The sequence below is a fragment of the Kineococcus mangrovi genome (genome assembly GCF_041320705.1).
Classification (GTDB): domain Bacteria; phylum Actinomycetota; class Actinomycetes; order Actinomycetales; family Kineococcaceae; genus Kineococcus; species Kineococcus mangrovi.
On sequence record NZ_JBGGTQ010000004.1, the window covers coordinates 56342 to 171438 of the forward strand.

106 protein-coding genes, 5 tRNA genes and 1 other RNA gene (1 of these 112 cut by a window edge) are annotated in these 115097 nt (G+C 74.9%); 70 read left to right on the forward strand and 42 right to left on the reverse strand.

Features of this window, described 5'->3' with window-relative positions; translation table 11 throughout:
- Positions 1-20 carry the 3' end of a hypothetical protein gene (locus AB2L28_RS09105; protein WP_370718447.1) on the forward strand. It extends 121 nt beyond the left edge of the window, so only the last 20 of its 141 coding nucleotides appear in the window; the start codon falls outside the window, past its left edge; its stop codon occupies positions 18-20.
- A gap of 33 nt (positions 21-53) precedes the next feature.
- On the opposite strand, the gene AB2L28_RS09110 is transcribed toward AB2L28_RS09105, so the two are convergent.
- Complete coding sequence (locus AB2L28_RS09110) at positions 54-1490, reverse strand: GntP family permease (protein WP_370718448.1); 1437 nt, start codon at positions 1488-1490, stop codon at positions 54-56.
- Between the two features lie 146 nt (positions 1491-1636).
- Between AB2L28_RS09110 and AB2L28_RS09115 the strand changes: the two genes are divergently transcribed.
- Positions 1637-2911, forward strand: a complete 1275-nt coding sequence (locus AB2L28_RS09115; RefSeq protein WP_370718449.1) for a uracil-xanthine permease family protein — start codon at positions 1637-1639, stop codon at positions 2909-2911.
- Here AB2L28_RS09115 and AB2L28_RS09120 read toward each other — a convergent pair.
- Positions 2898-3917, reverse strand: coding sequence for a potassium channel family protein (locus AB2L28_RS09120; protein ID WP_370718450.1), 1020 nt, complete (start codon positions 3915-3917; stop codon positions 2898-2900). The genes AB2L28_RS09115 and AB2L28_RS09120 overlap by 14 nt on opposite strands.
- Before the next feature lie 112 nt (positions 3918-4029).
- Between AB2L28_RS09120 and AB2L28_RS09125 the strand changes: the two genes are divergently transcribed.
- Positions 4030-4446, forward strand: a complete 417-nt coding sequence (locus AB2L28_RS09125; RefSeq protein ID WP_370718451.1) for a hypothetical protein — start codon at positions 4030-4032, stop codon at positions 4444-4446.
- Positions 4447-4507: 61 nt separating this feature from the next.
- Here the strand turns inward: AB2L28_RS09125 and AB2L28_RS09130 are convergent, their stop codons facing one another.
- A complete protein-coding gene (locus AB2L28_RS09130; RefSeq protein ID WP_370718452.1) occupies positions 4508-5599 on the reverse strand; it encodes an aspartate-semialdehyde dehydrogenase in 1092 nt (363 codons plus the stop codon).
- The gene (locus AB2L28_RS09135; RefSeq protein ID WP_370718833.1) at positions 5596-6891 is read right to left on the reverse strand and encodes an aspartate kinase; all 1296 of its coding nucleotides are present in this window, start codon (positions 6889-6891) and stop codon (positions 5596-5598) included. The genes AB2L28_RS09130 and AB2L28_RS09135 overlap by 4 nt, the downstream gene beginning before the upstream one ends.
- A 446-nt stretch (positions 6892-7337) precedes the next feature.
- Here AB2L28_RS09135 and AB2L28_RS09140 point away from each other — a divergent pair, with 446 nt between their 5' ends.
- Positions 7338-7853, forward strand: a complete 516-nt coding sequence (locus tag AB2L28_RS09140; RefSeq protein WP_370718453.1) for a hypothetical protein — start codon at positions 7338-7340, stop codon at positions 7851-7853.
- Positions 7854-8041: 188 nt separating this feature from the next.
- Here the strand turns inward: AB2L28_RS09140 and AB2L28_RS09145 are convergent, their stop codons facing one another.
- Positions 8042-9001, reverse strand: coding sequence for a WD40 repeat domain-containing protein (locus AB2L28_RS09145; protein WP_370718454.1), 960 nt, complete (start codon positions 8999-9001; stop codon positions 8042-8044).
- 751 nt (positions 9002-9752) lie between these two features.
- On the opposite strand from AB2L28_RS09145, the gene AB2L28_RS09150 reads away from it, so the two are divergent.
- Entirely contained in the window at positions 9753-9992 is a 240-nt protein-coding gene (locus AB2L28_RS09150; protein ID WP_370718455.1) for a hypothetical protein, read from the forward strand.
- A 40-nt stretch (positions 9993-10032) separates the two neighbouring features.
- On the opposite strand, the gene AB2L28_RS09155 is transcribed toward AB2L28_RS09150, so the two are convergent.
- Positions 10033-10437, reverse strand: a complete 405-nt coding sequence (locus AB2L28_RS09155; RefSeq protein ID WP_370718456.1) for a YunG family protein — start codon at positions 10435-10437, stop codon at positions 10033-10035.
- Between the two features lie 423 nt (positions 10438-10860).
- Between AB2L28_RS09155 and AB2L28_RS09160 the strand changes: the two genes are divergently transcribed.
- On the forward strand, positions 10861-11286 hold the full coding sequence (locus AB2L28_RS09160; protein ID WP_370718457.1) for a RidA family protein: 426 nt from the start codon (positions 10861-10863) through the stop codon (positions 11284-11286).
- A gap of 166 nt (positions 11287-11452) precedes the next feature.
- On the opposite strand, the gene AB2L28_RS09165 is transcribed toward AB2L28_RS09160, so the two are convergent.
- From AB2L28_RS09165 to ffs, 4 genes are all read right to left on the reverse strand, one after another.
- On the reverse strand, positions 11453-12028 hold the full coding sequence (locus AB2L28_RS09165) for a DUF5063 domain-containing protein (protein ID WP_370718458.1): 576 nt from the start codon (positions 12026-12028) through the stop codon (positions 11453-11455).
- Positions 12021-12620 carry a recombination mediator RecR gene (gene recR / locus AB2L28_RS09170; protein WP_370718459.1) on the reverse strand — a complete coding sequence of 200 codons (600 nt, stop codon included), beginning with the start codon at positions 12618-12620 and terminating at the stop codon, positions 12021-12023. The genes AB2L28_RS09165 and recR overlap by 8 nt, the downstream gene beginning before the upstream one ends.
- Positions 12621-12684: 64 nt before the next feature.
- Positions 12685-14850 (reverse strand): DNA polymerase III subunit gamma and tau, encoded by a 2166-nt coding sequence (locus AB2L28_RS09175; RefSeq protein ID WP_370718460.1) that lies wholly within the window; start codon positions 14848-14850, stop codon positions 12685-12687.
- Positions 14851-14925: 75 nt separating this feature from the next.
- Positions 14926-15022, reverse strand: an RNA gene (gene ffs / locus AB2L28_RS09180) — signal recognition particle sRNA small type.
- 109 nt (positions 15023-15131) lie between these two features.
- Here ffs and AB2L28_RS09185 point away from each other — a divergent pair.
- The 3 genes from AB2L28_RS09185 to AB2L28_RS09195 all read left to right on the forward strand — a co-directional run bounded on the left by AB2L28_RS09185 (position 15132) and on the right by AB2L28_RS09195 (position 16304).
- Positions 15132-15216: transfer RNA gene (locus tag AB2L28_RS09185), tRNA-Ser, on the forward strand.
- 121 nt (positions 15217-15337) lie between these two features.
- The gene (locus tag AB2L28_RS09190) at positions 15338-15637 is read left to right on the forward strand and encodes a type II toxin-antitoxin system VapB family antitoxin (RefSeq protein WP_370441724.1); all 300 of its coding nucleotides are present in this window, start codon (positions 15338-15340) and stop codon (positions 15635-15637) included.
- A 61-nt stretch (positions 15638-15698) separates the two neighbouring features.
- A complete protein-coding gene (locus tag AB2L28_RS09195; protein WP_370718461.1) occupies positions 15699-16304 on the forward strand; it encodes a LytR C-terminal domain-containing protein in 606 nt (201 codons plus the stop codon).
- 59 nt (positions 16305-16363) lie between these two features.
- On the opposite strand, the gene AB2L28_RS09200 is transcribed toward AB2L28_RS09195, so the two are convergent.
- From AB2L28_RS09200 to AB2L28_RS09210, 3 genes are all read right to left on the reverse strand, one after another.
- Positions 16364-16450: transfer RNA gene (locus tag AB2L28_RS09200), tRNA-Ser, on the reverse strand.
- Between the two features lie 80 nt (positions 16451-16530).
- A complete protein-coding gene (tadA, locus tag AB2L28_RS09205; RefSeq protein ID WP_370718462.1) occupies positions 16531-16992 on the reverse strand; it encodes a tRNA adenosine(34) deaminase TadA in 462 nt (153 codons plus the stop codon).
- Positions 16993-17003: 11 nt separating this feature from the next.
- The gene (locus AB2L28_RS09210; protein ID WP_370718463.1) at positions 17004-17576 is read right to left on the reverse strand and encodes a tRNA adenosine deaminase-associated protein; all 573 of its coding nucleotides are present in this window, start codon (positions 17574-17576) and stop codon (positions 17004-17006) included.
- Between the two features lie 113 nt (positions 17577-17689).
- Here AB2L28_RS09210 and upp point away from each other — a divergent pair, with 113 nt between their 5' ends.
- The 3 genes from upp (at position 17690) to AB2L28_RS09225 (ending at position 19483) form a co-directional block, all read left to right on the forward strand.
- The gene (upp, locus tag AB2L28_RS09215) at positions 17690-18325 is read left to right on the forward strand and encodes a uracil phosphoribosyltransferase (RefSeq protein ID WP_370718464.1); all 636 of its coding nucleotides are present in this window, start codon (positions 17690-17692) and stop codon (positions 18323-18325) included.
- A 181-nt stretch (positions 18326-18506) separates the two neighbouring features.
- Positions 18507-18668 (forward strand): hypothetical protein, encoded by a 162-nt coding sequence (locus AB2L28_RS09220; protein ID WP_370718465.1) that lies wholly within the window; start codon positions 18507-18509, stop codon positions 18666-18668.
- Between the two features lie 56 nt (positions 18669-18724).
- A complete protein-coding gene (locus tag AB2L28_RS09225; RefSeq protein ID WP_370718466.1) occupies positions 18725-19483 on the forward strand; it encodes a PH domain-containing protein in 759 nt (252 codons plus the stop codon).
- 89 nt (positions 19484-19572) lie between these two features.
- On the opposite strand, the gene AB2L28_RS09230 is transcribed toward AB2L28_RS09225, so the two are convergent.
- From AB2L28_RS09230 to AB2L28_RS09240, 3 genes are all read right to left on the reverse strand, one after another.
- On the reverse strand, positions 19573-20169 hold the full coding sequence (locus AB2L28_RS09230) for an Lsr2 family DNA-binding protein (RefSeq protein WP_370718467.1): 597 nt from the start codon (positions 20167-20169) through the stop codon (positions 19573-19575).
- 662 nt (positions 20170-20831) lie between these two features.
- Positions 20832-20904, reverse strand: a tRNA-Arg gene (locus tag AB2L28_RS09235).
- A 186-nt stretch (positions 20905-21090) separates the two neighbouring features.
- Positions 21091-21182, reverse strand: a tRNA-Ser gene (locus AB2L28_RS09240).
- Between the two features lie 46 nt (positions 21183-21228).
- Between AB2L28_RS09240 and AB2L28_RS09245 the strand changes: the two genes are divergently transcribed.
- The 8 genes from AB2L28_RS09245 to AB2L28_RS09280 all read left to right on the forward strand — a co-directional run bounded on the left by AB2L28_RS09245 (position 21229) and on the right by AB2L28_RS09280 (position 28515).
- Positions 21229-23256: a penicillin-binding transpeptidase domain-containing protein gene (locus AB2L28_RS09245; protein WP_370718468.1), complete on the forward strand. Its 2028-nt coding sequence runs from the start codon at positions 21229-21231 to the stop codon at positions 23254-23256.
- A 405-nt stretch (positions 23257-23661) separates the two neighbouring features.
- Positions 23662-24867: a septum site-determining protein Ssd gene (gene ssd / locus AB2L28_RS09250; protein WP_370718469.1), complete on the forward strand. Its 1206-nt coding sequence runs from the start codon at positions 23662-23664 to the stop codon at positions 24865-24867.
- Complete coding sequence (locus AB2L28_RS09255; protein WP_370718470.1) at positions 24864-26048, forward strand: TadA family conjugal transfer-associated ATPase; 1185 nt, start codon at positions 24864-24866, stop codon at positions 26046-26048. The genes ssd and AB2L28_RS09255 overlap by 4 nt, the downstream gene beginning before the upstream one ends.
- Complete coding sequence (locus AB2L28_RS09260) at positions 26045-26686, forward strand: type II secretion protein F (RefSeq protein ID WP_370718471.1); 642 nt, start codon at positions 26045-26047, stop codon at positions 26684-26686. Before AB2L28_RS09255 ends, AB2L28_RS09260 begins: the two co-directional genes overlap by 4 nt.
- Positions 26687-26693: 7 nt before the next feature.
- Positions 26694-27335 carry a type II secretion system F family protein gene (locus AB2L28_RS09265; protein ID WP_370718472.1) on the forward strand — a complete coding sequence of 214 codons (642 nt, stop codon included), beginning with the start codon at positions 26694-26696 and terminating at the stop codon, positions 27333-27335.
- Positions 27336-27470: 135 nt separating this feature from the next.
- Positions 27471-27698 carry a DUF4244 domain-containing protein gene (locus AB2L28_RS09270; RefSeq protein WP_370718473.1) on the forward strand — a complete coding sequence of 76 codons (228 nt, stop codon included), beginning with the start codon at positions 27471-27473 and terminating at the stop codon, positions 27696-27698.
- The gene (locus AB2L28_RS09275) at positions 27695-28096 is read left to right on the forward strand and encodes a TadE family type IV pilus minor pilin (RefSeq protein WP_370718474.1); all 402 of its coding nucleotides are present in this window, start codon (positions 27695-27697) and stop codon (positions 28094-28096) included. Before AB2L28_RS09270 ends, AB2L28_RS09275 begins: the two co-directional genes overlap by 4 nt.
- Entirely contained in the window at positions 28093-28515 is a 423-nt protein-coding gene (locus tag AB2L28_RS09280; RefSeq protein WP_370718475.1) for an Rv3654c family TadE-like protein, read from the forward strand. Before AB2L28_RS09275 ends, AB2L28_RS09280 begins: the two co-directional genes overlap by 4 nt.
- Here the strand turns inward: AB2L28_RS09280 and AB2L28_RS09285 are convergent.
- The gene (locus AB2L28_RS09285) at positions 28452-30896 is read right to left on the reverse strand and encodes a DEAD/DEAH box helicase (protein ID WP_370718476.1); all 2445 of its coding nucleotides are present in this window, start codon (positions 30894-30896) and stop codon (positions 28452-28454) included. The genes AB2L28_RS09280 and AB2L28_RS09285 overlap by 64 nt on opposite strands.
- Before the next feature lie 178 nt (positions 30897-31074).
- Here AB2L28_RS09285 and AB2L28_RS09290 point away from each other — a divergent pair, with 178 nt between their 5' ends.
- The 8 genes from AB2L28_RS09290 to AB2L28_RS09325 all read left to right on the forward strand — a co-directional run bounded on the left by AB2L28_RS09290 (position 31075) and on the right by AB2L28_RS09325 (position 44058).
- A complete protein-coding gene (locus tag AB2L28_RS09290) occupies positions 31075-31443 on the forward strand; it encodes an STAS domain-containing protein (RefSeq protein WP_370718477.1) in 369 nt (122 codons plus the stop codon).
- Positions 31444-31495: 52 nt separating this feature from the next.
- A complete protein-coding gene (locus AB2L28_RS09295; RefSeq protein ID WP_370718478.1) occupies positions 31496-31924 on the forward strand; it encodes an ATP-binding protein in 429 nt (142 codons plus the stop codon).
- 129 nt (positions 31925-32053) lie between these two features.
- Positions 32054-34393, forward strand: a complete 2340-nt coding sequence (locus AB2L28_RS09300; RefSeq protein ID WP_370718479.1) for a sodium-translocating pyrophosphatase — start codon at positions 32054-32056, stop codon at positions 34391-34393.
- Between the two features lie 21 nt (positions 34394-34414).
- Positions 34415-35983 carry a DUF7059 domain-containing protein gene (locus tag AB2L28_RS09305; RefSeq protein ID WP_370718480.1) on the forward strand — a complete coding sequence of 523 codons (1569 nt, stop codon included), beginning with the start codon at positions 34415-34417 and terminating at the stop codon, positions 35981-35983.
- Between the two features lie 326 nt (positions 35984-36309).
- Complete coding sequence (topA, locus tag AB2L28_RS09310) at positions 36310-39156, forward strand: type I DNA topoisomerase (protein ID WP_370718481.1); 2847 nt, start codon at positions 36310-36312, stop codon at positions 39154-39156.
- 67 nt (positions 39157-39223) lie between these two features.
- Complete coding sequence (gene tmk, locus AB2L28_RS09315) at positions 39224-41299, forward strand: dTMP kinase (protein WP_370718482.1); 2076 nt, start codon at positions 39224-39226, stop codon at positions 41297-41299.
- Positions 41296-42462: a DNA polymerase III subunit delta' gene (locus tag AB2L28_RS09320; protein WP_370718483.1), complete on the forward strand. Its 1167-nt coding sequence runs from the start codon at positions 41296-41298 to the stop codon at positions 42460-42462. The genes tmk and AB2L28_RS09320 overlap by 4 nt, the downstream gene beginning before the upstream one ends.
- A 42-nt stretch (positions 42463-42504) precedes the next feature.
- On the forward strand, positions 42505-44058 hold the full coding sequence (locus AB2L28_RS09325) for an alpha/beta hydrolase (RefSeq protein ID WP_370718484.1): 1554 nt from the start codon (positions 42505-42507) through the stop codon (positions 44056-44058).
- Between the two features lie 21 nt (positions 44059-44079).
- Here the strand turns inward: AB2L28_RS09325 and AB2L28_RS09330 are convergent, their stop codons facing one another.
- A complete protein-coding gene (locus AB2L28_RS09330; RefSeq protein WP_370718485.1) occupies positions 44080-44646 on the reverse strand; it encodes a helix-turn-helix domain-containing protein in 567 nt (188 codons plus the stop codon).
- A gap of 48 nt (positions 44647-44694) precedes the next feature.
- Here AB2L28_RS09330 and AB2L28_RS09335 point away from each other — a divergent pair, with 48 nt between their 5' ends.
- The 5 genes from AB2L28_RS09335 to AB2L28_RS09355 all read left to right on the forward strand — a co-directional run bounded on the left by AB2L28_RS09335 (position 44695) and on the right by AB2L28_RS09355 (position 48079).
- Positions 44695-45432, forward strand: coding sequence for a class I SAM-dependent methyltransferase (locus AB2L28_RS09335; protein ID WP_370718486.1), 738 nt, complete (start codon positions 44695-44697; stop codon positions 45430-45432).
- Positions 45429-46400: an NAD(P)/FAD-dependent oxidoreductase gene (locus AB2L28_RS09340; RefSeq protein WP_370718487.1), complete on the forward strand. Its 972-nt coding sequence runs from the start codon at positions 45429-45431 to the stop codon at positions 46398-46400. The genes AB2L28_RS09335 and AB2L28_RS09340 overlap by 4 nt, the downstream gene beginning before the upstream one ends.
- Positions 46397-47182 carry an alpha/beta fold hydrolase gene (locus AB2L28_RS09345; RefSeq protein WP_370718488.1) on the forward strand — a complete coding sequence of 262 codons (786 nt, stop codon included), beginning with the start codon at positions 46397-46399 and terminating at the stop codon, positions 47180-47182. Before AB2L28_RS09340 ends, AB2L28_RS09345 begins: the two co-directional genes overlap by 4 nt.
- A 67-nt stretch (positions 47183-47249) precedes the next feature.
- Positions 47250-47326, forward strand: a tRNA-Thr gene (locus tag AB2L28_RS09350).
- Between the two features lie 144 nt (positions 47327-47470).
- The gene (locus AB2L28_RS09355; RefSeq protein WP_370718489.1) at positions 47471-48079 is read left to right on the forward strand and encodes a DedA family protein; all 609 of its coding nucleotides are present in this window, start codon (positions 47471-47473) and stop codon (positions 48077-48079) included.
- On the opposite strand, the gene AB2L28_RS09360 is transcribed toward AB2L28_RS09355, so the two are convergent.
- The 4 genes from AB2L28_RS09360 to AB2L28_RS09375 form a co-directional block, all read right to left on the reverse strand.
- Positions 48048-50735, reverse strand: a complete 2688-nt coding sequence (locus AB2L28_RS09360; RefSeq protein WP_370718490.1) for a putative bifunctional diguanylate cyclase/phosphodiesterase — start codon at positions 50733-50735, stop codon at positions 48048-48050. The two genes, AB2L28_RS09355 and AB2L28_RS09360, sit on opposite strands and share 32 nt — an antisense overlap.
- Before the next feature lie 57 nt (positions 50736-50792).
- Positions 50793-53450: an EAL domain-containing protein gene (locus tag AB2L28_RS09365; protein WP_370718491.1), complete on the reverse strand. Its 2658-nt coding sequence runs from the start codon at positions 53448-53450 to the stop codon at positions 50793-50795.
- A gap of 104 nt (positions 53451-53554) precedes the next feature.
- Complete coding sequence (locus AB2L28_RS09370; protein ID WP_370718492.1) at positions 53555-54565, reverse strand: zinc-dependent alcohol dehydrogenase; 1011 nt, start codon at positions 54563-54565, stop codon at positions 53555-53557.
- A 64-nt stretch (positions 54566-54629) separates the two neighbouring features.
- On the reverse strand, positions 54630-54989 hold the full coding sequence (locus tag AB2L28_RS09375; RefSeq protein WP_370718493.1) for a hypothetical protein: 360 nt from the start codon (positions 54987-54989) through the stop codon (positions 54630-54632).
- A 318-nt stretch (positions 54990-55307) separates the two neighbouring features.
- Between AB2L28_RS09375 and AB2L28_RS09380 the strand changes: the two genes are divergently transcribed.
- Positions 55308-56663, forward strand: coding sequence for a bifunctional o-acetylhomoserine/o-acetylserine sulfhydrylase (locus AB2L28_RS09380; protein WP_370718494.1), 1356 nt, complete (start codon positions 55308-55310; stop codon positions 56661-56663).
- Between the two features lie 135 nt (positions 56664-56798).
- The gene (metX, locus tag AB2L28_RS09385) at positions 56799-57965 is read left to right on the forward strand and encodes a homoserine O-acetyltransferase MetX (RefSeq protein WP_370718834.1); all 1167 of its coding nucleotides are present in this window, start codon (positions 56799-56801) and stop codon (positions 57963-57965) included.
- A gap of 168 nt (positions 57966-58133) precedes the next feature.
- Here the strand turns inward: metX and AB2L28_RS09390 are convergent, their stop codons facing one another.
- The gene (locus AB2L28_RS09390; protein WP_370718495.1) at positions 58134-59519 is read right to left on the reverse strand and encodes a cation:dicarboxylate symporter family transporter; all 1386 of its coding nucleotides are present in this window, start codon (positions 59517-59519) and stop codon (positions 58134-58136) included.
- Positions 59520-59699: 180 nt separating this feature from the next.
- Here AB2L28_RS09390 and AB2L28_RS09395 point away from each other — a divergent pair, with 180 nt between their 5' ends.
- From AB2L28_RS09395 to AB2L28_RS09405, 3 genes are all read left to right on the forward strand, one after another.
- Positions 59700-61271: a sensor histidine kinase gene (locus tag AB2L28_RS09395; RefSeq protein WP_370718496.1), complete on the forward strand. Its 1572-nt coding sequence runs from the start codon at positions 59700-59702 to the stop codon at positions 61269-61271.
- Positions 61268-61966, forward strand: a complete 699-nt coding sequence (locus AB2L28_RS09400) for a response regulator (protein WP_370718497.1) — start codon at positions 61268-61270, stop codon at positions 61964-61966. The genes AB2L28_RS09395 and AB2L28_RS09400 overlap by 4 nt, the downstream gene beginning before the upstream one ends.
- A 150-nt stretch (positions 61967-62116) precedes the next feature.
- Positions 62117-62989 (forward strand): SMP-30/gluconolactonase/LRE family protein, encoded by an 873-nt coding sequence (locus tag AB2L28_RS09405; RefSeq protein ID WP_370718498.1) that lies wholly within the window; start codon positions 62117-62119, stop codon positions 62987-62989.
- A gap of 33 nt (positions 62990-63022) precedes the next feature.
- Here AB2L28_RS09405 and AB2L28_RS09410 read toward each other — a convergent pair whose 3' ends face one another.
- Positions 63023-63313 carry a hypothetical protein gene (locus tag AB2L28_RS09410; RefSeq protein ID WP_370718499.1) on the reverse strand — a complete coding sequence of 97 codons (291 nt, stop codon included), beginning with the start codon at positions 63311-63313 and terminating at the stop codon, positions 63023-63025.
- 35 nt (positions 63314-63348) lie between these two features.
- Positions 63349-63795, reverse strand: coding sequence for a MerR family transcriptional regulator (locus AB2L28_RS09415; RefSeq protein ID WP_370718500.1), 447 nt, complete (start codon positions 63793-63795; stop codon positions 63349-63351).
- A gap of 207 nt (positions 63796-64002) precedes the next feature.
- Between AB2L28_RS09415 and AB2L28_RS09420 the strand changes: the two genes are divergently transcribed.
- Complete coding sequence (locus AB2L28_RS09420) at positions 64003-65232, forward strand: C40 family peptidase (RefSeq protein ID WP_370718501.1); 1230 nt, start codon at positions 64003-64005, stop codon at positions 65230-65232.
- Between the two features lie 104 nt (positions 65233-65336).
- Here the strand turns inward: AB2L28_RS09420 and AB2L28_RS09425 are convergent, their stop codons facing one another.
- Positions 65337-65858 (reverse strand): inorganic diphosphatase, encoded by a 522-nt coding sequence (locus AB2L28_RS09425; protein ID WP_370718502.1) that lies wholly within the window; start codon positions 65856-65858, stop codon positions 65337-65339.
- A gap of 207 nt (positions 65859-66065) precedes the next feature.
- On the opposite strand from AB2L28_RS09425, the gene dacB reads away from it, so the two are divergent.
- The 7 genes from dacB (at position 66066) to AB2L28_RS09460 (ending at position 71718) form a co-directional block, all read left to right on the forward strand.
- On the forward strand, positions 66066-67499 hold the full coding sequence (dacB, locus tag AB2L28_RS09430; protein WP_370718503.1) for a D-alanyl-D-alanine carboxypeptidase/D-alanyl-D-alanine endopeptidase: 1434 nt from the start codon (positions 66066-66068) through the stop codon (positions 67497-67499).
- Positions 67500-67628: 129 nt separating this feature from the next.
- Positions 67629-68816, forward strand: a complete 1188-nt coding sequence (locus tag AB2L28_RS09435) for an Rv3626c family coenzyme F420 biosynthesis-associated protein (RefSeq protein WP_370718504.1) — start codon at positions 67629-67631, stop codon at positions 68814-68816.
- 3 nt (positions 68817-68819) lie between these two features.
- Positions 68820-69788 carry a tRNA lysidine(34) synthetase TilS gene (tilS, locus tag AB2L28_RS09440; protein ID WP_370718505.1) on the forward strand — a complete coding sequence of 323 codons (969 nt, stop codon included), beginning with the start codon at positions 68820-68822 and terminating at the stop codon, positions 69786-69788.
- 18 nt (positions 69789-69806) lie between these two features.
- A complete protein-coding gene (gene hpt, locus AB2L28_RS09445) occupies positions 69807-70358 on the forward strand; it encodes a hypoxanthine phosphoribosyltransferase (RefSeq protein ID WP_370718506.1) in 552 nt (183 codons plus the stop codon).
- 68 nt (positions 70359-70426) lie between these two features.
- Positions 70427-70624, forward strand: a complete 198-nt coding sequence (locus tag AB2L28_RS09450) for a hypothetical protein (protein WP_370718507.1) — start codon at positions 70427-70429, stop codon at positions 70622-70624.
- 105 nt (positions 70625-70729) lie between these two features.
- A complete protein-coding gene (locus tag AB2L28_RS09455) occupies positions 70730-71314 on the forward strand; it encodes a nucleotidyltransferase domain-containing protein (RefSeq protein WP_370718508.1) in 585 nt (194 codons plus the stop codon).
- Positions 71311-71718 (forward strand): hypothetical protein, encoded by a 408-nt coding sequence (locus AB2L28_RS09460; RefSeq protein ID WP_370718509.1) that lies wholly within the window; start codon positions 71311-71313, stop codon positions 71716-71718. The genes AB2L28_RS09455 and AB2L28_RS09460 overlap by 4 nt, the downstream gene beginning before the upstream one ends.
- Positions 71719-71726: 8 nt before the next feature.
- Here AB2L28_RS09460 and AB2L28_RS09465 read toward each other — a convergent pair whose 3' ends face one another.
- The 6 genes from AB2L28_RS09465 to AB2L28_RS09490 are packed head-to-tail and all read right to left on the reverse strand — an operon-like array spanning position 71727 to position 78151.
- Entirely contained in the window at positions 71727-71966 is a 240-nt protein-coding gene (locus AB2L28_RS09465; protein WP_370718835.1) for a Smr/MutS family protein, read from the reverse strand.
- A 27-nt stretch (positions 71967-71993) separates the two neighbouring features.
- A complete protein-coding gene (locus tag AB2L28_RS09470; protein WP_370718510.1) occupies positions 71994-73712 on the reverse strand; it encodes an acetyl/propionyl/methylcrotonyl-CoA carboxylase subunit alpha in 1719 nt (572 codons plus the stop codon).
- 8 nt (positions 73713-73720) lie between these two features.
- Positions 73721-75277: a 5-oxoprolinase subunit B/C family protein gene (locus AB2L28_RS09475; protein WP_370718511.1), complete on the reverse strand. Its 1557-nt coding sequence runs from the start codon at positions 75275-75277 to the stop codon at positions 73721-73723.
- On the reverse strand, positions 75274-76086 hold the full coding sequence (locus AB2L28_RS09480; RefSeq protein WP_370718512.1) for a putative hydro-lyase: 813 nt from the start codon (positions 76084-76086) through the stop codon (positions 75274-75276). The genes AB2L28_RS09475 and AB2L28_RS09480 overlap by 4 nt, the downstream gene beginning before the upstream one ends.
- A complete protein-coding gene (locus AB2L28_RS09485) occupies positions 76086-76856 on the reverse strand; it encodes a LamB/YcsF family protein (RefSeq protein ID WP_370718513.1) in 771 nt (256 codons plus the stop codon). The genes AB2L28_RS09480 and AB2L28_RS09485 overlap by 1 nt, the downstream gene beginning before the upstream one ends.
- Before the next feature lie 17 nt (positions 76857-76873).
- Positions 76874-78151 (reverse strand): NRAMP family divalent metal transporter, encoded by a 1278-nt coding sequence (locus tag AB2L28_RS09490; protein ID WP_370718514.1) that lies wholly within the window; start codon positions 78149-78151, stop codon positions 76874-76876.
- Positions 78152-78339: 188 nt separating this feature from the next.
- Here AB2L28_RS09490 and AB2L28_RS09495 point away from each other — a divergent pair, with 188 nt between their 5' ends.
- Positions 78340-79032: a GntR family transcriptional regulator gene (locus AB2L28_RS09495; protein ID WP_370718515.1), complete on the forward strand. Its 693-nt coding sequence runs from the start codon at positions 78340-78342 to the stop codon at positions 79030-79032.
- A 54-nt stretch (positions 79033-79086) separates the two neighbouring features.
- On the opposite strand, the gene AB2L28_RS09500 is transcribed toward AB2L28_RS09495, so the two are convergent.
- A complete protein-coding gene (locus AB2L28_RS09500) occupies positions 79087-80853 on the reverse strand; it encodes a DUF5635 domain-containing protein (protein ID WP_370718516.1) in 1767 nt (588 codons plus the stop codon).
- Between the two features lie 255 nt (positions 80854-81108).
- Between AB2L28_RS09500 and ftsH the strand changes: the two genes are divergently transcribed.
- Genes ftsH through AB2L28_RS09535 form a run of 7 tightly spaced genes read left to right on the forward strand, consistent with a single transcriptional unit; the run spans position 81109 to position 87144 of the window.
- Positions 81109-83088 (forward strand): ATP-dependent zinc metalloprotease FtsH, encoded by a 1980-nt coding sequence (gene ftsH / locus AB2L28_RS09505; RefSeq protein ID WP_370718517.1) that lies wholly within the window; start codon positions 81109-81111, stop codon positions 83086-83088.
- A complete protein-coding gene (gene folE / locus AB2L28_RS09510) occupies positions 83085-83690 on the forward strand; it encodes a GTP cyclohydrolase I FolE (RefSeq protein ID WP_370718518.1) in 606 nt (201 codons plus the stop codon). Before ftsH ends, folE begins: the two co-directional genes overlap by 4 nt.
- Positions 83687-84529, forward strand: a complete 843-nt coding sequence (folP, locus tag AB2L28_RS09515) for a dihydropteroate synthase (RefSeq protein ID WP_370718519.1) — start codon at positions 83687-83689, stop codon at positions 84527-84529. Before folE ends, folP begins: the two co-directional genes overlap by 4 nt.
- Positions 84526-84939: a dihydroneopterin aldolase gene (folB, locus tag AB2L28_RS09520; RefSeq protein ID WP_370718520.1), complete on the forward strand. Its 414-nt coding sequence runs from the start codon at positions 84526-84528 to the stop codon at positions 84937-84939. The genes folP and folB overlap by 4 nt, the downstream gene beginning before the upstream one ends.
- The gene (gene folK, locus AB2L28_RS09525) at positions 84936-85445 is read left to right on the forward strand and encodes a 2-amino-4-hydroxy-6-hydroxymethyldihydropteridine diphosphokinase (protein ID WP_370718521.1); all 510 of its coding nucleotides are present in this window, start codon (positions 84936-84938) and stop codon (positions 85443-85445) included. Before folB ends, folK begins: the two co-directional genes overlap by 4 nt.
- Positions 85442-85927 (forward strand): DUF3180 domain-containing protein, encoded by a 486-nt coding sequence (locus AB2L28_RS09530; protein WP_370718522.1) that lies wholly within the window; start codon positions 85442-85444, stop codon positions 85925-85927. The genes folK and AB2L28_RS09530 overlap by 4 nt, the downstream gene beginning before the upstream one ends.
- Positions 85924-87144: an aminotransferase class I/II-fold pyridoxal phosphate-dependent enzyme gene (locus AB2L28_RS09535; RefSeq protein WP_370718523.1), complete on the forward strand. Its 1221-nt coding sequence runs from the start codon at positions 85924-85926 to the stop codon at positions 87142-87144. The genes AB2L28_RS09530 and AB2L28_RS09535 overlap by 4 nt, the downstream gene beginning before the upstream one ends.
- Here the strand turns inward: AB2L28_RS09535 and AB2L28_RS09540 are convergent.
- The 3 genes from AB2L28_RS09540 to AB2L28_RS09550 form a co-directional block, all read right to left on the reverse strand.
- Positions 87095-87835, reverse strand: coding sequence for a class I SAM-dependent methyltransferase (locus tag AB2L28_RS09540; RefSeq protein WP_370718524.1), 741 nt, complete (start codon positions 87833-87835; stop codon positions 87095-87097). The genes AB2L28_RS09535 and AB2L28_RS09540 overlap by 50 nt on opposite strands.
- A complete protein-coding gene (locus AB2L28_RS09545) occupies positions 87825-88901 on the reverse strand; it encodes an endonuclease/exonuclease/phosphatase family protein (RefSeq protein WP_370718525.1) in 1077 nt (358 codons plus the stop codon). The genes AB2L28_RS09540 and AB2L28_RS09545 overlap by 11 nt, the downstream gene beginning before the upstream one ends.
- A gap of 61 nt (positions 88902-88962) precedes the next feature.
- Positions 88963-90138, reverse strand: coding sequence for an ABC transporter ATP-binding protein (locus AB2L28_RS09550; protein ID WP_370718526.1), 1176 nt, complete (start codon positions 90136-90138; stop codon positions 88963-88965).
- Positions 90139-90232: 94 nt separating this feature from the next.
- Here AB2L28_RS09550 and AB2L28_RS09555 point away from each other — a divergent pair, with 94 nt between their 5' ends.
- From AB2L28_RS09555 to AB2L28_RS09565, 3 genes are all read left to right on the forward strand, one after another.
- Positions 90233-90778: a PH domain-containing protein gene (locus AB2L28_RS09555; RefSeq protein ID WP_370718527.1), complete on the forward strand. Its 546-nt coding sequence runs from the start codon at positions 90233-90235 to the stop codon at positions 90776-90778.
- Complete coding sequence (locus AB2L28_RS09560; protein WP_370718528.1) at positions 90775-92259, forward strand: PH domain-containing protein; 1485 nt, start codon at positions 90775-90777, stop codon at positions 92257-92259. Before AB2L28_RS09555 ends, AB2L28_RS09560 begins: the two co-directional genes overlap by 4 nt.
- A gap of 70 nt (positions 92260-92329) precedes the next feature.
- Positions 92330-92518 (forward strand): hypothetical protein, encoded by a 189-nt coding sequence (locus AB2L28_RS09565; protein ID WP_370718529.1) that lies wholly within the window; start codon positions 92330-92332, stop codon positions 92516-92518.
- Here AB2L28_RS09565 and AB2L28_RS09570 read toward each other — a convergent pair.
- From AB2L28_RS09570 to AB2L28_RS09580, 3 genes are all read right to left on the reverse strand, one after another.
- Positions 92505-93989: a SulP family inorganic anion transporter gene (locus AB2L28_RS09570; protein WP_370718530.1), complete on the reverse strand. Its 1485-nt coding sequence runs from the start codon at positions 93987-93989 to the stop codon at positions 92505-92507. The two genes, AB2L28_RS09565 and AB2L28_RS09570, sit on opposite strands and share 14 nt — an antisense overlap.
- Before the next feature lie 60 nt (positions 93990-94049).
- Positions 94050-94238 carry a hypothetical protein gene (locus tag AB2L28_RS09575; protein ID WP_370718531.1) on the reverse strand — a complete coding sequence of 63 codons (189 nt, stop codon included), beginning with the start codon at positions 94236-94238 and terminating at the stop codon, positions 94050-94052.
- 87 nt (positions 94239-94325) lie between these two features.
- Positions 94326-95033: a methyltransferase domain-containing protein gene (locus AB2L28_RS09580; RefSeq protein ID WP_370718532.1), complete on the reverse strand. Its 708-nt coding sequence runs from the start codon at positions 95031-95033 to the stop codon at positions 94326-94328.
- Positions 95034-95340: 307 nt separating this feature from the next.
- On the opposite strand from AB2L28_RS09580, the gene AB2L28_RS09585 reads away from it, so the two are divergent.
- Positions 95341-96474, forward strand: a complete 1134-nt coding sequence (locus tag AB2L28_RS09585) for a glycosyl hydrolase (protein ID WP_370718533.1) — start codon at positions 95341-95343, stop codon at positions 96472-96474.
- Positions 96475-96550: 76 nt separating this feature from the next.
- Positions 96551-97840 (forward strand): MATE family efflux transporter, encoded by a 1290-nt coding sequence (locus AB2L28_RS09590; RefSeq protein ID WP_370718534.1) that lies wholly within the window; start codon positions 96551-96553, stop codon positions 97838-97840.
- Positions 97841-97966: 126 nt separating this feature from the next.
- Here the strand turns inward: AB2L28_RS09590 and AB2L28_RS09595 are convergent, their stop codons facing one another.
- Positions 97967-99376 carry a hypothetical protein gene (locus AB2L28_RS09595; RefSeq protein WP_370718535.1) on the reverse strand — a complete coding sequence of 470 codons (1410 nt, stop codon included), beginning with the start codon at positions 99374-99376 and terminating at the stop codon, positions 97967-97969.
- Between the two features lie 319 nt (positions 99377-99695).
- Between AB2L28_RS09595 and AB2L28_RS09600 the strand changes: the two genes are divergently transcribed.
- On the forward strand, positions 99696-101183 hold the full coding sequence (locus AB2L28_RS09600; RefSeq protein WP_370718536.1) for a GumC domain-containing protein: 1488 nt from the start codon (positions 99696-99698) through the stop codon (positions 101181-101183).
- A gap of 121 nt (positions 101184-101304) precedes the next feature.
- Here AB2L28_RS09600 and AB2L28_RS09605 read toward each other — a convergent pair whose 3' ends face one another.
- Complete coding sequence (locus AB2L28_RS09605) at positions 101305-102132, reverse strand: hypothetical protein (protein WP_370718537.1); 828 nt, start codon at positions 102130-102132, stop codon at positions 101305-101307.
- A gap of 222 nt (positions 102133-102354) precedes the next feature.
- Here AB2L28_RS09605 and AB2L28_RS09610 point away from each other — a divergent pair, with 222 nt between their 5' ends.
- The gene (locus AB2L28_RS09610; RefSeq protein ID WP_370718538.1) at positions 102355-103905 is read left to right on the forward strand and encodes a malectin domain-containing carbohydrate-binding protein; all 1551 of its coding nucleotides are present in this window, start codon (positions 102355-102357) and stop codon (positions 103903-103905) included.
- Between the two features lie 82 nt (positions 103906-103987).
- Here the strand turns inward: AB2L28_RS09610 and AB2L28_RS09615 are convergent, their stop codons facing one another.
- A complete protein-coding gene (locus AB2L28_RS09615) occupies positions 103988-104983 on the reverse strand; it encodes a glycosyltransferase family 2 protein (RefSeq protein ID WP_370718539.1) in 996 nt (331 codons plus the stop codon).
- A gap of 451 nt (positions 104984-105434) precedes the next feature.
- Here AB2L28_RS09615 and AB2L28_RS09620 point away from each other — a divergent pair, with 451 nt between their 5' ends.
- The 9 genes from AB2L28_RS09620 to lysS all read left to right on the forward strand — a co-directional run bounded on the left by AB2L28_RS09620 (position 105435) and on the right by lysS (position 115085).
- Positions 105435-106559, forward strand: coding sequence for a glycosyltransferase (locus tag AB2L28_RS09620; RefSeq protein WP_370718540.1), 1125 nt, complete (start codon positions 105435-105437; stop codon positions 106557-106559).
- A complete protein-coding gene (locus tag AB2L28_RS09625) occupies positions 106556-107725 on the forward strand; it encodes a glycosyltransferase family 4 protein (protein WP_370718541.1) in 1170 nt (389 codons plus the stop codon). The genes AB2L28_RS09620 and AB2L28_RS09625 overlap by 4 nt, the downstream gene beginning before the upstream one ends.
- A 247-nt stretch (positions 107726-107972) precedes the next feature.
- On the forward strand, positions 107973-108785 hold the full coding sequence (locus AB2L28_RS09630) for a glucose-1-phosphate cytidylyltransferase (RefSeq protein WP_370718542.1): 813 nt from the start codon (positions 107973-107975) through the stop codon (positions 108783-108785).
- A gap of 25 nt (positions 108786-108810) precedes the next feature.
- Positions 108811-109860 carry an NAD-dependent epimerase/dehydratase family protein gene (locus AB2L28_RS09635; protein ID WP_370718543.1) on the forward strand — a complete coding sequence of 350 codons (1050 nt, stop codon included), beginning with the start codon at positions 108811-108813 and terminating at the stop codon, positions 109858-109860.
- On the forward strand, positions 109857-110402 hold the full coding sequence (locus AB2L28_RS09640; RefSeq protein WP_370718544.1) for a dTDP-4-dehydrorhamnose 3,5-epimerase family protein: 546 nt from the start codon (positions 109857-109859) through the stop codon (positions 110400-110402). Before AB2L28_RS09635 ends, AB2L28_RS09640 begins: the two co-directional genes overlap by 4 nt.
- Positions 110399-111688, forward strand: coding sequence for an NAD(P)H-dependent oxidoreductase (locus tag AB2L28_RS09645; protein ID WP_370718545.1), 1290 nt, complete (start codon positions 110399-110401; stop codon positions 111686-111688). Before AB2L28_RS09640 ends, AB2L28_RS09645 begins: the two co-directional genes overlap by 4 nt.
- Before the next feature lie 97 nt (positions 111689-111785).
- Complete coding sequence (locus AB2L28_RS09650; RefSeq protein WP_370718546.1) at positions 111786-112658, forward strand: Rossmann-like and DUF2520 domain-containing protein; 873 nt, start codon at positions 111786-111788, stop codon at positions 112656-112658.
- Positions 112655-113527 carry a pantoate--beta-alanine ligase gene (panC, locus tag AB2L28_RS09655; protein WP_370718547.1) on the forward strand — a complete coding sequence of 291 codons (873 nt, stop codon included), beginning with the start codon at positions 112655-112657 and terminating at the stop codon, positions 113525-113527. Before AB2L28_RS09650 ends, panC begins: the two co-directional genes overlap by 4 nt.
- Positions 113528-113570: 43 nt before the next feature.
- The gene (gene lysS / locus AB2L28_RS09660) at positions 113571-115085 is read left to right on the forward strand and encodes a lysine--tRNA ligase (RefSeq protein WP_370718548.1); all 1515 of its coding nucleotides are present in this window, start codon (positions 113571-113573) and stop codon (positions 115083-115085) included.
- Positions 115086-115097 lie beyond the last annotated feature (12 nt).

A 115097-nucleotide genomic window follows, 5' to 3' on the forward strand; every position in this document is an offset into this window, starting at 1 on the left:
GGGACAGCTCGGGCGACTGACCCCTCCGTCCCGCCCACGGCGTCGGCGGGTCGTCAGGAGATCACGGTCCACAGGACCCAGACCAGGCCGAACGCCATGAGACCGATGCCGGTCGACACGACGCTCCACGTCTTGAGCGTCGTGGCGGTGTCCAGGCCCAGGAACCGGCCGACCAGCCAGAACCCCGAGTCGTTGACGTGGGAGAAGCTGATCGCCCCGGCGGTCATGGCCACCGTCAGGCACGCCAGTTGCAGCGCGGAAAGCGAGGGGTCCGCCGCGACCGCGGGGGCCAGCAGCCCCGCGGCGGTGGTCCCGGCCACCGTGGCCGACCCCTGCGCGATGCGCAGGGCCACCGCGATGAGGAACCCGGCGACGATGAGCGGCAGACCGGCCGCGTCGAGCTCCCCGGCCAGCGCGCCCCCGATGCCGGTCTCGGTGAGGACGCGACCGAACATCCCGCCCGCACCGGTGATGAGGATGATCGAGCAGACCGGCGCCAGGGCCGAGTCGACGACCTCCTCCAGGCGACCGCCGACCTTGCCGCGGTTCGGGCGGACCACCAGCAGCAGCATCGCCAGCACGCTGGTGATGAGCAGCGCCACGGGGGTCGCCCCGATGATCTGCAGGACGACGACGAGCGGGTTGTCCTCGTCGACGCCGTAGTTCGTCACCGCCGTGCTCGAGCCCGTGCCCCCGAAGATCAGCACCAGCGGCAGCAGCAGGACGAGCAGGATGACGCCGAAGCGGGGACGGGGCTGATCGCTGCTCTCGCTGGGCCGGCCCAGCAGGTCCGGGACGGGCAGGAAGTCGGCCCGCTTGGCCAGCGCGAGCGCCAGCCGGTAACCCATGACGTACCAGGTGGGCAGCGCCACCAGCATCCCGACGACCAGCACCAGCCCGACGTCGGCGCCCAGCAGGCTGGCGGCCGCGACCGGCCCGGGGTGCGGCGGGACGAGGGCGTGCATGACGAGGAACGCGCCCGCCGCGGGCAGCGCGTAGAGCATCAGCGAACCGCCCAGCCGGCGGGCGACGGTGTAGACGACGGGCAGCATGACGACGAAGGCGGCGTCCAGGAAGATCGGGAAGCCGTAGAACAGGGACGCGACCGACAGCGCCAGCGGCGCCCTGGACTCCCCGAACCGGGCGACGAGCGTGTCCGCCAGGACCCGCGCACCCCCGGAGACCTCGACGATGCGGCCCAGGACGGCGCCGAAACCCACGAGGAGGGCCACCGTGGACAGGGTGTTCCCGAAACCGCTCGTCAAGGTGCTCACGAGGTCAGCGGCGGGGATCCCGGCGACGACCGCCGTCAGCAGGCTGACGATGACGAGCGCGTAGAACGCGTGCAGCTTGACCTTGATGATGAGGACCAGCAGCACCGCGATCGCCACCACCGCGGTCAGCAGCAGGAAGGTCGTGGAGCGGGTGGCCCCGGCGGTCGTCGTGGCGGCGGAGAACCCGGCCACCAGTCCGGGGGATGTGGGCAGCACGGTGCACCTCTTCGTCGGTCGGCCTCGTCCGGCGAGCGTAGCTGTGGGCCCGCTGTGCCGATCCCCGGGACGGTCCGGGCAGCGTGCCGGGGACGGTTAGCCTTCGCTCGGCCCGGCGCCCGGCCGGACCACGAGGGAGGACGCACGTGGCGAGGACAGGTTGGCGACTGCACGGTGACGGGCGGTCGGTCTCCCCGGGTGAGGTCGTCGCCCCCGACGAGCGGCTCGCGTGGGGGCGGACCGTGGGCATCGGGCTGCAGCACGTCGTCGCGATGTTCGGCTCGACGGTCCTCGTCCCGGCCATCACCGGGTTCCCCGTCGCCACGACGCTGTTCTTCTCCGCCGTCGGCACCGCGCTGTTCCTGCTGCTGACCCGCAACCGGCTGCCCAGCTACCTCGGGTCCTCGTTCGCCTTCATCGCCCCGATCCTGGCCGGCTCGGCCGGGACGGCGGGCGGGGGGATCCTCGTCACGGGTCTGCTCCTGGCCGTCGTCGGCCTCGTCGTCCACGTCGTGGGCTCGCGGTGGATTGACGTCGTCATGCCGCCCGTCGTCACCGGCACGATCGTGGCGCTCATCGGCCTGAACCTCGCGCCGGCGGCGTGGGGGACGACGGAGGACTCCGGGTTCCGCGCCGACCCCGTCGGCGGGATCGTGACGCTGCTGGCGATCGCCCTGACCAGCGTCCTGTTCCGCGGGTTGCTGGGCCGGCTCGCGATCCTGCTCGGGGTCGCCGTCGGGTACGTCGTCGCGGCCGCCCGCGGGCTGGTGGACTTCACCGCCGTCGAGCAGGCCGCCTGGATCGGGCTGCCGGAGTTCCGGGCGCCGCGGTTCGACGCCGGTGACCTCGCGCTGTTCCTGCCCGTCGTCTTCGTCCTCGTCGCCGAGAACGTCGGGCACGTGAAGTCCGTCGCGGCCATGACCGGCCGGGACCTGGACCCCCTCGCCGGGCGGGCGCTGCTCGCCGACGGGCTCGCCACGAGCCTGGCCGGGCTGGGCGGCGGGTCCGGGACCACCACGTACGCGGAGAACATCGGCGTCATGGCGGCCTCGAAGGTCTACTCCACGGCGGCCTACTGGGTCGCGGCGGCCGGTGCGCTCGTCCTGTCGTTCTCGCCGAAGTTCGGGGCGCTCATCGGCTCCGTCCCGCCCGGTGTCCTCGGCGGCGCCGCGACCCTGCTCTACGGGATGATCGGCGTCCTCGGGGCGCGGATCTGGGTGCAGAACAAGGTCGACTTCTCCGACCCGGTCAACCTCACGACCGCGGCCGTCGCGCTCGTCGTCGGCATCGCGAACTACACGCTGACCACCTCCGGCGGCCTGACGTTCGAGGGCATCGCCCTCGGCACCGTCGCCGCCATCGGCCTGCACCACCTCATGCGGGCCGTGGGCCGGGCGCGCGGGACGGTCAGCGCGGGCTGACGTCCCCCTGGCCGGTGACCTGCAGCAGCCGGTCACCGGCCTGCAGCACCTGCACCTGGTGGTAGAGCAGGGTCCGGCCCTCGCGCAGCACCGCGAGGACGGGGACGTCCAGGTCGCCCGGGCGCCGCCCCACGTCCTGCGGCCGCACGGGCTCCTCGACGAGGTCCAGGCCCGTCCCGAAGGACGCCAGGTCCTCCACCACGGACACCGCCGCCGGGCTGCCCGCGGCCAACCCGAGCAGGCGACCGCTCGTCTCCGACGTCACCACGACGGAGTCGGCGCCGGACTGGCGCATGAGCCCCACGTGCTCGGCCTCCCGGGCCGTCACCACGACGGTGGCGCGCTCGTTGAGGCGCCGCAGCGCGAGCGTGGCGAGGATCGCGGTGTCGTCCTTGTCCACCGCGACGAGGACGGTGCGGGCGCGGTCGGCCAGGGCGGTGGCGAACGTCTCCGGGCGGGTCACGTCCCCGGTCACGCACAGGTAGCCGTCCCGGGCGGCGTCGGCCGTCGCGATCGGGCTGCGGTCCACCACGAGCACGCGGTCGGCGGGGGTCCCGCTGGAGCGCAGCTCGCGCACCGCGTTGCGGCCCTTCGTGCCGTAGCCCAGGACGATGACGTGGTCGCGCATGCGGGCCCTCCACCGCGCGAGGCGGATCTCGGTGCGGGAGCGCTCGGTGAGCGCCGACAGGGTCGTGCCGACGAGCAGGACGACGAAGACGATCCGCACCGGCGTGATGAACACGGCGTTGACCAGCCGGGCCTCGTCGGTGACGGGCACGATGTCGCCGTAGCCCGTCGTGGTCAGGGTGACGGTCGTGTAGTAGAGGACGTCGAGGGCGGACAGCTGCCCGTCGAGGTTGTCGCTGTACCCGTCGCGCTCGACGTAGACGACGGCCCAGCACAGCGCCACCAGCCCCAGCGCGAGCGCGATCCGGCGCAGGATGGCCAGGACCGGGGGCGTGGGGCGCCGCACCGGCAGGCGCAGGCGGGAGACGGTCGCGGCCACCCCCGCAGTCTGGGGCACGACGCGGTCGCCGTCGCGCCGGTGATCACCCCGGAGCGGCGGACACGGTGGTCGGCGGCTGCCACGATGGGACTCCGACGAACGGGGGCGCGACGTGAGCGGGTACCAGCGGGGTCCGCAGGACGGCCGGGCGTGGCAGGACAGGGACCCGGAGCAGGAGCGGTGGGCGGGGCAGCCGCAGCCGCCACCGGCCGGGCCGCTGCAGCCGTACGGGCAGGCACCCCGGCCGGTGGTGCTCGTCCCGGCCAAGGCCCCGGGGCTGGCGGTGCTGTTCTCGTTCCTGTGGCTGGGGGTGGGGAACTGCTACGCCGGGCAGGTCGGGCTGGGCGTGACGTTCATCGTCGCCCAAGGCGTGTGCGCGCCCATCGCCGCGTTCCTCGCGGCCCTCACGGCGGGGTTCTCGCTCTTCCTCACCGTGCCGGTGTGGCTCGCGGCGTTCGCCGTCTCCGCCGCCACGGGGTACGCCCGGTGCACGGCCCACAACGCGGCCCTGGGGATCCGGAGGTTCTGACCCGTCGACGACGAGGGCCCCGTCCGCGGGTGCGGACGGGGCCCTCGTGGCGGGTCGTGGATCAGGCGGTGAGCTCGGCCGCCACCAGCTCGGCGATCTGCGCGGTGTTCAGCGCGGCACCCTTGCGGAGGTTGTCGCCGCAGACGAACAGGTCGAGCGTGTTCGGGAAGTCCAGCGCCTGCCGGAGGCGGCCCACGACGGTCGGGTCCCCGCCGACGGTGCGCGCCGGCGTCGGGAACACGCCGTTCGCGAGGTCGTCCTGCACCTCGACGCTGGGCGCGGCTTCCAGCGCCGCGGTCGCCTCGGCCACCGTGACCGGCCGCGCGAAGGTCGCGTGGACGGCGAGGGAGTGCGTCGTCTGCACCGGCACGCGCACGCAGGTCGCGGACACCTTCAGGTCCGGGATGCCCAGGATCTTGCGGGACTCGTTGCGGACCTTGAGCTCCTCGCTCGTCCAGCCGTCGTCCTTGGGCGAGCCCGCGACGGGGATGACGTTGAGGGCGAGGTGGGTCTGGAACGGGGAGTCGTCGCCGAGCTTCTCGGAGACGACCTTCGCGGTGTCGCCCGCGGTCGAGCCGAGCGTGCGCTGCCCCGCGACGACCTCGATCTCGTCGTGCAGCCGGTCCACGCCGGGCTGCCCCGCGCCGGAGGCCGCCTGGTAGCTGGCGACGACGAGCTCGGTGAGCTGCCACTGCTCGTGCAGGGCGCCGAGGGCGTCCATCATCGTCAGCGTCGTGCAGTTCGGGTTCGCGATGATGCCCTTGGGGCGGTGGCGCGCCGCGGCGCCGTTGACCTCGGGCACGACGAGGGGGACCTCGTCGTCCATGCGGAACGCGCCGGAGTTGTCGACGGCCACCGCGCCGCGCTCGGCGGCGATCGGCGCCCACACCGCGGAGACCTCGTCGGGCACGTCGAACATCGCGACGTCGACGCCGTCGAAGACCTCGGGCGTCAGCTCGCGCACGACGACGTCCTCGCCGCGGACCTGCAGGACCTTGCCGGCCGAGCGGGCGGAGGCGACGAGACGGATCTCGCCCCACACGTCGGGGCGCTGCGACAGGATGCCGAGCATCACGGTGCCGACGGCGCCGGTGGCGCCGACGACCGCGAGGGTGGGTTTGCGGGTCGCGGTCTGGTTCGCGTTCTCGCTCATCGTCCGGTTCCTCCGTAGACCACGGCTTCACCTTCGGCGTCCAGGCCGAAGGCGGTGTGCACAGCGCGGACGGCGTCGTCGAGCTGGTCGGCGCGCGTCACGACGGAGATGCGGATCTCCGAGGTGGAGATCATCTCCAGGTTGATCCCCTTCGTGCCCAGCGCGTCGAAGAACGTCGCCGAGACCCCCGGGTGCGAGCGCATCCCGACGCCGATGAGGGAGACCTTGCCGATCTGGTCGTCGTACTCCAGGCGCTCGAACCCGATGGCCGGCTTGACCTTGTCCAGGGCGGCCGTGGCGGTCGCGCCCTCGGACTTGGGCAGCGTGAACGAGACGTCGGTGCGGCCCGAGGCCCCCACCGAGACGTTCTGCACGATCATGTCGATGTTGATCTCGGCCTCGGCGACGGCCGTGAAGATCGCGGCCGCGGTGCCGGGGTTGTCCGGTACACCCACGACGGTGATCTTGGCCTCGCTGCGGTCGTGCGCGACACCGGAGATGATCGGCTGCTCCACGGGTTCCTCCCCGGTCTGGTCGGTCTTGAAGGCGGCGGGGATCGGGGAGTCGGTGACCCACGTCCCCTCGTGCGGGCTGAACGAGCTGCGGACGTGGATCGGCAGGTCGTAGTTCCTGGCGTACTCCACGCAGCGCAGCATGAGGATCTTGGCCCCGCACGCCGCCATCTCCAGCATCTCCTCGCTGGCGATGCGGCTGATCTTGCGGGCCGTCGGGACGATGCGCGGGTCGGCGGTGAACACGCCGTCGACGTCGGTGTAGATCTCGCAGACGTCGGCCTTGAGGGCTGCGGCCAGCGCGACGGCCGTCGTGTCCGACCCGCCGCGGCCGAGCGTGGTGATGTCCTTGGTGTCCTGGCTGACGCCCTGGAAACCCGCCACGATCGCGATGGCGCCCTCGTCGAGCGCGGAGCGGATGCGCCCCGGCGTGACGTCGATGATGCGGGCCCGGCCGTGGGAGGAGTCGGTGATGACCCCGGCCTGCGAACCGGTGAACGAGCGCGCCTCCAGGCCCAGGTTCGAGATCGCCATGGCGAGGACGGCCATCGAGATCCGCTCGCCCGACGTCAGCAGCATGTCCAGCTCACGGGCCGGGGGCATGGGGCTGACCTGCTCGGCGAGGTCGATGAGCTCGTCCGTGGTGTCCCCCATCGCCGAGACCACGACGACGACCTCGTGACCGGCCCGCTTCGTCGCGGCGATGCGCTTCGCGACGCGCTTGACGCCGTCGGCGTCAGCGACCGAGGAACCGCCGAACTTCTGCACCACGAGAGCCACGAGCAGGGAGTCTACGGAACCGCTCACGGTGCTCCGGGCCGTGCTCAACCACGTCCCGACCCGCTGTGCAGAGTGTCCAGCGGACTCACAGGTGCCGTGTCGCCAGGCAGCGGTGATGCTCCCGCGACACGACACCGGTGACGTTCCCGGCCTCCGTGGCGGTGACCCTCCCCGGCCCGCTCCACGACCTCGCGCTCGCCGCGAACGGCGCGGTGCCCGCCCTCGGCCGGTCCCGCCGCCGGTCCGACCCGGCGCTCACCCCGCGGGGGTGGGCGGGTGAGCGCCGTCGACGACGTGGCGGTCGTGGTGAAGAGCGGGGGGCTCCGCGCAGAGATCAGGGGATGGCAGGGTTCTCCCGGAGTCATGGAGTCGACCCGACGGCGATCGTGGCGAGGGCTGCCCGACGAAGGAGAACGCTGGTGGACCAACACCTCGACGATGGAGCCGTGCCGAACCTGCTCGTGCCCTTCGACCTGGACTGCGGGGAAGTGGTGCCCGGCCGCCATCTGTGGCTGCGGGGACTGCTCGACGACGGGACCTGGCCCGACGCCGACGGCAACCGACTCCCGGATGCCGCCGGTGACTCGACGCAGATGGTGTCGCTGGCGTGGGAGGTCGTGCCGCCCGTGGGACCTGACGATCCCGATGCCGAGACCTGGTACCAGAGCGACCTCGCGAGCGTGCGGTACGAGGTCGAACCACCGCTGTCCTGGGACATCGACACGGCCCAAGGCGTGGGGGGCGGCTCCATGGACACCCCGCCGGGCCGGCCTGCCTCTCGGGGGTCCGAGGGTCCCTACCCGTTGTCGCCGGAGGCACGACGCGTCACCTTCACCGTGACCCCGTACACGCACCGTCGTCGAGGTGAGGGTGGCCCTGGTGGTGTCAGCTGGGTGGTCCAGTCCGCAGGAGAGCCGGCGGGGCGCGCCGTGATCGATCTCGACGCCCGCGAAGCCTCGTAAATCCCCACGCGCAGCACCCACTGACCAGCTCGCCGCCGCAACGCTGGTGGCGGGTGGTCGTGCCGCGTCGTACGACGTCGCGGTCACCCCGCGAGCCGGCACGTCGCTCTTCTCACCATCTCGTCGACGAGCGAACCGGGCACTGTTCCCGAACCTCCCAGTGTCGATGCAGCACTCGACACCTCAGCTCACACCGCCTCCAGCGCCCGAGTGCTCCAGTTCGAGCAGTCCACGACCTGCGGCCCCTCGTCCGTGAGCAGGACGAGCACCTTGCCACTGTCCATCGTCACGACGTCGCGGAAGGGACTGCAAGGTCGATGCTCCAGGACCTCCGCATCGTGGGTGAGGCGCAGCAGCGACGTCTGGCCGTCATCCCACACCTGCACCAGAACCCACGTCGCGGTCACCGGGTCGTGGACGACGTGTCCGAAGTGGCCAGCCCCAGCCACCCTCGCGCGCTCCCGGCCCTCGAGGTCGAGGAGGCGCAGTGGGCCACCGATCTCGCTGACCGCCAAGTGCTCCCCGTCGCCGGCCGCGAGCCAGACCGGGTTCAAACCTGTCGGGATCCGGGGCCCCAGCGGATCCAGCGAACCGTCCAGCAGTCGGAACCAGCCGCTGCCGACCGCCAGCGAGAGGTCCGGAGTCAGCGCGATCACCTGCAGCACGCCCCGCAGCGAACCCACCTCCTCCCCGGTGGCGGCGTCCAGGACCCGGGTGGGGCCCCGGTTGCAGCTGACGGCGACACGGCCTCCCGCCAGGGCGGTCAGGACCTGCACGTTGGTGCGGCTGCGGTCCTGCCACAACCGTTCACCGCTCAGGTCGTAGCCGCACACGCCGTGACGCGTGTACGCCCCGGCGACCACCACCGGCCGCTTCCCAGGGACCAACGCCACCCGACGGCCACCGAAGTCGTAGACCGTCTCGAACGTGGCGCAGCGCGCAGCCCGTTCGCGCGACCACACGTGCACGACCTGCTCGAACTCGGCTGTGACCAGCAGGTCTTCTGCCCACGGCAGCGCGGCGACCTCCCGCAGGTCGCTCACCGGCGAACACCTCCCACGAGCTCGTCGAAGATCGTGCCGGGGAGTCTGGCCGATGCCTCCGACACAGTCGACGTCACGGTCATCCCGCGATGCGGGCACGGCCACGGCCGGCTGCGACCTCGCGGTCGTGCCGACGCGGTGAACCCCGGTCATGCCTCTTGGCAGCTGTCCAGGTCCTCGACCGCAGCAACGACGTCGACACAGCGCACGTGGGTCCATCCCCGGGACCCGAAGGAGTCCGCGGTGGCGTCGGTGAAGACCTCCAAGCCTTCACCGGGTAGCGCTCGGTAGTACGTCTCGATCGGGTCCCCCTCCACGGTGTGAGACGTCACGAGGACCTCAGCCCCCTCGCGCCGCCCGTCCGAGCTGAGCAGGCAGTCCTGCAGAGCCGCCGGATCGACCTGCCCCTGGCCGACGGTGACCGGGGCGCACCGCGGGAGGGCCGAACGTTCCCGGAACGCCGTCGGAGCTCCCTCAGGAGCGGGGATCTCAACGGTGGCACTCTGCTCCGGGGTCGTCGCTGCCGGGCTCGTGCTGGTCGGCGCTGACGACGCAGTCGGTGCCGAAGCATCGTCACACAGCTCGCACCTGCCAGGAGACCCACAGCGGCCATGAGGGCCAGACAGCCAGAGCGCACAGCAGCCACACCACCAGTGAAGCAGCGGCAAGCTCTCGAAGGCCTGTTCAGGCGACCAGCGGAGGACACGGGAGACGTCACGGTCTTCCAGCAGTGCGCGCTGCCGCTGGCGACTGTCGGCGCCGCGGTCACGGCGATGGCCGCGTGGTCGATGGCAACGGGCTGCCTGGTCACGGTCGATGACTCGCGTCCCTGCTTGCTGCCCAGCAGACTCCCAGCGTGGACGACCCGCAGGAAGGCGCCACCCCCGCCAGGATCGAGGTGCTCATCGGCGCAGCAGCCGTCGTCGGCGCCTCCGGCGTGATGTACCTGCTCAACGTCCTGGCAAGCAGCTCGACGTGCGACACGCTCACCAGAAGTGCTGGAGCCGCCGTGATCACACTGATCGGACTCCTCGCTGCGGGCCCCACCAGTCGTCGTACCGAGGCGATGCGACGACGTACCCCTCCCAGCGGTTGAGGCCCCGACCAGAGGCCCGGTCATCCCACCGTCCGCGTGCTCAGGATGAGGAGGATGACTGGGACCGCAGAGCCGCCGTGACTCTCTCCTGGAGCCGCAGGAACGGCTGTTCCCCAGATCCCCCGGAGTTTCGCCTGGTCGTGACCCGGCGCACGTTGGTCAGTGACTCACCAGGGCTGAACTGGTCTCGGGTGAGGTCGAGCTCGATGCCCCCAGCGGTCACGTTCCAGTAGTGCACCCCGGCCACGCGGCCGTCGTGCTCGACGTCGGCGACCATCAGGTCACCGCCCAGCAGTCCTTGCAGGACCAGAGCGGTCGTTCCGCACTGCCCTCGTGAGGGCTGTCCGTTGCCACGGGCCATGTAGTCAGCTGACGCGAACGTGGTGTCGGGCCCCCACGACGAGCGCACTGCAGCTTCGATCGTGTTCAGGGTCAACGTCGGCATGGGGGCATCGTGCCGCACGAGGATGACGGTTCGCCTCCGGCTCGGGCGACCCCGGCCGATGTCGACCGCACGGTCTTCCTGTCGTCCGGGCGGTCATCTCGCGAGGCGGCCGGCCACCGGTCACACGCACCGCCCGAACAACGATCCGACCACGAAGATCCCGCCCCGGACAACGGTGACCAGCCGGGTGCGGCGGCCATCCGCCAAGACCACCACCGCCTCGCCCGAGCAGTCCACGTCGGCTCCGAGGAGACCAACCCCACGGGGTCGTTCAGGCACCAGACACCGGTGAGCATCGCCCAGATCAACCATCCAGAGACCTGGTTGGCGCGGTTGCGCGGGACCTGCGCCGAGTCATCACCACGCCGGCTACCCATCCGTCGATTCTCCTCGCCCGTCGGTGCTCGCTGCCATGCTGCGGTCATGAGCGAGATCACCCGTCTGCGTCCCGAGGGGCTCGTGCACTCCCCGGCCTTCACCCACGTCGCCGTCGTGCCGCCTGGGGCGACCACGATCCACGTCGGCGGCCAGAACGCCGTCGACGCCCAGGGCGTGATCGTCGGCGGTGACGACGTCGCGGCCCAGACTCGACGCGTCATGGAGAACCTGCGCACCGCCCTGGCCGCCGCCGGCGCGGGCGTGCACGACCTGGTGTCGGTCACCATCCTGATCCTGGACACCGCCGACCTCGCAGCCGCCTACCCGGCCGCGGCCGCCGGCCTGGAGGGTGCCGCGCCGTTGGTGCAGGTCGCCCGGGTGGCCGGGCTCAGCGTGCCCGGCGCGCTGCTGGAGGTCAGCGCTGTGGCCGCCCTCGTCGCAACACCGGCAGGGGCCGCAGACCCCGGGTAGTTCCCCGCTGTTCCTGCCGTGGATCTCACGGGTGTCCCGCGGTGCGTGCGCTGTCGTGAGCGGCGCGCAACGGATCGGCCCCGGCACTGGCGCCGGGGTCCTGACGCACCGCCGGTCGCCGACGTCGCGGGACACCGCGCAGCAGGGCTCGGGGGTTGCGGGCGGGTCAGGGGTGCAGGGCGTCGAACTCCGCCTCGGCGACCGTCTCGGCGTCGACGTCGAGGCGCAGGTGGGCCAGCAGCGACTGCAGCACCCGCAGCGCCGCCGTCGCCCGCGGCCCCCAGGAGGACAGGTAGGAGAACTGCCACCACCACAGCGCCTCGGTGAGGTCCCCGCGCTCGTGGTGGCGCAGCCCGTGCTCGAGGTCGGCCGCGACGGAGGCGAGGTCGTCGGACAGCGCCCCGCGCACGAGCTCGGCGTCGGTCAGGGGGTCGACGACGTCGGCGTAGTCGTCCAGGCCCTCCAGGACGTTGGCCAGGCTCGTCCGCACCGGGTCGACGTCGGGGTCCGGGCCGGCGTCGGGCTCGAAGCGCCGCGCGGGCACCACGTCGTCCACCGCGCCCAGCCGGGCCCCGGTGAGGAGCATCTGGCTGACCGCGAGGAGCAGGACCGACAGGGCGGCGGAGTCCAGCCGGCCCGTGGCGACCTCCGTGACGCTGGACAGGAACGCGCGGGCGTCGGCGGCCGTGGCGTCCGCGAGCGCGGTGAGGTCCGCGGAGAGGGCAGGGGTCGGGTCAGCCATCGAGGGACCTCCGTCCGGCGAACGCCCGTCCGAGCGTCACCTCGTCCGCGTACTCCAGGTCGCCGCCGACCGGGAGGCCGGAGGCCAGGCGGGTCACCCGGATCCCCATCGGCTTCAGCAGCCGCGCCAGGTACGTCGCGGTCGCCTCGCCCTCGAGGTTCGGGTCCGTCGCGATGATCGTCTCGGTCACCTCGCCGTCGGACAAGCGGGACAGCAGCTCGCGCATCCGCAGGTCGTCCGGGCCGATGCCCTCCATCGGGCTGATCGCGCCGCCGAGGACGTGGTACCGGCCGCGGAACTCGCGCGTCTTCTCGATGGCCACGACGTCCTTGGCCTCCTCGACGACGCAGATGACGCCCGGGTCGCGCCGCGGGTCCCGGCACACCCGGCACAGCTCCTCCTGCGCCACGTTGCCGCACACCGCGCAGAACCGGACGCGGCTCTTGACCTCGGTGAGCACCTCGGCGAGGCGCTTGACGTCCTCCGCGTCGGCCGCGAGCAGGTGGAACGCGATGCGCTGGGCGCTCTTGGGTCCCACGCCGGGGAGCCGACCGAGCTCGTCGATCAGGTCCTGGACGACTCCTTCGTACACACGGCGAGCCTACGGGGCCGTCCGGACACGGCCGGACCGGACGGCACCGGGGGCCGCCGGGCCCTCACGCGTCGTCGCTGAGCACCCGGCCGCCGAGGATCTGCTCCACGACCGCGATGCCCACGAGCCCGGCGTCCTCGGCGTCCTCGTCGTCCCGGCTGGGGGTGTCGTCCTCGGGTGCCACCGGGTTCGCCGGCGCCGCGACCGCCGCCGCGGCGGGCTCGGACCGGCGCGGCCGGGACAGCTGCTCCTCGCCGGGGTCGTCGATGGGCTCCTCCGGCGGGGGAGCGTCGGCGTAGTAGTCGTTGCCGGCGGGGGCGGGCGCCTGAGCGGCAGGCCGGGCTGCCTGCTGCTGCGGGGCCTGCTGCTGCGGGGCCCGCGGGGGCGGGGAGACCTGCTGACCCGGTGCGGGGGCGGGGCCGCGCGCGGGCTGCGCCGCCGCGGGGGCGGAGGGGCGGGCGGGGCTCGACCAGCCCCCGCGGGACGGCCGCTGCCCGCCCCCCCGGCCGCCACCACCGCCGCTGGACGCCTCGCCGCCGACGGCCTGGACCTTGGCCTCGATGCCCGTCACCTGGAACAGCGCCTCGGCGACGAAACCCGCGTCGTTGCCGCGCGCGAAACGGGCCGCGAGCTGCGGGGAGCGGAACTGCAGGCTCAGCACCCCGCCGCGGAGGTCCGCGACGGTCGCGTTCTCGGCCACGAGGGACCAGGTGAGCCGCTTGACGGTGAAGAGGGCGCCGAGCACCTCGGTCCACAGGCGGCGGACCGTCTCGGCGTCACCCCCGGGCGCGGGCGCCGACGGCGGCGGTGCGTCGACCGGGACCGGCGTCGGGGCGGGTGCGCCGGACGGCCCGTCGGCGGGCGCGGTGGCGGTGGGTGCGGTGGCCGTGGGCGCGGGGCTCGCCTCGGGCGCGGGGGAGCCCGGGGTGCGGGCAGCCGGCCAGCCGCCACCGGTGGGCGCCGGGTCCGGCGCGGGCACCGGGTCGGTCGGCGTGGGCGTGGGGGCGGGGGTCGGTTCAGGGCGGGTGGCCGGTGCCGCGGCGGGGACGAGCGCGGGTGCCGGCGCCCCGCCCGCGGCGGAGAGGCGGCGTTCGAGCCGGTCCAGGCGCGTCCCGAGCCCGCCGTCGGCGTCCGCCCCGGGCAGCAGCAGGCGCGCGCACAGCAGTTCCAGCTGCAGCCGCGGCGACGTCGCGCCCGTCATCTGCTCCAGCCCGGCGGCCACGACGTCGGCCGCGCGCGACAGCTCGGCCCGGCCCAGGTGGGCGGCCTGCGCCCGCAGCCGCTCCAGCGCGTCCTCGGGCACCGCCAGGGCGTCCCCGGCCGCGTCGCCCACGGCGGCCACGATGACGAGGTCGCGCAGGCGCTGCAGCAGGTCGTCGGCGAACCGGCGCGGTTCCTGGCCCGTGTCGACGACGCGTTCGACGGCCCGGAAGACGGTCGCGGCGTCGCCGGCGGCGACCGCCTCGACGACGTCGTCGAGCAGGGACGCGTGGGTGTACCCCAGGAGCGCGACCGCGATGTCGTAGGTGACGCCGTCGTCGCCGGCCCCGGCGATGAGCTGGTCGAGGACGGAGAGGGTGTCGCGGACGGACCCCCCGCCGGCGCGCACGACGAGGGGGAGCACGCCCTTGCCGATCTGGACGCCCTCCCGCTCGGCCAGCTCCCCGAGGTACGTCGTGAGCTGGGCCGGGGGCACGAGCCGGAACGGGTAGTGGTGCGTGCGCGAGCGGATCGTCGTCAGGACCTTGTCCGGCTCCGTCGTCGCGAAGACGAACTTCACGTGCGGCGGCGGTTCCTCGACCGTCTTCAGCAGCGCGTTGAAACCGGCCGGCGTGACCATGTGGGCCTCGTCGAGGATGTACACCTTGAACCGGTCGCGCGCCGGGGCGAAGGAGACCCGCTCGCGCAGGTCGCGGGCGTCGTCGACACCGTTGTGCGAGGCCGCGTCGATCTCGACGACGTCGATGCTGCCCGGGCCGCCGTTGGCCAGGTCGCGGCAGGAGTCGCACGTCCCGCACGGCGTCGGGGTGGGGCCCTGCGCGCAGTTCAGGCAGCGGGCCAGGATGCGGGCGCTCGTCGTCTTGCCGCACCCGCGGGGACCGGAGAAGAGGTAGGCGTGCGTCACGCGGCCCTTGGACAGCGCGTGCACCAGCGGGGTCGTGACGTGCTCCTGGCCGATGACCTCGGAGAAGGTCTCGGGCCGGTACCGGCGGTAGAGCGCTGTCGTCACGGGTCCGAGGCTAACCCGCCCCGGCGACACGCCCGCGGGCCGCGGCGACGGGCTGTGGACGGGGCCGGAGGGGAACGAAGGGACCCCCCGCACACCCGCCAGAGCCCATCTACCCTTGCTGCCTTCCGGCCCTGGGGGGGTTTGACGGGGTGACGCCGCACGAGGGGTCTGCGACCACCGTACGACAGCCCCCGGCCCCGGGTCCAACCGCCTCCCCGGGCACCCCGTCGGTGCGAGGGCCGTCACGAGCACCCGTCACGGCGCGCTACGCTGGAGGCACTGGAGGATTCGCCTAGTGGCCTATGGCGCACGCTTGGAAAGCGTGTTGGGTTAACGCCCTCGCGGGTTCAAATCCCGCATCCTCCGCCGCACGAGGCCCGTCCCGGACACGTTCCGGGGCGGGCCTCGCTGTTTCCCCACCGGTCCCGCAGCGGTCTTCGGCGCGGTGCCGCAGCGCCCTCCCGCCCGGCCCCTAGACTCCTGCACCGTGATCTTCCAGGCCGTCGGCGAAGGACGCCCGTACCCCGACCACGGGTACGAGACGGTCACGCAGTGGTCCGACGTGCCGCCCCGGCAGGTCAGGTTGGACGAGCTCACGACGACGAAGCGGACGCTGGACCTCGACGCGCTGCTCGCGGAGGACTCCACCTTCTTCGGCGACCTGTTCGCGCACGTCGTGTCCTGGCGCGGCCGCCTGTACCTCGAGGACGGTCTGCACCGCGCCGTGCGGGCCGCGCTGCACCAGCGTCAGGTGCTGCACGCCAGGGTCCTGACGCTGCCGGACTGAGACCGCGCCGGGCCGGGACCGGCGCGCGGCACGCGAGGGACGTCGGGGACGAGGGGGAGCGGTGGCACCGGAACGGGACGAGCGGGGACGGGACGAGCGGGTCCTGCCCGAGGTGGACGACGACCTGGACGTCGAGTCGTACGAGCGGCTGACGGGGCGGCGGCGGGCGAGGCTGCTGCGCCAGCGGATCGTCTTCGTCGTCGTCGTCGTGCTGGTGCTCGCCGTCGGCGGTGGCGCCTACCTGGTGTGGAGCGACCGCTGGCAGCCCGGCCGCGCGGCCACGCCGTCCGCGGCGCCGACGCCGAGCTGCACGCCCGCCGCCCCGCCGGCGCTCCTGGCACCCGGTGAGGTCACGGTCGACGTCCTGAACGGCACGGACCGCCGGGGCCTGGCGGCGTCGGTCGCGGGGGAGCTGCGCGCCCGCGGTTTCGTCGTGGCGAGCGTCGGCAACGCCCCCACCCCGGTGGGCCCGGGCACGGCGGTCGTCACCTACCCGGAGGGGTCCGTCCAGCAGGCCGTCACCGTCGCGGCCCGGTTCGCCGACGTCCAGCTCGTGGCCGACCCCGCGGCCACGGCCGTCACCGTCAGCCTGGGGGACGGTTACCAGCAGGTGCTGGGCGAGGACGCCCTCGTGGTGCCGCTGCCGCCGGGGTCGCCGACCTGCTGAGCGCCCGCGGAGACGACGAAGGGCCCCGGAACCGAGGTTCCGGGGCCCTTCGCGCGACGCGGTGACGGTGGGATTTGAACCCACGGAGGAGTTGCCCCCTCACACGCTTTCGAGGCGTGCTCCTTAGGCCGCTCGGACACATCACCCTGTCCGCTCCGCGGACCGCTGGTGCGGGCACCGGCGATCGCGTCGCGGGACCACCCTACACGCCGTGACGGGTCGTCGGTCACGCCCGCCGTCGCGCGAAGAAGTCGTCCAGCAGCGCCCGGCACTCCTGCTCGCGGACCCCGCCGGCCACCTCGACGACGTGGTTCAGCCGCGGGTCGCGCACGACGTCGCGCAACGACCCCGCCGCGCCGAACCGGGGGTCCCAGGCGCCGAAGACGAGCCGGTCGACCCGCGACAGGATCGTCGCCCCCGCGCACATGACGCACGGCTCCAGCGTGACGACGAGGGTGCAGCCGGACAGCCGCCACTCCCCCCGGGCCCGGGCGGCCGCGCGCAGCGCCAGCACCTCGGCGTGCGCGGTGGGGTCGGCGGCCGCCTCGCGCTCGTTGCGCCCCCGGCCGAGCACCTGCCCGGTGGCCTCGTCCACGACGAGGGCGCCCACCGGGACGTCCCCGGTGCTCAGGCACCGGCGGGCCTCCTCCAGGGCGGTCCCGACCCACGACGCCCAGGCCGGGGGCACGGCCGGCCCGCTCAGCGCAGCGACTCCAGCAGGTCGGCGCAGCCGAGGAGCTCCCCGACCCGGACGGTGGCCTCGGCCGGGTCGGTGCTGGAGGTGGCCAACCGCACCAGGACGTCCGCGGAGCACCCGAGGTCGGTCAGGAGGTCCGGGTCACCGGCCCACACGTCCTCGGCCACCCCGGACCCCCCGCGCGAGCCGGTGTCCCCGGCCGCGTCCCCGGTGTCGTCCTGGCCGTCCGCGTCGTCGTCGGCGGCGTCGGCGGCGTCGCTGTCCTCGGGGGTCGGCACCGGCTGACCCGTCGCGGCGGGGAGCTCGGCGAACAGCGGCGCGTAGGCGCTCTCGGTCGCCGCGACCGCGTCGGAGACGAACACCCGCACCTCGAGGGCGCCCTCGGTGCGCACGAGGGCGAACCACTCGTCCTCGCGCTCCAGGACGGCCAGCACGGGACGGTCGTCGTCGACGGCGCCGCGCAGGGCGTCGCCGAGCTCGTCGGGGGAACCCGCTTCGAGGTCGATGTCGACCGACCGCCAGTCGCGGTCGTCGCCGGAACCCTCGGGGGCGAGCACTGCGGTGAAGTACGCCACGTCCCCATCGTGGCAGGAGCAGGTGGGCGCGGGCCACCGCTCGGCGGGTACCCGCGCCGCCGGCCCGCCCGCGGCTCGTCGCGCGGGGCCCGGGCCGCGTACTTTGTGGCCTCATGCGCCTGTCCGTCATCGACCACCCCCTCGTCGCCCACAAACTGACCGCCCTGCGCGACCGGGGCACCGATTCCCCGACGTTCCGCCGCCTCGCCGACGAACTGGTGACGCTCCTGGCCTACGAGGCCACCCGGGACGTCGCGGTGGAACCGCACCCGATCACCACGCCGGTGGGGCCCACGACGGGAGTGCGCATCCGGTCCCCGAAACCCATCGTGGTGCCCATCCTGCGGGCGGGCCTGGGGATGCTGGACGGGATGGTGCGGTTGCTGCCGACCGCCGAGGTCGGCTTCCTCGGAATGATCCGGGACGAGGAGACGCTGCAGGCCACCACGTACGCCAACCGGCTCCCGGACGACCTCACCGGCCGGCACTGCTTCGTCCTGGACCCGATGCTGGCCACCGGGGGAACCCTGGTCGCCTCCATCACCTACCTCCTGGAGCGCGGTGCGCAGGACGTGACGGCGCTGTGCCTGCTCGCCGCCCCGGAGGGGTTGGAGGTCGTGCGGACGGCGTTCGACGAGCACGCGCAGGTGACGGTCGTCACGGCCGCCGTCGACGACCGGCTCGACGAGAACGGGTACATCGTGCCCGGCCTGGGGGACGCGGGGGACCGCCTGTACGGCGTCGTCTGACGGGTCCGGGCGAGCCCCCGGGCCGTTCCGGTGCCCCCCGAGCCCCGTGCCGCGCGTTCCGCGGCGCGGGGCTTCGTGCTGCCGCGCCCTTTCCGGCAGGATGTCCCCCGATCAGCGCAGTCGTGTCCTCGATCGGTGAGCAGCAGGGCGTTCTCGCAGAACGCCGGAAGGGAGCCGGCCCATGAAGTGGCGCCGAGTTCTGTGGTGGGTCCTGGTCGTCTTCGCCCTGTACGCGGTGTACCGCGCACCCGACCAGGCGGCGAACTTCGTCCGCAACGTCGGGGAATGGCTGGGGACGGCCGTCACCAGCATCGGCGACTTCTTCGACGGGCTGCTCAGCTGAAGCACGGGCGGCGCCGCGACGAGCCGGACCTGGAGGAGCAGGGCCGGGAACTCGTCATGTTCTCCGGCACCCGGTTGCGCAGGTCCCGGCGGGACGGCGCGTGGCGCGTCGTGGGCGCGGACGAGGACGGGGACGGGGACGGGACGCACCGGCTGCCGGAACTGGACCTCGACCCCCTGCCGGTGGGGGAGCCCCCCGACGAGGACGGGGACGAGGACGGGGACGGGGGCGTCGGCCGCGCGGGGGACCCGTTGTGGGAACGACCGCCGCGGCGGGTGCGGCGGTACGTGCTCAGCACCGAGAAGCGCCTGGTCTGCCTGCGGCGCCACCTCGTCGTGCTCGCCGAACCGGTGCTGAGCTGCGTCGCCGGGCTCGCGGGCTGGTGGTGGCTGGTCGTCCGCGCCGGTGACGTGCCCTACCTGCCGAACGTCACGTTCCTCGCCTGGCTGGTCCTGCTCGGCCGGGCCGTCTGGAAGTGGCTGCAGTGGCGGGGGGACTGGTTCATCGCCACGGACAAGCGGTTGCTGCTGACGTACGGCGTGGTGAAGCGGCAGGTGGCGATGATGCCGCTGTCGAAGGTGACCGACATGAGTTACAGGCGGTCCCTGCCCGGGCGCTTCCTCGGGTACGGCGAACTCGTCATGGAATCGGCCGGCCAGGACCAGGCGCTGAGCGACGTCGACCGGTTGCCGATGCCCGACCAGGTGTACGTGCGCATCTGCGAGCAGTTGTTCGGGGAGGTGGGCGCGGCGGACGGCCGGCGGCGCGGGGGCCTGGTGCGACGGGTGCTCCGCAGGGCGCTGCGGCTCCGCTGAGGTCGTCCGGGCGCACCGGGCGTGCAGGTGCGTGAGGGGGCGGTATCCCCGCGGAACCCGCCCCCTCTCGCGTCCAGGAGGAACTCAGCTCACTGAGCGGCCTTGTACTGGTCGATGATGCTGGAGGAGATCGGGCCGCGCGGCGCGACGGCGATCCCGTTCGAGGCGGCCCACTCGCGCACGGCGCGGGCGTCCACGGCGGCCGAGGAGGACGCCGGGGCCGACTTCTTGGCGGCGGCCTTCTTCGTGGTGGCCGAGGTGGCCGCCGGGGCGGCGGCCGACTTCGCGGTCGTCGACTTGGCGGCGGACTTGCTCGTCGCCTTCTTCGCCGGGGTGGCGGCGGGGGCCGGGGTCTCGACCTCGGGGGCGGGGGTTTCCTCGACCGGGGCGGGGGCGGCCTTCTTGGCGGTCGCCTTCTTCGCGGCGGCCTTCTTGGCCGGGGCGGCCTTCTTCGCCGGTGCGGCGGCGGCCGGGGTGGAGGCGGGGGTGCCGGCCAGCGCGGCGGGGAGGTCCTCCCACGCCACGGTGGTGGCGGCCTTCGCGGTCGCCGGGTTCCACGAGACACCGTTCGCGTTCACCGTGAAGGTGCCGATCTTGCGACCGTTCCGCTTGACGGGGATCTCGAGGTCGACGGCACCGACGGGCAGTTCGGTGGCCACCTTCAGTGCGACGTCGTGACTTGCCATGCTGGTCTCCCGGGGGAAGTGGCTGGAATCAGGCGTATGCAATGAAACCACAGTTCTGCGGGGGTTCGCGCATCGAACGAGTGATTACCGCCGTAGTTCCCGGTTCTCCCGACAAGCACCGTCAACGGTCCGGTGAACACCTTCGGCGGCAGTTGTGCCGACCGGTCCGAGAGGGAACTGCCGGGCCGCAACAGCGCCGGTCGGCAACGGTCCTCCGGTGCTCGGCGGTCCCCGGGGGTTGTTCGGCGGCGGGGTTCCCCGTGCGGGTTCCACGGCCTCTCGCGGGGTGTTCTGCGCGGGGACCACCGAGGTGGGGAAGTGCCGGTCACCGGGTGCCGGAGAGCGTTGCGGGGACGGCGGCGGGGAATGCCGCGCCGATTCTCCGGCACCACCGGGACGGGAACGGGATCCGGTGTCCCCGCTCGCGCCGATCGCATTTCCGGGTGGTCCGGTCATCGCGGGGCAGCCCGGTCGCCGGGTGGTCGGCGGGCGCGGGCCCGGAGGAGACCGTCGGGTCCGGCGAGGGCCCGGGGGGCGGGGTGCGTGGGCCGGGGTGGTGGGCCGGGGTGGGTGCGCCGGGGTGGGTGCGCCGGGGTGGGGACGACACGCCCGGGAACGACGAGAGGCCCCCGGGGCGTCCCGGGGGCCTCTCGTCCTGCCTGTGCGCCCGAAGGGATTCGAACCCCTAACCTTCTGATCCGTAGTCAGATGCTCTATCCGTTGAGCTACGGGCGCATCCAGCGCGCCGTGGCGCGCTGACTGGACCTACTGTAGCGGGCTTCCGTCGTGCTCACCAATCGACTGCCCCGCAACGGATCCCGCGGTGGTCGTCGGTGCGGCGGGGCGGTGGGGGCCCCGCCGGGCCGGGCCCCGGGACGAGCGAAGGCCCCGGTCGCGTGCTGCGACCGGGGCCCTCGGCCCTGGCGGAGGCGGCGGGATTTGAACCCGCGAGGGGGTGTTAGCCCCCAACCCGCTTAGCAGGCGGGCGCACTAGGCCACTATGCGACGCCTCCAACGCCTTGAAGGCTAGCAGCCCGCGACGTGCGAGCATCACCGACGATGACCGACGACGCACCCGACCCCGAGTCCACGCCGCGCGAGCCCGCCGGGCCCCCCGCCGAGGGGGAGCCGCGCCACCTCGGCCGCCGGGCCGTCGTCGTCGCCGCGTCGGGGGTCCTCGTCGCCGGGGCCGGTGTCGGCACCTGGTGGTTCGTCTCCGGCCGCGACGACCCCGCCGACGGCCTGCGGGCGGCGGCCGACGGCCTCGCCGCGGACTGGTCCGCCGGCAGGCTCGACCGGGTCCGGTTCCAGGCGGCCCCCGGCGGGCAGCTGCCCGCCGACGTGGCCACCGAGTACGCGCGGCTGGCCGGGAACCTCGCGCAGCCGGCGCCCGCGGTGTCCGTCACGGCGACGACCCTGGACGCGCAGGACCCGCGGTCGGCCACCGCGACCCTCGAGGTGGTCTTCGACCTCACCACCTCCCACGGCGCGCCGGCCGGGTCGCGCTTCGCCTACGCCACGACCGCCCGGTTCGCCCGCTCGGAGGACACCTGGCGACCGGTGTGGGAACCGGCCCTCGTCCACCCCGCGCTGGCGGGGGGCTCGACGTTCCAGGTGGACCGCACGGTCCCGGCGCGCGCCGACGTCCTGGGCCGTGACGGTTCGGCCGTCGTGACCTCCACCCCCGTCGTCCGGGTCGGGGTCCAGCCGTCCCGCACGAGCGACCCCGTCGCCACGGCGAACGCCCTCGGTGCGGTCCTCGGCGTCGACGCGGCCGGGCTCGCCACCCGCGTCCAGAAGGCGTCACCCGATGCGTTCGTGGACGTCATCACCCTGCGCCGCAGCGACTACGACGCCCAGCGTGCCGTCCTGCAACCCATCCCGGGCGCCGTCTTCGCCGAGTCCACCCAACCGCTCGCCCCGACCCGGGGTTTCGCCCGGGCACTGCTCGGCAGCGTCGGGCAGGCGACGGCGGAGGTCGTCGAGGCCTCCGGCGGCCGGTACGAGGCCGGTGACCTCGCCGGCCTGTCGGGGTTGCAGCGCACCTACGACGAACGCCTCGCCGGCCGGGTCGGGATCACGGTGCAGGCCACCGGTGGCGCGGGTGCGAGTTCGGCGGAACTGTTCCGCGTCGCCCCGGCTCCCGGCCAGGCCGTCACCACCACCCTCGACGCCGCGGTCCAGCTCGTGGCCGACGACGCGCTCGCCGCCCGCGCCGCGGAGGCCGCCCTCGTCGCGGTGGACGTCGCCACCGGCGCCGTCGTCGCCGCCGCGAACTTCCCCGCCGACGGGGGCGACCGCGCCCTCACGGGACGGTTCCCCCCGGGGTCGACGTTCAAGGTCGTGACGACGCTGGCCCTCCTGCGGAACGGCCTCGACGTCGCCGAGGACGTGCCGTGCACGCCCACCTACACCGTCGACGGCCGGTCGTTCTCGAACTTCGAGGACGAGGCGTTCGGGAACGTGCCGTTCCGCACCGACTTCGCCCGCTCCTGCAACACCGCGTTCGCGAGCCTGAGCCCGCGCCTGGGCGACGACGACCTGCCGGCCGCCGCCGAGGCGCTCGGGGTCGGGGCGCCGTGGGCCACCGGGGTCGAGGCGTTCGCGGGCGACGTGCCCCCCGCGCAGTCCGCCGTCGACCTGGCCGCCGCCAGCTTCGGGCAGGGCCGCACGCTCGCCTCCCCGCTGGCGATGGCGGTCGCCGCCGCCTCCGTGGCGGCCGGGGAGCTGCGCCGGCCCCAGGTGGTCCTCGACCCCGCCCCCGCCGAGCCCTCGGCACCCGCCAGCGTCGCCGAACCGGCCCTGCTCGGCACCGTCGGCGGCCTCATGCGCGACGTCGTCACGAGCGGGACCGCCACGGCGCTCGCCGGGGTGCCGGGCGGGGAGGTCCACGCCAAGACCGGGACGGCCGAGCACGGCACCGCCGTCCCCCCGGCCACCCACGCCTGGACGATCGGGTACCAGGGCGGCCTCGCCTTCGCCGTGTTCGTCGACGACGGGGTCTCGGGCGGGTCCGTCGCCGCTCCGCTGGCGGCCGACTTCCTCACGCGGCTCGCCGCGGCGGGCGGGTACACGGGCGGTTCCTGACCCCTTCCTGTGCAGGTCCGGTGCAGGACCGCGCCCGGTCCGCGCCGGGAACGCGCCGGACCGGCACCGGATCTCCGCCATTCGGCGTGGAGGAATTGCCAACCGCCCCTGCCAGGGGTCAGGATGCTGTCGTACGCCCTGTGGGCTACACACGGGCCCGGCTCATCCCCCCCGAGCCGGACCGTCGACGGCCCCCGCTCCCCCCCAGCGGGGGCCGTCTCCCATTTCCCCCCTCCTCGTGCCCGACGCGCCGTCCACCGGCAGGTGCCGCGGCCCTCGTCGGTGACGTCCCGGTCTCCACAGGCCCGCCGGGGGGGCCTGGGCGTCCACAGGGCGCCCGCGCCCGCCGCCGGTGGGCGCCGCTCGCGACCAGGGTGGTCCTCCCACCGACGCGAGGAGCCACCCGTGCCCATCCACGAGCCCGTCCACGAGCCCGTCCGTCGTCCCGCGGCCCACCCCGCCCGTCGCCCCGACCGGCCCCGCGCCGCGACGCACGGGTCCACCGGCCGCGGCCGGCGGGGGGCCGCCCCCGTCCCGCCGACGGGCCGCGCCGTCCTGCTGACCGGCGACGAGGACCTGGCCGCCGCCCTGGCCCGGTTGGCGGCCGCCGCCGGCGCACCCCTGCACCGGGCCGGACCCGGGGACCCGCCCGCCGACGACGTGGCCCTCGTCCTGGCCGGCGTCGACGCCGACCCCGACCACCTCGCCGCGGCGCGCCGGCCCGGGGTGCCGTTCGTCGTGGTCGGCCGGGCCCCGCTCGAGGCGCCCTGGTGGCAGCGGGCGGCGGGTCTGGAGGCCGACCACGCCGTCGTGCTGCCCGAGGCGCAGGACTGGCTGCTGGAGCGGCTCTCGGACGTGGCCGAGGGTCGCGGTCGCCGCGGGCCGGTGCTCGGCGTGGTCGGCGGGGCCGGCGGGGCGGGGGCGAGCGTCCTCGCCGCGGGCCTGGCCCGCGCGTTCGCCGAGACGCTCGGCGGCTGCCTCCTGCTCGACGCCGACCCGCGCTCCGGCGGGCTCGACCTCCTCGTCGGCGGCGACGCGCTGCCGGGGCTGCGCTGGGGCGACCTCGGCGGCGTGCAGGGGCGGCTCGGACCGCACGTCCTGCGCTCGGCCGTCCACCTCGGGGCCGGGCTGCACGTCCTGCCCGCCGACCGCCGCGGGGGCGGCGGTCCGGACCCGGCCGCGGTGTGGACGGTGCTCGACGCCGCCCGCCGGGCCTTCGCCGCCACCGTCGTGGACCTGCCGCGGGGCGGCCTGGCCGGTCTGGGACCCGTCCTCGGGGCCTGCGACGACCTGCTCGTCGTGACCCCCGCGACCACCCGCGGCGCGGCCGCCGCGTGCGCCGTCCTCGACGAGCTGGGGGCGGCGGGGACGACCGGGGCGCGGCTCGTGGTCCGGGACGTGGGGGCCGGCCTGGACGCCGAGGACGTGGCCGACGCCGCCGGTGCGCCGCTGGCCGGGACCGTCCGGCCCGACCGGGACCTCGACGCCGCCCTCGAACTCGGTGAGGGCGTGCCGGGCGGACGGCGCAGCAGCCTGCGCGTCCTCGCCGCGGCACTGGCCCGGGACTGGGCGCACCGGGCCGAGGCGCCCGCCGCCGGCGGCGCCTGGTGAGGCCCACCGGCCGGGAGTTCGCCGGCGTCGTCGAAGCGGTGCGGGACCGCCTGGCCCGCAGCGGCACCGCACCGGACCCGGCGGCCGTGGCGGCCGCCGCCCGCGCCGAGGGCGTCGTGCTGGGCGCTGCGGACCTGCTGCGGCTCCTGGACGGCGTCGGCGCCGCGCTCGTCGGCGCGGGCCGGTTGCAGCCGTTGCTGGAGGTCCCCGGCACGACCGACGTGCTCGTCAACGGCGGCGGCGAGATCTGGGTCGACGACGGGTCGGGGCTGCGCCGCTCCGAGGTGTCCCTGGCCGGGGAGGACGAGGTGCGGCCGCTGGCCGTGCGGCTGGCCGCTGGGGCGGGGCGCCGCCTCGACGAGGCCAGCCCCTTCGTCGACGCCCGCCTGCCCGACGGGACGCGGCTGCACGCGGTCCTGCCGCCGCTGGCCCCGGCGGGCACCCACCTCAGCCTGCGGGTGCCCGCCCTGCGGCGTCTCGGCTTCGCCGAGCTGGAACGGTCGGGGGCCGTGCCGCCGGGGTGGGGGCCGGTCCTGCGGGCGGTCGTGGCGCAGCGGCTGTCCCTGCTCGTCAGCGGCGGCACCGGCAGCGGCAAGACGACGCTGCTGCAGGCCCTCCTCGGCCTCGTCCCGCCGGACGAGCGGATCGTCCTGGTCGAGGACGCGGGTGAGCTGCGGCCCGAGCACCCGCACGTCGTCCACCTCGAGGCCCGCCACGGCAACGTCGAGGGGCGCGGGGCCGTGGGGCTCGACGACCTCGTCCGGCAGGCGCTGAGGATGCGCCCGGACCGCCTCGTCGTGGGCGAGTGCCGCGGAGCGGAGGTCCGGGACCTGCTCGCCGCGCTCAACACCGGTCACGCCGGGGGAGCGGGCACCGTGCACGCCAACGCCGCCGCGGACGTCCCGGTGCGCCTGCAGGCCCTGGCGGCCACGGCGGGGGTGGCCCCGGCCGTCGTCGACGCGCAGCTGCTGGCCGGGGTCGACGTCGTCGTCCACGTCGACCGGCGCGCGGGGCTGCGCGCTGTGGCCGAGGTCGGCGTCGTCGGTGAGCGGGCCGGGCGGGCCGTGGTCGTGCCCGCCCTCGTCCGCGACGGTGCCGGGGCCCGGACGGGGCCGGGGGCCCAGCGGCTGCGCGAGCGCCTGGGGCCGGGCGCCGCCGCCCTCGACGGGGTGGCCGCGTGACCGGTCCGGAGGGGGCGGCGCCGCTGCTCGTCGGCGGTCTGCTGCTCGCCGCGGGGCTGCTGCGGCCGACCCGCCGCAGCGGTGCCGCAGGGCCCGCGGGGGCCGCCGGGAGGAGGCGCGGGGGCCGCCGTCCCCCGCCGGGCCGCGGCGGGGGCCGCGCGCGGACCGCGGCCCCCGGCCTGGCGGCTGCCGCCGGCGCGGAACAGGCCGCGGCCCTGCTGCGGGCCGGTGTCGCCCCCGTCACGGCCTGGGCGGTGCTCGACGCGGCACCGCGCTCCGGTGAGGCCGGTGACGGGCAGGACGTGCGCGTGGTCCGCGTCGTGCGCCGGCTCGTCGCCGCGACCGGCGCCCCGGCGGCCGAGGCGCTCGACGCCTGCGCGGCCGGTCTGCGGGCGGACGCGGCGGCGCGGGCGGCGGTGCGCACCGCCCTCGCCGGTGCGCGGGTCAGCGCCCGCACCGTCTCCGCCTTGCCGCTGCTCGGGCTCGGGCTGGGAGCGCTGCTGGGGGCTCGCCCCTGGGCGGTGCTGGCCTCCTCGGGCCCCGGCCGCGCGTGCGTCGTGGCCGGGGTGGTCCTGCTCCTGGCCGGGCACCGGTGGAGCAGCCGCCTGGTCCGCCGGGCCGAGGCGGCCGGGCGGTGAGCCCGTCGTGAGCGAGGTCCCCGGCCCGCACGCGGCGGCGGCGCTCGTGGCGGCCCTGCTGGCCGCGGCGGTGCTCGTGCCGGGGCTCGCGCCGCTGCGCGGGGCGGGCCCTGAGCGCGGCGGGGCCCGCCCCGCCGCGCGGTTCCTCTCAGCCGCCCGCCGCCGGGTCCTGCCCGGCCGGGGACGTGAGCGCCGCACCGCACCGGTCGTCGAGGCGCCCCTCGTCGCGGACCTGCTCGCCGCCGCCGTCACCGGCGGTCTGCCGCCCGGTCGCGCCCTCGCGGCCGTCCTCGACGCGCTCGCCCAGGAGGGGTTCGCCCCCGAACCCGCGCTGCAGCGGGCGGCGGCGCGGTGGGCGTGGGGGTCGGACCCCGACGGACCCGCCGCGGCCCTGGCCGAGGACCCCGGCCGCTGGGACGAGCTGGCCGACCCGTTGCTGCTGTCGGCCCGCACCGGCGCCCCCGTGGCCGACCTGCTGCGGTCGGCCGCGTCCTCGGGGCGGGACCGGCGGCGCTGGGAGGCCGAGGCCGCCGCCGCCCGGTTGTCGGCGGCCCTCGTCCTGCCCCTGGGGGCGTGCACGCTACCCGCGTTCCTGCTGCTGGGGGTCGTCCCGGTCGTCCTCAGCCTGGCCGGGGACGTGCTCTCGTGACGTCCCGGTGTCCACAGGGCCCGGCCCGGCCGGTTCCGTCCACAGACCCGCCGGGCGGGGTTCCACCGGTAGCGACCGACGACGAGAGTCGTTGCGGGCCGGGGTTTCCCGGCGACCGACGGACGAGGAGGAACGGTGCGGGAACACGACGCGCAGGACGTGGGGAACACGGTCGGGCGAGGGCCGGACGAGGAACCCGCGCAGACCCCCGAACCCCGGGACGCCGGGATGGCGACGGCGGAGTACGCGATGGCCACGCTGGCCGCGTGCGGTTTCGCGGGGCTGCTCATCGCGGTGCTGCGCAGCGACGAGGTCCGGGGGATGCTCCTCGGCGTCGTCCGGCAGGCGCTGACGCTGGGGTGAGGGCCGGGCAGCGCCGGCGCACCGGTGGGGACCGCGGGTCGGTGACGGCCGAGTTCGCGCTGCTGCTGCCCGCCGTCGTCGTGCTGCTCGCCCTCGCGCTGGGGACGGTGCGGGCCGTCGTGACGCAGGTCCAGTGCGTCGACGCGGCCCGGGCCGCGGCCCGCGCCGCCGCCCGCGGCGAGTCCGGCGACGTCGTGCTGCGGGTGGCCCGCGCCGCCGGCCCGGACGGGGCCGCGGTCCGCGTCCACCGGGCGACGGGCGGGGCGACGGGCGGGGCGACGAGCGGGGGAACGGGGACCGTGACGGTCGAGGTGAGCGCGGCGCAGCGCCTGGCCGGGCCCCTCGGCGGGAACGTCCTGGCCCGGGGAACGGCCACGGCGGCCGTCGAGGCCCCGTGACCGGCCCCGACCCCCGCCGGGGAGCGGACGAGGGGAGCGGTTCCGTCGTGGCCCTCGGGACGTGCGCGGCGCTGCTGTCGCTGCTCCTGCTGGTGCTCGCCCTCGCCAGCGCGGTCCTCGCCCGGCACCGGGCCGAGGCCGCGGCCGACCTGGCGGCGCTCGCGGCCGCCGACGTCGTGGTGGGCCGGGGGACCGGCGACCCGTGCGCCCGGGCCGCCGTCGTCCTCGTCGCCCACCGCGCACGAGCGGACGGGTGCGCGGTGGCGGCGGACGGGGTCGTCACCGTGACGGCGCTCGTGCGCCCGGCGGGCGTCGTGGGCCTGCTCGGCACGGCCCGGGCGACGGCGCGCGCCGGTCAGGCCGGCCCGGGGGAGGCGGCACCGGGTGGGGGTGGAGCCGTCGCGGGTGGGGCCCGGTGACCCTCCACGGCACCGAGCAGCACGTCGAGGACGGCGAGCGCGCCGGCCTTGTCGAGCGGCTCGTTGCCGTTGCCGCACTTGGGGGACTGCACGCACGCCGGGCAGCCGTCCTCGCAGGCGCACGCGCGGACGGCGTCGCGGGTGGCGCTCGTCCACTGCGCGAAGCGCTCGTGACCGCGGTCGGCGAACCCCGCCCCGCCGGGGACGGCGTCGTGGACGAAGACTGTCGGCAGGCCGGTGTCGGGGTGCGAGGCGGTGGACAGCCCGCCGAGGTCCCAGCGGTCGCACGTCGCCAGCAGCGGCAGCAGGCCGATGGCGGCGTGCTCGGCGGCGTGCAGGGCCCCGGGCAGGCGCGCGGCGTCGCCGAGGACGGCCTCGGCGACGTCGACGTCGAGGGTCCACCACACGGCCCGGGTGCGCAGCCGGCGCTCGGGCAGGTCCAGCGGCTGCTCGGACAGGACCGTCCCGGTCCCGGTGCGCCGGCGCAGGAACCCGGTGACGCGGCTGGTCACCTCCACCACGCCGGAGGAGACGGTGACGGGGCCGGCGGTGCGGGTGCCGTCGACGCCGAGGACCCGCACGTCGGAGGCCGAGCGCGCGTGGGTCGTGTACCCGGGGTCGGGTTCGGGGTGGACGACGGCCAGGGAGTCCTCGAGGTCGAGCCGGTCGACGAGGTAGGTGCGGCCCTGGTGGACGTGGACCGCGCCCTCGTGGACGGCGGAGTCGGCCGAGGACGCCTCGACGGTGCCGAGGATGCGGCCGGTGACGGCCTCGACGACCCGGACGCTGCCGCCCGCGCCGCGCAGGTCGGTCAGGTCGACGGCGCGGTCGCGGCGCGTCCAGTACCAGCCGTTCGCCCTGCGCCGCAGCACCCCCCGCTGCACGAGCAGGTCGACGACGTCGGCCGCGGCCGGGCCGAACAGGTCGAGGTCGGCCTCGGTGAGGGGCAGTTCCTGGGCGGCGGCGGCCAGGTGCGGGGCGAGCACGTAGACGTTGTCGGGGTCCAGGACGGTGGCCTCGACGCCGGCGCCGAACAGCGCCTCGGGGTGGTGGGCGAGGTAGGTGTCCAGCGGGTCGTCGCGCGAGACGAGGACGCCCAGGGCCGGTGTCCCGCGGCGTCCGGCCCGGCCGATCTGCTGCCAGAAGGAGGCCCGCGTCCCCGGCCAGCCGGCGACGAGCACGGCGTCCAGGCCCGCGACGTCCACGCCCAGTTCCAGGGCGTTGGTCGTGGCCATCCCCACGACCCGGCCCGAGCGCAGCCCCTCCTCGAGCACGCGGCGGTCCTCGGGCAGGTACCCGCCGCGGTAGGCCAGGACCCGGCCGGCGAGGTCCTCGTCGACGTCGGCGAGCCGGCGGCGGGCCCCGGCGGCGACGGACTCCGCGCCCGTGCGGCTGCGGACGAAGGCGAGGGTCCGCACGCCCGCCAGGACGAGGTCGCCGAGCAGGTCGGACGCCTCGGCGGTGGCGGTGCGCCGTTCCGTCCGCGCGCCCGGGGCGGGAGCGCCGGTGCCGGTGGCGAGGTCGGTGGCGAGGTCGGTGGTGCCCGGGCGCAGCGGCGGCTCCCACAGCGCGACGGAGACGGCGGGGCGGGCCGAGCCGTCCTCGGTGACGGCGTGCACGTCGAGGCCGGTGAGCCGGCGCGCGGTCGTCGCCGGGTCGGCCACCGTGGCCGAGGCGAGCACGAACACCGGCTCGGACCCGTAGCGGGCAGCGAGGCGCCGCAACCGGCGCAGGACGGCGGCCGCGTGGGACCCGAACACGCCGCGGTAGGTGTGCAGCTCGTCGACCACGACGTACCGCAGCCGCCGCAGGAAGCTCGCCCAGTGCTCGTGGCCGGGCAGGACGGAGCGGTGGAGCATGTCGACGTTCGTCAGCACGAGGGCGGCGTGCTCGCGGATCCACCGCCGCACCTCCGGCGGGGTGTCGCCGTCGTACGTGCTGGTCAGCGGCCGGTCCAGCCCGAGCGCGCGCAGCCGGGAGTCCTGGTCGGCGGCCAGCGCCTTCGTCGGCGACAGGTACAGCGCCGTGGCGCCCTTGCCGTTGGGGGAGGTGCGCGCGCTCTCGCGCAGGGCGGTGAGGACGGGCAGCTGGTAGGCCAGCGACTTGCCCGAGGCGGTCCCCGCCGACAGGACGGTGGACCGGCCCGCGCGGACCGCCTCGGCGGCCAGCACCTGGTGCCGCCACGGCCTGCCGCCGGTGCCCCGCTCGAGGGCGCCGACCACCTCGGGGTCGGCCCAGTCGGGCCACGGGAGGCGGACGCCGGGGCGGGCTGCGATCCGTTCGACGTGGCGGACGCGGTCCGAGCGCGACCCGGCGTCGAGCAGCCGCTGCCAGCGGGGGGTCGCGTCGTCCGGGCCCGCCCCCTCCGCACCGCCGTCCACGTCACCAGTGTCCCCCCCGTGCCGGGGGCGGCGCGGGCCGCGGACGCGCCTTGGGCGGGCTCCTCACGCAGCGTGGTGGTTGAATGCGGGGGAGAGGGCGCAGCGGTGCCCTCGCAGTCCACTGCACACACCCGCCACGCACCAGCGGGCAGCAGACCAGCAGCGAGGAGGGGTCCTAGTGGACCTGTCGGTGACCAGCCGCGAGGAGAGCGGCCGGACCGTCGTCGAGGTGTCCGGCGAGATCGACGTGTACACCGCGCCCACCCTGCGCGAACGGCTCAACGAACTCGTGGGTGCGGGCCACCACCACCTCGTCGTGGACATGGAGGGGGTCGAGTTCCTCGACTCCACCGGTCTGGGCGTCCTGGTCGGCGGCCTCAAGCGCGTCCGTTCCCACGACGGCTCCCTGCACCTCGTGTGCCAGCGCGAGAAGATCCTCAAGGTCTTCCGCATCACCGGTCTGACGAAGGTGTTCCCCATCCACGACACGGTGGCCGACGCGATCGCCGCCTCCGCGTCCTCGGACGAGGCCAGCACCACCTCCTGAGACCCGCACGGGGCCGGCGGTCCCGTCCCGACCGACCAGGAAGCACCGAACCGTGCCCACCGTGACCCTGCGCTTCTCACCGATGGCCGAGCACGTGCGCACCGCGCGCCTCGTGGCGGTCTCGGTGGCGCGGCGGGCCGGTTTCGCGGAGGACCAGCTCGACGAGATCCGCATCGCCATCGGCGAGGCGTGCGCGCGGGCCGTGGCCGGCGGGGTCCTCGCGGCCCCGACCGGCCCTCCCGTCTCCCTCGTCGACATGCGGTTGTGCGACGACGAGGACCGCCTCGACGTGACCGTCAACCAGTGCGGTCCCGACGGCGTCCCCGTCCCCGACGGGCCGGGGGCGCTCGCCACCGCCGACCCGTTGTCGTTGGCCCTCATGGCCGGGATGGCCGACTCCAGCGCCGAGACGAGTTCCGCGGGGGGCGTCACGCTGTCGTGGCACCTGCAGCCGGGAACCCCGGTCGCCCGCGCCTTCTGAGGGCCCGCACCCCCTCGCAACCCCCTCGTCCCCGCACGGGACCCTCCACCACGGTGATCGAGTGCGTAGCACTCCGGGGACCGCTGTCCTACGCTGCGTGCAGAGGTCAGCACACGTCGAGGAGGACGGATGCCCGTGCCCGAGGACCTGTCGAGTTCCACCCAGGGGATCGCGGTCGCCGTCGCGGTCGTCTCGCTGCTGGCCCTGGCCGCCGCGTTCGTGTTCCGACGACAGGTGCTCGCCGCGGGTGAGGGCACCGAGCGGATGCGGTCCATCGCCGGGGCCGTGCAGAGCGGGGCCGGCGCCTACCTGCGCCGCCAGTTCCGCACCCTCGCCTGGTTCGCCGTCGCCGTCGTCGTCCTGCTGCTGGCGCTGCCGGCCGACGGCTGGGACCTGCGCACCGCGCGCAGCGTCGCGTTCCTCGTCGGCGCGGGGTTCTCCGCCGCCATCGGCTACCTCGGGATGTCGCTGGCGGTGCGGGCGAACCTGCGGGTCGCCGCCGCGGCGCGGCGACCCGACGGCGGACGCGAGGAGGGGATGCGCATCGCGTTCCGCACCGGTGGCGTCGTCGGCATGACGACCGTCGGCCTGGGGCTGCTCGGCGCCTCGGTCGCCGTGGTCGCGTTCGGCCGCGAGGCCCCCACGGTGCTGGAGGGTTTCGGCTTCGGCGCGGCGCTGCTGGCGATGTTCATGCGCGTCGGCGGCGGCATCTTCACCAAGGCCGCCGACGTCGGCGCCGACCTCGTCGGCAAGATCGAGCAGGGCATCCCGGAGGACGACCCCCGCAACCCCGCGACCATCGCGGACAACGTGGGCGACAACGTCGGTGACTGCGCCGGCATGGCGGCCGACCTGTTCGAGTCCTACGCCGTGACGATCGTCGCGGCCGTCATCCTCGGCAGCGCCGCCATCGGCGAGGACGGTCTCGTCCTGCCGCTGCTCATCCCCGCGATCGGCGCCGTCACGGCCGCCCTCGGCGTCGTGCTCGTCCGCGCCCGGGCCGGCGTCAGCGGGCTGACGTCGATCCAGAACGGTTTCCACCTCTCGGCGGTCATCGCCCTCGCCGGCACCGCGGTCGCGTGCTTCGCGTTCCTGCCGTCCTCGTTCGCGGGGTTCAGCGGAGCCGCCGGCACGGTCGCCTCCCTCGACGGCGACCCGCGCCTCATCGCGTTCGCCGCGGTGTTCCTCGGGATCCTGCTGGCCGTCCTCATCCTGTTCATCACGGGCCACTACACGGGGACCGAGGCGCGACCCACGCGCGACGTCGCCGGGGCCTCGGTCACCGGGCCGGCCACCGTCGTCCTGTCCGGGATCGGTCTGGGCCTGGAGTCGGCCGTCTACACGACCGTCGTCATCGCGGGGGCCGTGTTCCTGGCCTTCGTGCTCGCCGGGGGCGTGCTCGCGCTGGCGATGTTCCTCATCGCCCTCGCCGGCTGCGGGTTGCTGACGACGGTCGGCGTCATCGTCGCCATGGACACGTTCGGCCCGGTCAGCGACAACGCCCAGGGCATCGCCGAGATGAGCGGCGACGTCGACGGGGAGGGCGCCGCCGTCCTCACCGAGCTCGACGCGGTCGGGAACACGACGAAGGCCGTCACGAAGGGCATCGCGATCGCGACGGCGGTCCTGGCCGCCACGGCCCTGTTCGGGTCCTACCAGAACGCGGTCACCGATCGGGTCCAGCAGGTGGCCCTGGGGATCGAGCGGCCCTCGGCGTACGTGCTGGCCACGATCGGCGACTTCCAGATCTCCACCCCCACGACGCTCGTGGGGGTGCTGCTCGGGGCCGCCGTCGTGTTCCTGTTCTCCGGCCTGGCGGTCAACGCCGTGGGTCGGTCCGCCGGTGCCGTCGTCCTGGAGGTGCGCCGGCAGTTCGCCGAGCACCCCGGCATCATGGACGGGACCGAGGAACCCGACCACGGCCGCGTCGTCGACCTCTGCACGCGGGACGCGCTGCGCGAACTCGCCACCCCCGGTCTGCTCGCCGCGTTCGCGCCCATCGCCGTCGGGTTCGGCCTCGGCGTCGCCCCGCTGGCGGGTTTCCTCGGCGGGGCGATCGGCGCCGGGGTCCTCATGGCCGTGTTCCTCGCGAACGCCGGCGGGGCCTGGGACAACGCCAAGAAGCTCGTCGAGGACGGGTCGTACGGCGGCAAGGGGTCCGAGGCGCACGCCGCGACGGTCATCGGCGACACCGTCGGCGACCCGTTCAAGGACACCGCGGGCCCGGCCATCAACCCCCTCATCAAGGTGATGAACCTCGTGGCGCTGCTCGTCGCGCCCGCCGTCGTGACCCTCTCGATCGGGTCGGGCGCCAACCAGTGGCTGCGGTACGGCATCGCGGGGGTGGCGACCGTCGTCATCGTCGTGGCCGTCGTCGTCAGCAAGAACCGCCGGGTCGACGTGGCGGCCCCGACCTCGGGACCGTCCGGGGTGGACCTGCGCGAGGAGGGGGTCGAGCGGCTGCCCTGACGTGGGGCAGACTCGGCGCACGTGACGTCTGACCCCACGCAGGCCCCGGGCCTCGCCGAGAACCCCGCACCCGCCGGCCCGCTCGAACTCCTCGCGGGGTTGCGCGCGGACCTGCGGGCCGCGGACTACACCGTCGAGGGCGTCGCCGCCCTCGTCGGCGACGTCGCCTCCGCGGCCCTGGACCGGGAGCAACCGCTCCCCGCCCTGCGGGCGACGGCCGGTTCGCGCGAACCGGCCGCCGTCCTGCTGCGGTGCGCGACGCTCGGTCGGGCCGTCACGCGCGCCGAGCTCGACGCGGCCCTGCCCCGCACCCGGACCGCGGGGGCGGCGGCCCTCGGGCTCGTCGCCGCGGCCGGGGAGGGACCGGACGACGAGGTCCGTCCGCTGGTGGACCTGCGGCCGTACTCCGTGGACGACGCCGGTGGGGTCGCGCAGTGGTGGCTCGTCAGCGACCTCGGTGAGCTCGCCACCGGCGAGGCGCTGTCGGCGGACCACGTCCTCGGCGTCGGCGGCGCGTCCCTGACGCTGGCCTCGGCGACCGTCCGCACCCCCGTCGGCCGCGTCCTCGACGTCGGCACCGGCTGCGGCATCCAGGCCCTGCACGCCTCCCGGCACGCCCGGCGCGTCACCGCCACCGACACCTCCGAGCGCGCCCTGGACCTCGCGGCCGTCAACGCCGCGCTCAACGAGGTGTCCCTGGACCTGCGGCACGGGTCGCTCTTCGGGCCCGTCCGCGACGGCGAGCTGTTCGACCTCGTCGTGTCGAACCCGCCGTTCGTCATCACCCCGCGCACGTCGGCCGTGCCCACGTACGAGTACCGCGACGGCGGGATGCCCGGGGACTCCCTCGTCGCCCGGATCGTCGCCGAGGTGGGCCCGGTCCTCGCCCCCGGCGGCGTCGCGCAGCTGCTGGGGAACTGGGAGCTGCACGACGGGCAGAGCTGGTCGCAGCGGGTCGAGTCCTGGCTGGAGGGCACGGGGCTGGACGCGTGGGTCGTCCAGCGCGAGGTCGCCGACCCGGCGCTGTACGCCGAGACGTGGATCCGCGACGGCGGGCAGAAAGCCGGGCCGCGCTTCGACGAGCTGTACGCGGCGTGGCTGGACGACTTCGCCGCGCGCGGGGTGACCGGGGTCGGCTTCGGCGTCGTGACGCTGCGCCGCCCGCAACGGCCGGGGACGCCGCTGCGCCGCTTCGAGGAGAACCTCGCCGCCCTCGACGACCCGCTGGGGGAGGTCTTCGCCCGCGGTCTGGCCACCCACGACCGCCTCGCCGGGCTGGACGAGGCGGGCCAGGACCTGGGCGACCTGACGGTCACCGTCGCCGCCGACGTCACCGACGAACGCTTCCACACCCCCGGCGACCCCGACCCCCGCATCGTCCTGCTGCGCCAGGGCGGCGGGCTGCGCCGCGTCGCGCAGGTCGACGGCGACCTCGCCGGCCTCGTCGGCGCGTGCGACGGGGAGCTGACCCTGGGCCAGATCACCGCGGGCCTCGCGGTGCTGGGGGAGGAGGCCGTGGGCGACGTACGCACCCGGCTCTACCCGCGGGTGCGCTCGCTCCTGGAGGACGGGTTTCTCCTCCTGCCCTGACCCGGTGCGACCGCCGCCGTCCGCGGGAACGCCTCGTTGCCTCCCCGAGGCCGATCATCGGCCTCGGGGAGGCAACGAGGCGTTCCCCGGCCCCGCGCGGTGGTGACGCCGAGTGGCGACGGCGGGCCCTCGGCGACCCGCCGGTTGCGTGCCGCGGGTCGCGCCGTGACACATTGGCAGCGCACGTCCAGAGCAGCCCCGGGTGTGCGCAGGGTGCACCCCGCGTCGGCCCGACGTGCGAGAGTGCACAGCGGGACCACCCGGCCCAGGACCGCGGCCGGCGTCCTGCGGGGTGGACAGCGAGTCGAAGGTGAGAGGCAGGACCAGTGGCGGGCAAGTCCCAGGGAACGAAGACGTCCGGTGACGGACTGCGCCGACTGGTGATCGTCGAGTCGCCGGGGAAGATCGACAAGATCGCGAGCTACCTCGGCCCCGGTTACCAGGTCGAGGCGAGCTACGGCCACATCCGCGACCTGCCCCAGCCCTCGCAGCTGCCCGAGGACATGAAGAAGGGCCCGTTCGGCAAGTTCGCGGTCGACGTCGACCACGGGTTCGAGCCGTACTACGTCGTCGACGGCGACAAGAGGAAGCGGGTCTCCGAGCTCAAGCGCGCCCTGAAGGACGTCGACGAGCTCATCCTCGCCACCGACCGCGACCGCGAGGGCGAGGCCATCGCCTGGCACCTCGTGCAGGCGCTGGAACCGCGCGTCCCGTACCGCCGGATGGTCTTCGGCGACGTCACCCGCGAGACGATCCAGCAGGCGATCCGCGACCTGCGCGACATCGACGACCGGATGGTCGACGCGCAGGAGACGCGCCGCATCCTCGACCGCCTCTACGGCTACGAGCTGTCCCCGGTGCTGTGGCGCAAGGTCCGCGCCGGCCTGTCCGCGGGGCGCGTGCAGTCCGTCGCGACCCGGCTGTGCGTGGAGCGCGAGCGCGAGCGCATGGCGTTCGTCGCCGCGGGCTACGCCGACATCACGGGCACCTTCCAGCCCGAGGGCGACTCGGCGTTCAGCGCCAAGCTGTCCACCGTCGAGGGCAGGCGCGTGGCCAGCGGCCGCGACTTCGCCGACGACGGCACCCTGAAGTCGAAGAACGTCGCCCACCTCGACGTGGCCGCGGCCGAGGCGATCGTCGCCGGGCTCGCGCAGTCGGAGTTCGCCGTCCGCGGGGTGGAGGAGAAGCCGTACACGCGGCGCCCGGCCGCGCCGTTCATCACCTCCACCCTGCAGCAGGAGGCCTCCCGCAAGCTGCGCCTCAACGCGCGGCAGACCATGCGCACCGCGCAGGGCCTGTACGAGCGCGGCTACATCACCTACATGCGCACCGACTCCATCCAGCTGTCCTCGCAGGCGCTGGCGGCGGCCCGGGCCCAGGCCCGTGAGCTGTACGGGCCGGAGTACGTGCCGGACTCCCCGCGCAACTACACGTCGAAGACGAAGAACGCGCAGGAGGGCCACGAGGCGATCCGCCCGGCGGGGGAGACGTTCCGCACGCCGGCGCAGGTGTCCGGGGAGCTGCGCGGGGACGACTTCCGCCTCTACGACCTCATCTGGAAGCGGACCGTCGCCTCCCAGATGCACGACGCCCGCGGCACCACCGCGACCGTCCGCCTCGGCGCCACCACGGCCGACGGCCGCGACGTCGAGTTCTCCGCCTCGGGCACGATCATCACGTTCCGCGGGTTCCTCGCCGCCTACGAGGAGGGCCGCGACGCCACCCGCGACGACGAGAGCGGCGCGGACGACGACCGCCGCCTGCCGCAGGTCGCGGCCGGCGACGCGCTGTCGGCGCGCGACCTGGCGGCCGACGGGCACGAGACGTCCCCGCCCGCCCGGTACACCGAGGCCAGCCTCATCAAGACGCTGGAGGAGAAGGAGATCGGGCGTCCCTCGACGTTCCAGTCGATCATCTCGACGATCGTGGACCGCGGGTACGTCTGGTACAAGGGCTCGGCCCTGGTCCCGAGCTGGCTCGCGTTCGCCGTGACGCGGCTGCTGGAGGAGCACTTCCCCAAGCTCGTCGACTACGAGTTCACCGCCGAGATGGAGAACGACCTCGACGCGATCTCGCGCGGCGAGGCCGAGCGCGTCGACTGGCTGACGACGTTCTACTTCGGCGCCGACGGCCCGGCCAACGGTGCGGCCGTGGCCGGTGCCCCGGGCCCCGGCGGGCCCGCCGGCGGCGCGACCGCCGAGCTCGACGGCATCAAGGGGCTGGCCGACGACCTCGGCTCCATCGACGCCCGGGAGATCTCGACCGTCCCGATCGGGGAGGGCATCGTCCTGCGCGTGGGCCGCTACGGCCCCTACCTGGAGGGCCCGGACACCGAGACCGGTGAGCTGCTCAAGGCCTCGGTCCCCGAGGACGTCGCGCCCGACGAGATGACCGTCGCCAAGGCGCGTGAGCTGCTGACCTCCCAGTCCGACGGCGACCGCGTGCTCGGGCAGGACCCGGGGACGGGGCGGACGGTCGTGGCCCGCGTCGGCCGCTACGGGCCGTACGTCACCGAGCTCATCGAGGACGACGCCCCCAAGACCGCCGTGGAGGAGCGCGCCGAGCAGGCCGCGCCGAAGAAGCGGACGGCCAAGAAGGCCGCGAAGGTCAAACCCCGCACCGGCTCGCTGTTCAAGGACATGTCGGTCGAGACCGTCACCCTCGAGCAGGCCCTGCAGCTGCTGTCGCTGCCGCGCGTCGTCGGCGCCGACCCCGAGACCGGCGACGAGATCACCGCGCAGAACGGCCGCTACGGCCCGTACCTGAAGAAGGGCACGGACTCGCGCTCCCTGGAGTCCGAGGACCAGATCTTCTCGATCACGCTGCCCGAGGTGCTGGCGATCTACGCCCAGCCCAAGACGCGGCGCGGTCAGGTCGCCAAGCCGCCGCTGAAGGAGCTGGGGCCCGACCCCGAGTCCGGTCAGCCGATCGTCGTCAAGGACGGCCGTTTCGGCCCGTACGCGACGGACGGCACGACCAACGCCACGCTGCGCAAGGACGACGACCCCGAGACGATCACGGCCGAGCGCGCGGCCGAGCTGCTCGCCGACAAGCGCGCCAAGGGACCGGTGAAGAAGACGGCGAAGAAGGCCGCCGCCAAGAAGACGACCGCGAAGAAGACGACGGCCAAGAAGACCGCCGCGAAGAAGACCGCGGCGCCCTCGCAGTCCTGACACCCGTCGTCCACAGGCCCGCCGCGCGTGCGGCGGGCCCGCGGGGGCGGCCCTCTACCCTGACGTCGTGACCCCCGCCGCAGCTCCCGACCACGACGTGCGGGCCCTGCTGCGCGAGCACCCCGACTTCCGCCGCATGTGGCTCTCGCTCATGCTCTCCAGCTTCGGGGACTGGCTGGGCATGCTCGCCAAGCTCGGGACCGCGGCGGGCCTGACGGTCGGGGACGCCACCCAGACGAGCGTGGCGGTCTCCACCGTCTTCATCCTCCAGCTGGCCCCGGCCGCCCTCCTCGGGCCGCTCGCCGGGGCGCTGGCCGACCGCCTGGACCGCCGCCTGACGATGGTCGTGGGCGACCTGCTGCGGTTCGCGCTGTTCGTCTCCATCCCGGTCGTCGGCAGCCTCACCTGGCTGTTCGTCGCGACGCTGCTCATCGAGCTCGTCACGCTGTTCTGGGGTCCGGCCAAGGACGCGACCGTCCCCAACCTCGTGCCGGCCCGCAAGCTCGAGGTCGCCAACCAGATCAGCCTCGTCGCCACCTACGGCTCGGCCCCCGTCGCCGGGCTCGCGTTCATCCTGCTGACGCTGCTCACCGGTGTGCTCGACAACCTGCTGCCCTTCCTGCGGGGCGGGCAGTCGGACCTGGCGATGTACGTCAACGCCCTGACGTTCCTCGTCGCGGCCGCCGTCATCTGGCGCCTGGACGTCCCGCCGCGCGAGGCCCGCCCCCGCGAGGGCGGGCTCGCCCCGACGCTGGGGCGCGACATCGTCGAGGGCTGGCGCTTCGTCGGCGGCTCCCCGCTGCTGCGCGGACTGGTCTTCGGGATGCTCGTCGCGTTCGCCGCCGGCGGGGTCGTCCTCGGCCTCGGCCGCGCGTTCGTCACCAGCCTGGGCGCCGGCGACCCGGGGTACGGCGTCGTCGTCATGGCCGTGTTCGCCGGGGTCGCGCTCGGTGTCTGGCAGGGGCCGCGCTGGCTGTCCGGGCTCAGCCGCCGCCGCACCTTCGGGCTGGCGCTGTCCCTGGCGGGGGTCTCCCTCGTCCTCGTCGCGCTCGTCGGCAACATCGTCGTCGCGGCCCTGTTCGTCGTGGCCCTGGGGTTGTTCACCGGGCTGGCGTACGTCTCGGCGTACACGCTGCTCGGCCTCGAGGTCGACGACGACGTCCGCGGCCGGACGTTCTCCTTCGTCGGGTCCAGCACCCGCGTCGTCATCATCGCCGTCATGCTCGTGGCGCCCTGGGTCGCGAACGCCCTGGGCGAGCGCACCTTCGCCCCCAGCGACCACTGGTCGGTGACCTACGCCGGGTCCGCGCTGGCGATGGTGCTGGCCGGGGTGATCACCGGCGCGGCCGGTGTCGTGGCCTTCCGGCAGATGGACGACCGCCGCGGCACGAGCCTGCGCGCCGACCTCGTCCGCGCCTTCACCGGGCGGGGCGCGGTCGGGGACACTGCCCCCGTGAGGTCGCGCAGCGGGTTCTTCCTGGCCTTCGAGGGCGGGGACGGGTCGGGCAAGACCACCCAGGTGAGGTTGCTCGCCGAGTGGCTCGACGAGCTGGGCCACGAGGTCGTCGTGACCCGCGAACCCGGCGGGACGGCCACGGGCCGGGACCTGCGCGAGGTCCTGCTGTCCCACCGCGGCGACGACTCCCCGCTCGGCCCGCGCGCCGAGGCCCTGCTGTTCGCCGCCGACCGCGCCCAGCACGTCGCCGAGGTCGTCCGCCCCGGGCTGCGCCGCGGTGCCGTCGTCCTCACCGACCGCTACGTCGACTCCTCCCTCGCCTACCAGGGCGCGGGCCGGGACCTGCCCGCCGCCGAGGTCGAGACGCTGTCGACGTGGGCGACGGAGGGGCTGCTGCCCGACCTCACCGTCGTCCTCGACGTCGACCCGGTGACCGCGGCCCAGCGCCGCGCCGGCCGGGCGGGCGAGGACCGCATGGAGGCCGAGTCGCGCGCCTTCCACGCCCGCGTGCGCGAGCAGTTCCTCTCCCTCGCCGAGCGCGACCCGCGCCGCTACCTCGTCCTGGACGCCACGACCACCCCGCAGGCCGTCCACGCCGCGCTGCGCGAGCACCTCGCCCCGCTGCTGCCCGCCGCGGCCGGGACCGCGGCCGAGCCCGTGACCGTTCCCGGTCCGGTGCGCTCGTGAGCGTCTGGGACGACGTCGTCGGCCAGGAGCCGGCCGTGCGGGTCCTGGACCGCGCCGCGACGGCCGCCCGCCGCGGCACGGTCGGCATGACCCACGCCTGGCTGCTCACGGGGCCCCCCGGGTCGGGCCGGTCCACGGCCGCGCGGGCCTTCGCCGCCGCCCTGGTCTGCGAGGACCCGTCGCAGATCGGCTGCGGGCGCTGCGCCGGCTGCCGGACGGCGCTCGCCGGCTCCCACGCCGACGTCACGCTCTTCACGACCGAGCACACCTGGATCCGCCGGGTCGACGTCGAACCGCTCATCGCCACCGCCCAGCGCCGCCCCTCGGTCGCGCGCTGGCGCGTCATCGTCGTCGAGGACGCCGACCGGCTCAACGAGACGTCCGGCAACGTGCTGCTGAAGACCGTCGAGGAGCCCCCGCCGCAGACGGTGTGGCTGCTGTGCGCGCCCGCGGTCGACGACGTCCTGCCGACGATCCGCTCCCGGTCCCGGCACGTCCCGCTGCGCGTCCCGCCCGCCGACGCGGTCGCCGAGCTGCTCGTGCGGCGCGACGGCGTGGACCCCGCCATGGCGGCGTTCGCGGCGCGGGCCGCGCAGTCCCACGTCGGGCTGGCCCGCCGCCTCGCGCGGGACGAGGGCGCCCGCATCCGCCGCCGGGAGGTGCTGCGGCTGCCGCAGCGCGTCCGCGGGGTCGGCGACGCCGTCCTCGCGGCCGGGGAGCTCGTCGACATCGCGGCCGAGGAGGCCGGTGCCTCGACGGTCGAGCGCGACGCCCGGGAGAAGGCCGAGCTGCTGCGCGCGCTCGGCGCCGACGGGTCCGCGACCGTGCCGCCGGCGGTGCGGGCCCAGGTGCGCCAGCTGGAGGAGGACCAGAAGCGGCGGGCCCGCCGGCACCAGACCGACGTCCTGGACCGGGCCCTCGTCGACCTGCTCGCCCTGCTGCGCGACGTCCTGGTCGTCCAGCTCGGCGCGCCCGTGGAGCTGGTGAACTCGGACATGACCACCGAGGTGCGGGCGATGGCGGCGGCCGGCCCGCCGGAGGAGACGCTGGCGCGTGCCGAGGCCGTCCAGCTCGCCCGCGAGCGGCTCGCGCAGAACGTCGCCCCGCTGCTGGCCGTGGAGGCGCTGGCCCTGAGCCTGCGGCCCGCGCGCCGGGACGGCTGAGCGCCCGGTCCCCCCGTGAGGTCACGTAGCGTGGGGCGCACCATGCGCCCCCTCCGCCGACCGTCCCGCTCGCGCGCCGTCGTCGGCCTGGTCGCGGTCTCCGTCCTGCTCACGGGGTGCTCGGCCCTGGGCGGGTCCGGCCCGGACCCCGAACCGGTGGGCACGGCGCGGCCGGTGGCGGGCGAGAACGCGACGGACCCGGCCCTGGCCCCGTTCTACTCCCAGCGCCTGCAGTGGGCCGACTGCTCGGGCGGTTTCCAGTGCACGCGCCTGACCGTGCCGGTCGACTACGCGCAGCCGACCGGTCCCACGACCACCCTGGCCGTCGTGCGGCTGCCCACGCGGGCCACCGGCGAGGACCGCCTCGGGTCCCTCGTCCTCAACCCCGGCGGGCCCGGGGCCTCGGGGGTCGAGTACGCGCGGGCCGCGCAGAACGTCGTCTCCCAGGACGTCCGCGACCACTTCGACGTCGTCGGCTTCGACCCGCGGGGGGTGGGGGAGTCCGACCCGCTGCGCTGCCTCACCGACGCCCGGGTCGACACGTTCCTGTCCACCGACCCCACGCCCGACGACCCCGCCGAGGTGCGGGCGCTGGAGCAGCGGACGGAGGAGCTGGGGCGCGGCTGCGCCCGGGCCGGCCCGCTCGCCGCGCACGTCGACACCCTCTCGGCGGCGAAGGACGTGGACGTCCTGCGCGCCGCCCTCGGCGACGACAAGCTCAGCTACCTCGGCAAGAGCTACGGCACCTACCTGGGGGCCTGGTACGCCGAGCAGTTCCCGCAGCGCGTGGGCCGCTTCGTCCTCGACGGGGCCATCGACCCCGCGCTGACGAGCGAGCAGGTCAACGCGGGGCAGGCCGCCGGGTTCGAGGTGGCGCTGCGCTCCTACGTCACCGCGTGCCTGGCCGGGGAGGACTGCCCGCTGACGGGCACCGTCGACGACGGGGTCGCGCAGGTGCGGGCCCTGCTGGACCGCCTGGACGCGAACCCCCTGCCCACGGGGACCGGCCGGCCGCTCGTGCAGGGCCTGGCCTACCTGGGGGTGGCCTACCCGCTGTACTCGGCCTCGCTGTGGCCGCAGCTGTCCACCGCGCTCACCGCGGCCCTGCGCGGGGACGGGGCGCCGCTGCTGACCCTGGCCGACGCCTACGCCCACCGCGCCCCCGACGGCCGCTACCTCGACAACTCCACCACCGTCATCTACGCCGTGAACTGCCTGGACCGCGACGACACCCAGACCGAGCCCGAGGTCGCGGCCACGGTGCGCGAGTTCGCGGCGCAGTCCCCGACGTTCGGGCCGTACCTGGCGTGGGGGGCCCTGGCCTGCACGGACTGGCCGATCGCCCCCGTCGGGCAGGTGCGTCCCGTCCACGCCGAGGGCGCCGACCCGATCCTCGTCGTCGGCACCACCCGCGACCCCGCGACACCGTACGCGTGGGCGCAGAGCCTGGCCGGGGAACTGTCCTCCGGGCACCTGCTCACCCACGACGGGGACGGGCACACCGCCTACGCCACCGGCTCGGAGTGCGTCGACGACGCCGTCGACACCTACCTGCTCAGCGGCACCGCACCCGAGGAGGGCACCACCTGCCGCTGACCGGCCGGGCGGTGCGCCCGATCAGTCGTGCAGGTGGGCGCGCTCGCCGTCGCGGTCGAAGATCGACAGCACCTCCAGCTCACCGGACCCGGGGGCGGCGCTGATCCGGTGCGGCACCATCGTGGAGAACTCCGCGGCCTGACCGGGCCCGACCTCGACGACGCGACCCCCCAGTTCCAGGCGGGCGCGGCCGGACAGGACCGTGAACCACTCCCGCCCCGGGTGGACGCCGGGTTCGTCGGACAGGGCGCCGGAGAAGCGCATCTTGGCGACCGTCACCCCGGCCGCGGCCCGGTCCCGGGACAGCAGCCACGACGTGACGCCCGGCCGGTGCTGCGGCTCGGGGCGGATGAGGACGTCCTCGTCGTCGGCCGCGGCGACGAGGTCGTCGAGGGTGGTGTCGAGCGCCCGGGCGATGGGGACGAGCTGGTCGAGCGCGATGCGCCGGTGACCGGTCTCGATCCGGCTGAGGGTGGAGGGGCTGAGGAAGCAGCGGGCCGCGAGGTTGTCCAGGGACCAGCCGCGCGCCAGGCGCAGCCCACGGATGCGCTGGCGGATGACGGTGTCGAGGCCCGGTTCTTGCTGCATGCGCAAGATGCTATGCCACTTGCGCACGGCGGGTCGTAGCGTGGAGGCATGAGCCACGGTCACCCTCACCACGAACCCGCCGACGAGGGCGCGGCCCACCGCCGCGTCCTCGACCTCGACGCCGAGGTGTTCGGCGCCCAGCTCACCGCCGTCCTCGACCTGCTCGACCTACCGGTCCCGCCCCGCCGCGTCGTCGACCTCGGTGCCGGGACCGGGACCGGCAGCCGGTCGTTGCGCGACCGGTTCCCCGCCGCGACCGTCACCGCCGTCGACTCCGACCCGCGGATGCTGTCCGTGCTGGCTGACCAGGGGTTCGCCGTCGTCGCCGCCGACCTCGACGAGGGGTTCCCGGTGCAGCTGCACGGGGCCGACCTCGTGTGGGCCGCGTCCTCGCTGCACCACGTCCACGACGTCCCGCGGTTGCTGGCCGGCGTCCGCGCGGCGCTCGCGCCTGGCGGGGTCCTGGCCGTCGTGGAACTCGAGGACCTGCCCCGGTTCACCACCGACCCCGCCGAGGACCGGGCCCGCGCCGCAGCCCGGGCCGCGGGCTGGAACCACCACCCCGACTGGATCCCGCACCTGCGGGCGGCGGGTTTCACCGTGGAACGCCACGACCTCGTCCTGGACGTCGCACCGTCCGCGGCCGCGCAGGAGTTCGCCCGCGCCTGGTTGCCGCGCTACCTCGCGATCCCGGGGTTCGACGAGGGGGCGGCGGTGCAGGCGCTGCTCGACGGCGACCTGGTGCTGGAACCCCGCGCGCAGCGGGCGCTGTGGGTGGCCCGGTGAACGCCGTGCCCGAGGTGGACGTCGCCGTCGTCGGGGGAGGGGCTGCGGGTCTCGCCGCGGCGGTCGTGCTCGCCCGCTCGCTGCGCTCGGTCGTCGTCGTGGACGCGGGTGAACCCCGCAACGCCCCTGCCGTCCACGCGCACAACGTGCTGGGGCGCGAGGGGATCGCGCCGCGGGACCTCCTGGCGGCTGGTCGGGCCGAAGCCACCGGGTACGGCGTGCAGTTCCGCACCGACCGCGTCGTCACCGCGCGGCGCGAGGGGTCCGGGTTCCACCTCGACCTGCTCGCAGGCCCGCCGGTGCGCTCCCGTCGCCTCCTCCTGGCGACCGGCCTCGTCGACGAACTCCCCGACGTGCCGGGCCTGCGGCGGCTGTGGGGGACCGGCGTCCTGCACTGCCCGTTCTGCCACGGGTACGAGGTGCGCGGGCAGCACGTCGGCGTCCTGGGGTCGCGCCCGAACTCCCTGCACCAGGTCCTGCTGTTCAGGGCCCTCACCGAGCGGGTGACGTTCTTCCGGCAGGACCTCGACGTGCCCGCCGAGACCGCCGCGCAGTTCCGCGCGCTCGGGGTCGAGGTCGTCGACGGTCCCGTCCGGGGCGTCGACGGGGAACCCGGGGCGATCCGTGTCGAGCTCGACCGGGGCGCCGCCGAGGTCGAGGCCCTCGTCGTCGCTCCGTGGTTCCGCGCCCGCGGGGAGGTGTTCGCCCAGCTCGGCGGGGAGCTCGCGACGGGCGCGATGGGGCAGTTCGTGCCCGCCCAGCCCGGCGGTGCCACGGCCGTCCCGGGCGTGTGGGCCGCCGGGAATGTCACCGACCCCGGGGCGATGGTCGCGGCCGCCGTGGGGGCGGGGGTGCTGACCGGGGCGGCCGTCCACGGTGACCTCGTGCAGGAGGACGTGCGCGCGCTCGTCGCCGGTGCGAAACCGGGTGCGGTGGCGGGTGCTCCCCCGACAGCATGGGCGGGGTGACCGCTGACCTGCCGCTCGCCCTCGACCACCGCCCCGGCCCCGGACCGCTCGTGGTCCTCCTGCACTCCGGGGTCACCGACCGCCGGGCGTGGGCGGGCGCCCTGCCGGCCAGCGCCGCGACCCTGACGTACGACCGGCGGGGTTTCGGGCAGTCCGCACCGGCGGCCGACGGGGAGTTCACCCACCTCGCCGACCTGCGGGCCCTCTTGGCCGACGTCGCCACCGGACCCGCCTGGCTCGTCGGGAACTCGATGGGGGGAGGGCTGGCCCTCGACGTCGCCGTGACCGCCCCCGAGCTCGTCGCCGGGCTCGTCCTGCTCGCCCCCGCCGTCAGCGGCGCACCCGAACCCGTGGAGGACGACCCCCGGACGCTGGACCTCGACGAGCGCGCCGAGGCTGCCGCCGAGGCCGGTGACGTCGAGGCGGCCGTCGAGCTCGACGCCCAGCTGTGGCTGGACGGCCCGACGTCGCCGGTCGGCCGCGTCGGTGGCGAGGTCCGCGAGCTGTTCCGGGCCATGGACGGGACCGCGCACCGGAACCGGGCCGCGTGGGCCGGGCACGCGGACGCGGACGCCTGGTCGCGGCTGGGTGAGCTGGACCTGCCCGTGGTCCTGGCGACGGGGGACCTGGACTGCGGCTACCTGCAGCACCGCACCGAGGAGCTGCTCGCCCAGATCCCCGGTGCCCGCCGCGCCGACCTGCCCGGCGTCGCGCACCTGCCGTCCCTCGAGCGCCCCGACCTCGTGCGGACGCTGGTCGAGGAGGCGGTACGGACAGCGTGACTCGTGGTGAGAGCAGGGCCCGACGTCCTGTAGGCTCACTGTCCGTGCCCGAGAGGGCGCTGGTACTGCCGCCTTAGCTCAGTCGGCCAGAGCGACGCACTCGTAATGCGTAGGTCCGGGGTTCGATTCCCCGAGGCGGCTCCACCACGGAGGGCCCGTCCACACGGACGGGCCCTCCGTCGTTCCCGGGGTCGGGTGCGGGCACACCCGTGGGTTTCCTGCTCGCCCCGGCGCCGGTGCGATCCGCCCGGACCCGGCCCCCCGGCCGGCTGCCATCCTGGTCCGACCGTGCACCCCTCCGCCGTCCTCGACCTCCTCGACCCCGCGTCCCACGCCGACGACTGGCCGTGGGCGCTCGTCGTCCTGTTCGCGGCCGTCGTGACCGGGGCGGTGCTGCCGGTCCTGCCGACGGGGGCCGTCGTCTCGGCGATGGCGGCGCTGGGGCACCACCGCTCGTGGCTGTCCCTGGGGGAGGTCGTCGTGGTGGGGGCCGGCGCGGCCTACGTGGCCGACCTGGTCGTCTACGCGCTGCTGCTGCGCGGGGCGAGCACGCGCGCCGGGCGCCGGCTGCGGCGGCAGGCCGAGGCGCACGGGCACCTCGAGGAGCTGGGCGAGCGGCTGACCCGGCACGACGTCGGGACGCTCGTCACGTCCCGGCTGCTGCCCGGGGCCCGCGTCCCGGTCCTGGCGGCGGCGGCCGCGACGTCCTACCCCGTGGTGCGCTTCGCGGCGGCCGACGTGGCGCCGGCGGTGTGCTGGGCCCTGGCCTACGGCGCGCTGGGGCTGGCCGGGCGCGGGGTCGGCGGCTCGCCGTGGGTCTCCGTGGTGGTGGCCGTCGCCTTCGGCGTCCTCGCCTCGGGCGCGGTCAGCCTCGTCCGGCGCCTGCGGGCGCGCTGAGCTCGGTCGCCGGCAGGGGCCTGCCCAGCAGGTAGCCCTGGGCGGCGTCGCAGTGCGCCTCGCGCAGCGCGAGGAGCTGGTCGTCGTCCTCCACGCCCTCGGCGACGACGCCGAGCGAGAAGCTGTGCGCGGCGCCGATGACGAGGCGGACGAGGTCGGCGTGCGCCCGGTCGCCGGAGACCAGGAAGCTGCGGTCGATCTTCAGGCAGTCCACGGGCAGCCGGGACAGCTGGCCGATCGAGGTGTACCCCGTCCCGAAGTCGTCCAGCGCGACGCGCACGCCGAGGGCCCGCAGCGCCCGCAGGTGCTCGCGGGCGGTGGGTTCGTCGACGAGGACCGTCTCGGTGATCTCGACGGTGAGGCGGTCGGGGGCGATCCCGGCCCCCGCGCAGGCGACGGCGACGTCGCCCAGCAGCCGCGGCTGCGCCAGGTGCCGGCCCGAGACGTTGACGGCCGCGGTGATGCCCGCCAGGGCCCCGCCCTGGGCGTCCCACGCGGCGAGCTGCGCGGCGGCGGTCGCCAGGGCCCAGCGGCCCAGGTCGCAGACGAGGTCGGAGGCCTCGGCGACGGGCACGAAGGCGTCGGGCGCCAGCAGCCCCGCCCCGGGCCGGTCCCAGCGCACGAGCGCCTCGACGCTGCGCACGGACTCCGTCCGCAGGTCCAGGACGGGCTGGTAGTGCAGGACGAGCTCGCCGACCTCGAGCCCGGCCCGCAGGGCGTGCTCGAGGTCGGTGCGGTGGGCGATGTCGCGGCGCAGGGCGTCGTCGAAGACCTCGACCGTCCCGCGGCCGGCGGCCTTGGCCCGGTACGCGGCGGCGTCGGCCTCGCGCAGCAGCCGTTCGGCCGAGCAGCCGCCGACGGGGCTGACGGCGACCCCGACGCTCGCGCCGACGCGCACCCGCACGCCGGTGCGCCGGCCGGACAGCTCCACGGGGGCGCAGACGGAGTCGATGAGCCGCGTCCCGAGGTCGACGAGGCCGCCCTCGTCCTCGACCTGCTCCACGACGACGACGAACTCGTCGCCGCCGAGCCGGGCGAGGACGTCCCCGCCGCGCAGGCACCCGGCCATCCGGGCGCTGACGACGCGCAGCAGCTCGTCGCCGGCCGCGTGGCCGTGGGTGTCGTTGACGGCCTTGAAGTGGTCGAGGTCGACGAACAGCAGCCCGACGCGGCCGTCGTGGCGGGCCATCCGGTGCAGCGCGGCGTCGATGAGCTCGGAGGCCCGGGCCCGGTTGGGCAGTTCGGTGAGGGCGTCGTGGGAGGCCTGGTGGGCCAGGACCGCCTGCAGCCGCTCGCGTTCGCGCAGGGCGCCGACCATCTGCCGGACCGAGGCGTGCACGACCTCCCCGAGCGGTCCGTGCACGGGGCGGGTGACGACGTCGGCGTCGAGGGCGCCGTCGGTCACGGCCTGGGCCTGGTCGCGCACGCGGCGCAGGTTGTCCACGGCGACGGCCAGCCCGCGGGCCACCGTCCGCACCTCCACCGGGCCGCCCTCCTCGACGTCGACGAGCTCGCCGTCGCTGACCGCCCGGGCCTGGTCGGCCAGCCGGCTCAGCGGCAGCGCGATCCACCGGCGCAGCAGCAGCGCGGCGGCCAGCGTCCCGAGCACGATGAGCGTGCACGTCGCGACGAGGGCCCGCAGGGTGCCGCGGGCCGTCTGCGCGGGGGTGAAGACCGTGGTCCGGGCCTTCTTGCCGGTGCTCAGGACGACGGCCCGCACGGCCGTGTCCCGGGCACCGTTGGCGTCGGCGAGCCCGATGAACGCGGACAGCGGCGGGGACGACCAGGTCAGGGCGGCCTCCTGCAGCGGGTCGTCCACGGCGCGGGCGCCGGGGCCGGTGGTCGCGGCCCGCCACTGCGCCGCCACGACGGGGGAGCCCAGCGTCAGCACGTCGGCGGACGCGGCCCGGTACCCGCCCCAGGCCTGGAGGAAGGCCTGCCGGTTCTCGAGCCGGCCGGCGCCGGCGCCGGCGGTGGCGGCGAAGTACAGCGGGACCTCGACCCCGGCCAGGGCCGAGGCGCGGGAGACGAGCTGCAGGTCGGCGAGCGCGCGGGTGCCGCTCTCGTCCAGGCCCTGCGCCCTGGCCGCCTGGAGCAGGGCGCTGACGCGGTCGGTGAGCTCGTCGGTGACGCGCTGGTACCCGGCGAAGACGGTGTCGAGGTCTCCCCGGCGGGCGGCGGCGCGCAGCTGCCGGACCGTCGCCGCGCTCCGGCGGGCCACTCCCGCCGCGGTGGTCCGCTCCGCGGCGCGGGCCGCGGCGTCGGTGTCGGCGCGCACGGCGGTGGACTGCCCGGTGAGGGTCGGGCGGGCCAGGGGCGACAGGGTCGTGACCTCGCGCTCGTCGACGCCGACGGAGCCGGCGGTGCGGGGGTCGTCGAGGACGGCCTGCCCCAGGACGGGCACGACCTCGCGGGCGACGGCGGCCCGCAGGGTGTCCAGGGCGACGGCGGCGTCGACGTCCGCGGCGGCCGCGGCGGCGGCCCCGGCGCGGTGCGCCTGCTCGTCCACGGCGTACCCCATGAGCCCGACGAGTCCCAGGACGGGCCCGAGGACGAGGGCGATGAGGCTGCGGTGCAGCGTGCCCGGTCTCCTGCGTGATCGGCCCGGCCGCCGGCGGCGGGGAGTCCGGCGCGTGCGGGCGCGGGTCAGCGGCACGGGACTCCTCGAGGGCGATTTGTCACCTGTTGGTCACAGGGGGTCACCTAGAGGGTGTCACGTCCGCGGCTCGGTGACGAGGATGGCCGCCGCCGGCAGCTCCGCCGCGGGCACGGGACGGGCGAAGAGGTAGCCCTGCGCGGCGTCGCAGGAGGCGTCCAGCAGGGCCGAGAGCTGGCCGTCCTCCTCCACGCCCTCGGCGACCACGCCGAGGGAGAAGCTGTGCGCGGCGCTGATGAGCAGCCGCACGAGGTCCCCGTGGCCGGCCTCGGGGGAGGACACGAAGCTGCGGTCGATCTTCAGGACGTCCACGGGCAGCCGGGACAGCTGCCCGATCGAGGTGTAGCCCGTCCCGAAGTCGTCGATGGCGACCCGCACGCCGAGCTCGCGCAGCGACCGCAGGTGCTCCAGCGCGAGCGGCTCGTCGACCAGGACCGTCTCGGTGATCTCCACGGTCAGGCGGGAGGGGTGGATCCCGCTGGCCGTCAGGGCGTCGGTGACGTCGTCGAGCAGGTGCGCCTGGGCCAGGTGCCGGCCGGAGATGTTGACGGCCACGTCCAGGCCGCGGTGGTGCCCGCCCTCGACGTCCCACCGCACGAGCTGGGCCGTGGCCTCCGCCAGGGCCCACCGTCCGAGGTCGCAGACCAGCGAGGACGCCTCGGCGACGGGGATGAAGGCGTCCGGCGGGACGAGCCCGTGCCCGGGCCGGACCCAGCGGACCAGGGCCTCCACGCTCTTGGTCCGGCCCGTCTCCAGGTCCAGGACCGGCTGGTAGTACAGGACGAGCTCGCCGGTCTCCAGCCCGTGGCGCAGGGCGGTCTCGAGCTCGGACCGGGCGCTGAGCTCCGCGCGCAGCTCGTCGTCGAAGACCTCCACGACACCGCGGCCGGCGGCCTTGGCCCGGTACGCGGCGGCGTCGGCGTCGCGCAGGAGCCGCCCGGCGTCGAGCGTGCCGGGCACGCTGACCGCCACGCCCACGCTGGCCCCGACCCGCACGTGCTGGGTCTGCGGCAGACCCGTCAGCGCCGCCGGGGCGCTGAGCGCGGCGATGAGCCGCCCGCCGAGGTCGACGAGCCCCTTCTCGTCCTCGACGCCCTCGACGAGGACGACGAACTCGTCACCCCCGAGCCGGCACACGACGTCCCCGCCGCGGACGGTGGCGTTCATCCGGGCCGCGGCCGTGCGCAGCAGCTCGTCCCCGGCGGCGTGCCCGAAGCTGTCGTTGACGGCCTTGAAGTGGTCCAGGTCCAGGAACAGCAGGCCGACCCGGCTGCCCTGCCGGGCGGCCCGGTGCAGGGCGCGGGCGGCCAGGACGAGGGTCTGGGCGCGGTTGGGCAGCTCGGTGAGCGCGTCGTGCGCGGCCTGGTGGGCGAGGTCGGCCTGCAACTGCTCGCGCTCGTGGAGGGCGGCGAGCACCTGCGTCACCGACGCCTGGACGAGCTGCCCCAGCGGCCCGGGCACGGGCGTGCGGACGACCTCGCAGTCCAGCTCACCGGCCGCGATGGCCTCGGCCTGCACCTGCACGCGGCGCAGGGTGTCCACGGCCGCGGCCAGCCCCTGGGCCACGACCCGGACCTCCGTGGGCCCCTGCTCCTGGACGTCGACGAGCTCGCCGGCGGCCACCGAGCGCGACTGCGCGGCGAGCCGGCCCAGCGGGGTCGCGATGGCGCGTCGCACCAGGAGGGTCCCGGCGAGCGTGGCGGCCACCACGAGACCGCACAGGACGAGCAGCTGCTGCAGCTCGCGGCGGGCGGCGTCCGCCTGGTCCCGGGCCTCGTCGACGACGACCTCGGCCACCCGGGTGAGCACCGAGCGCAGGGTGGCGTCGCGGGCGGCCGAGCCCGTGGCGACCGCGGTCAGTTCCGCGAGGGTGAGAGTGCCGTCCCGGTCGGTGACGCTCGCGAGGACGTCCGCCAGCCGCTGCGAGGTCGCCGACCGCTGTGCCCGGGACCAGTCGCGGGCGACCCCGGGGGAGCTGAGGGTCACGACGTCGGCCGAGGCCTGCTGGTAGGCGCCCCACACCTGCAGGAAGTCGCGGCGCGTGACGGTGCGGGCGTCGGCGACGGTGCCCAGCCACGTGGTGATCTCGCGGCTGGCGAGGGCGGAGGCGCGCGAGACCCGCTGCAGATCGCCCAGGGCCGAGGCGAGGTCGCCGGCGAGGCCGAGCGAGCGGGCGGTCCGCAGGTGCTCGTTCACCTGCGTGGTGAGGTCGGCCAGGAGCTGGTCGTACAGGGTCAGGCCCCTGTCGACGTCGGCGGCCGTGGCGGTGCGCGCGCCCAGGAGCCGTGCGGGCAGCTGCGCGAGCACCTCCCCCGACCCCGTCGCGTCCCCGGCGCGGGCGGCGGCCACGGCGGCGTCGGTGGCCTCGGTGCTGCCCGCCGCGCCGGACACCCCGCGCTCGTGCAGCAGGCGGTCGGCCTGCTCGGGCGTCAGCGCGAAGGCCGCCAGCACGCCCGGCTGGGTCAGGGCCGCCGCCCCGAGGACGGGGACGACCTCGTGCCCGACGGCGCTGCGGACGTCGTCGAGCGCGATGGCCGTGCGGACCTCGTGCAGGGCCGTCTCGGCCTCCCGCGCGTGCTGCAGCCGGTCGTCGACCCCGACGACCCCGACGACGCTCAACCCGACGACGGGCACGAGGACCAGGGCGAGCAGGGTGGTCTGCAGGGGTCGGCTGCGCCGCGGTCGGTGGGGGAGGCGGAGGCGGGCGGCGGTCACGAGGGGCGTCTCGTCCCCGCCGGCCGCCGACCTGAGCGCTTGGGCCCCGAACCACCCGTCTGCTGCGCGACCCCTGGAAGACGGGGGGCCCCGGAGCTAGAAGGTCAGGGCTTGAGGAGGACCTTCAGGGCCCCGCGGCGGGCGGCGAGCTCGTCGAGGGCGTCCTTCGCGTCGGCCAGGTCGAACTCGTGCGTGATGAGCGGCGTCGGGTCCAGGACGCCCGCCGAGAACGCCCGGACCGCGTACGCCCACGCGCGCGTCGGGGCGCCGAAGACGGTCAGGACGTGCACGTTGCGCGAGACGAGCTCGAGGGAGGACAGGTCGTCGGCGTCCTGGGCGGGGATGCCCGTGAGGACGACGCGCCCGCCGCGGCGGGCCAGCCGGGCCGACGTGCGGGCGATGCCGGGGACCCCGGCGGCCTCGATGACGGCGTCGAACGTCGCGCCCAGCGTGGAGGCGTCACCGGTGTAGTGCGCGGCCCCGCAGCGCTCGGCGAGCTCGCGGCGCTCGTCGTTGTGGTGGACGACGGTCACCTCGCACCCCGCGCCCTTCAGCAGCTGCACGCACAGCAGGCCGAGCGTCCCGGCACCGACGACGGCGACCTTCGAGCCCGCGGAGACGTCGGCCAGCAGGACGGCCTCGGCGACGCACGCGGCGGGCTCGATGCCGGCGGCGGCGCGCAGGTCCGCTCCCTCGGGCAGCAGGTGCAGGTAGCGCGCCGGCAGCGTCAGCCACGTCGACCAGCCGCCGGGGAGGGTGAACCCCGTCTCCTCGTAGTCCTGCGGCCAGCCCTCGGTGTCGCCCTCGACCGAGGCCGGCGTGCCCTCCGCGGTCCGGATGCCCTGGCCCACGACCCCGCGGCCCACGAGCCGGTCGGGGACGCCCGCCCCTACCGCGCGCACCGTGCCGGACCACTCGTGGCCGGGCACGACGGGGTAGCGGACGAACTCCGCCGGGCGGGTGCCCGCGAAGACCTCGCGGTCGGAGCCGCAGATGCCGCAGTAGGCGACCTCGACCAGCGCCTCACCCGGGCCGGGGTCGGCGTGGGCGGTGTCGACGAGTTCGAGGGAGCCGGGTTCGGTGATCCGGACGGCGCGGCCGGTGCGCTGGGTCATGGGCGCAACGTATCCGGTCCCCGGGGGGTCCTCCCGTCCGCCGGGCCGCCGGGCCGCCGGACGATCAGGCGGTCGGGCCCTCGGCGCGTTCGATGACCTCGGTGAGGGCGGTGACGAGGCGCTGGGCCTCGGGCAGCGACAGCTGCCCGATGTCGCCGATGAAGACGCGGGGGCCGAAGCGCCGCAGGACGGTCTGGCCGTTCTCGGCGTAGGCCAGGTCGGTCGACTCCAGGCGCACGGGGCAGGGCCGCTCGGCGCCCTCGTCGCCCTCGAGGGGGACGACGCGCGCCTCGTAGCCGTGCAGCCACCCGCCCTCGACCTCGAGTCCTCGGGACGCCCACTTGGGGGCGTCCCAGCGGATCACCTGGACCGAGTCGTCGGCCACCTGCGCGGGGTTGGCCGCAGGGGTGCGCTGGTCGTCCATCGAGGCTCCACAACTGAGCAGTAGGCGGCAAGGCAAGCTGAACGTGAAAGGGGTGTTGCACAGAGTTGCGACGTCAGCCTGCCAGACCGTGCCCGGTTTCGCGCTGTGTTCGATAGAACACTCTCTGTTGATCTTCGGTGAGCGTTCGGGGTCCTGCGAGTTGCCGGGGGGTCGCCCCCACCGGCACCATCGGAACGTGCTCCCGCTGCCGGTCGTGCTCGACCCGTTCTGGCCGAGCCGCCGCGCGTACCTCTTCGACGGGCTGTGTCGGCGCCCCTGACGCGCCCCGACCCCACCCCACCAGCCGGAGGACCACCCGTGAGCACCGAGAACACCCCCGTCGACCCTGCCCAGACCCCCGCCGTGGACCCGTCCACGTGGAGCTTCGAGACCCTCCAGGTCCACGCCGGGCAGAGCCCGGACCCCACGACCGGCGCCCGCGCGCTGCCGATCTACCAGACGACGAGCTACGCCTTCCGCGACACCGAGCACGCCGCCGCCCTCTTCGGCCTGACCGAGATGGGCAACATCTACACGCGGATCATGAACCCGACGCAGGACGTCGTCGAGCAGCGCATCGCCGCGCTCGAGGGCGGCGTCGGGGCGCTGCTGGTCGCCTCCGGCCAGGCCGCCGAGACGCTCGCGATCCTCAACATCGCCTCCGCCGGTGACCACGTCGTGTCCAGCCCCCGGCTGTACGGCGGCACCTACAACCTCCTGCACCACACGCTGCCCAAGATGGGCATCTCGGTGAGCTTCGTGGCCGACCCCGACGACCCCGCCTCGTGGGCCGCGGCCGTCCGCCCCGAGACCAAGCTCTTCTACGGCGAGACGATCTCCAACCCCGCCGGTGACGTCCTCGACCTCGAGGTCGTCGCGGGCGTCGCGCACGAGCACGGCGTCCCGCTTGTCGTCGACAACACCATCGCCACGCCCTACCTCGTCCGGCCCCTCGAGCACGGCGCCGACGTCGTCGTGCACTCCGCGACGAAGTACCTCGGCGGCCACGGCACGAGCGTCGCGGGCGCGATCGTCGACTCCGGCCGCTTCGACTGGGCCGCCTCCGGCCGGTTCCCGGGCCTGACGACGGCCGACCCCAGCTACCACGGCGTCGTCTTCACCGACGCCGTCGGGCCGCTGGCCTACCTCACGAAGATGCGGGTGCAGCTGCTGCGCGACCTCGGTCCCGCCGTCGCGCCCTTCAACGCGTTCCTCATCGCCCAGGGCCTGGAGACGCTGTCCCTGCGCATGGAGCGGCACGTCGAGAACGCCGGGGAGGTCGCCCGCTTCCTCGCCGCGCGCGACGACGTCCTGTCGGTGAACTGGGCCTCGCTGCCCACCTCGCCCTGGCACGCCCAGGCGCGCAAGTACGCGCCCAAGGGGTCCGGGGCCGTCCTGGCCTTCGAGATCGCCGGTGGCCTCGCCGCCGGGCGGGCCTTCGTCGACGCCCTCGTCCTGCACAGCCACGTCGCCAACATCGGCGACGTGCGCTCCCTCGTCGTGCACCCGGCGTCCACGACGCACAGCCAGCTCACGGAGGAGGAGCAGCGCGCCTCCGGGGTGACGCCAGGCCTGGTCCGCCTCGCCGTCGGCGTCGAGCACGTCGACGACGTGCTGGCCGACCTGCGCGCAGGCTTCGCGGCCGCCGCCTCCGCCCGGTCCGCGTCCGCCTGACCCCCGGGGTCGGGGACACTGGACGCCGAGGGGGTTCGAGAACGAGTGGTCGTCGCCGAGGTGGGTCGCAACGTGGGTGCGCAGGAGCTGGCCGTGGACGTGCCGGGGCAGTTGTCGCGGGACGCGCCGGCGCGGGTGGCCCGGGCCCTGGCTCCCGCCGCGCCCGCCGCGACCGGGGCGTGGCGGGAGGGGGACCCGGCCGGGCACCGGCGCTTCGCCGACGTCGGTGACCTGCCGCTGCAGCTCGGCGGGGTGCTGCCGCAGGTGCGGCTGGCCTACGAGACGTGGGGCACCCTCGCCGCGGACGGCTCCAACGCCGTCCTCGTCGAGCACGCCCTGACCGGCGACTCCCACGTCACCGGCGACGCCGGTCCCGGCCACCCGACCGCCGGCTGGTGGTCGGCCCTCGTCGGGCCGGGCGGGGCGGTCGACACCGACCGCTGGTTCGTCGTCGCGGCCAACGTCGTCGGCGGCTGCCAGGGCAGCACGGGCCCGTCCTCGCCGCGGCCCGGGACGTCCCGGCCCTGGGGGTCGGCCTTCCCGCGCATCACCGTCGCCGACCAGGTCGCCGCCGAGGCCCGGCTCGCCGACACCCTCGGCATCACCCGGTTCGCCGCCGTCCTGGGCGGTTCGATGGGCGGCATGCGGTCGCTGGAGTGGGCTGCGGCGCAACCGGACCGCGTCGGTGCCGCGCTCGTGCTCGCCTCGGCCGCCGCCTCCAGCGCCGACCAGATCGGCGGCCAGAGCGCCCAGATCACCGCGATCGTCTCCGACCCCGGCTGGCGCGGCGGGGACTACCACGACGCCCCCGACGGCCAGGGCCCGCACACCGGCCTCGGTCTGGCCCGGCGGCTGGCGCACCTGTCGTACCGGACGGCCGCCGAGCTCGACGTCCGCTTCGGCCGGGACGCGCAGTTCGGCGAGGACCCCCTCGACCCGGCCGCACCGGGCCGGTACGCGGTCCAGAGCTACCTCGACCACCACGCCGACAAGCTCGTGCGCCGCTTCGACGCCGGCTCCTACGTCGCCCTCACCGACGCCATGAACACGTGGGACGTCGGCCTGGGCCGCGGCGGCACCGAGGCGGCGCTCGCGGCCGTCCGGACGCCGATGGTGGTCGTGGCCGTGGACTCCGACCGCCTGTACCCCGTCGCCGACTCCCGGCGGATCGTCGAGGCGGCCCCCGCCGTCGTGGGGGGCCTGCGCGTCGTGACGTCGACGTCGGGCCACGACGGGTTCCTGCTCGAGGCCGACCAGATCGCCCCGCTCGTCACCGAGACGCTCCGGCTCGGCGCCCGCTGAGCCTGCCCGTCGAGACCAGGCGCACCGCCCCGGTGGCGCAGGTCCCCGGCGGCACCACCGGGGCCGCCCGCGTCCGGTGCGCCGCCCCGTCGCGTCCGCGAACACCCCTGGGACGGCCGGACGCCCCGACCCTCGTCCAGGGTCGGGGCGTCCGGGTCCTCGGCGCGGTCAGGGGGCGGCGACCGGCGCCTCCTCCCGCTCCGCGGCGGGGGTGTTCTCGGCCGGGTCCATCGACGTCTCGTCGAACGGGCGGTCCCCCGCCAGGACCGCGTCCAGCTGCTCGCGGTCCAGGGTGCGGCTCCAGGTGGCGATGACGAGGGTGCCGACGGTGTTGCCGATGAAGTTCGTCACCGCGCGGGCCTCGGACATGAACCGGTCGATGCCGACGATGAGACCCACGCCGTCGAGCAGGGCCGGCTTGTGGGCGGCCAGGCCACCGGCGAGCGTGGCCAGCCCGGCGCCGGAGACCCCGGCCGCGCCCTTGGAGGCGATGACCATGAACAGCAGCAGGGAGACCTGCTCGCCGATCGACAGCGGGTCGCCGAGGGAGTTGGCGATGAACAGCGAGGCCATCGTCAGGTAGATCGCGGTGCCGTCGAGGTTGAAGGAGTACCCGGTCGGGACGACGATGCCCACGGTGGGCTTGGCCACGCCGGCGTGCTCCATCTTGGCGATGAGGCGGGGCAGGGCGGTCTCGGAGCTGGAGGTCGAGACGATGAGCAGGATCTCGCGGGCCACGTACCGCAGGACCTTGAACAGCGAGATCCCGGTGATGAACCGCAGGAGCAGTCCCAGGACGACGAAGACGAACACCGCGCAGGTGGCGTAGAAGCCGAGCATGACGATCGCGAGCGCCTTCAGCGCCTCGACCCCGGTCTCGCCGACGACGGCGGCGATGGCGCCGAACGCCCCGATCGGGGCCGCCCACATGACCATGGCCAGGACCTTGAAGACGATCTTCTTCAGGCCCTCGACCGCCCGCAGCGCCGACTCGCCGGTCGTGCCCAGGCCCTGGATCGCGAAACCGACGAGGAGCGCGACGAACAGCGCCTTGAGCACCGACCCGTCGGTGAGGGAGGAGAACAGGGAGTTCGGGATGATGCCCAGCAGGAAGTCGGTGGCACCGCCGGACTCCTCCGCCTTGTCGGCCAGCGAGGCGCCCTGCCCGCGCAGGGAGTCGGTGAGCTGCAGGTCCGTCGTCGGCAGCAGGTTCCCGACGACGAGGCCGACGACGAGGGCGAACCCGCTCATCACGAGGAAGTACAGCAGCGCGGTCCCCCCGACGCGGCCGACCTGCGCGGCCCGCCGGACCGAGCCGATGCCGAGGACGATGGTGCAGAAGATGACCGGCGCGATCATCATCCGCACCAGGGCGACGAACCCGGTGCCGAGCGGTTTGAGCTCCCTGCCGAGGCCGGGGGCCAGCAGACCGACGGCGATGCCGGCGGCGACCGCGACGATGACGGCGATGTACAGGAAGTGCGTGCGGTCGCGCTTGCCGGCGGCCGGTGCGGTGGGGAGCGCGGAAGCGGAGTTCTGAGCGCCTGTGCTCATGGGACCCTCTCGGTGACGTCCGGGGACTGCGGGGACTGCGGGGACTGTGGGGAGTTGCGGGGGAGGACTGGGGTGATGGTGCTCACAGGAGGTCGGACCGGACGTGCTTCCGGTCGTTTCGTTCACGCCCGCGCGGTCCGGCCCTCGCGGCGGCGCTGGACGCTCGCCTCGCGCGTCCTCGTGCTGCAGCTGCTCGTCGTGGGCGTCGTCCTCGTGGGGGCGACGGCGGCCCTGGGCTGGCAGCTGCGCACCGACACCCGTCGCGACGCCACGACCCAGGTCACCGACGTCGCCGCCGCCGTCGCGCAGTCCCCCGACGTCCGCGGCGGCCTGGCCGATCCGGCCACCGCCGACCGGGCGGGCGTCCAGGACCACGTCGAGGCCGTCCGCCGTGCGACGGGCGTCTACTTCATCACCGTCATGGACCGCGAGAAGGTCCGCTGGACCCACCCCGACCCCCGCCGCATCGGGCAGACGTTCGTCGGCAACGCCGACGCCGCGCTGGCCGGCGGGGAGGTCGTCGAGACGTACACGGGCACGCTGGGGCCGTCGGTGCGGGCGGTGCTGCCGGTGCGCGGACCCGACGGCACCGTGGTGGGCGCGGTGGCGGCCGGGGTCGCGACGCGCTCGGTGACCCGGGACCTGCTGGACCGGCTGCCCGTCCTCGTGCTCGCCCTGGCGCTGTCGCTGTCGCTGTCCCTCGTGGGCAGCTGGGCCCTGTCGCGGTGGGTGCGCCGCCGCACGCACGGCCTGGAACCGGCCGACCTGACCCGGCTGTGGGAGGTCAACGACGCCGTCCTGCACTCGCTGCGCGAGGGGCTGGTCGTCGTGGACGCGGCCGGGCGGGTGCAGGTGGCCAACGACGAGGCCCGTCGCCTCCTGCCGACGGGCGGGGACGGCGAGCTGGAGCTCGGCCCGGCGCTGAGCCGGCTGCTGGCGGCCGGGGAGGACGTCGTCGACGACGTGCAGGTGACCGACGACCGCGTCCTGGTGGTCAGCCGGCTCGACGCGCACTGGGAGGGCCGCCGCGTCGGCACCGTCGTGACCCTGCGCGACCACACCGAGCTGCAGGCCCTGACCCGCGACCTCGACGCGGTCCGGGGGCTGGCCGAGGCGCTGCGCTCGCAGGCCCACGAGTCGGCGAACCGGCTGCACGTGGTCGTGACGCTCGTCGAGCAGGGGCAGGCCGACCGCGCGGTGGAGTTCGCGACGGCGGAACTGGCGGCGGCGCAGCAGCTCACCGACCTGGTCGTCGCCGACGTGGCGGACCCGGCCGTGGCCGCCCTGCTCATCGGCAAGTCCGCCCAGGCGGCCGAACGCGGCGTCGAGCTGGAGGTCGAACCGGACACCGCCCTGGCCGAGGGGCTGCTGCCGGCGCGCGACCTCGTCACCGTCGTCGCCAACCTCGTCGACAACGCCGTCGAGGCCGCGATGGCGGCCCCCGGCCCCCGCTGGGTCCGCGTCCGCATCACCGCCCCGGCCGGTCGCGTCGAGGTGCGCGTCACCGACTCCGGCGAGGGGCTGCCCGCGGGCCGGCTGGAACGGGCGATGGAGCGCGGCTGGTCGCGCAAGGAGCACCGGCTGTCCCCCGGCGGCTCGCACGGCCTCGGGCTGGCCCTGGTGGGGCAGGTCGTCCGGCGCCACGGCGGCTCGGTGCGCGTGGAGGAGCCGGTGACGCTCGACGACGGCGGCGGGACGATGGTCGTGGAACTGCCCGTCCGGCTGCCCGCGCCCGCACCGGTGTCCTCGTGATCCGCGTCCTCGTCGTCGAGGACGACCCGGTGCTGGCGGCCGGGCACGCCGGCAAGGTGTCCGCGGTGCCGGGGTTCACCGTGGCGGCCGTCGCGAACTCCGGGCGCGAGGCCCTCGCCGCGGTGGGGGCGGCCGGGGAACGGACGCCCATCGACCTCGTGCTCCTCGACATGACGCTGCCCGACGTCGACGGCCTGCAGGTGCTGCGGGCCCTGCGCGCCGCGGCCGTGCCCGCCGACGTCATCGCCGTCACGGCCGCCCGCGACCCGGCCGTCGTCCGGCAGGCGCTGTCGATGGGGGTCGTGCAGTACCTGCTGAAGCCGTTCACGGCCGCCGCGCTGGAGGAGCGGCTGCGCGCCTACGCGCGGTTCCGGGCCGACGTCGCGGCCGCCTCGGGCGAGCACGGCATCGACCAGCGGGCCATCGACGAGGCGCTCGCGCAGCTGCGGACCTCGGCCGGCCCGGTGCGCGGGGTGGCCGGCCCGACGCTCCGGGCCGTGGTCGCGGCGTTGCGCGCAGCGCCTGCGGGAGAGGGGCTCTCGGCGGCCGAGGTGGCGGCGGGGACCGGGCTGTCCCGGGTGTCGGCGCGTCGCTACCTGGAGCACCTGACCAGTGCCGGACGGGTCCGGCGGGAACCGCGCTACGGCGGGTCCGGCCGGCCCGAGCTGGTCTACCACCCGACGTCCGCGCTCTGATCCGCGTCGTGACCCGCGTCGTGACGGGCCCCGCCGGGGTCGACTCCCCTCCGGCCGGCCCCGGCGCGAACGGCCGTCCGCCCAGGCGGTGAGCGTATCGACTCCCGGGGGCGCGGGGGTTCCCGGCACCGGTGGCCTAGGGTTCTGGGCGTGGCAGCAGCGGAGCGCATCACCGACCGGCTCGTCGGACACGGGGAGGGGCCCTGCTGGTCCCCGACCTGGGGGGGTCTGCGCTTCGTCGACCTATACGAGGGCGACATCGTCACCCTCGGCCCCGACGGGTCGACCTCCCGCAAGCACTACGGGGACGTCGTGGCGATCAGCCGGCCGCGCGTCGGCGGGGGAGCGGTCGTCGCCGTCGAACGCGGTTTCGTCCTCGAGGACGCCGACGGTGAGCTGACCCGCCTGCCGGAGCTGTGGGGCCCGCGCGTGCGGATCCGCATGAACGAGGGCGGCTGCGACCCCGACGGCCGCTTCTACGCCGGGAGCATGGCCTACGACCAGGCCGACGGCAGGGGCGAGGGGCGCGGGGCGGTGTTCCGCCTCGACGCCGCCGGCGACGTCGAGGTCGTCGTCGAGCACGTGACGATCTCCAACGGCCTGGGCTGGAGCCCGGACGGCGCCCTCGCCTACTACAACGACACCCCCACGGGCCGCACCGACGTCTTCGACTACTCCCGCGACGGCGGGCTGGCGAACCGCCGCCCCTTCGCCCAGGTCAACGACGACAGCGGGCTCAACCGGCCCGACGGGCTGTGCGTCGACGCCGAGGGCGGGGTGTGGATGGGCCTGTTCGGCGGGTCCGCCGTCCGCCGCTACGCCCCCGACGGCACGCTCGACGCGGTCGTCGAGGTCGGGGCCCGGCAGGTGACCGCCTGCACCTTCGGCGGCGACGACTACTCCGAGCTGTTCATCACCACGTCGCGCGAGGGCCTGGCCGACGACGACGACCCCGCCGCCGGGAGCGTCTTCCGGTACGTGCCGGGCGTGAAGGGGATGGCGGCGCTGCCGTACGCGGGCTGACCCGCGGGCCGACCCGCGAGCCGACCCGGACGGTCAGCAGGGGGTGACGCGGACGAGGGACTCGGCGACGACGAGGTCGCTGGTCCACGTCACGTCCACGCACCGGCCCGGGCGCACCCCGGCCAGGGCCAGGTGCTCGACGTGCTCGCGGTCCAGGCAGACGTCGTGCCCGGAGGTGGTCAGGCAGACCTCGCCGGGGGCGGCGCTCGTCACCGTGCCCCGCGCCGTCGTCGGCGCGGGCTGACGCAGCAGCACCACCCCGGCGACGGCGACGAGCACGGCCATGACGAGGACGGGCACCACCCGGCCGACCTTGTTGACCACACCGCGTGATCGGCCGCGGAGGGGGCCGGCTTGAGTCAGGCGGTGGGGTGCGCCTCGCGGACCGGCGGCTCGGGCGCGGGGGACCCGCCGTCGTGGCGGCCCTCGGCCTCCTCGCGCAGCCGCTGCGCGAACTCCTCGGCCATCATCAGCCGGTCGCGCAGCTTCCCCACGCGCGCCTCGGCGGCCTGCCGGAACTCCTCCAGCGTGGCGAACAGCTGCTCGCGGGGCGTGTCGGAGGCGACGCGGCCGTCGAGGGCGTCGAGGACGGACAGCAGCTCGCGCATCTCGTCGAGGGAGAAGTCCAGCGGCTTCATGCGCTTGAGGACGAGCAGCCGGTAGACGTCCATCTCGGTGTAGAGCCGGAAGCCGCCGGGCGTGCGCTGCGAGGGGGAGACCAGGCCCATCTCGTCGTAGTACCGGATGGTGCGGAAGCTGTACCCGACCCGCTCGGCGACCTCGCCGATCTGCATGAGTCCGGACACCACTACCCCCTGCTCGCCGACCGCCGTCGTCACGACGGCGGTCGGACGACGGTCGATCGTAACGGTCCGGGCACGGCGGCCGGGCGGGCTCGGGGAGCACCTCACCCGTTCGTCCGCGCGACGGACCCGGTGCCGGGTGTTCCCCCGCGGGACGCGTGGTGCGTATTCTTCACGCCGTGACGGGACTGACTACCAAGGGTGACCATCGTGGGTGAACGCACCACCCGGCGCACGCTGCTGCTGGCGTTCGCCGCCGCCCTCCCGGTCGCCGCGATCGGCGGGCTGCCGGGCGCCGCGGCCGCCGACCCCGTCTACCCCAGCCAGGGCGACGTCGACGCGGCCCGGGCCGCAGCCGACGCCCAGGCCGCCCAGGTCGCCTCCCTGCAGGCCCAGCTGACCGCCCAGCAGGACGCGCTCGACGCGGCGCAGACGACGTTGTCCGTCGCCGCCGAGGACTACGACGAGGCCCGCGCCCTCCTGCAGCAGCGGACCGCCGAGGCGAACGCCGCGCAGGCCGCCGCCGACCGCGCCGCCGCCGCCTACGAGCAGGCCCGCGCCGCGCTGGGCCGCGTCGCCTCCGAGCAGTACCGCGGCGTCTCCGACGGCTGGTCGCCCCTGGCCACCGTCGCGACGAGCGGCGACATCGAGGACTACGTCAACGGCCGGGCCACGCTCGAGCACCTCGCCGGCGGGCGCGCCGACGTCCAGCGGGAGGCCGCCGACGCCAAGGCGCTCGCGCAGTCCACCGCCGCGCAGGCCGCCGCCGCGAGGACGGCCCAGCAGGACGCGACGACGCAGGCCGCCGCGGCCCGGGCCACCGCCCAGCGGGCCGCGGACGCCGCGACCACCGTCGTGGCCGCCACCCAGCAGCGGACCGACGCGCTCATCGCCCAGCTCGCGACCCTGCAGCAGACGTCCGTGCAGCTCGAGCAGCAGCGGCAGGCCGGTCTGGAGGCCGAGCGCCAGGCCGCCGCGGCCGCCGCCGCCCAGGCCGCGGCGCAGGCGGCCGCGCGCTCGGCGGCCCGCAGCTCCGGCGCCGCGTCCGTCCGGCGCGCCGCCGCGCCGACGGCCGGGGCGGGCACCGCGGTGGACCAGGCGCTCGCCGAGCTCGGCAAGCCGTACCTGTGGGCCGCCGACGGCCCCGACTCCTTCGACTGCTCCGGCCTGACGATGCACGCGTGGGCCGCCGCCGGCGTCTCGCTGCCGCACTCCTCGCGGATGCAGTACTCCGGCCAGGCCAAGGTCGACCTCGCCGACCTGCGACCCGGCGACCTCGTCTTCTACGCGACCGACACGTCCGACCCCTCGACCATCCACCACGTCGGCATGGTCATCGCGCCGGGGACGATGGTGGAGGCGCCGCACACGGGCGCGAACGTGCGGACCAGTTCGATCTACCGCTCGGGGCTCCTGCCCCTGGGCACGCGCCCCTCCTGACCCCGCGCCCGGCGCCGTCGCCGGTGCCGGGGGTGGGGTCGTCGACACCTCGCGCCCGACCTGCGAGCCGGCAGGGTCGACGTCCCCACCCCCCGGGGCGGGCGTCAGTGCCCGGAGGCGCCCAGCTCGTAGGACGTGCCCCTGGCGCGCTCGATGCTCGCCTGGATCTCCTTCTCCGCCTCCTCGCGACCGGCCCAGTTCGCGCCCTCGACGCTCTTGCCGGGTTCGAGGTCCTTGTAGGTCTCGAAGAAGTGCTGGATCTCCAGGCGGTCGAACTCGCTGATGTCGCCGAGGTCCTGGGTGCCGTCCCAGCGGGGGTCGCCCGCCGGCACCGCGAGGATCTTGTCGTCGCCGCCGGCCTCGTCGCGCATGTGGAAGAGGCCGATGGCCCGGCAGGTGATGAGGCAGCCGGGGAACGTGGGCTCCTCGAGGATGACGAGGACGTCCAGCGGGTCCCCGTCCTCGCCCAGCGTGCCCTCGATGAAACCGTAGTCGTGCGGGTACCGCGTCGAGGTGAAGAGCATGCGGTCCAGCCGGATCCGGCCCGACTCGTGGTCGACCTCGTACTTGTTGCGCTGACCCTTGGGGATCTCGATGGTCGCGTCGAACTCGACTGGGGTGCTCACGTGGCTCCTCTCGACCGGGGTCGTCCGACCCCGTCCGTCACGGTGTGGTTCACGGCCGGCCGGAGGGCTCCCGGCCGGCGGACCGCGCTAGTGTCGCGCAGAGACGGCCCGCGGAACGAACCGGGTGCGACGCGCGATGCGCCGCCCGTGACCGCCCGTGACGGGTTCAGGGGCGGGTTCGAGGGTCGGGACTGACGGGGGAGCGGCGTGCGCGGGGTCCGGACGGTCCTGGCCGGCGGGGCCGCCGTCGTGGTCCTCGCCACCGGGTACGCCGGTCTCGACGTGACCGGCGCGGTCCCCGGTCCGCTGACGACGACCCCCGCCCCCACCGCGGCCCCCCTGCCCACCGCCCCCGGGGCGCAGCCGCCGCCGCAGACCCCGGCCCCCGTCCTGCCCACCCTGGACGCCGGCGCCCCCGTCCCGGACCCGGCCGCCCTGGCCCGCGCGGTCGGCCCGCTCCTGACCGACCCGGCCCTCGGCGCCTCGGTGTCCGCCAGCGTCGTCGACGCCCGCACCGGCCGGTCGCTGCTGGCCACCGCCGAGACCGTCCCCCGCACCCCCGCCTCCACGACGAAGGTCCTCACCGCCGTCGCCGCCCTGCGCGCCCTGGGCGACACCACCCGCGTCCAGACGCGCGTCGTCGCGGGCAGCACCCCCGACGAGGTCGTGCTCGTCGCCGGCGGGGACGTCCTGCTGGCCGCCGGAGCGGGGGACCCCGACGCCGTCGACGGCCACGCCGGGCTCGGCGACCTCGCCGCCCGGACGGCCGACTCCCTGCGCGCGGCGGGCCGGAGCACGGTCGCCGTCCGCCTCGACGACGGCCTCTTCACGGGCCCGGCGACGTCCCCCGGCTGGGGTCCCGGCGACGTCGGCGCCGGGTTCGTCATGCCCATCGCCCCGCTGGCCGTCGACGAGGCCCGCCTGGCGGCCGGGGAGTACGCCCCCCGGGCCCCCGACCCGGCGGCGGCCGCGGCCCGCCTCTTCGCCCAAGCCCTCGCCGCGGACGGCATCACCGTCCTCGACGCCGGGGCCGGGCCCGTCGTGCGGGTGCCGGCCCCCGCCGGGGCCGCGGTGCTGGCGTCGGTCTCCTCGGCCACGACCGCCGAGCAGGTCGAGTTCATGCTGACCGCCAGCGACAACACCCTCGCCGAGGTCCTCGCCCGCCGCGTGGCCCTGGCCACCGGCCGCCCCGGCACCTTCGACGACGCCTCCGCGGCCGTCGTCGAGCAGGTCGCCGACCTCGGCGTCGACGTCACCGGCGTGCAGCTGCAGGGCGCCAGCGGCCTGGGCCGGGACACCCGCATCCCCGCCCGCACGCTCACGGACGTCCTGAGCCTCGTCGCCTCCGGCGAGCACCCCGAGCTGGGACCGGTCGCGGCCGGGCTGCCGGTGGCCGGCGTCAGCGGGACGCTCCTGGACCGCTACGACCAGCCCGGCACGACCGCCGCCGCCGGGGTCGTGCGCGCCAAGACCGGCACCCTCACCGGCGTCAGCAGCCTCGCCGGTCTCCTGCGCGACACCGACGGGCGACTGCTCGCCTTCGCCGTGATGTCCGACAGCGTCGTCCCGGGCGGGTCGGTGTCCGCGCGCCGGGCCCAGGACCGGTTCGCCACGGCGCTCGCGGGCTGCGGCTGCCGCTGAACCTCCTGCGCGCTCCCTCCCCGCGGTCGGTGGGGGTGGGCACGGGGTGACCTCGTGCCCGGACGGACGGTGGGCGGCAGGGCCCGTGCCCCGTCTCGCGCAGGCGGCGTCGCCGCGTACGGTGCGGACATGCGCGCACGCGGTGACGAGAGGGGCCCGGACGGGTCCGGCGGTGCCGTCCAGGAGGACGACCGCGCGGACGACGGTCCCGGGGGGCGTTCCGTCGTCGACCTCGTCGACTTCGACCTGGCCGCCCAGGTCGCCGGCGGCCTCGTCGGGCCGGGGCCGAAGCTGAGCCGCGGCGAGATCGACGACGTCGTCGCCGAGCTGCGCACCGCCGCCGCGGAGGCCGCCGGGCCGGTCGCGGCCACCGCCCACCTGCCCTCGCCCGACCCGGTGCCGCCCGCCCTCGTCGTGGACCGGGCGTCGTGGGCGCAGGCCAACGTCGACGCCTTCCGCGCCCTGCTGGGGCCCGTCGTCGTCCCGCACCGCCCCGGGTCCCCGCCCGGACGCGCCGGGCAGGCCGTCGACCGCGCCACCACGGCCGTCGGCCGGCGCACCACCGGCGCCGAGCTCGGCAGCCTCCTGGCCTTCCTCTCCAGCCGGGTGCTGGGGCAGTTCGACGTCTTCAACGGCGTCGACGCGCCGCAGGGCCGGGAGGAACCCGGCCGCCTCCTGCTCGTGGCGCCCAACGTCGTCCAGGTCGAACGGGACCTCGGCGTCGACCCGCACGACTTCCGCCGCTGGGTGTGCCTGCACGAGGAGGCGCACCGGTTGCAGTTCGGCGCCCACCCGTGGCTGCGCGCGCACGTCACCGCGGAGGCGCGCGGGCTGTCCGCGGAACTGCTGGCGCAGCCGCGCGACCTGACCGAACGGCTCACCGGCGCCCTGCAGTCGCTGCCGGACGTCCTGCGCGGCACGGCCGAGGGGTCGGGCATCGGCCTGGCCGACCTCCTGCAGACCCCCGCCCAGCGCGAGCGCGTCGCGGGCCTGGTGGCCGTCATGTCCCTGCTCGAGGGCCACGCCGACGTCGTCATGGACGAGGTGGGGCCGCAGGTCGTGCCGAGCGTGGCGACGATCCGGTCCCGCTTCACCCAGCGCCGCAAGGGCGGGGGGAGCCTGGACCAGCTGCTGCGCCGCCTGCTCGGCCTGGACGCCAAGACGCGCCAGTACGCCGACGGGGCGAAGTTCGTGCGCGGGGTCGTCGGCGCCGTCGGCTGGGACGGGCTCAACGCCGCCTGGACCGGACCGCAGCAGCTGCCGCGACCGGCCGAGATCGCCGACCCGGCCGCCTGGGTCACCCGCGTCCACGGCTGACCCGTGAGCGGGCCGCCCCCGGCCGTCGCGGCGGTCCGCGTCGCGGTGCGGCGCTGCCTGCGGGGCCTACCTCCCGGCCCGGTCCTCGTCGCCTGCTCCGGCGGGGCCGACTCGACCGCCCTGGCCGCCGCCACCGCGTTCGAGGCGCGCACCGCCGGCCGCCGCGCCGGGCTCGTCACCGTCGACCACGGCCTGCACCCGGGCTCCGCGGCCGTCGCCGCCCGCGTCGTCGCCCTGGCGGGCTCCCTCGGGCTCGACCCGGCGCGCGCGGTCCGGGTCGCGGTGGGCCGGACGGGTGGTCTCGAGGCGGCCGCCCGCACCGCCCGGTACGCCGCGCTGGAGGCCGCCGCGGCCGAGGCCGGGGCGGTCGCGGTGCTGCTCGCGCACACCCTCGACGACCAGGCCGAGACGGTGCTGCTGGGGTTGGCCCGCGGGTCCGGGACGCGCTCGCTGGCCGGGATGCCCGCTGTCCGCGGGCTGTTCCACCGCCCCCTGCTCACCGTCCCGCGCGCCACGGTCCGGCAGGCGTGCGCCGAGGAGGACCTGCCCGTCTGGGAGGACCCCGCCAACGCCGACGACCGGTTCGCGCGCGTGCGGGTGCGCCGCGACGTGCTGCCGCTGCTGGAGTCCGCCCTCGGTCCCGGCACCGCCGCGGCCCTGGCCCGCACCGCCCGCGCGGCCCGCGACGACGCCGACGCCCTCGACGCCCTCGCCGCCGGCTCGGACCCGTTCGCGGACGGCTCGGCCGCGGTGGACGACCTCCTCGCCGCCCCGCCCGCCCTGCGTCGCCGGTGGCTGCGCGCCGCGGCGCTGGCGGCGGGGTGCTCGGCGAGCGCGCTGGGCGCCGGGCACGTCGACGCGCTCGAGGCGCTGCTGCTCGACTGGCGCGGCCAGGGCCCCGTGCACCTGCCGGGCGGTGCGGAGGGCCTGCGGCGGTGTGGCAGGCTCGTGCTCACCCCACCCCTCGACTGACCAGCACGGGAGAACTGCGTGGACGCCGCGACCGCCGGGACCGACCTCGAGCACGTCCTGCTGAGCCGGGAGCAGGTGGCCACCCGCGTCGCCGAGCTCGCCGCCGACCTCGACCGCGACTACGCCGACAAGGACGTGCTGCTCGTCGGCGTCCTCAAGGGCGCGGTCATGGTGATGGCCGACCTCTCACGGGCCATGAGCATCCCGCTGTCCATGGACTTCATGGCCGTCAGCTCCTACGGCTCGGGCACCAAGAGCTCCGGCGTCGTGCGGATCCTCAAGGACCTCGACACCGACATCTCCGGCCGCCACGTCGTCGTCGTGGAGGACATCATCGACTCCGGCCTGACGCTGTCCTGGCTGCTGGCGAACCTGTCCTCCCGCGGGCCCGCGTCGGTGAAGGTGTGCGCGCTGCTGCGCAAGCCCGAGGCCGCCAAGGTCGAGGTCGACGTCGAGTACGTCGGCTACGACATCCCCAACGAGTTCGTCGTCGGGTACGGCCTCGACTTCGCGGACAAGTACCGCAACCTCGACTGCGTCGCGACACTGGCCCCGCACGTCTACAGCTGACGGTCCTCCCGTGGACGTCGACGCCCCTGGAGGAGTCGACCCTCTACGTCCCGTCGGTCGAGGTCGTCGTGGAGTTCGAGTCCCCCGGCGACGAGACGTGGGCGAAGGTGCCGTTCTGCTTCGAGCGGGGGGTCGGCGAGGTCTGGGTCGTCACCCCGCAGGCGTCATCGGTTCAGGTGCTGTCAGGGCCGGACCGTGCGGTGGAGCACAGCGAGGTGCTCGGAGTGGGCGTGAGCGAGGTCGCGGTGGTGTTGGGCTGGCGCTGACGCGAGTCCCGACCGACTCAGCTATCGCTATTGCGATGACGCTATCGGTATAGCGATACTCGCCGGGTGGACCCGTCGAACCCCCTGCGTACGATCGCGCCGACGGTGGACGCCGACGTCCTCCAGGTCCTCGCCCGGACGCACCGTCCCTTGAGCGGTGCCGCGGTCGCGAAACTCAGCGGTCGCTCCTACGCACGCGCTCGTGCCTGCCTGCACCGCCTCGTTGAGCATGGCCTGGTCACTGCGCAGGACGCCGGTCCGGCGGTCCTCTACGCGCTCAACCGCCGGCACGTGCTCGCCGATGCCGTCCTGGCGGCGGTGGGCTCGCCGGCGGCCGTCGAAGCGTTCCTGGTGGAACAGCTGGCCACGTGGGAACCGCCGGCGCGGGCCGTGGTGCTCTTCGGGTCGTGGGCGCGGGGTGAGGCCGGGCCCGACAGCGACCTCGATCTGCTGCTGGTGCGGGGCGACACCGTCGACGCCGACGGTGCGTGGGGGGACCAGGTGCACGCGACGGGGCAGGCCCTGGAGGCGTTGACGGGTAACGCCGTCCAGTTCGTCCAGGTCACCGGCTCGCAGTTGGCGACCGCCGTCCGTGAGGACCAGCCGCTCATCGCCGGGTTGCGTCAGGACGGTCGTGTCCTCCTGGGGCCGTCGTTGAGGGCACTGCTCACCGCTGGAGCAGCGGCATGAGCCGCCCCGGACCACGCACCGGCGACTGCACCCCGGCGGAGGCCCGGACCCGGTTGCGGCAGGCCCGGTTGTACCTGGAAGCCGCCGAGCTCGTACAGGCCGAGGACCTCGCGGAGGCCGCGACCGTCGCGACGGGGAACGCCGTGCTCGCCGCCATCGCCGCGGCGGACGCCATCTGCTGCTTCGTGGCCGGGGTGCGGTCCCGCGGGCAGGCTCACCGTCAGGCCATCACCCTCCTGCAGGAGACGACCGGCGACGCGGCGCTGGCGAGAGGGTTGCGCGAGGTGCTTGATCTCAAAGACGCGGGTCACTACGGGCTCAGCAACGTCTCGCAGGCCAACTGCACAGCCGCGATCCGACGTGCACGCGCCCTCGTGGAGGAGGCTACGACGCGCCTGGTGTGAGACGCCCCTCAGAACCGCAGCACGACCCGCCCCTCGTTGTCCGGGTCGACCGCCGCGCTCTTGACGAGCTTGGCGACCTGCGGCTGCCGCAGGTACGTCAGCACCCGGGCGCGCAGCTTGCCCTCGCCCTTGCCGCAGATGATCTCCGCGCTCGGCTCCCCGCTGGCGGCCGCGCGCAGGACGAACGTGCGCAGGGTGGTGTCGATGTCGCGGGTGTTGCGAAACACGGAGTGCAGGTCGACGGACATCACACCGCCCACTCTGCACCCCGCCCCTCACTCGATGCGCGCGAGCACCTCACCGGCACCGATCGCGGAACCCTCCGAGGCGACCCGGCGCAGCGCTCCCGCGCGGTGCGCGGTGATCCGCGCCTCCATCTTCATGGCCTCCACGACGGCGACGTCCTGCCCCCGCGCGACCTGCGCGCCGTCCTCGACGAGCCAGCCCGTCAGCGTCCCGGGGGCCGAGGCGACCAGGGCGTCCTCGTCCGGTCCGGTCTCCTCGGCGGCGGGGACCCCGGCGCCGACGGACCCCAGCGCGGCGAGGAACTCGGCGGGCAGCCCGACGGTCGCCATCCGGCCGTCGATCTCCACTCCGAACCGGCGCAACCCCGGTCCGGCGACGGGGGCGGGCCGTAGCTGCGGTTCCAGCCGCGGCATGAGCTCGGTCTCGATCCACTGGGTGTGGACGGCGAAACCCGCGGTGGAGAAGTCGGGTTCGTCGACGACGGCCCGCGCGAACGGCAGGACGGTGGCGACCCCGGCGACGTGGAACTCGGCGAGGGCGCGGCGGGCGCGGGCCAGGGCGGTGTCGCGGTCGGCGGCGTGGACGAGCAGCTTTCCGGCGAGGGAGTCGAACGCGGCCTGCACGGTGTCCCCGGCCTCGACCCCGCCGTCCCAGCGCACCCCCGGACCCGACGGCACCCGCAGTTCCTCGACCCGGCCGGGGGAGGGCAGGAACCCCCGGCCCGGGTCCTCGGCGTTGACGCGGAACTCGACCGCGTGGCCCCGCGGCTCGGGGGTCGTCGTGAACGAGGGCCCGGAGCCGGAGGCGATGCGGAACTGCTCGCGCACCAGGTCGGTCCCGGTGACGAGTTCGGTGACGGGGTGCTCGACCTGCAGGCGGGTGTTCACCTCGCAGAACGACAGGGTCCCGTCGGCGCCGAGCAGGAACTCCACGGTTCCCGCGCCGCGGTAGTCCACGGCGGCGCAGATGTCGCGGGCCGCGCGGTGGATCGTCTGCCGCTGCTCGGGGGTGAGGCCCGGTGCGGGCGCCTCCTCCACGAGCTTCTGGTTCCGGCGTTGCAGCGAGCAGTCCCGGTCGCCGACGACGGTGACGGCCCCCTCTCCGTCGCCGAGCACCTGCACCTCCAGGTGGCGGGGCCGTTCGAGGAACCTCTCGACGAAGCACTCCCCGCGCCCGAACGCGGCGACGGCTTCCCGGGTCGCGGACTCGAACGCGTCCGCGACCTCCGCGCGGGTGCGGGCCACCCGCATCCCGCGCCCGCCGCCACCGTGCGCGGCCTTGACGACGATCGGCAGCCCGAACTCCTCGGCGAACGCCTCGGCCTCCGCGGCGTCGGTCAGGGGTTTCTGCGACCCCGGGGCCAGGGGCGCGCCGGCGTCACGGGCGATGGCGCGCGCGGTCACCTTGTCACCCAACGCCTCGATGGTCTCCGGGGCCGGGCCGATCCACGTCAGCCCCGCGGCCTCCACGGCGCGGGCGAACCCCGCGTTCTCCGAGAGGAACCCGTAACCGGGGTGGACGGCGTCCGCGCCCGAGCTCTGCGCCGCGGCCAGCAGCGCGTCCACGTCCAGGTACGTCTGCGCGGCGGTGGTCCCCGGCAACGCGACGGCCGCGTCGGCCAGCCGCACGTGCAGGGCGCCGGCGTCCTGGTCGGCGTAGACGGCGACGGACCGCAGCCCCGCCTCGGCGGCGGCGCGGACGACGCGCACGGCGATCTCGCCGCGGTTGGCGATCAGGACGGTGTGCACGGTTCTCCTCACAGGTCGGTGAACGGGGCGCGCGGCCGGAAGCGGACGCGCGCGCCGGGGGGCAGCTGCCCCAGCAGGTCGAGGTGAGCGTCGACGACGGCACCGACCACGGGGTACCCCCCGGTCAGGGGGTGGTCGGGGCCGAACAGGACGGGCTGCCCGTCCGGCGGGACCTGGATCGCCCCCGTCACGGCGCCCTCGCTGGGCAGTTCCCCCTCGACCTGGCGTTCCAGCGGGGTTCCCGCCAGCCGCAGGCCGACCCGGTCCGAGCGGGGCGTGACCTCCCACTCCTGGCCGACCAGCGACTCCACGGACGCCGCGGTGAACCAGTCGGTGCGAGGACCGAGGACCACGTCGAGCTCGACGAGGTCCCCGGCGCGGGGGAGGTCCGCGACGGGGTGCGGGCCGGGGTCGACGGCGTGCGGGGCGGCGGCGGGTCCGTGCAGCGCGAGGACGTCCCCGGCGGCCAGCGGGTGCGGCCCGACCCCCGACAACGTGTCGGTGGCCAGGGAGCCGAGCGCGGTGGGGACGGCGAAACCCCCGCGGACCGCGACGACCGTCCGCAGCCCGGACCGGGGGGCACCCAGCCGCAGTTCGTCCCCGTCCTCGACGGCCACCGGCTGCGCCGCCGGGACGGGCAGCCGGGTCCCGTCCGCCACGAGGCAGGCGTCGGCCCCGGCCCCGGCCAGGGCGAGCACCCCGGGACCGGTGAACCGCAGCACGGCCCCGCCGCCGGCGAGTTCCAGGACGGCGGCGTCGGCGGGGTTCCCGACGGCCCGGTTCGCCGTCCGCAGCGCGCCCCGGTCGGCGACCCCGGAGGGGGCGACCCCCTCGGCCAGGTGCCCGGGACGGCCCAGGTCCTGCAGCAGCAGCTGCACCCCGGGGGAGACGACCTCGAGGGAGAACTCCGACGCGACCGGTTCCGGCTGCGGCGCGCGCGGGGTCACGAGGTCCCGGTCGACCTCGCGGAACCGCACGGTCGTCCCCGGCGCGAACAGCGCGGGCGGGTCGCGGTCGAGGTCCCACATCACGGCGTCGGTGCGGCCGATGAGCTGCCAGCCGCCCGGGCTCTCGCGCGGGTAGACGCCGGAGAACGTCCCGGCCAGCCCGACGGACCCGGCGGGGATGCGGGTGCGGGGCGAGGAACGGCGCGGCACGTCGAACAGCGGGTCGTCCCCGACGAGGTACCCGAAACCGGGCGCGTACCCGGTGAAGGCGACCGTCCACGTCGCGGCCTGGTGCCGCCGGACGAGTTCTCCCGGGGAGCACCCGAGCAGGTCTGCGACCTCGTCGAGGTCCTGCCCGTCGTAACGGACGTCGATGCTCACCGACCGACCGGTGGCCGCCACCTCGGACGCCGGTTCCACCGCCCGCACCCGTTCGACGACCTCGGCGGGGGAGGTGGTGCGCGGGTCCAGGACGAGCAGGATCGTGCGGGCCGCGGGCACCACCTCGCGGACCCCGGGCAGGTCGGTGGCCAGCAGGGCGGTGAACACCCGGGTGGTCTCGTCCAGGTCGGGCAGTTCCACCACGACCGCGGTGTCGCTGACGGGCAGGAACCTCACGCGGCCCCCCTGTCGCACGCCGTGTCGTACTCCGAATCCAGCACGTCGGTGACGAACATGTGCCCCGGCGCGTGGGTGAGGGCGAACGGTGGCCGGGACTCCAGCAGCGCCACCTGCGGCGTCACCCCGCACGCCCAGAACACCGGTACCTCCCCGTCGCGGACGAGCGGCGGGCCGCCGAAGTCGGGGGAGTCCAGGTCGCGGATGCCGAGCCCGGCCGGGTCCCCGACGTGGACGGGCGCCCCGTGCACGGCCGGGAACCGCCCGGAGATCGCGACGGCGTCGGCGACCCGGTCGGCCGGGACGGGGCGCATCGAGACGACGAGGTCCCCGTGCAGCCGCCCGGCGGGGACGCAGGGGCGGTCCGTGCGGTACATCGGGACGTTCCGGCCCAGTTCCTGGTGCCGCACGGGGATCCCCGCCGCGAGCAGCGGGGTCTCGAACGTGAAGCTGCAGCCGATGAGCAGCGTCACGAGGTTCTCCCAGTACGGGGTCGCGTCGGCGACCTCCTCGACCACGACGCCGTCGCGGAACACCCGGTAGGCGGGCAGGTCGGTGCGCACGTCCGACCCGGGGGCCAGCGCCGACTCGACCTGCCCGACCTCCAGGACGTCGAGCACGGGGCACGGCTGCGGGTTGCGCTGCGCGAACAGCAGCACCTCGAACGCCCAGTCGGCCGGGACGGCGACGAGGTTGGCCTGCGTGAAGCCCGGTGCGACGCCGCTGGTGGGGTCGACGCGCCCGGCCCGGTAGGCCGCGCGGGCGTCCCGGGCCGCGCGCCGCAGCTCCTCGGGGGCCGGGGACACCATCAGGCGGCCTGCGCGACGAACGGCGCGATCGCCACCCCGGCGCCGGTCAGCGCCTCGCGGACGGCGGTGGCCATCGCGACCGCTCCGGGGGAGTCCCCGTGGACGCACAACGATTCGGCACGCACCCGAACGTCCGTGCCGTCGACCGCCTCGACCACCCCGTCCTCGACGAGGCGCACCATGCGCCGGGCCACGAGGTCAGCGTCGTGCAGGACGGCGCCGGGTTCCTTGCGGGAGACGAGCTGCCCGGCGGGGGTGTAGGCGCGGTCGGCGAACGCCTCGGCCGCCGTCGCGAGCCCGGCCCGGTCGGCGACGTCGAGGGCGACCCCGCCGGCCAGCCCGAGCAGCACCAGGGAGGGGTCGACGGCCTTGACCGCCGCGACGACGACCTGCGCGACCGCCTCGTCGACGGCCATCGTGGTGTAGAGGGCGCCGTGGGGTTTGACGTAGACGACGGCGTCACCGGCGGACCGGGCCAGCGCCCACACCGCGCCGAGCTGGTACTCCACGTGCGCCTGCAGCGTTGCGGCGGGCAGGTCCAGGCGTTCGCGGCCGAAGTTCTCGTAGTCGCGGTACCCGGGGTGGGCGCCGATCGCGACCCCGGCCCGGGACGCGGCCAGCACCGTCTCGCGGATGCCCTCGGGGCTGCCGGCGTGGAAACCGCAGGAGACGTTGGCGCTGCTGACCACGGCCAGCATCGCCGCGTCGTCGGAGACGGGACGGTCGGGGGTGTTCTCCCCGAGGTCGGAGTTCAGGTCGATGGTCACCACGGGAGGTCCTCCGGGGGTCAGGCGGACAGGAAGTCGAAGACGGGGCCGACGGACTGCGAGGCCATCCAGAAGCTGATCGCCAGCGCCACCGTCCCGACGACGAGCAGCCACACCGGGTAGCGGTACCCGCCGAGCACGTCGCGCTGCCGGAACCAGCCGATGTAGAGGAACACCGTCAGCCCGATCGGCAGGATCAGCCCGTTGAACCCGCCGACGAAGACGAGCAGCGCGGCCGGCGCGGTGCCGATGGCGAGGTAGACGACGAGCGAGACGACGATGAACGCCACGGTGGTCAGCTGCAGCGGCCACCCGGTCGCCAGCCGGCGGGAGAAGGTGGAGAGGAACGTCGAGGACGTGTAGGCGGCGCCGATGACCGAGGTGAGGGCCGCGGCCCAGAAGATCGCCCCGAACACGCGCAGGCCCGCGTCGCCCAGGACGGCGCCGAACGCCTGACCGGCCGGGTTGGCCGACCGCCCCGACAGGTCCAGGGCCACGCCGGAGGCGACGACGCCGAGGATCGCCAGGAACAGCACGTAGCGCATGACGCCGGTGACGAGGATGCCGGTGAGGGAGGCGCGGTGGACGGCGCGCACGTGCTCGGGGCCGGTCTGCCCGGAGGCGAGGTAGCGGTGGGCGCCGGCGTAGGTGATGTACCCGCCGACGGTGCCGCCGACGATCGTGGTGATGGTCGCGAAGTTCACCGTGTCCGGCACGAAGGTCTGCCGGAAGGCGTCGCCGACCGGGGGACCGGAGGCGATGGCGACGCCCACCGTCATGACGATCATGCCCAGCCCCAGGACCAGCACGACGCGGTCGACGACGCTGCCGGCGCGCTTGAGGAGGAAGACGGCGATCGCCAGCAGTCCGGTGATCAGGCCCCCGACCTTCGGGTCCAGGCCGAGCAGGGCGTTCAGCCCGAGCCCGCCACCGGCGATGTTGCCGATGTTGAAGGCCAGACCGCCGATGACGACGAGGACCGTCAGCACGTGGCCGCTGAAGGGGACGGCGCTGTTGGCGAGGTCGCCGGCGCGCTGGCCGGTGACGGTGATGAGCCGCCAGACGTTCATCTGGACGGCGAAGTCGATGAGGATCGACAGCAGGATCGCGAAGGCGAACGCCGCGCCGAGGGTGGCGGTGAACGTGGCGGTCTGGGTGATGAACCCCGGGCCGATGGCGGAGGTCGCCATGAGGAAGATCGCGCCGACGACGGGCCCGCGGCCCGGTCGTCGCCGCGTGGTGCTCAGGCTCGGGTCGGCGGTGGTGCTGGCGCTCTCCTGGGCGGGGCGCTCGGACATGGTGGCTCCCGGGGACGTGGCGACGTTGCTGCGGGGCGGGCTGCCGGTCGGCAGCACTGTGGCACTCCTGGTTGAAGAACACAATGGCGCAGATTGTTGAACAACGTGTTGCGCCGTGTTGCGTTCGTGTGAACTCCCCGCCGGGTGACCCACCTCGGGCGTCGTCGCCGGGAACCTACGATGACGAGGTGACCGAGGCCGCCGCGTTGACCTCCGTGCCCGGCAGGGGGCCCGACGGGGGGCCCGACGGGGGTGGCACGCTGGCCGAGCTCCTCAGCGGGCGGATCGCCGCCGGGGAGTTCCCGCCCGGCCGGCGGCTGTCCGAGACAGCGCTGGCGCAGCGGTTCTCCGTCTCGCGCAACACGCTGCGCGAGGCGTTCCGGGTGCTGGCCGAGCAGGGCCTGCTCGAGCACGTCCCGCACCGCGGGGTGTCGGTGACCTCGCCCCGGGTGGCCGACGTGCTCGACATCTACCGCGTGCGCCGCCACGTCGAGACGGGCGTGCTGGCCCGGGCCGACGTCGGGCACCCGGCCGCCGAGCGGATGCGGGCCGCGGTGGCCGCGGCCGACACCGCCGTCGCCGCGGGGGACTGGGCCGGGGTCGGCACCGCGAACATGGCCTTCCACGAGGCGCTGGTGTCGCTGTCGGACAGCCCGCGGCTGCTGCGCACGTACCGCCAGCTCGCCGCCGAGCTGCGGTTGGCCTTCCTCGTCATCGGGGACCCGCAGACGCTGCACGGGCGGTTCACGGCCCGCAACCGCTCCGTGCTGGACACCTTCGCCGCCGACGGCGGCCCCGCGGCGGCGCGCGAGCTGGAGGACTACCTCACCGAGTCCGAGCGGACGGTGCTCGGCGCCTACGCCCGCCTCGGGGTGGGGTAGGGCGAGGGCGGTGCCCCGCCGGTCTCCCCGGCCGGCGGCTCCGGCGGAGCGTGGTCAGGGAGCGGCGGCACCGACGTAGTGGGAGTTCCTGCCCAGGCTGCTCCCGCGGCGCAACCGCCCCGAGTCCACGAGGCGGTCCAGGTGCCCCCGGCCCCCCGACGTGGTCAGCCCGGTCAGTCGCGCGTACTCCCCCGAGGAGATGCCGGTGTGCCGCTCCAGCCAGGCCTCGACCACCGCGACGATCTGCTGCTCGGCAGCGGGCCGCCGGTACGGCAGGATCCCCAGCCCGGCGGTGCGGTGCCTCTCGAGGAGGTCGATGGACCGCCCGGACAGCACCCACACGTCCTTGAAGGGTTCGACGAGCGGTTCGCCGTCGACCCTCGCCGCGGCCGCCACCTCGATCGCCTCGGCCGCGTACACCGCGTCGCGCTGCAGCACGGGCACCAGTCCCTGCGCGTCGACGAAGGGCCGGTGCAGCAGGGTGTGCACGATGAGCGCCACCTTGACGTCGTTGCGCCGGGCGGACGGACGGATCGCCGACATCAGGGTGAGGACCGGCACGACGGGGTCCCCGCCGCGGAGCCGGGTCCGCACCCGCGGTCCAGCGGTCTGGTGGATCGACGGTGGGCGGTGACCCAGGGCGATCATCTCCCGGTACATGCGGTCGACCCCGATGCCCTGCTTGTCGACCAGGCCGATGGCGCGCATGAGGTCGGCCAGGGCGGGGTGTCGCGCGTAGTGCTCGGACAGCACGTTGTGCTCGTCCACCCCGCCGACGAAGCCCCCCGGGCTGGTCACCTCGAGCGCGCTGTCGAGGTCCAGCCACGTGACGCGGGTGGGTTCGCCGGTCGTCCAGTCCCGGTGCGTCACGCCGTTCAGCACGGCCTCGCGCACCGCCCGTCGAGGGAGCCTGCGCAGGGCGGTCTCGGCGAAGGCGCCGGACAGCGTGATCGACGTGTTCGCCGCGTCCAACCGTTGCTCGACGGTGTCGATCTGCTCGAGGAGGCTCTGGCCAGCCAGGGCGGGGCCCCGGTCGAGGACGTCGCCACCCTCGACGTCCCAGCGGCCGTACTCGACGAGGGTCCGGGGGGAGGGGCAGAACACGAGCGCCCCGGCCTGCGTGAGGACGCCGTCGGGCGGCAGGACCCCGAGGGAGCGCAGCAGTTCGGCGTCGTCCAGCGGGTCGGGAGCACCGGCACCCGCCCGTTCCACGTTCGCCCGGGCGATCTGGAGAGCGCGGGCGGAGACGTCCCGGAGCGTCTTGCCGGACGGCTCGGCCATCGTGTCGTGGCGTCGTCGGCGTTGCTGGTGGAGCCACCACTCCGTGCGGTCGACCGGGCTGCAGCGCCCGCCGACGCGCCACTGGAGCCGTGAGCGCGTGTCCTCCACGGGCTCGCGCGACTCCGCGACGAGGAGGACGAGGACGCGGCTGCCCTCGACGTGACGCTCCTCGACGGCGGGTGCGACGTCGATCCGCTGGTGGATGCGGTGGCGCAGCCAGTCGGCGTCCAGGCTGGCCCCCAGGACCTCCCCGGTCCGGTCGTCGAAGCCCACGAGCAACGCGCCCCCGCCCGGGGTGTTGGCCATGCAGGCGACTTCGTCGGCGAGGTGGTCCGCCGCCGTCACGTTGCGCGGGCTGCCGGGCATCAGCGAACCGTCCCGGTGACGCCGGCCCGCCTCCTCCTTGAAGTCCAGGCGGGTGCTCTCGAGGGGGTCCAGCGGTCCCCCCGACGTCCGTGCGTCCAGTGCCGCTGCCACCAGCGCCAGGAGCTGCGCTCGCTGCTGGAGGACCTCGGTCCCGGGGCTGCTGGTGGAGGGCACCTCGAGATCACAGCAGGATCTCTCACTTTGAGCAACCTCCAAAGTGCGTCGATTCCGCCGCGACGAGCGAGACCGCTCACTTTCCGCCCTCAGCTGGCAGCGAACCGGCGGCCGACGTCCGGAACAGGGGACCCGTCCCGCCCGTTCGGACGGCGTAGGACCTGGGACGGTGCCCGGGCGGCCTGTCGTGGCCGCGGTGTACCGTCGATCGACAGGCAGGATCGAGCAGGAGGGACGGGGGCGACGCCCCCACAGATGCCCAACACTCTCAAGCGCATCGTCAGGGGCCCGTGGCTGTGGATCGTCGTGGCGATCGCGGCGGTCGCGATCGGCGCCTCCTTCTTCGCGTCCAGCGGCACCGCCGAGGTGTCCACGACCCGCGCGCTCCAGCTCATCGAGCAGGACAGGGTCCAGAGCGCCACGCTCACCGACGGCAACCAGCGGATCGACCTGGACCTGAGGTCCGGTGAGACGGTCGACGGCGCCACCAGCGTCCGCTCGTACTACATCTCCCAGCGCGGCGACGAGGTCCTGACCGCCCTGGGCGACAACCCGCCGCCGGACGGCGTCACCGACGAGGTGCCCACGACCGGCATCCTGCAGTCGCTGCTGTTCACGATCGGCCCGATCCTGCTGCTCATCCTCCTGTTCTGGTTCCTCATGAGCCAGATGCAGGGCGGCGGCAGCCGGGTCATGCAGTTCGGCAAGTCCAAGGCCAAGATGATGACCAAGGACACCCCGAAGACGACCTTCGCGGACGTCGCGGGCGCCGCCGAGGCCGTCGAGGAGCTGCACGAGATCAAGGAGTTCCTCGAGGACCGGGACAAGTTCCAGGCCGTCGGGGCCAAGATCCCCAAGGGTGTCCTGCTGTACGGCCCGCCCGGGACGGGCAAGACGCTGCTCGCGCGCGCCGTCGCCGGTGAGGCGGGCGTGCCGTTCTACTCGATCTCCGGTTCGGACTTCGTCGAGATGTTCGTCGGCGTCGGTGCCTCCCGCGTCCGCGACCTCTTCGAGCAGGCCAAGGCCAACTCGCCCGCGATCATCTTCGTCGACGAGATCGACGCCGTCGGCCGGCACCGCGGTGCCGGGCTCGGTGGCGGTCACGACGAGCGCGAGCAGACGCTGAACCAGCTGCTCGTCGAGATGGACGGCTTCGACGTCAAGACGAACGTCATCCTCATCGCGGCGACCAACCGGCCCGACATCCTCGACCCGGCGCTGCTGCGCCCGGGCCGCTTCGACCGCCAGATCGCCGTCGAGGCCCCCGACATGGAGGGCCGGCACAAGATCCTGCAGGTGCACGGCAAGGGCAAGCCGCTCGCGCCGAACATCGACCTGCAGGCCGTGGCCCGCCGAACGCCCGGGTTCTCCGGCGCCGACCTGGCCAACGTCCTCAACGAGGCCGCGCTGCTCACGGCCCGCGCCAACGCCAAGGTCATCGACGACGCCGCCGTGGACGAGGCCATCGACCGCGTCATGGCCGGTCCGCAGAAGCGCACCCGCCGCATGAGCGAGCAGGAGCTGAAGGTCACCGCGTACCACGAGGGCGGTCACGCGCTGGTGGCCGCGGCGCTGCCGAACACCGACCCGGTGACGAAGGTGACGATCCTGCCGCGCGGGCGGGCCCTCGGCTACACGATGGTCCTGCCGACCGAGGACAAGTACTCGACGTCGCGCAACGAGATCCTCGACCAGCTCGCGTACGCCCTCGGCGGCCGCGTGGCGGAGGAACTCGTCTTCCACGACCCCACCACCGGGGCGAGCAACGACATCGAGAAGGCCACCGGGATGGCCCGCAAGATGGTCACCCAGTACGGCATGAGCGAGCGGATCGGGGCGATCAAGCTCGGCCAGGGGCAGGGCGAGGTCTTCCTCGGCCGCGACATGGGCCACGAGCGCGACTACTCCGAGGGCGTCGCGGGGATCGTCGACGAGGAGGTGCGCCGGCTCATCGAGGCCGCGCACGACGAGGCGTGGGAGATCCTCGTCGAGCACCGTCCCGTCCTGGACGCCCTCGTCGTCGCCCTCCTGGACAAGGAGACGCTCAATCAGGCCGAGCTGGCGGAGATCTTCGCCCCCGTGGTGAAGCGCCCGCAGCGTCCGGTGTGGCTGTCCTCGGAGCGCCGGCACGTCTCGGACATCCCGCCGGTGGGCAGCCCGGGCCAGCTCAACGGGCACACCGGCGGCTTCCAGCTGCCGGTGAACAACGAGAACGGGTCGAACGAGCAGTCGTGAGCAGCACGGGGACGCCGGCCACGGGCGGCCGGTCGTTCGACCGGGTGCGGGCCGAGAACGCGGTCCGGGAGTTCCTCCTCGCCATCGGGGAGGACCCGGACCGCGAGGGCCTGCGGGACACCCCGCGGCGGGTGGCGAAGGCGGCGACCGAGCTCTACGCGGGGTTGTGGCTGGAACCGGCCGACGTCCTCGTGACCGACTTCGGGCTCGAGCACGACGAGCTGGTGCTGGTGAAGGACATCGAGGTCCAGTCCACGTGCGAGCACCACCTCCTGCCCTTCCACGGCCTCGCGCACGTCGGGTACATCCCCGGCGAGCACGGCCGCGTCACGGGGCTGTCCAAGCTCGCGCGGCTCGTCGACGTCTACGCGCGCCGCCCGCAGCTGCAGGAACGGCTGACGACGCAGGTCGCCGACGCCCTCACCGAGCACCTGCACCCGCGCGGCGTCATCGTCGTCGTCGAGGCCGAGCACTCCTGCATGACGTACCGGGGCGTGCGCAAACCCGGCGCCAAGACCGTCACTTCCGCCGTGCGCGGGTCGCTGCGCAACGCCGCCACCCGCGCCGAGGCGATGAGCCTCATCGTCGCGGGCCACCGGTGAACCCCCTCCTCGCCCCGGGGCCCACCCGCGTCCTCGGCGTCCTCAACGTCACCCCCGACTCCTTCTCCGACGGTGGCCGGCACACCGGCGACCCCGTCGCCCGCGGCGTCGCGCTGCGCGCCGCGGGCGCCGACCTCGTCGACGTCGGCGGGGAGTCCACCCGCCCCGGCGCCACCCGCGTCGAGGCCGCCGAGGAGCTGCGCCGGGTCCTGCCCGTCGTGGAGGGGCTCGTCGCCGCGGGGGTGCCCGTCAGCGTCGACACCATGCGCGCCGCGACCGCCCGGGCCGTCGTCGAGGCCGGTGCGGCCGTCGTCAACGACGTCTCCGGCGGGCTCGCCGACCCGGACATGGCCGCGACCGTCGCGGACCTCGACTGCGTCTACGTGCTCTCGCACTGGCGGGGGACCTCCGACGTCATGAACTCGCTCGCCACCTACGACGACGTGGTCGGTGAGGTCGAGCGGGAACTCGTCCAGCGCCTGGACGCCGTGGTCGGGGCCGGTGTCGCCCACGAGCGCATCGTCCTCGACCCCGGGCTGGGGTTCGCCAAGCGGGCCGAGCACGACTGGGCCCTGCTCGCCCGCCTCGACGAGCTCGACCGCTTCGGGCTGCCGTTGCTCGTGGGGGCCTCGCGCAAGCGGTTCCTCGGGGCGCTGCTGGCGGACGCCGAGGGGGCCGTCCCCCCACCGGAGCAGCGAGACGTCGCCACAGCCGTGATCACGGGGCTGCTGGCCGAACGCGACGTCTGGGGGGTGCGGGTCCACGACGTCCCGTCCTCGATCGCCGCCGTCCGTGTCGTCGGCGCTTGGCGGGAGGCCGCGCGGGTGAACGTCCCGTGAGCGCCCTCGACACCGCGGGCCCCGTCCTGGACGCCGACGGCCGCCCCCTGGACCGCATCGTGCTGCGCGGGCTGTCCGGCCGCGGCCGCCACGGCGTCCTGGACGCCGAGCGCGAGCTGGGGCAGGTCTTCTCCCTCGACGTCGCGCTGCACCTGGACACCCGCGAGGCCGCCGCGGGCGACGACCTGGCGGCCACCGTCCACTACGGGCTGCTGGCCCAGGACCTCCTCGCCGTCCTGGTCGGCGAGCCGGTCGCGCTGCTGGAGACGCTCGCGCAGCGCCTGGCCGGCGTCGCCCTCGCCGCCTCCCCACGGGTCCAGGCGGTCGACGTGGTCGTCCACAAACCGCAGGCGCCCGTGCCGGTGCCCTTCGCCGACGTCGAGCTGTGCGTGCGCAGGGTCCGCTCGTGAGGTCGGGTGCCAGGGCCGTGCTGGCGCTGGGTGCCAACGTCGGCCACCGCGCCCAGACGCTGCACGCCGCGGTCGAGGCCCTCGGGGCGACCGACGGCATCACGGTGGAGGCGGTGTCCACGATCGTCGAGACGGCCCCCGTGGGGGCGGTCCCGGACCAGCCGGACTTCCTCAACGCCGTCGTCCTGGTCCGCACCGACCTCGACCCGCACGCGCTGCTGGCCGCCGCGCACGCCGTGGAGGCCGGGCTCGGGCTGGACCGGAGCACCAAGGTGCCCGACGGTCCCCGGCCCATCGACGTGGACGTCATCGCGGTGGGTGATCTCGGCGACGACGTCGTGCTCGACGAGGACGGCCTCGTCCTGCCGCACCCGCGGGCCCACGAGCGCGACTTCGTCCTCGGGCCCTGGGCCGAGCTCGACCCGGACGCGGTGCTCCCGGGGGCCTACGGCGGACGGGTGGTCGACCTCCTCACCCGCCTGCACCACGGGGAGGGACCCGCGTGAAGCCGACCCGCCCCGGGCTGCTGCTCGCCCTCGGGTTCCTCGCCGCCGTGGGGGCCTGGTCCGGCCTGCAGGTCTGGGTCTCCACCGGCCACGGGGAACCGGACCTCGTGTGGCGCACGACGCTCACCGTCGGCCTGCTCGTCCTCGCCGTCGTCGGGGTCGGCTGGCCCGTCAAGCAGTGGGTCGAGGGCGACAAGGCCCGCCGGATCGACGCGCTGCGCGCCGCCCGCACGGCCGCGCTGGCCAAGGCGGCCTCCGTCGCCGGGGCTCTGCTCGTCGGGGTGTTCCTCGGCTGGGGCGTGCACTACCTGCCCACCCTGCACATCGCCGCCCGCCGGTCCGAGGCCGTCGTGGCGGCCGTCGACGTCGTCGTCTCCGCGCTGCTGCTCGTCGCGGGGCTGGTCGTGGAGCGCTGGTGCCGCGTCCCGCCCGAGGACGACGACGAGACCGGTCTGCGCGCCGGTGGGGGAGGCCGGGCGTGAAGCTGTCCCGGCGGGCCGAGACGACCGAACCGTTCCACGCGCTCGCCATCGGCCAGCGCGCCGCGGAGCTGGCCGCCCAGGGCCACCACGTCGTCCGGCTCAGCATCGGCGAACCCGACGTCGGGGCGCCGCCGGAGGTGCTGGCCGCGCTGCGCGAGGTCGCCGACGGCCGGCCCCTGCCGTACACCCCGACGCTCGGGCTGCCGGAGCTGCGCGCCGCGATCGCGCAGGACTACCGCGACCGGCACGGCGTCGACGTCGACCCCGCACGCATCGCCGTCACGTCCGGGGCCTCGGCCGCGCTGCTGCTCGTGCTGGCCGCCACCGTCGACCCGGGTGACGACGTCCTGCTGGCCGACCCGTCCTACCCGTGCAACCGGCAGCTCATCTCCACCTTCGGCGGCCGGGCGCTCACGCTGCCCACGACGCCGGGGCAGCGGTACCAGCTGTCCGCCGACGCGGTGCGCCGGGCGTGGACCCCCGCCACGTCGGTCGTCATGGTCGCCTCCCCGTCCAACCCGACCGGCACGTCGGTGGCCCCCGCGGAACTCGCGGAGCTGTGCGCGCAGGTCGCCGCGCGCGACGCGTGGCGCGTCGTCGACGAGATCTACCTCGACCTCGCCGACCCCGCGCCCGACGGGACCCCCGCGCCGACGGTCCTGGCCGCCGATCCCGGCGCCGTCGTCGTCAGCAGCTTCTCGAAGTACTTCGGCATGACGGGCTGGCGCCTCGGGTGGGCCGTCCTGCCGCCCGCCCTCGTCGAACCGGTGGAACGGCTGGCGCAGAACTACTTCATCGCCGCCTCGACCCCGCTGCAGCACGCGGCGCTGGCCTGCTTCACGCCCGGTTCCCTCGCCGTGTGCGAGGAGCGGCGGGCCGAGTTCCGCGCCCGCCGCGACCTCGTCCTCGACGGCCTCGCCGCGCTCGGGCTGCCCGTCCCCGTCGTCCCGGACGGGGCGTTCTACGTGTACGTCGACGTGCGCCCCAGCGGCCTGGACGCGTGGGAGTTCTGCGCGCGGGCCCTGGCCGAGCACCACGTCGCGCTCACCCCCGGCCGCGACTTCGCGAGCGCCGGGCCCGGCGGGACCGCCGACACCCACGTCCGGTTGTCGTACGCCGCCTCCCGGGCCGACCTCACCGAGGGGTTGCGCCGGGTCGGGGAGTTCCTCACGGCTCTTTCCGCCACACCGACACGTGCGAGCGCGACTGCGCGGTGAACGCCGAGCGGTCCCACCCGCCCCAGCGGCTCTCCGGTCGCAACCCCGCGATCCGGGCCATGAGGTCGTACTCGGCCGGCCAGGCGTACCGGTGGTGCGAGAGGAACCGCGACGCGCTCCCGTCCGCGGCGAACCGGACGTGGTGCGAGGTCAGCCGGCACGCGAGGAGGTCGTAGGTGTCGAACCCGAGGTGCTCGGGCGTGACGTCGAACGGGCGGGCGTCCTCTCCGGGCGGCAACCGTCGCAGCTCCGGCACGAACGTCTCCACGCAGAACGCGCCCCCGGGGGCGAGGTGGCGGGCCGCGTTGACGAAGCACTCGACCTGCTCGTCCTGCTCCAACAGGTTCGTGATGGTGTTGAACACCAGGTAGACGAGCGAGAACTCCCCGTCGACGCGGGTCGTCGCCATGTCGCCCAGCACGACGTCGACGCCCGGGGCGCCGGCGGCCGTCTTGGCCCGCAACTCCGCGAGCATGTGCGGCGACAGCTCGATGCCCGCCACCGGGACCCCGCGGGCGGCGAGGGCGAGTCCGACGCGGCCCGTCCCGATCGCGAACTCCAGCGCCCGGCCGGTCCCGGCGAGGTCGGCCAGGACGTCCACCACGGGACCCAGGACCTCGGGGGTGGACAGGGCGGCGGTGTCCTCGTCGTAGGTGCGGGCCACGCCCGCGCCCCACAGGTCACCGGTCACCCGCCCGACGGTAGGCGCGTCCGGGACCTCCCTCCAGGGAGTTTCCGCCGGGCCACGCGAGGTCGGCCACGACGGGGGAGTGGGTGCTGCCCCCCGGTGCGCCCTCGGACGTGGCCACGGGGTCGAACCCGGCGACGAGGACGACGTCGACGCGCGCGAACCCCGGCGAGGAGCCACGGGTGAGACCGGGCTGCGTCCCGACGGCGCGGTGCACGTCGAGGAGACCGTGGGACCGCAGCTCGCGCAGGGGTTCGTTGAGCTCGGCGGAGTTCAGGTCGCCCGCCACGACGACGGCCTGACCGGCACCCCGGCGCTGCGCGGCGAGGTCGGCGAACCGGCGCGCCTCCCCGACGCGCACGCGCGCGGCGTCGCCGGTCGAGCCCGCGGGGCTGCGCGCGACGGCCCGCGCGGAGCAGAACAGGCACGGGGAGGCCAGGTGCACCGAGACGACCGCGACGGGGCGCCCACCCACGTCGAGCGTCACGACGTCCGCGGGTCGGGCGCCGGCGGGCAGCCCCGTGACGGGCTCCACTGCCGTGATGGGGAACCTCGACCACACGGCGTCGCCGTCGCCCTGGCTGCTGGGGGCGCTCCAGCTCCGGTACGGGTACCGCGACCCGTAGCGGGCCTCGTACCCGGCCCGCTGGGAGGGGCGGACCTCCTGCAGCGCCAGGACGTCGGGGGCGGCGTCGTCCACGAGCCGGGCCAGTCCGTCGGTGCCGCGGTGGCCGGAGGTGTTGAACGTCGCGACGCGCAGGTCGGGTGTCCGGTCCACCGGGTCGACGCGGTGGAGCGCGTAGGGGACGAGCAGGGCACCGGCCGCCACGGCGGGGGCGGTGAGCGCGGCCGTGGACCACCACCAGCGCGCCGCGGTCGTCAGCGGGACGAGGAGGAGGGCCGGGGCGAGCCACCAGAGCGCGAACAACCCCAGGACGTAGCCGACGGCGTGGGCGTCGGAGGAGACGAGGACGACCGCGAGGGCCAGGGTCGCGCAGCCGCCGTACCCCAGGACGAGGGCGTGCGCTGCGTGGCGCCGCGCCGGACGCCCGGGAGGCGTCGGTGGCACACCCCCATCCTGCTACACCCCGGCACCGCCGTCTCCAGGACGACGGGCGACGCCGGGTCCCTCAGGTCCCGGGACCGGCGACGTCGCGGCGCAGCGCGGTGTGCACGACGTCGGGCGTCAGGGCCCCGACGTAGTCCTGACCGTCGAGGACGGGAAGCAGCGGCGCCTCCTGGGCCAGCAGCCGGGAGAACGCCGAGCGCAGGTCCGCGTCCGCCGGGACGGTCGCGGTGAACGGCTGCGCGAGGTCCCCGACCCGCGCCTCCCGGGTCCCGGACCGGGCCGCCGCCCGCAACCGCCCGCGCGCGACCCAGCCCACGACCCGGCCGCCGTCGAGGACGACCGCGGTCCGGCCGCCGTCGAGGTCGAGGGCCGTCGCGGCGTACCCGGCGCCGTCGCCGGGGGCGAGCACGAGGGGTTTGGCCAGGTCCTCCACCCGGACCGGGGTGACGGCCAGCCGGCGCAACCCCCGGTCGGACCCCACGAACTCCACGACGAACTCCGACGCCGGCGCCGACAGCAGCGTCCGCGGGTCGGCGAACTGCTCCAGGACCCCGCCGGGGGAGAACACCGCGATGCGGTCGGCGATCCGCACGGCCTCGTCGAGGTCGTGGGTGACGAACAGGACGGTCTTGCCCAGGGTCGTCTGGATGCGCCGGAACTCCGTCTGCAACCGGTCCCGGACGACGGGGTCGACGGCGCCGAACGGCTCGTCCATGAGCAGCACGGGCGGGTCGGCCGCCAGCGCCCGGGCCACGCCCACGCGCTGCTGCTGACCGCCGGAGAGCTGGGCGGGGTAGCGGTCGCCGTACGTCCGCGGGTCGAGACCGACGAGGTCGAGCAGCTCGTCCACGCGCCGGGCCGCGACGGCGTCGTCCCAGCCGAGCAGCCTCGGGACGGTGGCGACGTTCCGGCGGACCGTGCGGTGGGGGAGCAACCCGCCGGCCTGGATGACGTAGCCGATCCCGCGGCGCAGGGTCACGGTGTCGACGTGCGCGGTGTCCCGGCCGTCGAGGACGATGCGCCCGCCGGTGGGTTCGACGAGCCGGTTCACCATCCGCAGGATCGTCGACTTCCCGCAGCCCGAGGGGCCGACGAGCGCGACCGCCTCGCCGCGGCGCACGGAGAACGTCAGGCCCGCGACGGCGGGGGACTGCTGCCGCGCGTACCGCTTGCTGACGTCCTCGAACCGGATGACGTCGTCGACGCCGGTCTCGAGCTCCGCCTCGTCGGTGATCACCCTGGAAGCGTCGCCGACGGGCGCCCCGATCGGCAACGCGGGGCCAGCCGCTCGTCGGAGGTCGCCCCGGGTCACCGTCTGACAAGGTGGGGCCATGGCCGGCGCGGACCCCACCCCACCCTCGAGCTCGGCTGCCCCGTCGGTCGGCGAGCGCGGGGGCGCTGAGCCGTTCGCGCCGGCGGACGTCGTCTGGCAGCGGATCGACCCGCGCTGGGCGACGGCCCAGCGCCTGGTCGGGGGGATCGTGTTCGGGGTGGCCGCCGTCGTGGTCGTCGTCTGCGCGCTGCTGCTCACCCCGTGGGTGTGGCTCGGTCTGCTGCTCGTCGTCCCGCTGTGGCTGTGGGACTTCGCGTGGGCGGGCCGGCAGGTGCGGGCCTGGGGGTACGCCGAGCGCGACGACGACCTGCTCGTCGTCAAGGGCATCCTGTTCCGCTCGCTCGTCGTCGTGCCCTACGGCCGGCTGCAGTACGTCGACGTCGAGGCCGGCCCCCTCGACCGCCGGTTCGGCCTGGCCAAGGTGCAGCTGCACACGGCGTCCTCGGACACCGACGCCGCCATCCCCGGGCTCCGGCCGGCCGAGGCCGCCCGGTTGCGCGACCGGCTGGCCGCGCGCGGCCAGGCGCGGCTGGCGGGGTTGTGAGCCCGCAGGACCCGGACGAGCCCGTCCTGGAGACGCTGCCCGACCGCGTCGCCGACCGGCTGGACGCCCCCACCCGCGCGGTCCTGGCCGACCCGGGCTGGAAGCGCCTGCACCCCGTCACCCCCGTGCTGCGGGCGTGGAAGGTCGTGGCGGCCGTGCTGGTGGTCGTCGTCGGGCAGAACACCGACGAGATCCTGCGGCTGGACCTGCCCGGCTGGGCCCTCACCCTCGCCGTCCTCGGCGGTGTCCTCGCCCTCGCCCTCGTCGGGGCGGGGTTCAGCGCCCTGGCGTGGCGCCGCACCCGGTACCGCATCGACACCTCGGAGGGGGTGGGCGCCGTGCACGTCGAGCGCGGTGTCCTGTGGCGCCAGCAGCGCCGGGCCCAGCTCGACCGGTTGCAGGCCGTCGACGTCGTGCGCCCGCTGCTCGGGCGCCTGTTCGGCCTGGCCGAACTGCAGCTGGAGGTCGCCGGCGGGTCCGGCAGCAAGGTCTCCCTGGCGTACCTGAAGGAGGAGGAGGCCCAGCGGGTGCGCAACGCGCTGCTCGCCGCGGCCGCCGGGCTCGTCGTCGCCGAGGGGCAGGACGCGCCCGAGGCGCCGCAGCGCGAGGTCGTCGAGGTCCCGCCCACCCGCCTCATCACCTCGACGCTGAAGTCCGGGCTGACGATCTGGATGGTCCTCGTGCTCGTCGGCATCGGGGTCGGCTGCTTCTTCGCGCGCAGCCTGACGCCGCTGTTCGGTTCCGCCGCGGCGGTCCTGGGTCTCGTCTCGGCCGTGTGGCAGCGCTTCAGCACCGGGTTCGGCTTCACCGTCGCCGACAGCCCCGACGGGTTGCGGCTCTCGCACGGCCTGCTGGAGCAGCGCTCGCAGACGGTGCCGCCCGGCCGGGTGCAGGCGCTGCGCCTCACCCAGCCGCTGCTGTGGCGCCGGTCCGGCTGGTGGCGCGTCGAGGTCAACGTGGCCGGCTACTCCTCCGAGTCCGGTGCGCGCTCCGAGCAGAGCACGACGCTGCTGCCCGTGGGGACGGTGGACGAGCTCGACCTCGTCCTCGGCATCGTGCTGCCCGACCTCGCCACCGACGACCGCTCCGCGCTGGACGTCGTGCGCGCCGGGCTCACCGGCTCCGGCACCGACGGCGGGTTCACCCCCGTCCCGCGCCGGGCCCGCTGGCTGGACTGGATCAGCTGGCGCCGCCGCGGGTACCTCGTCACCGACCACGCGTTCCTGTCCCGCGGCGGGCGCCTCGTGCGCGGGCTCGACGTCGTGCCGCACGCCCGGACGCAGAGCCTGGGGCTGACGCAGGGGCCGCTGCAGCGCCGCCTGGGCCTGGCCAGCGTGCGCCTGCACTCCACGCCGGGGAAGGTCAGCCCCCGCGTGGACCACCTCGCCGCCGACGTCGCCGCGCGGCTCCTGCGCGAGCAGACCGTGCGCGCCCGCGCCGCCCGCGCCGGCTCCGGCCCCGAGCGGTGGATGACCCGCTGAGGCCGCCCCGGCCACGGGGTCACCGCGAGCCGCACCACCTGGGATCGGCGCGCAGGGGCAGGATGGGGCCGTGCGCACTCCCCGGCCCCGGACCCGCCGCGACCTCGGCGTCACCGCCGCCCTGCAGGTCGTGGCGGCCGTCCTCTGGTGGGCGTGGCTGGCGCCGCGCGGTGTCCTGGGGGTGCTCGCCGCGGTCGTCTGGACGGTCGCCGCGACGGTGTCCGTCCTGCGCTGGCGCCGCTGCCCTACTCCGCGCTGACCCGCCCCGCGAGCCGCCCGTGCAGCGCGGCCGTCGCGGGGTTCATCCCGACGATGACGGCCTCCTTGCCGTGCTCGACGTACTTGCGGCTCACGGCGTCCAGGGCCGCGATGGAGCTGGCGTCCCACACGTGGGCGTCGCGGAAGTCGATCGTCACGCGCTCGGGGTCGCCGGCGTAGTCGAACTGCGTCACGAGGTCGCCGGAGGAGGCGAAGAACACCTGCCCGTGCACCGAGTACGTGCCCGGTCCCGGGCCGGGCCGGACCTCGACGAGGTGGGCCACGCGCCGGGCGAACAGCACGCACGCCAGCAGGGTCCCGCCGAGGACGCCGTAGGCGAGGTTGTGGGTCAGCAGCACGATGACGACGGTCACGACCATCACGGCGGTCTCGCTGCGCGGCATGGCCTTCAGCGTCGCGGGGCGCACGCTGTGCCAGTCGAAGGCGCCGTAGCAGACGAGGAACATGACGGCCACGAGGGCGGCGAGGGGGATCTGCGCGACGACGTCGCCGAACCCGACGACGAGGACGAGCAGGAACGCGCCGGCGAGGAACGTCGAGAGCCGCGTCCGGGCGCCGGACACCTTGACGTTGATCATCGTCTGGCCGATGACCGCGCAGCCGCCCATCCCGCCGAAGAACCCGGTGAGGATCTGCGCGGTGCCCTGGCCGACGCACTCGCGGGTCTTGGAGGAGCGGGTGTCGGTGAGCTCGTCGACGAGCTGGGCCGTCATGAGGGACTCCATGAGCCCGACGAGCGCGACGCCCACGGCGTAGGGGGCGATGGTGCGCAGGGTCTCGAGGGTGAACGGGACGTCCGGCAGGCCCAGGGTCGGCAGGGTCCGCGGCAGCGCCCCGTCGTCGCCGACCGTGCGGACGTCGACGTGCAGGACGACGACGAGGACGGTGAGCAGGGCGACCGTGACGAGCGGTCCGGGGACGGACTTCACGAACCGCGGGACGACGACGAGCAGCGCCAGCCCCGCGACGAGGACCGCGTAGCCGGTGACCCCGGCGCCGCGCAGGTTCGGCAGCTGGGCCAGGAAGATGGAGATGGCGAGCGCGTTGACGAACCCCGTCGTGACGCTGCGGGGCACGAACCGCATGAGCCGGGCCACCCCGAGCAGGCCGAGGCCGATCTGCAGGACGCCCGCGAGCAGGATCGCGGCGATGAGGTACCCGACGCCGTGGCTGTGCGACAGCGGTGCCACGACGAGGGCGACGGCCCCGGTGGCCGCCGAGATCATCGCCGGGCGACCGCCGACGAAGGACGTCGTGACCCCCATGACGAACGAGGAGATGAGCCCGACCCGCGGGTCGACGCCCGCGACGATCGAGAAGGAGATGGCCTCGGGCACCAGGGCGAGCGCGACGACGAGGCCGGCGAGGACCTCGGTGCGCAGCACCCGGGCGGACCGCAGCCACGACGGCCGGCGCAGGGCAGCACCGGGCGAGGCGAGAGCGGAGGGCACCGTCGAACTCTAACCGTGCGTGACGGTTTCCCCCGCCGCCTCGCGGGGTGCGTCACCCGGTCAGCGCGGGGTGCGCGTCCCCGAGCCGGTGCCGCCGGAGCCGCCGGAGCCGCCGCGGAACTTCGAGACGGCGTCGGTCAGCTTGCGCCGCGTCGCGGGGTCCTTGAGCGCGCGCTGCGCCTGCTGCGTCACCCGCTTGCCCTCCGGGGACTTCAGGAACCGCCCCAGCTTGCCCACCAGGCCTGCCACCGTGACCTCCTCGACCGCTGTTCGCGGTGCGTCGTCTGCGAGAGGTCCAACGGTGGGGCCCGCCGGGCGGTTCCGCGAGTCGGGGGCCTACTTGCGCAGCACGACGGCGACGTCGGTGACCGCGAACAGGAAGGTCCCGGTGCGCGCGGCCCGCCGCAGGCCCTCGACCCACCCGGCGGCGCGGGCGGCCAGGCCCGGGTCGTCACCGGCCGCGGCGAGGATGCCGGTGGCGACCTTCCACGCGACCGAGCCCTCGTCGAAGCGCCGGTGCGGGTCGGCCCAGGAGTGCACCGACTCGACCGCGAACGGGCTGGCGGCGGCGTGCCGCAGGAGCTTGCGGCCGGCGAACCCGTCGGTGCTGGCGCCCTGCGCGGGGACGTGGGCCACGAAGCGGTCGAGCAGTTCGCGCGTGAGGTCGTCGTCGTCGCTGGTGAAGAGCGCGGTGTCCCAGTCCGAGTGCGCGAGCACGGCGGTCCCGCCGGGACGCAGGACGCGGTGCACCTCGTGCAGGTGGGCGCCGACGTCGGCGAGGTGCTCGACGGCGTTCAGGCTCACGGCCGCGTCGACGCTGCCGTCCTCCAGGGGGAGCGCGTCGAGCTCGGCGATGTGCGCGCGCACGCGCGGGTCCAGCAGCAGGTCGTCGTCGAGCGCGGCGCCGACGTCGACGGCGTGCACGAGGCGTGGCCCGGAGGCCAGCAGGGCCCGCGTCGTGCGGCCCTGGCCGCAGGCGAGGTCGAGCGCGACGGACCCCGGGGCGATGGCGGCGAGGTCCGCGACGTTCTCGAAACGACCCACCCGCGCAGCCTACGAGCACCCGGCCCCCGCCGCCCGCAGGTGCGCCCGGCACCACTTCGTCACCGCTGGTACCTGCTCGGGCGCAGGCGGTTACGGCGTGCCCCCGGTCGGTCGAAGATTCCGCGGACGGTCACCCTCACGTGGCGTCAAAGTCTCCCGCTCTCACCTACAGTCGTGCCAGCACCGATCGGTGCGCGCATGGCCGGGGGGCGGTGCGGTCGACGGTGACGGGGTTCGGGGCACACCGGCCGGCACGCGGTGCCGAGGGGTGCGGGACGCCGTCCGAGGGGGAAGGCGGACTCGCGCAGTGGTGGACACGACGCACCAGGAGAGCCCCGCGACCGGAGGGCCGGGGGAGCCCCGCAAGCACGGTCGGCGCAAGGTCGTCGGAGCCGGTCTCGGCGTCCTGGCCGTGGCGGTCGGCGGGGGCGTGTACTGGGCCACGCGCGACACCAGCACCCCCGTCCAGCCCGCGCCCGTCCCGTCCTGGACACCGCGCCCGCACGTGCCGGCGGACGAGCTCGACACGAAGTGGGTCGGCGTCCAGACGCACACCGTCTCCGTCGCCGAGGACTTCGGCCAGTGGCTCGGCCGGCCGCTCGACTGCGTGGTGGTCTTCGGCTCGGAGAACGACTGGAAGGCCATCGAGGGCCCCTGGTTCGCGATGGACCCGCCGGAGGGCCAGGACTGGGGCGCGTGGGTCCGGGACGACCCCGACAACCGCACCCTCGTCATCTCCACGGCCATGGTCCCCAAGGACCCGCCGTCGGACTGGCGCGCCCGCGGAGCCGCCGGGGAGTACGACCAGCACTGGCAGCGGTTCGGCCGCAACCTCGTCGACACCGGGCTCGGCTCCTCGATCGTCCGCATCGGCTGGGAGATGAACGGCAAGTGGTACGAGACCCACTACGTCGGTGAGTCCGAGGAGGACCGCGAGGACTGGAAGGAGTACTTCCGGCGCATCGTCATGGCGATGGAGGTCGAGGGCTCGGACTTCGAGATCGACTTCAACATCGCCGAGGGGCCGCAGAACTCCGTCTCGATCGACCAGCTCTACCCCGGCGACGACTACGTCGACATCATCGGCATCGACGTCTACGACTCCTACATCTCGCCCATCGACCCCTCGGCGCGCTGGCAGGCCAAGGACGAGAAGGTCAACAGCGTCTCGGCCGTCGTCGATTTCGCGGTCGCGCACGACAAGCCGATCAGCTTCCCCGAGTGGGCCATGGTCGCCGAGGGTTCGACCCAGGGCGGGGGTGACAGCCCCGAGTTCATCGACCAGATCGCCGACGTGGTCGCCTCGACCGACGTGCGGTACCAGGCCTACTTCAACTCCCCCGAGGGCGGCGTCGGCATGACCCTCGAGGACGCCCCGAACGGGTCGGCGGCGTTCGAGGAGCGCTTCGGCGCGACGGGTGACGCCGCCCCGGAGGCGTGATGCACGGGCCGGACGGCGGGTACCGTCTGGGCCGCGTCCGGTCCGGCCGGTGCGCGCTCCACAGAGGAGGACCACGGTGAGTGTGCTCGCCAAGCTGCGCGGCGCGGGCATGACCCGCGGCGTGTGGAACATCGTCGACCAGCTGATCTCCAGCGCGAACAACTTCCTCGTGCAGATCGTCGTCGCGAAGTCCGTCAGCGACGGCGACTTCGGGACCTTCGCGATCGTGTTCTCGATCTTCGCCGTCGCCATCGGGTTCTTCCGCGCCCTGTCCACCTCACCGGTGGCCATGCGGTTCGCCGGCGCCGACGACCGGGAGTTCGGTCGCGTCACGGGATCCTCCACGGGCCTGGTGCTCGCGGGGTCGGTGGCGGTGGGTGCCGGTCTGGTCGCCACCGGGTTGCTCGGCCCGTTCGGCCGCGTCACCTCCGACAGCCTCGTCGCCCTGGGCGTCGTCCTGCCCGGGCTGCTCATGCAGGACGCGTGGCGGCAGGTCCTCTTCGCCCGCCTGCGGCCCGCCGCCGCGTGCGTCCTCGACGGCGCCTGGGGCGTCCTGCAGCTCGCCGCGGTGCTCGTCCTGTTCCTGGGCGGTGTCCACCAGGTCCACGCCTACGTGCTCGCCTGGGGCGGGGCCGCCCTCGTCGCGAGCTTCGTCGGGCTCGCGCAGATGCGGACCCGTCCCCGCCCGGTCCGGGCGATCGGCTGGTTGCGCGAGCAGTCGTCCATGACGCGCTACCTGGTGCCCGAGTACGTCCTCATGCAGTCCGGTGCCCAGTTGGCCGTCTTCGTCGTCGCCGGGGTCGCCGGGACGGTGGCGGCCGGTGCGCTGCGCGGGGCCAACATGCTGACGGTGCCCGCGACGATCCTGTCCACGGGCCTGATGTCCTTCGCCGTCCCCGAACTGGCGCGGCGGCGTGCCCGCACCTCCCAGGGCACCTGGAAGTGGGCGGCGCTGGCGATCTCGGGACTCGTCGTCGTCACCGGTGTCGTCTGGGGGTCGCTGTTCCTGCTGCTGCCGGACTCCGTCGGCCAGGCGCTGCTCGGGGACTCGTGGGCCGGGACGCGCGAGGTGCTCGTGGCGATCATCGTTGGCCAGGCCGGGTCCGCCCTGTCCGTCGGTCCGGCGGCCGTCCTCTACGCCAACGAGGGCGCGAAGGTGACCATCCGGCTCCACACGGTCTACGCCGTCCTGCTCATCACGCTGTCCACGGTCGGTGCGCTGCTCTGGGGCGCGGTCGGCACGGCGTGGGGGATGGCCGGGGCCTTCTGGCTCACCGCCCCCTGGTGGTTCGTGGCCATGCGCCGGCACCTGCGCACCCCCGTGGACCAGCCGCCCCCCTCGGTCGAGCCGACCCCCGTCGGCTGAGAACCCGCCGGGCCGGTCCCGGCCCCACCGCGCACGACGCGGGAGCAGCACGCGAGAGGCGGACCCCGTGGGGGGTCCGCCTCTCGTCGTCGTGGGGGTCTTCCCGGGCCCCGTCGTGGGGCCGGGTCAGGGGGTGGGCGGGGTCAGCCCGTTCGGTGACGCCGGTGCGACCGTCACCGCGACCGGCGCGCCCTGCCCGCTCTCCCCGCCCCCGGACGCGGGACCGCTCGCCGCCGGGTCGCGCCGGGCGTCGCGCCCGGCCTCGTAGCGGTACCCGATGAACAACGAGGACAGCGGGACCAGGACGTAGAGCACCTGCGGCTGCAGGAGCGCCCCGGTGAGGAACGCGTTGGCGAAGACGCCGGCCCCGGCCAGGGTGGGCGAGGGGGAGCGCCGGACGAGCGCCAGGGCCGCGAAGACCCCGAACAGGACCGCCGCGGGCAGGCCGTACTCCAGCACGAGCTTGGCCAGGCCGGAGAAGTTGATCGGCAGGCGGGTGGCCTGGAAGATCTCGTCGGCCAGCCGGTCCGCCCGGCCGGCGCCGTCACCCACGAGGACCGACCAGGGCCGATCGCCCCACGTCTGCAGGATCTGCCCGTAGGGCTGCACGAAGCGCAGGCTCCCGCTGGAGTTCGTCTGCGACGTCTCCCCGGCGCGCTCGGCGATGATGGAGCCGAAGGGCGTCGCGAGGGCGATCGGGATCGCGACGACGACCGCCACCACGATGCGGGCCGTCCAGCGCCCGCCCCGGCGGAGCATGAGCAGCAGCACGCCGAAACCGGCGAACAGCAGACCGGTCCCGGAGATGGTGCACACCAGCGCGATCGCCAGGACGACGACCCGCCACCACGCCGCGCGGCGGACCAGGACGGCCAGCAGGGCGATCGCGAGGAACTGCGCGTAGATGGACGGTTCGAGGAACACGAAACCGTTCGCCTTGATGATCGGGTTGCCGTACTCGATCGGGTAGCTGGTGTTGTACCCGGTGAACAGGACCGTGCGCGGCACCGCGGACAGGACGAAGTCCCGGTAGGACCAGACGCCGAGGGCCTGGCCGGCCGTCTGCAGGATCCCCACGGCGGCGAAGACCAGCATGAACGCCTCGAACCGCGCCAGGACGCGTTCGTACAGGTGGTGACGGGCCGGGTGCAGCCGGAACGTGAAGACGACCCAGATGACCGGCAGGTACACCAGGGACGTGATGGCGCCCTCGCCCGTGCGGAACAGCACGATCCCCGCGCACAGGAACGCGGCGGCGACGGCGAGGACGAAGACCCTCGTGGCCGGCCGGTTCTCGACGACGTCACCGTGGTGCAGCAGGTACCCCAGGCCGGCCAGGGCCACCAGGACGCTCACCGAGAGCTGCACCCCGCCGAGGGGCAGGCCGAAGCGCTGCAGCAGGGTGATCGACACGATGAGCGCGGTGACGACCGCCATGACGCGCCGGTCCGCGACGGACTCGCCGCTCGCCCGTCCGGGCCGCGGGTCCGGGGAGGGGGTCGGCGAGGGGTCGGTCGTGGAGGTCGGCTGCGGCACGCGGGTCCCCCCGGACTCGAGTAGGAGAAGGGTGAAGAAGCGGTGGGCGGCGTCCTGGGGCCCGCCTGGCGCGTGCCATCGTAAGTCGTGGGGAGGGCCTCTTCGCCGGTTCCGGCGATCTGCGGGGCCGAACGAGTGCGCTGCGTGACGAGGTCATGCGATCGGAGCAACGACCCGTTGCTCCGAGCGGGTCGAAGCGTCCGGGAGGACCTCCCGTCCGACAGCGGGCACCCCGCGTCGGGTGCAAGACTGACCGCGCGACGACCGCCGCACGCGGTCGTCACGGGCGCGGAGCCCGGTGGGGGGACCAGGAGGAAGCGTGGCAGCAGCAGCAGCGGGCGTGCCCGAGCGCAACGGCGCCGGGACGTGGGCGGCGGTCTTCCGCCACCGGTGGAAGGTCGTCGTGGTGGCGGTCCTGCTGGGTGTCGCCGGGTTCGCCGGGGCGACCGCGTTCCTGCCGGCCAGCTACGCGGCCGAGGCCGTCATCACCTTGGACAAGGACCGGCCCTTCGACCCGACGGCGACGGGCAACAACGCCGCTCAGCTCGGCGACCCGACCCAGTGGGCGGCCCTGCAGGCGGCCGTCGTCGACTCCAGCTCCGTCCTCGACGCCGCCCTCGCGCCGGTCGGCACCGGGGTCGGTGCCCAGACCGTGCAGGTCCCCGCGGACCTGGCGGACACCTTCCGCGCCGGGCTGACGGTGACGGCCCAGACGGACACCAACCAGATTGTCGTCTCCGCGACGGCCCCCTCCGCCCAGGACGCCGCCGACATCGCCGACGCGGTCGCCTACGCCTACCGCGCGCAGTCGCTGCAGCAGGTCACCCAGGCCCGCGACGCCGCCCTGGCGAACGTCGCGGCCACGGACACCGCCCAGGTCCAGCAGATCAACATCGCGGCCACCACGTACGGGTCCGGGGTGGCCAGCGTCGACGACGCGACCGTGCCGACCCAGCCCTCCCCGCCCCACCCGTGGCAGATCGGCCTGGTCGCCGGGATCGTCGGCCTCCTCGGCGCGGCCGGGGTCGTCGCGTGGGCCGCCCACCTCAAGCAGCGCGTGACGGCACCCCCGCTGGCCGGGGTCGCCGAGCTCGCGCGGTGGAACTCCCTGCCGACCGTGCGCGCCCTCGCGGACCCGCACAGCGACCCCAGCCGCAGCGCGGGCGTCGTCCTGGTCGGGCTGCAGCACCTCGGGCACCTGCGCACCCCGCGGCTGGAGGTGAGCAGCGTCCTGGTCACGGCCGCCTCCGGGAACGCCGGCGCGCTCGCCGCGGGGCTCGCCGCCTCGGCGGCCCGCGCCGGTCGTCGCGTCGTCCTGGTGGACGCCGACGAGGACGGCAGCCGGCTGGCCCGCATGGGCGCGCCCGCCGCCCCCCTGCGCGAGGGTGCCCTGCCCGAGCGCCGGTGGAGCGAGGAGATCCAGCCCTGGGTCGTCGGGGGAGGGGCCGTCGTCGGCGTGCTGCCGCTCGACGCCCGCTCGGTGCAGCCGCACGCGGTGGGGTCCGGGGTCCGGCACCTCGTCGAGTCCGGTTACCTGGTGATCTTCGCGGGCGGGTCGGTGGTCTCGAGCCCGATCGCCTTCGCCGTCGCCGGGGAGGTGGACGCCGTGCTCGTCCAGGTCGAGGCCGACCCCCGCGCCGAGGTCGTGAGCAAGACGCTGAACCAGTTGTCGATCGCCGCCCCGGCCGTCCTGGCCCAGGTCGTCGTCGGTGACGTCTCCTCGTCGGGGGGCGACGCTCGCCTCGAGCAGCGTTCACGCCCCGTCTCCCGGCCCACCGCCGAGGTGAGCGGCGCCGGGCGCGGCTGACGTCCGCACCAGCTGCGCAGGTGCGACGGGCCGGTCCCCACCCGGGGGCCGGCCCGTCGTGCGTGCGGGCCCGTCGCGGCGCGGGAGCGCGGCGGTGTCACGGCGCGGGAGCGCGGCGGTGTCACGGCGCGGGCGCGGCGGCGATCTCCTCCCACGGGCCGGGGGCGATCCAGCCCTCCTCCATGTGCGTCGCGAGCGCGGGCTGGGCCCCCAGCAGCACCCGCCGCCGCGAGGGGCGCCGCAGCGACCGCGCGTCGACGGCCGTGCGCATCCCCGTGAGGTAGGCCCGCCGCAGCGCCGACCTCCAGGCCGGGGTGCCGTCGGCCGGCTCGTGGTGCTCGACGAGCTCGCGCAGCGTGAAGCGGGGCCGCCCCTGCAGCGTGAGGCAGCTGGCGTGGTCGAAGTCGCCCCCGGACAGGGCGCACAGCCACAGCAGCCGCTCGTCCTCGCGCAGCGCCCGGACGCGGGCGGCGAAGGTGCTCGTGGTGCTCTCCAGGCGCTCCCACCGCACCGGCTGCGCGGTGTCGGGCACCTCCTCGCCGTAGGGGGCGAAGTAGTCGGCCCCCGCGTGCTGCGGGTCCCGGGTCGCGTCGAGGAGGGCCACGAGGCTCTCGGGGCGCCACAGGTAGTCGTCCTCCGCCAGCAGGAGGACGTCCCGGCCGTCCCAGCCCCGGCGCCGGGGCAGGCCGAGGGCCGTGAGGTAGCTGCGCCGGTTGGAGCCGCCGTCGATGGTGACGGGGTCGCCCCAGCGGGCCATGAGGTCCAGCCGCTCGCCCGGCACGGGGCCGTCGTTGAGGAAGACGACCTCGGTGCCCGCGTCGGGACGCTCCTCGCGGACCCGCTCCACGGCCCGGCAGAAGGACTCCAGACCCACCCGTTTGCTGTACCAGCCCGGCCGGCCCTTGCTGTTCTCCCCGCCGTGCGAGCGGTAGACGACGTGAAGTCTCACCCGCCGATCGTAACCGGGCGGGCCGCGCCGACCGGGTGGCGCGATCACGGAGGGCACACCTATCGCTGCAGGTCGGCGCCGCGTTACAGGTTCGGCCGAACTCCTCGCTCAAGCCGCCGGGTGAGCCGGCCGAAGACCTCTCTGTCACCCCCGAACGGGCCAACTCGGCACCTGCGCACCCCCGCGCCGGCGCCCTGAGCACAGCGAGGTTGATCCACCCCCATGAGCAAGCTTTCGAAGTTCCTCCTTTCGAGCACCGCCGTCGCCCTCGTCGCCGCGGGCCTGACCACCGCCGGTGTCACGGCCGCCTCGGCCGAGGCGGGGCTCGTCATCCGCCAGGGCACGGGCAAGGCCGACTGGACCGACCCCGCGGGCAACGTCTGGAAGAAGGACTCCGGCTTCACCGGCGGCTACCAGGTGCAGTCGGTCACCACGAGCAGGATCAGCGGCACCGACCTCTCCCCGCTCTACCAGAACGAGCACTGGGGCATGAGCCGGTGGAGCGCACCGGTCCCCGCCGGGACCTACGAGGTCACGCTGAAGATGGCCGAGACGTACTTCGACGCCCGCGGCACCCGCGTCTTCTCGGTCTCCGCCGAGGGCCAGCGGGTCGTCGACAACCTCGACCTGTTCGCCGTCGCCGGCAAGAACGCCGCCGTCGACCGGACCTTCACCGTCAAGGTCGGCGACGGGTCGCTGGACCTCGGCTTCTCGGCCACGCGCAACAACGCCAAGGTGGACGGCATCCTCGTCCGGGCGGTCTCGCCGGCGCCCGCCGGTCCCGGTGTCGTGAAGCCCTCGCCGCGGCCCACCACGCCCACGCCCGTCATGACCACCCCGGCGCCCCCTCCCGCCACCACCCCCCCGCCGAGCCCGTCGGCACCGCCCGCGGCGGCGGGGACCTGGCTCTCGGGGGCCTCCGGGGTGGGTGTCGGCGACGGCCGGTACGCGGCCTGGCGCGGGACCCCCCTGGGCATCGCCGCCAGCTGGGCCAACGACAACACGAACAACCAGCACTTCTGGCAGCTCGACCCCGGGGCCGAGTACGGCAAGTGGAACGCCTCCATGGACATGGCCGTCGGCGGCATCGACCGCGGTGAGACCTGGGCGCAGGGCGCCTCGGGCCAGTTCGACGCCCGGTGGAAGGCCTCCCTGCTCAAGCTCAAGTCCCAGTGGGGCAACCGCAGCGGCACCGTGTACATCCGCTTCGCGCACGAGATGAACGGGTTCTGGTTCCCCTGGTCGGTGAACAAGAACAACCACCAGGACTTCGTGGCCTCGTGGAAGCGCTACCGCGCCCTGCAGCAGCAGGTCTTCCCGGAGGCCAAGCTGGTCTTCAGCGTCAACCGGGACAGCAACGGCACCGGCATGGACTGGACGAAGTTCTTCCCCGGCAAGGCGTACGTGGACGTGCTGACGGTGGACTACTACAACCAGTACCCGTACGCGAGCACCAAGGCGCAGTTCGACGCGGCGAGCTGGGACAAGGACGGCTACGGCGCGCCCAAGGGCATCCGGGCGCACGCCGCCTTCGCCAAGAGCCAGGGCATCCCGTTCGGCGTCTCGGAGTGGTCCGGCAACGCGGACAACGGTGACGGCGCCGGCTACGTCGAGGGCATGCACGCCTTCTTCGAGGAGAACGCCGGCACCGGCCCCGGGCAGGTCCTGTACGACATCCAGTTCAACTGCGACATCGACGGCAAGCGCTGGCTGCTCTTCGGTTCCGGCGTCCGGATGCCCTCCTCGGCGCAGACGTACAAGAACCTGTTCTGACCCCAGCCCCGCACGACGGCGCCCCCGCCGGCCAGGTGAGCACCCGGCCGGCGGGGGCGCCGTCGTGCGTGCGGGGCCGGGCCTACTTGATGCGCTCCATGACGACCCGGCCGGCCACCGAGGCGCGACCCGTCGCGACGCCCTTGACGTAGGCCCAGTGCTGGGCGGCGCGGTCCTGCCGGCGCAGGGCCTTGCACTGCAGCGTCCGGACGGCGTACCCGAGGGCCAGCACCGAGCTGATGCCGCGCACGGACGCGCCGGAGTGGTGGCGCGCGAGGTAGCGGCGCATGGCCGCCCCGCGCAGCCGCAGCATCTCCAGGTTCGGTGCGCCGGACCCCCCGGCGGCGTGCGGGACGATGACGTCGGTCCGCAGCCGCTCGCGCAGCCCGGCCTGGCGGGCCGTGCGGCCGAACATCATGTCCTCGTTGTAGACGTAGAAGTCCTCGTCGAAGCAGCCGAGCTCCACGAAGGTGCTGCGCCGCACGGCCATGCACGCCCCGGTGGTCCAGTCCACGTCGAGCGCCTCCCCGGGTGCGGGTTTGGCGTACAGCCCCGCCCGCGGGAACAGCTTGTGCAGCCCGGTCGAGTGGACGAGGGCACGGGTGGCCGTGGGTTCCCAGCCGCCGACGCCCAGCTCGACGTGCCCGTCGACCCCGGCCATCGTCGCGGCCGAGGCGGCCAGGCCGGGGTCGGCGGCGACGTCGGCGACGAGGGTGGACAGGTGCTCCAGGGTCGGGCGGGAGTCGGGGTTGCCGAAGACGACGTACTCGTGGGTCGAGGTGCGGGCCCCCATGTTGGCGGCCTTGGCGAAGCCCTTGCCGCCACCGGAGTCGACGTAGCGGGTGGCGGGCCGCTCGGCGGGCAGCTGCGACAGGCCGTCCACGTCGGAGGCGTTGTCGACGACGACGACGGGCAGGTCCTCGGGGAGGCCGGCGAGCAGGGCCCGGATCTGGTGGGCGCTGCGGTAGCTGACCAGGACGAGCTCGACGTCGTGCGTCAGCCCGCTCGGCGGTGCCGTGCCCCGCCCGGCCTCCTCCGACGCCCGGTCCTCGACCGCCTGCTCCACGTCGTTCCTCACGTCCACGCTCACTACCGCCCGTCCCCTTCCGGTGCTTCCCCCAGCGGCCCCGCCGTGCGTCGCGCCCGGCTGGGCCGTTCCGGTGGTGGTCGTCCCACCCGCCCGGGGTCCAGTGTGGCCCCCCGCCCCGCGTCCCGGAGGGTGACCGTCCGTGGCGAACGGGTGGTTTCCCGTCGGAGGGTCCGGAACCACCGCAAATACATCACTCAGTGCTGACCTGCGACAACTCGGCGTCACATCGTGGGGGAATCCCCGCCGCGGACCACGAGGAACTACTCAGAGTGATTAGTTAGATACGCAATGGCCTTGTTGCCCAGTGTCTCCCGCCCTTGCAAGAATGCCCGGACCACCCGCGGAGTGCGCGGGGGTCACGGGGGCGGTGAGGGGGGTCCGGCGGCCGGTCGGCCGGTGGGTCTCACCGCTCCGGACGTTCGTCTGGGGGGTTCCACACGTGAAACTGGGTCGACCGAGCCCGGCCGTCAGCGCGCTGACCGTCATGTCCTTCGCCGGTCACGTCATGTACCCGCTGTACCTGCTGGCCAGCGAGCGCCTCGCGCCGCGCAGCCCCGTCCGTCCGCGGGCCGGGGAGGCCGGCTGGACGTGGGACGACGTGGACGTGCTCATCCCGGCGTTCGGCGAGGCCGGCGTGCTGGCCGAGACGGTGCCGCAGCTGCTGGGTGAAGGCGTTCCGCTGGACCGCATCACGATCGTCGTCGACGAGGACCGCAAGACCCGGGCGGCGGCCGAGCACCTCGGGTGCCGCGTCGACTGGTCGCCCACCCGGGCGGGCAAGGCCGCCGCCGTCAACCGCGGGGTCCAGAACTCCAAGGCCGACATCGTCGTCCTGCTCGACGCGAACGCGTTCGTCCCCGGGGAGGGGCTGCGCGCGCTCGTCGACCGGGTCGCCACGGACCTGCACCTGGCCTCGGGCGTCCGCAAGGAGTCCGGTGCGGCCGACGAGGGTCTGTACTGGCGCTACGAGAACTGGATCAAGCAGACCGAGGCCGGCCGCGGCGGGTCGCTCGCGCTCGTCGGCGAGGCCGTCGCGCTGCGGCGCGAGTCGTTCCGCCCCATCCCGGGCTCGGTCCTCAACGACGACCTGTTCCTCGCCTTCGACTTCGCCCGGCGCGGGCTCAGCGTCGGCGTCGTGCCCGAGTGCGTCGCGGTGGAGGACTCCGCCCCGCGCGGTGACCAGCTCGAACGCCGCGTCCGCATCATGAGCGGGCAGTTGCGCCTGTTCTGGGGTTTCCGCCGCTCCTTCCTGTCCGGGGACGACAAGTTCCTGCACTTCGCCATGCACAAGGGCTGGCGCTCGACGCTGGGACCGGCGGCCCAGCTCACGCTGACCGCCGCCTGCCTGGCCCGTCCGAAGAGTCGTTTCAGCCAGCTGTTCCTGCTCGGGGAGGCCGTGTCCGTCGCGGCCTACCTCAAGGGGGACAAGTTGCAGGGCAAGGCGGCCGCGCCGCTGCGCGTGCTGGGGCAGGCCGTCGGCATGCCGCCGGTCATCTTCGCGCTGTCGATCCCGCGCGCCCTGGGCCGGTCGCGGTCGGGCGCCTGGAAGAAGCGCACCCGTTGAGCCCTGAGCCGACACCCGGGTCCACGTCGGAGCGCACGGCCTGGGTCCTCGCCAAGCAGTTGCCGGCCAGCACCGACTCCGGTGGCCGGCAGCGGGTGCGGGCCGTCATCGACGCCTACGCCGCCTCCTTCGACCGCGTCCACGTGATCGGGTTCGACCGCTGGCCCGGGTGGCGGGACGTCCTGCCCGCCCACGTCACGGTGCACGAGGTGGCCGCCCCGGGACCCACCCCGGGTGCGGTGCTGCGGGGTTCGCTGTTCGCGGGCAAGTGGTTCTCCCGGCGGGTCCACGACCTGCTGGCCACCGGTGTCCGGGGTCGGGACGTCGTCCACGTCGACTTCCCCCAGATGGCGGTCAACGTCCCCGCGGACGTCCGGGTCGACGTCCTGGACCTGCACAACGTGGAGTCCGACCTCGTCGCGCGCCGGTTGCGCACTGAGCGTCCCCTGGTCGGGCGCCTGCTGGCCCCGGAGGTGGCCCGGTTCCGCCGGTTCGAGTTCGCCGCCGCCGCCCGCGCCGGGCACGTCACGGCGTGCAGCCGCAAGGACCAGGAGGTCCTGTCGGCGCACGGGATCGACAGCACGTTCGTCCCGAACGGCGTCAGCGCCGCGTCCGGTGTCCCGACGGTCCCGCCGGCGACGCGGACGGCCCTGTTCGTCGGCGCGGTCGACTACGGCCCCAACCGGGCGGCGCTGCGCTGGTTCCTCGACGAGGTGTGGCCGCAGGTCCTCACCCGCGTCCCCTCGGCCAGGTTCCTCGCCGTGGGGCGCGGCCTGTCGGCGGTGCACCCGCGCCCGACGGGCGAACCCGGGGGGGTGGAGTTCCACTCCGACGTCGCCGCCGTGGACCCGTTCTACGAACGCGCCGACGTGTGCGTGGTGCCGCTGCTGTCGGGCGGCGGGACGAAGATCAAGCTCGTCGAGGCCCTTTCCCGGGGCCGGGCGGTCGTCACCACGAGCCTGGGTCTGGAGGGCCTCGAGGAGCACCGCGACGTGCTGCGCGTGGCCGACGGGGCGGCGGCGTTCGCCGACGCCCTGGTCGAACTCCTCCAGGACCCCGAGCAGGCCGCGAAACTCGGGTCCGCCGCGGCCGACGTCGCGCGGTCGTTCTCGTGGGAATCCGCGATGACTCCGTTGCGTGACCTGTTGTCGACGATTCGTCGATGAGTTCCCCGAAGCGGGTTTCTTTTCACCCGCTTCGCTCAATCTCACGCTCCGTGTTCGCCCGCCTGTAGTAGCCTCGCGGCAGCACCTGGGCGGGAACCGGTGGCTCGGATTCGTGGGGGGTTCGAACCGCCACCGCACATCCCGCGCGCGCAGCGCGACGGGTGCGCAGTTCCCCCACGGACGGTCTGCGGGCGCGGTGCGCCCGCACCGACGAGATCCGACCGACCAGGTTCGAGTGAGGGAAGACATGACCGAGGCCACTCCCGTCTCCGAGATCCCCGTCGTCATCCTCTGCGGTGGCATGGGCACCCGACTGCGCGAGGCCAGCGAGAAGCTGCCCAAGCCGCTGGTGGACATCGGCGGACGGCCGATCCTCTGGCACATCATGAAGCTGTACAGCTCCTACGGCTTCCGCAAGTTCGTCCTGTGCCTGGGGTACAAGAGCGACCTCATCAAGCGCTACTTCCTCGACTACCGGATCAACGCCGGCGACTTCACGCTGAACCTGTCCTCCCAGGACGACCCGACGTACCACACCAACGGGGTCCAGGAGGACTGGGAGATCACGTTCGTCGAGACCGGTCTGACGACGGCGACGGCCGCCCGCATCAAGCGCGTCGAGCAGCACCTGACCGCCGACAGGTTCCTGCTGACCTACGGCGACGGCCTCGGCGACGTCGATGTCCTCAAGACGCTGGCCGACCACGACGCCGCCGGCCGGCTGGCCACGGTGACCGCCGTGCACCCCAGCTCGCGCTACGGCGAGATGCACGTCACCGGCGACACCGTCACCGAGTTCAACGAGAAGCCGACCCTGGCCGACGGCTGGGTCAACGGCGGGTTCTTCGTCTTCGACCGCGCCTTCGCGGACAAGTACCTCGAGGACGACCCCGACATGATGCTCGAGCAGAAGCCGCTGCAGACCGTGGCGCGCGACGGGCAGCTGACCGTCTCGCAGCACGAGGGGTACTGGCTGGGCATGGACACCTTCCGCGAGTGGACCGAGTTCAACAAGCTCTGGGACGCCGGCAAGGCTCCGTGGAAGACCTGGGAAGACTGAGACCCTCGAGAACCGGAGAACCGCAGTGAAGATCGTCGTCACCGGGACCGAGGGTTACCTCGGCGCCCTGCTCGCCCCGACCCTGCTCGACGCCGGCCACTCCGTGCTGGGCGTCGACACCGGCTACTACAAGCAGGGCTGGCTCTACAACGGCGTCACGGCGTCGGTCCAGACGCTGGCCAAGGACGTCCGCCACGTGAGCGTGGAGGACCTCGCCGGCGCCGACGCCGTCGTGCACATGGCCGAGCTGTCCAACGACCCGCTCGGGGAGCTCATCCCCGACGTCACCTACGTCGTGAACCACCAGGGCTCGGTCCGCCTGGCCGAGACCGCCAAGGCGGCCGGGGTCTCCCGGTTCGTCTACATGTCGAGCTGCTCCGTCTACGGCGTGGCCGAGGACACCGTCGACGAGACGTCGGCCGTGAACCCGCAGACCGCCTACGCCGAGTGCAAGGCCCTCGTCGAGCGCGACGTCGCCCCGCTGGCCGACGACGGTTTCTCGCCGACGTTCATGCGCAACGCGACGGCCTACGGCGCCTCCCCGCGCCAGCGGTTCGACATCGTGCTGAACAACCTCGCGGGTCTGGCCTACACGACCGGCAAGATCGCCATGACCTCCGACGGTTCGCCCTGGCGCCCGCTGGTCCACGGCCTCGACATCGCCAAGTCGATCCGCGCCGTCCTGGACGCCCCGCGCGAGAAGGTCCACAACGAGGTCTTCAACGTGGGCGACTCCGAGCAGGTCTACCGCGTCCGCGAGATCGCCGAGGCCGTCGGCCGCGCGCTGCCCGAGGCCGAGATCACCTTCGGCCAGAGCGACGGCGGGGACAACCGCAGCTACAAGGTGAACTTCGACAAGATCCACGCGACGCTCGAGGGTTTCTCGTGCGACTGGAACGCCGACAAGGGCGCCCAGCAGCTCGTCGACGTGTTCAAGGCGATCGACCTCGACGAGGCGACGTTCACCGGCCGCGGCCACACCCGGCTCAAGCAGCTCGAGCACCTCATCCGCACCGAGCAGCTCGACGAGGAGCTGTTCTGGCGCCTCCAGCCGACCTCGGGGATCGCCCAGTGAAGTTCACGACCACCCACATCGAGGGCGTCGCGATCATCGACCTCGAGGAGCGCGCGGACGACCGCGGGTTCTTCGCCCGGTCCTTCTGCCGCGAGGAGTTCCTCGCGGCGGGGCTGAACCCGGCGGTCGAGCAGTGCAACCTCTCGTACAACCACCAGGCCGGCACCCTGCGCGGCATGCACACGCAGGTCGACCCCGCGCCCGAGGCCAAGCTCGTGCGCTGCACGGCCGGCGCGATCCAGGACATCATCGTCGACCTGCGCCCGGACTCGCCCACGCGGTTCCAGCACGTCGCGGTGGAGCTGTCGGCGCAGAACCGCACGGCGCTCTACGTCCCGGAGTACTTCGCGCACGGCTACCTCACGCTGACCGACGGCGCCGAGGTCGTCTACCAGGTGTCCCAGAGCTACACCCCGGGCACCGAGCGCGGCCTGCGCCACGACGACCCCGACCTCGCCCTGCCCTGGGCGCGGGACGTGGCCGTCATCAGCGACAAGGACGCGAGCTGGACGCTGCTGGCGGACGGGGCGCAGCTGTCGTGATCATCGTCGACAACGCGCTCAAGCGTCGCCAGGCCGAGGGCCGCCCCATCCGGGTCGCCCTCGTCGGCGCCGGGTTCATGGGCCGCGGGTTCGTCAACCAGGTCGTGAACTCCGTGCCCGGCATGGAACTCGTGGCCATCGCCAACCGGACCGTGTCCAAGGCGCGCGACGCCTACGAGCAGGCCGGGGTCACCGGCGTGGTCGAGGCCGACGACGCCGCGGCCGTGGACAAGGCCATCGCGCAGGGCACGCCCGTCGTGTCGGCCTCCTACGAGGCCGTCGTCGACGCGGGCCGGGTCGAGGCCGTCGTCGAGGCCACCGGGAACACCGAGTACGGCGCGCACGTCGTCGTCCGGGCCATCGAGCAGGGCAAGCACATCGTCCTGCTCAACGCCGAGGTCGACGGGACCGCCGGCCTCGCGCTGCGCACCCGCGCCGAGAAGGCCGGCGTCGTCTACACCGGCTGCGACGGCGACCAGCCCGGCGTGCAGATGAACCTCATCCGCTTCGTGCGCTCCATCGGCGTCACGCCGCTGGTGTCGGGGAACATCAAGGGCCTGCAGGACGAGTACCGCAACCCGACTACGCAGGAGGGTTTCGCCAAGCAGTGGGGGCAGGACCCCTACATGGTGACGAGCTTCGCCGACGGCACGAAGGTGTCGTTCGAGCAGGCCCTCGTCGCCAACGCGGCGGGTTTCTCGGTCGAGGAGCGCGGCATGCGCGGCGCCGACCACCGCGGGCACGTCGACGAGCTGACGGCGATGTACGACGTGGACCGGCTCAAGGAGCTCGGCGGCGTCGTCGACTACGTCGTGGGCTCCAAGCCGGGCCCGGGCGTCTACGTCCTCGGGACGCACGACGACCCCAAGCAACAGCACTACCTGAACCTGTACAAGCTCGGCACCGGGCCCCTGTACTCGTTCTACACGCCGTACCACCTGTGCCACTTCGAGGTGCCGCTGACCGTCGCCCGCGCGGTGATCTTCGGCGACGCCGCGATCGTGCCCGGTGACGAGGTGAAGGTCGAGGTCGTCACGACGGCCAAGACCGACCTGAAGGCCGGCAAGGAGATCGACCGCCTCGGGGGGTACGACACCTACGGCGTGGCCGAGACGTACGCGGCGACGACGGCCGGGAACCTCCTGCCCATGGGGGTGGCCGAGGGGTGCGTGCTCAGGCGCGACGTGGAGAAGGACCAGGTCCTGACCTACGACGACGTCGTGCTGCCCCGGGGCCGGCTCATCGACGCCCTCCGCGTCGAGCAGGCCGCGCTCCTGGCGCGCTGACCCCTCGACGTCCCGGACGGCCCCGGCGGGTGCTCCCGCCGGGGCCGTCCGGCGTCCCGTGGACCGTGCGCGGGACCCGCGCGTTAGGGTCGCCGACGTGAACTCCGCGGGCAGGCTCGACGTCGCGGTCGTCGGGGCCGGGCGGGTGGGGCCGGTCCTCGGGGCCGCGCTGCGCGCCGCGGGGCACCGCCTCAGCGGCATCGCGGCCCGCACGCGCCAGGGCGCCGAACGCGTCGAGGCGCTGCTGCCGGAGGTCCCGTGGATCGAACCCGCGGACGCCTTCGCCGCCGACCTGGTCCTGCTCGCCGTCCCGGACGACGTCCTGGGCCCCCTCGTCACCGAGCTGGCGCCGAACGTGCGCGCGGGGCAGCTCGTCGTCCACACGTGCGGGCTGCACGGGCTCGGCGTCCTGGAACCGGCCGCCCGGCGCGGCGCCCTCACCCTCGCCCTGCACCCGGCCATGACCTTCACGGGCACGTCGCTGGACCTGCAGCGGTTGCTCGGCGCGGCCGTCGCGGTCACCGCACCCCCCGTCCTGGCGCCCGTCGCCGACGCGCTCGTGCGCGAGTGGGGCGCCACCCCCGTCGTCGTCGCCGACGCCGACCGCGCGCTCTACCACGCGGCCCTGGCCCACGGCTCGAACCACCTCGTCACGCTCGTCGCGCAGGCGCTCGACGCCGCGCGCGCGGCGGTGGGCCAGGACGCCGAGCGCGTCCTGCGGCCGCTGCTGCAGGCCGCTCTGGACAACGCGCTGCGCGAGGGCGACGCGGCGCTCACCGGTCCCGTCGCGCGCGGCGACGCGGGCACCGTGGCCACCCACCTGCGCGTGCTGGGCGCCCTCGACCCGGCCACCGCCGCCACGTACGCCCGGCTCGCCGGTGTCGCCGCCGACCGCGCGCAGGCAGCCGGCCGCCTGGCCACCCCCGCGGCCGCCGCGGTCCGCACCGAACTCACCGCAGGAGAACCGTGAGCACCACCCCGCCCGCCGCCCTCACCGTGGCCCGCACCCGCTCCGAGCTCGTCGCCGCCCGGGCCGGGCTGCCCGGGCCCGTCGCGGTCGTCATGACGATGGGCGCGCTGCACGCCGGGCACGCCCGCCTCATCCGCGAGGCGCGCGGCCGGGCGTCCTCGGTCCTGGTGACGGTCTTCCTCAACCCGTTGCAGTTCGGGCCGAACGAGGACCTCGCCCGGTACCCGCGCACGCTCGACGAGGACCTCGCGCTGGCCGCGGACAACGGCGCGGACGTCGTGTTCGCGCCGGGACCCGACGTCGTCTACCCCGACGGCACCCCGGGCGTCCGGGTGGCCGCCGGGCCGCTGGGGGAGGTGCTCGAGGGGGCGAGCCGGCCGGGCCACTTCGACGGCGTGCTGACGGTCGTGGCCAAGCTGCTGCGGCTGACGCGCGCGGACGTGGCGTTCTTCGGCCAGAAGGACGCCCAGCAGCTCCTGCTCGTGCGGCGGATGGTGCGCGACCTCGACCTCGGCGTCGAGATCGTCGCGGTGCCCACGGTCCGCGAGGACGACGGCCTGGCGATGTCGAGCCGCAACCGGTACCTCACCCCCTTCGACCGCGAGGTCGCCCTCGTCCTGCAGCGGGCGCTGGCGGCGGGCCGGGCCGCCGCACCCGAGGGCCCCTCGGCCGTGCGGCGCGCGGCGCGGGACGTCCTCGTCGCCGAACCCGCGGCCCGCGTGGACTACCTCGCCCTCGTCGACCCCCACGACCTCGCCGACGTGCCGGAGCACTTCCGCGGCGAGGCGCTGCTGGCCGTCGCCGCCCGCGTGGGCTCGACCCGGCTCATCGACAACACCCCCCTCGTCGTGGGTCGCCCGGTGGGCTGAGCGGGTCACGTCGCCCCCGCGGTGCCCCACTAACCTGGGGCGGGTGAACGACCAGACGCCCGACCTGCCCGAGGACGAGTTCGAGGACCTGCCCGAACAGGTCAGGGTCCGCCGCGAGAAGCGGGACCGGATCATCGCCGCCGGTGGTGAGGCCTACCCCGTCTCGGTGCCGCGGACGACGTCGCTGGCGGACCTGCGCACGCGCTACGAGCACCTCGCCCCGGGCGAGGAGACGACCGACGAGGTCGGGGTCACCGGTCGCGTCGTGTTCCTGCGCGGGACCGGGAAACTCGTCTTCGCCACGCTCCAGGAGGGCGACGGCACCCGGCTGCAGGCCATGGTCTCCCGCGACGGGGTCGGTGAGGACGCGCTCGCCGGGTGGAAGTCCGACGTCGACCTCGGCGACGTCGTCTTCGTCCACGGCACGGTCGTCTCCTCCAAGCGGGGGGAGTTGTCGGTGCTCGCCGACTCCTGGCAGATGGCGTCGAAGGCGTTGCGCCCGTTGCCGGTCCTGCACAAGGAGCTGTCGGAGGAGACCCGGGTCCGGCAGCGCTACGTCGACCTCGTCGTGCGCGAGGCGGCCCGGCAGAACGTGCGCGCGCGCTCGAACGTCGTGCGCTCGGTCCGCCGGACGCTGGAGGACCGCGGGTTCCTCGAGGTCGAGACCCCGATGCTGCAGACGCTGCACGGCGGGGCCAGCGCGCGGCCGTTCGTGACGCGTTCGAACGCGTTCGACACCGACCTGTACCTGCGCATCGCACCGGAGCTGTTCCTCAAGCGGCTCGTCGTCGGCGGCATCGAGCGCGTCTTCGAGATCAACCGCAACTTCCGCAACGAGGGGGCCGACTCGACCCACTCGCCCGAGTTCGCGATGCTCGAGGCGTACGAGGCCTGGGGCGACTACGACTCCGTCGCCGAGCTCACCCGCACGATCGTGCAGGAGGCCGCGCAGGCCGCGTTCGGCTCGCACGTCGTGACGTGGGCCGACGGCACCGAGCACGACCTCGGCGGGGAGTGGAGGTCCATCTCCATGTACCCGTCCCTGTCGGAGTCCCTCGGTCAGGAGATCACCCCGGAAACCCCGCGCGAGCACCTGCTCGCGGTCGCGGAGAAGCTCGGCGTTCCCGTCGACGCCGCCCGCTGGACCGGTGGAAAGCTCGTCGAAGAACTCTGGGAACACCGGCTCGGGGATTCCCTGGAAACGCCCACCTTCGTCCGCGACTTCCCGGTGGAGACGTCCCCGCTGGTGCGCGGGCACCGCAGCACCCCCGGTGTCGTGGAGAAGTGGGACCTGTACGTCCGCGGTTTCGAGCTCGCGACCGGGTACTCCGAACTCGTCGACCCCGTCGTGCAGCGCGCCCGGTTCGTCGACCAGGCCCGGCTCGCCGACCTGGGCGACGACGAGGCCATGCGGATCGACGAGGACTTCCTGCGCGCCCAGGAGCACGGCATGCCGCCCACGGGCGGCATGGGCATGGGCGTCGACCGCCTGCTCATGGCCCTGACGGGCCTCGGGATCCGCGAGACCATCACGTTCCCGCTGGTCAAGCCCCGCTGAGCGCCGTCCCCG

Coding starts and splice junctions, on each gene's coding strand:
- AB2L28_RS09130 (WP_370718452.1), bottom strand. CDS start 5,599: ATGAGCGAGAACGCGAACCAGACCGCGACCCGCAAACCCACCCTCGCG.
- AB2L28_RS09155 (WP_370718456.1), bottom strand. CDS start 10,437: ATGCCGACGTTGACCCTGAACACGATCGAAGCTGCAGTGCGCTCGTCG.
- AB2L28_RS09160 (WP_370718457.1), top strand. CDS start 10,861: ATGAGCGAGATCACCCGTCTGCGTCCCGAGGGGCTCGTGCACTCCCCG.
- AB2L28_RS09165 (WP_370718458.1), bottom strand. CDS start 12,028: ATGGCTGACCCGACCCCTGCCCTCTCCGCGGACCTCACCGCGCTCGCG.
- upp (WP_370718464.1), top strand. CDS start 17,690: ATGCGCCTGTCCGTCATCGACCACCCCCTCGTCGCCCACAAACTGACC.
- AB2L28_RS09220 (WP_370718465.1), top strand. CDS start 18,507: ATGAAGTGGCGCCGAGTTCTGTGGTGGGTCCTGGTCGTCTTCGCCCTG.
- AB2L28_RS09225 (WP_370718466.1), top strand. CDS start 18,725: ATGTTCTCCGGCACCCGGTTGCGCAGGTCCCGGCGGGACGGCGCGTGG.
- AB2L28_RS09230 (WP_370718467.1), bottom strand. CDS start 20,169: ATGGCAAGTCACGACGTCGCACTGAAGGTGGCCACCGAACTGCCCGTC.
- AB2L28_RS09245 (WP_370718468.1), top strand. CDS start 21,229: ATGACCGACGACGCACCCGACCCCGAGTCCACGCCGCGCGAGCCCGCC.
- AB2L28_RS09300 (WP_370718479.1), top strand. CDS start 32,054: ATGCCCGTGCCCGAGGACCTGTCGAGTTCCACCCAGGGGATCGCGGTC.
- AB2L28_RS09325 (WP_370718484.1), top strand. CDS start 42,505: ATGCGCCCCCTCCGCCGACCGTCCCGCTCGCGCGCCGTCGTCGGCCTG.
- AB2L28_RS09330 (WP_370718485.1), bottom strand. CDS start 44,646: ATGCAGCAAGAACCGGGCCTCGACACCGTCATCCGCCAGCGCATCCGT.
- AB2L28_RS09335 (WP_370718486.1), top strand. CDS start 44,695: ATGAGCCACGGTCACCCTCACCACGAACCCGCCGACGAGGGCGCGGCC.
- AB2L28_RS09370 (WP_370718492.1), bottom strand. CDS start 54,565: ATGACCCAGCGCACCGGCCGCGCCGTCCGGATCACCGAACCCGGCTCC.
- AB2L28_RS09375 (WP_370718493.1), bottom strand. CDS start 54,989: ATGGACGACCAGCGCACCCCTGCGGCCAACCCCGCGCAGGTGGCCGAC.
- AB2L28_RS09390 (WP_370718495.1), bottom strand. CDS start 59,519: ATGAGCACAGGCGCTCAGAACTCCGCTTCCGCGCTCCCCACCGCACCG.
- AB2L28_RS09435 (WP_370718504.1), top strand. CDS start 67,629: ATGCGCGCACGCGGTGACGAGAGGGGCCCGGACGGGTCCGGCGGTGCC.
- AB2L28_RS09460 (WP_370718509.1), top strand. CDS start 71,311: ATGAGCCGCCCCGGACCACGCACCGGCGACTGCACCCCGGCGGAGGCC.
- AB2L28_RS09465 (WP_370718835.1), bottom strand. CDS start 71,966: ATGTCCGTCGACCTGCACTCCGTGTTTCGCAACACCCGCGACATCGAC.
- AB2L28_RS09480 (WP_370718512.1), bottom strand. CDS start 76,086: ATGGTGTCCCCGGCCCCCGAGGAGCTGCGGCGCGCGGCCCGGGACGCC.
- AB2L28_RS09490 (WP_370718514.1), bottom strand. CDS start 78,151: ATGTCCGAGCGCCCCGCCCAGGAGAGCGCCAGCACCACCGCCGACCCG.
- ftsH (WP_370718517.1), top strand. CDS start 81,109: ATGCCCAACACTCTCAAGCGCATCGTCAGGGGCCCGTGGCTGTGGATC.
- AB2L28_RS09555 (WP_370718527.1), top strand. CDS start 90,233: ATGGCCGGCGCGGACCCCACCCCACCCTCGAGCTCGGCTGCCCCGTCG.
- AB2L28_RS09610 (WP_370718538.1), top strand. CDS start 102,355: ATGAGCAAGCTTTCGAAGTTCCTCCTTTCGAGCACCGCCGTCGCCCTC.
- AB2L28_RS09630 (WP_370718542.1), top strand. CDS start 107,973: ATGACCGAGGCCACTCCCGTCTCCGAGATCCCCGTCGTCATCCTCTGC.